At 42.6% G+C, this 115,343-nt stretch carries 101 protein-coding genes and 2 pseudogenes (2 of these 103 only partly in view); 79 read left to right on the top strand and 24 right to left on the bottom strand.

Features of this window, described 5'->3' with window-relative positions:
- From NST94_RS18945 to NST94_RS18935, 3 genes are all read left to right on the top strand, one after another.
- A protein-coding gene (locus NST94_RS18945; protein ID WP_339281178.1) for an MFS transporter crosses the window boundary here: on the top strand, positions 1-1,078 show its 3' portion. 98 nt of this gene lie to the left of the window's left edge; 1,078 of the gene's 1,176 nt are visible here — the last part of the coding sequence; its start codon lies beyond the left edge, outside the window; the stop codon is at positions 1,076-1,078.
- Positions 1,079-1,330: 252 nt separating this feature from the next.
- On the top strand, positions 1,331-4,501 hold the full coding sequence (locus NST94_RS18940) for a GNAT family N-acetyltransferase (protein ID WP_339281177.1): 3,171 nt from the start codon (positions 1,331-1,333) through the stop codon (positions 4,499-4,501).
- Positions 4,488-5,363, top strand: a complete 876-nt coding sequence (locus NST94_RS18935; protein WP_076104960.1) for an amidohydrolase family protein — start codon at positions 4,488-4,490, stop codon at positions 5,361-5,363. Before NST94_RS18940 ends, NST94_RS18935 begins: the two co-directional genes overlap by 14 nt.
- 137 nt (positions 5,364-5,500) lie before the next feature.
- On the opposite strand, the gene NST94_RS18930 is transcribed toward NST94_RS18935, so the two are convergent.
- Positions 5,501-5,890, bottom strand: a complete 390-nt coding sequence (locus NST94_RS18930; RefSeq protein WP_076127262.1) for a hypothetical protein — start codon at positions 5,888-5,890, stop codon at positions 5,501-5,503.
- A 273-nt stretch (positions 5,891-6,163) separates the two neighbouring features.
- On the opposite strand from NST94_RS18930, the gene NST94_RS18925 reads away from it, so the two are divergent.
- Positions 6,164-6,553 carry a BlaI/MecI/CopY family transcriptional regulator gene (locus tag NST94_RS18925; RefSeq protein WP_076143756.1) on the top strand — a complete coding sequence of 130 codons (390 nt, stop codon included), beginning with the start codon at positions 6,164-6,166 and terminating at the stop codon, positions 6,551-6,553.
- A complete protein-coding gene (locus NST94_RS18920) occupies positions 6,553-8,382 on the top strand; it encodes a M56 family metallopeptidase (RefSeq protein ID WP_339281176.1) in 1,830 nt (609 codons plus the stop codon). Before NST94_RS18925 ends, NST94_RS18920 begins: the two co-directional genes overlap by 1 nt.
- Before the next feature lie 668 nt (positions 8,383-9,050).
- On the opposite strand, the gene NST94_RS18915 is transcribed toward NST94_RS18920, so the two are convergent.
- Positions 9,051-9,677 (bottom strand): glycoside hydrolase domain-containing protein, encoded by a 627-nt coding sequence (locus tag NST94_RS18915; RefSeq protein ID WP_076190697.1) that lies wholly within the window; start codon positions 9,675-9,677, stop codon positions 9,051-9,053.
- Between the two features lie 255 nt (positions 9,678-9,932).
- Between NST94_RS18915 and NST94_RS18910 the strand changes: the two genes are divergently transcribed.
- A complete protein-coding gene (locus NST94_RS18910) occupies positions 9,933-11,051 on the top strand; it encodes a copper amine oxidase N-terminal domain-containing protein (RefSeq protein WP_175617282.1) in 1,119 nt (372 codons plus the stop codon).
- A gap of 77 nt (positions 11,052-11,128) precedes the next feature.
- Here the strand turns inward: NST94_RS18910 and NST94_RS18905 are convergent, their stop codons facing one another.
- On the bottom strand, positions 11,129-11,683 hold the full coding sequence (locus NST94_RS18905) for an XRE family transcriptional regulator (RefSeq protein WP_339281175.1): 555 nt from the start codon (positions 11,681-11,683) through the stop codon (positions 11,129-11,131).
- A gap of 114 nt (positions 11,684-11,797) precedes the next feature.
- Between NST94_RS18905 and NST94_RS18900 the strand changes: the two genes are divergently transcribed.
- Complete coding sequence (locus NST94_RS18900) at positions 11,798-12,379, top strand: LysE family transporter (protein ID WP_339281174.1); 582 nt, start codon at positions 11,798-11,800, stop codon at positions 12,377-12,379.
- 17 nt (positions 12,380-12,396) lie between these two features.
- On the opposite strand, the gene NST94_RS18895 is transcribed toward NST94_RS18900, so the two are convergent.
- Positions 12,397-13,386, bottom strand: a complete 990-nt coding sequence (locus NST94_RS18895; protein ID WP_339281173.1) for a ketoacyl-ACP synthase III — start codon at positions 13,384-13,386, stop codon at positions 12,397-12,399.
- A gap of 435 nt (positions 13,387-13,821) precedes the next feature.
- Between NST94_RS18895 and NST94_RS18890 the strand changes: the two genes are divergently transcribed.
- The gene (locus NST94_RS18890) at positions 13,822-14,487 is read left to right on the top strand and encodes a CAP domain-containing protein (protein ID WP_081391877.1); all 666 of its coding nucleotides are present in this window, start codon (positions 13,822-13,824) and stop codon (positions 14,485-14,487) included.
- A 422-nt stretch (positions 14,488-14,909) separates the two neighbouring features.
- Here the strand turns inward: NST94_RS18890 and NST94_RS18885 are convergent, their stop codons facing one another.
- The 4 genes from NST94_RS18885 to NST94_RS18870 are packed head-to-tail and all read right to left on the bottom strand — an operon-like array spanning position 14,910 to position 19,040.
- Positions 14,910-16,016: an endospore germination permease gene (locus NST94_RS18885; protein WP_339281172.1), complete on the bottom strand. Its 1,107-nt coding sequence runs from the start codon at positions 16,014-16,016 to the stop codon at positions 14,910-14,912.
- Between the two features lie 23 nt (positions 16,017-16,039).
- Positions 16,040-16,282, bottom strand: a complete 243-nt coding sequence (locus NST94_RS18880; RefSeq protein ID WP_076217873.1) for a hypothetical protein — start codon at positions 16,280-16,282, stop codon at positions 16,040-16,042.
- Between the two features lie 2 nt (positions 16,283-16,284).
- The gene (locus NST94_RS18875) at positions 16,285-17,454 is read right to left on the bottom strand and encodes a Ger(x)C family spore germination protein (protein WP_339244088.1); all 1,170 of its coding nucleotides are present in this window, start codon (positions 17,452-17,454) and stop codon (positions 16,285-16,287) included.
- 5 nt (positions 17,455-17,459) lie between these two features.
- Positions 17,460-19,040 carry a spore germination protein gene (locus NST94_RS18870; RefSeq protein WP_256717474.1) on the bottom strand — a complete coding sequence of 527 codons (1,581 nt, stop codon included), beginning with the start codon at positions 19,038-19,040 and terminating at the stop codon, positions 17,460-17,462.
- Positions 19,041-19,375: 335 nt separating this feature from the next.
- On the opposite strand from NST94_RS18870, the gene NST94_RS18865 reads away from it, so the two are divergent.
- The 7 genes from NST94_RS18865 (at position 19,376) to hcp (ending at position 27,219) form a co-directional block, all read left to right on the top strand.
- Complete coding sequence (locus NST94_RS18865) at positions 19,376-20,590, top strand: MFS transporter (protein ID WP_339281171.1); 1,215 nt, start codon at positions 19,376-19,378, stop codon at positions 20,588-20,590.
- A 129-nt stretch (positions 20,591-20,719) separates the two neighbouring features.
- Positions 20,720-21,445 carry a LytTR family DNA-binding domain-containing protein gene (locus NST94_RS18860; protein ID WP_076190714.1) on the top strand — a complete coding sequence of 242 codons (726 nt, stop codon included), beginning with the start codon at positions 20,720-20,722 and terminating at the stop codon, positions 21,443-21,445.
- Positions 21,446-22,795 carry a GHKL domain-containing protein gene (locus tag NST94_RS18855; RefSeq protein WP_339281170.1) on the top strand — a complete coding sequence of 450 codons (1,350 nt, stop codon included), beginning with the start codon at positions 21,446-21,448 and terminating at the stop codon, positions 22,793-22,795.
- Positions 22,796-22,878: 83 nt separating this feature from the next.
- Positions 22,879-23,487, top strand: a complete 609-nt coding sequence (locus NST94_RS18850; protein WP_339281169.1) for a CPBP family intramembrane glutamic endopeptidase — start codon at positions 22,879-22,881, stop codon at positions 23,485-23,487.
- A 199-nt stretch (positions 23,488-23,686) separates the two neighbouring features.
- Positions 23,687-24,244, top strand: a complete 558-nt coding sequence (locus tag NST94_RS18845) for a cysteine hydrolase family protein (RefSeq protein WP_339281168.1) — start codon at positions 23,687-23,689, stop codon at positions 24,242-24,244.
- Positions 24,245-24,432: 188 nt separating this feature from the next.
- On the top strand, positions 24,433-25,833 hold the full coding sequence (locus NST94_RS18840) for an MFS transporter (RefSeq protein WP_339281167.1): 1,401 nt from the start codon (positions 24,433-24,435) through the stop codon (positions 25,831-25,833).
- A gap of 93 nt (positions 25,834-25,926) precedes the next feature.
- Positions 25,927-27,219 carry a hydroxylamine reductase gene (hcp, locus tag NST94_RS18835; RefSeq protein WP_036688774.1) on the top strand — a complete coding sequence of 431 codons (1,293 nt, stop codon included), beginning with the start codon at positions 25,927-25,929 and terminating at the stop codon, positions 27,217-27,219.
- Between the two features lie 137 nt (positions 27,220-27,356).
- On the opposite strand, the gene NST94_RS18830 is transcribed toward hcp, so the two are convergent.
- The gene (locus tag NST94_RS18830; protein WP_076306915.1) at positions 27,357-28,115 is read right to left on the bottom strand and encodes an SDR family NAD(P)-dependent oxidoreductase; all 759 of its coding nucleotides are present in this window, start codon (positions 28,113-28,115) and stop codon (positions 27,357-27,359) included.
- Between the two features lie 135 nt (positions 28,116-28,250).
- Between NST94_RS18830 and NST94_RS18825 the strand changes: the two genes are divergently transcribed.
- From NST94_RS18825 to NST94_RS18785, 9 genes are all read left to right on the top strand, one after another.
- Positions 28,251-28,622, top strand: a complete 372-nt coding sequence (locus tag NST94_RS18825) for a MerR family transcriptional regulator (RefSeq protein ID WP_076182898.1) — start codon at positions 28,251-28,253, stop codon at positions 28,620-28,622.
- A 288-nt stretch (positions 28,623-28,910) separates the two neighbouring features.
- The gene (locus NST94_RS18820) at positions 28,911-30,842 is read left to right on the top strand and encodes an AraC family transcriptional regulator (protein ID WP_076278695.1); all 1,932 of its coding nucleotides are present in this window, start codon (positions 28,911-28,913) and stop codon (positions 30,840-30,842) included.
- Positions 30,843-31,255: 413 nt separating this feature from the next.
- Positions 31,256-31,828, top strand: coding sequence for a hypothetical protein (locus NST94_RS18815; protein ID WP_339281166.1), 573 nt, complete (start codon positions 31,256-31,258; stop codon positions 31,826-31,828).
- Between the two features lie 68 nt (positions 31,829-31,896).
- Positions 31,897-32,514: a hypothetical protein gene (locus tag NST94_RS18810; RefSeq protein ID WP_339281165.1), complete on the top strand. Its 618-nt coding sequence runs from the start codon at positions 31,897-31,899 to the stop codon at positions 32,512-32,514.
- 180 nt (positions 32,515-32,694) lie between these two features.
- On the top strand, positions 32,695-33,444 hold the full coding sequence (locus NST94_RS18805) for a hypothetical protein (RefSeq protein ID WP_248548583.1): 750 nt from the start codon (positions 32,695-32,697) through the stop codon (positions 33,442-33,444).
- A 37-nt stretch (positions 33,445-33,481) separates the two neighbouring features.
- Positions 33,482-34,048 carry a hypothetical protein gene (locus NST94_RS18800; RefSeq protein ID WP_076127226.1) on the top strand — a complete coding sequence of 189 codons (567 nt, stop codon included), beginning with the start codon at positions 33,482-33,484 and terminating at the stop codon, positions 34,046-34,048.
- Positions 34,049-34,111: 63 nt separating this feature from the next.
- Positions 34,112-34,663 carry a DUF4303 domain-containing protein gene (locus NST94_RS18795; protein WP_339281164.1) on the top strand — a complete coding sequence of 184 codons (552 nt, stop codon included), beginning with the start codon at positions 34,112-34,114 and terminating at the stop codon, positions 34,661-34,663.
- Between the two features lie 61 nt (positions 34,664-34,724).
- Entirely contained in the window at positions 34,725-36,119 is a 1,395-nt protein-coding gene (locus NST94_RS18790) for a hypothetical protein (RefSeq protein ID WP_339281163.1), read from the top strand.
- A gap of 34 nt (positions 36,120-36,153) precedes the next feature.
- Positions 36,154-37,362: a hypothetical protein gene (locus NST94_RS18785; RefSeq protein ID WP_339281162.1), complete on the top strand. Its 1,209-nt coding sequence runs from the start codon at positions 36,154-36,156 to the stop codon at positions 37,360-37,362.
- Positions 37,363-37,464: 102 nt separating this feature from the next.
- Here NST94_RS18785 and NST94_RS18780 read toward each other — a convergent pair whose 3' ends face one another.
- Both NST94_RS18780 and NST94_RS18775 read right to left on the bottom strand, forming a co-directional pair.
- Positions 37,465-37,938, bottom strand: a complete 474-nt coding sequence (locus NST94_RS18780) for a hypothetical protein (RefSeq protein WP_076127219.1) — start codon at positions 37,936-37,938, stop codon at positions 37,465-37,467.
- A gap of 41 nt (positions 37,939-37,979) precedes the next feature.
- Positions 37,980-38,150 (bottom strand): hypothetical protein, encoded by a 171-nt coding sequence (locus NST94_RS18775; protein WP_339281161.1) that lies wholly within the window; start codon positions 38,148-38,150, stop codon positions 37,980-37,982.
- Between the two features lie 55 nt (positions 38,151-38,205).
- Between NST94_RS18775 and NST94_RS18770 the strand changes: the two genes are divergently transcribed.
- The 3 genes from NST94_RS18770 to NST94_RS18760 all read left to right on the top strand — a co-directional run bounded on the left by NST94_RS18770 (position 38,206) and on the right by NST94_RS18760 (position 41,097).
- Positions 38,206-39,474 carry a hypothetical protein gene (locus NST94_RS18770; protein WP_339281160.1) on the top strand — a complete coding sequence of 423 codons (1,269 nt, stop codon included), beginning with the start codon at positions 38,206-38,208 and terminating at the stop codon, positions 39,472-39,474.
- Between the two features lie 288 nt (positions 39,475-39,762).
- Complete coding sequence (locus NST94_RS18765; protein WP_339281159.1) at positions 39,763-40,368, top strand: polysaccharide deacetylase; 606 nt, start codon at positions 39,763-39,765, stop codon at positions 40,366-40,368.
- A gap of 78 nt (positions 40,369-40,446) precedes the next feature.
- Entirely contained in the window at positions 40,447-41,097 is a 651-nt protein-coding gene (locus tag NST94_RS18760) for a polysaccharide deacetylase family protein (protein ID WP_175617280.1), read from the top strand.
- 20 nt (positions 41,098-41,117) lie between these two features.
- Here the strand turns inward: NST94_RS18760 and NST94_RS18755 are convergent, their stop codons facing one another.
- Entirely contained in the window at positions 41,118-41,957 is an 840-nt protein-coding gene (locus NST94_RS18755; RefSeq protein ID WP_076217885.1) for an AraC family transcriptional regulator, read from the bottom strand.
- A 271-nt stretch (positions 41,958-42,228) separates the two neighbouring features.
- On the opposite strand from NST94_RS18755, the gene NST94_RS18750 reads away from it, so the two are divergent.
- The 3 genes from NST94_RS18750 (at position 42,229) to NST94_RS18740 (ending at position 48,492) form a co-directional block, all read left to right on the top strand.
- Positions 42,229-43,101, top strand: coding sequence for a chitosanase (locus tag NST94_RS18750; RefSeq protein ID WP_076127377.1), 873 nt, complete (start codon positions 42,229-42,231; stop codon positions 43,099-43,101).
- 85 nt (positions 43,102-43,186) lie between these two features.
- A complete protein-coding gene (locus tag NST94_RS18745; protein WP_339281158.1) occupies positions 43,187-45,775 on the top strand; it encodes a metallophosphoesterase in 2,589 nt (862 codons plus the stop codon).
- 1,076 nt (positions 45,776-46,851) lie between these two features.
- A complete protein-coding gene (locus tag NST94_RS18740) occupies positions 46,852-48,492 on the top strand; it encodes an alkaline phosphatase (RefSeq protein WP_339281157.1) in 1,641 nt (546 codons plus the stop codon).
- Between the two features lie 131 nt (positions 48,493-48,623).
- On the opposite strand, the gene NST94_RS18735 is transcribed toward NST94_RS18740, so the two are convergent.
- The gene (locus tag NST94_RS18735; RefSeq protein WP_339281156.1) at positions 48,624-49,670 is read right to left on the bottom strand and encodes a DUF418 domain-containing protein; all 1,047 of its coding nucleotides are present in this window, start codon (positions 49,668-49,670) and stop codon (positions 48,624-48,626) included.
- 184 nt (positions 49,671-49,854) lie between these two features.
- Here NST94_RS18735 and NST94_RS18730 point away from each other — a divergent pair, with 184 nt between their 5' ends.
- From NST94_RS18730 to NST94_RS18715, 4 genes are all read left to right on the top strand, one after another.
- Positions 49,855-51,003, top strand: a complete 1,149-nt coding sequence (locus NST94_RS18730) for a VanZ family protein (protein WP_280753060.1) — start codon at positions 49,855-49,857, stop codon at positions 51,001-51,003.
- Positions 51,004-51,156: 153 nt separating this feature from the next.
- Positions 51,157-51,924 carry an ABC transporter ATP-binding protein gene (locus tag NST94_RS18725; RefSeq protein ID WP_038572078.1) on the top strand — a complete coding sequence of 256 codons (768 nt, stop codon included), beginning with the start codon at positions 51,157-51,159 and terminating at the stop codon, positions 51,922-51,924.
- Positions 51,911-53,830 carry an ABC transporter permease gene (locus NST94_RS18720; protein WP_339281155.1) on the top strand — a complete coding sequence of 640 codons (1,920 nt, stop codon included), beginning with the start codon at positions 51,911-51,913 and terminating at the stop codon, positions 53,828-53,830. The genes NST94_RS18725 and NST94_RS18720 overlap by 14 nt, the downstream gene beginning before the upstream one ends.
- 5 nt (positions 53,831-53,835) lie before the next feature.
- Positions 53,836-54,189: a YxeA family protein gene (locus NST94_RS18715; protein WP_076182842.1), complete on the top strand. Its 354-nt coding sequence runs from the start codon at positions 53,836-53,838 to the stop codon at positions 54,187-54,189.
- Positions 54,190-54,271: 82 nt separating this feature from the next.
- On the opposite strand, the gene NST94_RS18710 is transcribed toward NST94_RS18715, so the two are convergent.
- Together NST94_RS18710 and NST94_RS18705 are read right to left on the bottom strand one after the other, a co-directional pair.
- The gene (locus tag NST94_RS18710; protein WP_076182840.1) at positions 54,272-55,666 is read right to left on the bottom strand and encodes a HAMP domain-containing sensor histidine kinase; all 1,395 of its coding nucleotides are present in this window, start codon (positions 55,664-55,666) and stop codon (positions 54,272-54,274) included.
- Between the two features lie 6 nt (positions 55,667-55,672).
- Positions 55,673-56,374 (bottom strand): response regulator transcription factor, encoded by a 702-nt coding sequence (locus tag NST94_RS18705; protein ID WP_076127196.1) that lies wholly within the window; start codon positions 56,372-56,374, stop codon positions 55,673-55,675.
- A 313-nt stretch (positions 56,375-56,687) separates the two neighbouring features.
- On the opposite strand from NST94_RS18705, the pseudogene NST94_RS18700 reads away from it, so the two are divergent.
- The 12 genes and pseudogenes from NST94_RS18700 to NST94_RS18645 form a co-directional block, all read left to right on the top strand.
- Positions 56,688-56,932 (top strand): annotated as a pseudogene (locus NST94_RS18700) (hypothetical protein); the annotation flags it as partial.
- A gap of 327 nt (positions 56,933-57,259) precedes the next feature.
- Complete coding sequence (locus NST94_RS18695) at positions 57,260-58,123, top strand: MurR/RpiR family transcriptional regulator (RefSeq protein WP_042129113.1); 864 nt, start codon at positions 57,260-57,262, stop codon at positions 58,121-58,123.
- Positions 58,124-58,697: 574 nt separating this feature from the next.
- Positions 58,698-59,603 (top strand): N-acetylmuramic acid 6-phosphate etherase, encoded by a 906-nt coding sequence (gene murQ, locus NST94_RS18690; protein ID WP_076182833.1) that lies wholly within the window; start codon positions 58,698-58,700, stop codon positions 59,601-59,603.
- Positions 59,604-59,660: 57 nt separating this feature from the next.
- Positions 59,661-61,115, top strand: a complete 1,455-nt coding sequence (locus tag NST94_RS18685; RefSeq protein ID WP_076190768.1) for an extracellular solute-binding protein — start codon at positions 59,661-59,663, stop codon at positions 61,113-61,115.
- A 104-nt stretch (positions 61,116-61,219) separates the two neighbouring features.
- On the top strand, positions 61,220-62,122 hold the full coding sequence (locus NST94_RS18680) for a sugar ABC transporter permease (RefSeq protein ID WP_060622964.1): 903 nt from the start codon (positions 61,220-61,222) through the stop codon (positions 62,120-62,122).
- Positions 62,123-62,140: 18 nt separating this feature from the next.
- Positions 62,141-63,001, top strand: a complete 861-nt coding sequence (locus NST94_RS18675; protein ID WP_076127188.1) for a carbohydrate ABC transporter permease — start codon at positions 62,141-62,143, stop codon at positions 62,999-63,001.
- Positions 63,001-64,221 (top strand): anhydro-N-acetylmuramic acid kinase, encoded by a 1,221-nt coding sequence (locus NST94_RS18670; RefSeq protein ID WP_339281154.1) that lies wholly within the window; start codon positions 63,001-63,003, stop codon positions 64,219-64,221. The genes NST94_RS18675 and NST94_RS18670 overlap by 1 nt, the downstream gene beginning before the upstream one ends.
- Entirely contained in the window at positions 64,222-65,193 is a 972-nt protein-coding gene (locus NST94_RS18665) for a GNAT family N-acetyltransferase (RefSeq protein WP_339281153.1), read from the top strand. It abuts the gene before it with no gap.
- A gap of 2 nt (positions 65,194-65,195) precedes the next feature.
- The gene (locus tag NST94_RS18660) at positions 65,196-65,903 is read left to right on the top strand and encodes a PIG-L family deacetylase (RefSeq protein WP_076106428.1); all 708 of its coding nucleotides are present in this window, start codon (positions 65,196-65,198) and stop codon (positions 65,901-65,903) included.
- Between the two features lie 98 nt (positions 65,904-66,001).
- Positions 66,002-67,144 (top strand): DUF1343 domain-containing protein, encoded by a 1,143-nt coding sequence (locus NST94_RS18655; RefSeq protein WP_339281152.1) that lies wholly within the window; start codon positions 66,002-66,004, stop codon positions 67,142-67,144.
- Positions 67,145-67,161: 17 nt separating this feature from the next.
- A complete protein-coding gene (locus NST94_RS18650) occupies positions 67,162-68,724 on the top strand; it encodes a glycoside hydrolase family 3 protein (RefSeq protein WP_076182817.1) in 1,563 nt (520 codons plus the stop codon).
- Between the two features lie 28 nt (positions 68,725-68,752).
- Positions 68,753-69,670 carry a BadF/BadG/BcrA/BcrD ATPase family protein gene (locus NST94_RS18645; protein ID WP_339281151.1) on the top strand — a complete coding sequence of 306 codons (918 nt, stop codon included), beginning with the start codon at positions 68,753-68,755 and terminating at the stop codon, positions 69,668-69,670.
- A 96-nt stretch (positions 69,671-69,766) separates the two neighbouring features.
- On the opposite strand, the gene NST94_RS18640 is transcribed toward NST94_RS18645, so the two are convergent.
- Positions 69,767-70,975, bottom strand: a complete 1,209-nt coding sequence (locus tag NST94_RS18640; RefSeq protein WP_339281150.1) for a GNAT family N-acetyltransferase — start codon at positions 70,973-70,975, stop codon at positions 69,767-69,769.
- Positions 70,976-71,203: 228 nt separating this feature from the next.
- Here NST94_RS18640 and NST94_RS18635 point away from each other — a divergent pair.
- The 4 genes and pseudogenes from NST94_RS18635 to NST94_RS18620 all read left to right on the top strand — a co-directional run.
- Positions 71,204-71,338 (top strand): annotated as a pseudogene (locus NST94_RS18635) (PTS sugar transporter subunit IIC); the annotation flags it as partial.
- A complete protein-coding gene (locus tag NST94_RS18630) occupies positions 71,328-71,456 on the top strand; it encodes a hypothetical protein (RefSeq protein WP_339281149.1) in 129 nt (42 codons plus the stop codon). The pseudogene NST94_RS18635 and the gene NST94_RS18630, both read left to right, overlap by 11 nt.
- A 348-nt stretch (positions 71,457-71,804) precedes the next feature.
- The gene (locus tag NST94_RS18625) at positions 71,805-72,893 is read left to right on the top strand and encodes a DUF1648 domain-containing protein (RefSeq protein WP_339281148.1); all 1,089 of its coding nucleotides are present in this window, start codon (positions 71,805-71,807) and stop codon (positions 72,891-72,893) included.
- A gap of 210 nt (positions 72,894-73,103) precedes the next feature.
- Complete coding sequence (locus NST94_RS18620) at positions 73,104-74,093, top strand: aldo/keto reductase family protein (protein WP_339281147.1); 990 nt, start codon at positions 73,104-73,106, stop codon at positions 74,091-74,093.
- 8 nt (positions 74,094-74,101) lie between these two features.
- Here the strand turns inward: NST94_RS18620 and NST94_RS18615 are convergent, their stop codons facing one another.
- On the bottom strand, positions 74,102-75,001 hold the full coding sequence (locus tag NST94_RS18615; RefSeq protein WP_339281146.1) for a LysR family transcriptional regulator: 900 nt from the start codon (positions 74,999-75,001) through the stop codon (positions 74,102-74,104).
- A gap of 205 nt (positions 75,002-75,206) precedes the next feature.
- Here NST94_RS18615 and NST94_RS18610 point away from each other — a divergent pair, with 205 nt between their 5' ends.
- The 5 genes from NST94_RS18610 to NST94_RS18590 all read left to right on the top strand — a co-directional run bounded on the left by NST94_RS18610 (position 75,207) and on the right by NST94_RS18590 (position 82,148).
- Positions 75,207-76,214: a zinc-binding alcohol dehydrogenase gene (locus NST94_RS18610; protein ID WP_076127168.1), complete on the top strand. Its 1,008-nt coding sequence runs from the start codon at positions 75,207-75,209 to the stop codon at positions 76,212-76,214.
- 15 nt (positions 76,215-76,229) lie between these two features.
- Complete coding sequence (locus tag NST94_RS18605; RefSeq protein WP_076301669.1) at positions 76,230-77,063, top strand: sugar phosphate isomerase/epimerase family protein; 834 nt, start codon at positions 76,230-76,232, stop codon at positions 77,061-77,063.
- A gap of 35 nt (positions 77,064-77,098) precedes the next feature.
- The gene (locus NST94_RS18600) at positions 77,099-77,938 is read left to right on the top strand and encodes a sugar phosphate isomerase/epimerase (RefSeq protein ID WP_076304571.1); all 840 of its coding nucleotides are present in this window, start codon (positions 77,099-77,101) and stop codon (positions 77,936-77,938) included.
- Positions 77,939-77,979: 41 nt separating this feature from the next.
- On the top strand, positions 77,980-78,870 hold the full coding sequence (locus NST94_RS18595; protein WP_248548601.1) for an AraC family transcriptional regulator: 891 nt from the start codon (positions 77,980-77,982) through the stop codon (positions 78,868-78,870).
- 161 nt (positions 78,871-79,031) lie between these two features.
- On the top strand, positions 79,032-82,148 hold the full coding sequence (locus NST94_RS18590) for an ATP-binding protein (RefSeq protein WP_248548602.1): 3,117 nt from the start codon (positions 79,032-79,034) through the stop codon (positions 82,146-82,148).
- Here NST94_RS18590 and NST94_RS18585 read toward each other — a convergent pair.
- Positions 82,135-82,680 (bottom strand): CDP-alcohol phosphatidyltransferase family protein, encoded by a 546-nt coding sequence (locus NST94_RS18585; RefSeq protein ID WP_076223154.1) that lies wholly within the window; start codon positions 82,678-82,680, stop codon positions 82,135-82,137. The genes NST94_RS18590 and NST94_RS18585 overlap by 14 nt on opposite strands.
- Positions 82,681-82,832: 152 nt before the next feature.
- Here NST94_RS18585 and NST94_RS18580 point away from each other — a divergent pair, with 152 nt between their 5' ends.
- Positions 82,833-83,966 (top strand): SGNH/GDSL hydrolase family protein, encoded by a 1,134-nt coding sequence (locus NST94_RS18580; protein ID WP_076182776.1) that lies wholly within the window; start codon positions 82,833-82,835, stop codon positions 83,964-83,966.
- Positions 83,967-84,035: 69 nt separating this feature from the next.
- On the opposite strand, the gene NST94_RS18575 is transcribed toward NST94_RS18580, so the two are convergent.
- From NST94_RS18575 to NST94_RS18565, 3 genes are all read right to left on the bottom strand, one after another.
- A complete protein-coding gene (locus NST94_RS18575) occupies positions 84,036-85,721 on the bottom strand; it encodes an ABC transporter substrate-binding protein (protein WP_076127158.1) in 1,686 nt (561 codons plus the stop codon).
- 105 nt (positions 85,722-85,826) lie between these two features.
- Positions 85,827-87,437, bottom strand: coding sequence for a response regulator (locus NST94_RS18570; RefSeq protein WP_076182774.1), 1,611 nt, complete (start codon positions 87,435-87,437; stop codon positions 85,827-85,829).
- 4 nt (positions 87,438-87,441) lie between these two features.
- Positions 87,442-89,253 carry a sensor histidine kinase gene (locus NST94_RS18565; protein ID WP_036688684.1) on the bottom strand — a complete coding sequence of 604 codons (1,812 nt, stop codon included), beginning with the start codon at positions 89,251-89,253 and terminating at the stop codon, positions 87,442-87,444.
- A gap of 144 nt (positions 89,254-89,397) precedes the next feature.
- Here NST94_RS18565 and NST94_RS18560 point away from each other — a divergent pair, with 144 nt between their 5' ends.
- The 18 genes from NST94_RS18560 to NST94_RS18475 all read left to right on the top strand — a co-directional run bounded on the left by NST94_RS18560 (position 89,398) and on the right by NST94_RS18475 (position 110,522).
- On the top strand, positions 89,398-90,354 hold the full coding sequence (locus NST94_RS18560; RefSeq protein ID WP_339281145.1) for an ABC transporter permease subunit: 957 nt from the start codon (positions 89,398-89,400) through the stop codon (positions 90,352-90,354).
- Between the two features lie 15 nt (positions 90,355-90,369).
- The gene (locus tag NST94_RS18555; protein WP_036688680.1) at positions 90,370-91,242 is read left to right on the top strand and encodes a carbohydrate ABC transporter permease; all 873 of its coding nucleotides are present in this window, start codon (positions 90,370-90,372) and stop codon (positions 91,240-91,242) included.
- 317 nt (positions 91,243-91,559) lie between these two features.
- Positions 91,560-92,207 (top strand): elongation factor G-binding protein, encoded by a 648-nt coding sequence (locus NST94_RS18550; protein WP_036688678.1) that lies wholly within the window; start codon positions 91,560-91,562, stop codon positions 92,205-92,207.
- A 250-nt stretch (positions 92,208-92,457) separates the two neighbouring features.
- Positions 92,458-93,810, top strand: coding sequence for a sodium-dependent transporter (locus tag NST94_RS18545; RefSeq protein WP_076127152.1), 1,353 nt, complete (start codon positions 92,458-92,460; stop codon positions 93,808-93,810).
- A 261-nt stretch (positions 93,811-94,071) separates the two neighbouring features.
- Complete coding sequence (locus tag NST94_RS18540; RefSeq protein ID WP_052097124.1) at positions 94,072-94,743, top strand: GntR family transcriptional regulator; 672 nt, start codon at positions 94,072-94,074, stop codon at positions 94,741-94,743.
- Between the two features lie 21 nt (positions 94,744-94,764).
- Positions 94,765-95,925: an amidohydrolase gene (locus tag NST94_RS18535; RefSeq protein ID WP_339281144.1), complete on the top strand. Its 1,161-nt coding sequence runs from the start codon at positions 94,765-94,767 to the stop codon at positions 95,923-95,925.
- 27 nt (positions 95,926-95,952) lie between these two features.
- Positions 95,953-96,996, top strand: coding sequence for a methionine ABC transporter ATP-binding protein (locus NST94_RS18530; protein ID WP_036688670.1), 1,044 nt, complete (start codon positions 95,953-95,955; stop codon positions 96,994-96,996).
- Positions 96,971-97,630, top strand: coding sequence for a methionine ABC transporter permease (locus NST94_RS18525; protein ID WP_036688669.1), 660 nt, complete (start codon positions 96,971-96,973; stop codon positions 97,628-97,630). Before NST94_RS18530 ends, NST94_RS18525 begins: the two co-directional genes overlap by 26 nt.
- Before the next feature lie 30 nt (positions 97,631-97,660).
- The gene (locus NST94_RS18520) at positions 97,661-98,680 is read left to right on the top strand and encodes a uroporphyrinogen decarboxylase family protein (RefSeq protein ID WP_076304577.1); all 1,020 of its coding nucleotides are present in this window, start codon (positions 97,661-97,663) and stop codon (positions 98,678-98,680) included.
- 11 nt (positions 98,681-98,691) lie between these two features.
- Positions 98,692-99,519: a MetQ/NlpA family ABC transporter substrate-binding protein gene (locus NST94_RS18515; RefSeq protein ID WP_076141012.1), complete on the top strand. Its 828-nt coding sequence runs from the start codon at positions 98,692-98,694 to the stop codon at positions 99,517-99,519.
- A gap of 17 nt (positions 99,520-99,536) precedes the next feature.
- The gene (proC, locus tag NST94_RS18510; protein ID WP_339281143.1) at positions 99,537-100,343 is read left to right on the top strand and encodes a pyrroline-5-carboxylate reductase; all 807 of its coding nucleotides are present in this window, start codon (positions 99,537-99,539) and stop codon (positions 100,341-100,343) included.
- A 2-nt stretch (positions 100,344-100,345) separates the two neighbouring features.
- Positions 100,346-101,110, top strand: a complete 765-nt coding sequence (locus tag NST94_RS18505) for a VOC family protein (protein WP_339281142.1) — start codon at positions 100,346-100,348, stop codon at positions 101,108-101,110.
- Positions 101,111-101,487: 377 nt separating this feature from the next.
- A complete protein-coding gene (locus NST94_RS18500) occupies positions 101,488-102,132 on the top strand; it encodes a Type 1 glutamine amidotransferase-like domain-containing protein (protein ID WP_339281141.1) in 645 nt (214 codons plus the stop codon).
- 310 nt (positions 102,133-102,442) lie between these two features.
- Positions 102,443-103,591 carry a DUF3626 domain-containing protein gene (locus tag NST94_RS18495; RefSeq protein ID WP_339281140.1) on the top strand — a complete coding sequence of 383 codons (1,149 nt, stop codon included), beginning with the start codon at positions 102,443-102,445 and terminating at the stop codon, positions 103,589-103,591.
- Positions 103,592-103,883: 292 nt separating this feature from the next.
- Entirely contained in the window at positions 103,884-106,460 is a 2,577-nt protein-coding gene (locus tag NST94_RS18490; RefSeq protein WP_339281139.1) for a glycosyl hydrolase, read from the top strand.
- Positions 106,461-106,864: 404 nt separating this feature from the next.
- The gene (locus NST94_RS18485; RefSeq protein WP_076127132.1) at positions 106,865-107,914 is read left to right on the top strand and encodes an iron-siderophore ABC transporter substrate-binding protein; all 1,050 of its coding nucleotides are present in this window, start codon (positions 106,865-106,867) and stop codon (positions 107,912-107,914) included.
- A gap of 1 nt (position 107,915) precedes the next feature.
- Complete coding sequence (locus tag NST94_RS18480; protein WP_076307712.1) at positions 107,916-108,692, top strand: IucA/IucC family C-terminal-domain containing protein; 777 nt, start codon at positions 107,916-107,918, stop codon at positions 108,690-108,692.
- Between the two features lie 108 nt (positions 108,693-108,800).
- Positions 108,801-110,522, top strand: coding sequence for a helix-turn-helix domain-containing protein (locus NST94_RS18475; protein WP_339281138.1), 1,722 nt, complete (start codon positions 108,801-108,803; stop codon positions 110,520-110,522).
- A gap of 93 nt (positions 110,523-110,615) precedes the next feature.
- Here NST94_RS18475 and NST94_RS18470 read toward each other — a convergent pair whose 3' ends face one another.
- Positions 110,616-110,837, bottom strand: coding sequence for a helix-turn-helix transcriptional regulator (locus NST94_RS18470; RefSeq protein WP_076127127.1), 222 nt, complete (start codon positions 110,835-110,837; stop codon positions 110,616-110,618).
- Between the two features lie 60 nt (positions 110,838-110,897).
- Positions 110,898-111,116 (bottom strand): helix-turn-helix transcriptional regulator, encoded by a 219-nt coding sequence (locus tag NST94_RS18465; protein ID WP_076100339.1) that lies wholly within the window; start codon positions 111,114-111,116, stop codon positions 110,898-110,900.
- Between the two features lie 105 nt (positions 111,117-111,221).
- Between NST94_RS18465 and NST94_RS18460 the strand changes: the two genes are divergently transcribed.
- From NST94_RS18460 to NST94_RS18445, 4 genes are all read left to right on the top strand, one after another.
- Positions 111,222-111,581 (top strand): DUF6809 family protein, encoded by a 360-nt coding sequence (locus NST94_RS18460; RefSeq protein WP_339281137.1) that lies wholly within the window; start codon positions 111,222-111,224, stop codon positions 111,579-111,581.
- 19 nt (positions 111,582-111,600) lie between these two features.
- Positions 111,601-111,795, top strand: coding sequence for a hypothetical protein (locus tag NST94_RS18455; protein ID WP_076127122.1), 195 nt, complete (start codon positions 111,601-111,603; stop codon positions 111,793-111,795).
- 743 nt (positions 111,796-112,538) lie between these two features.
- Positions 112,539-113,531, top strand: coding sequence for a hypothetical protein (locus tag NST94_RS18450; RefSeq protein ID WP_339281136.1), 993 nt, complete (start codon positions 112,539-112,541; stop codon positions 113,529-113,531).
- Positions 113,532-113,546: 15 nt separating this feature from the next.
- Positions 113,547-113,807 carry a helix-turn-helix domain-containing protein gene (locus NST94_RS18445; RefSeq protein ID WP_036688642.1) on the top strand — a complete coding sequence of 87 codons (261 nt, stop codon included), beginning with the start codon at positions 113,547-113,549 and terminating at the stop codon, positions 113,805-113,807.
- A gap of 31 nt (positions 113,808-113,838) precedes the next feature.
- Here NST94_RS18445 and NST94_RS18440 read toward each other — a convergent pair whose 3' ends face one another.
- Positions 113,839-114,672: a MurR/RpiR family transcriptional regulator gene (locus NST94_RS18440; protein WP_076127116.1), complete on the bottom strand. Its 834-nt coding sequence runs from the start codon at positions 114,670-114,672 to the stop codon at positions 113,839-113,841.
- A 181-nt stretch (positions 114,673-114,853) separates the two neighbouring features.
- Here NST94_RS18440 and NST94_RS18435 point away from each other — a divergent pair, with 181 nt between their 5' ends.
- Positions 114,854-115,343, top strand: the 5' portion of a protein-coding gene (locus NST94_RS18435; protein WP_076127114.1) for a cell division protein FtsQ. 389 nt of this gene lie beyond the right edge of the window; the window shows 490 of its 879 coding nt (coding positions 1-490); its start codon is at positions 114,854-114,856; its stop codon lies beyond the right edge, outside the window.

Below are 115,343 nucleotides of genomic sequence, written 5' to 3'. Positions count from 1 at the left end.
GGGGCTGAGTGATTTTCAATCAGGATGTTTAGTATCGGTGGCGGGGTTATGTTGGCTGCTCGGAGGATATTTCTGGGAAAAACAAACGTTTATGAGCCGAAAGTGGCTGCTTGCTTCGATTATGTTCGTCTATATGGCCACACTCATCATTTTTGCACTATTGGCTGATTATGCAGTAAATGCACAGAGTAAAGAGAGTCTGTTTTGGAGTTTCTTTTTACTTCGCGCAATCGCTGGCTTTTTCTTTGGAGGAATTCCGGCATTAGCACAAGCTTATGTTATGGGCTGGAGTACAAAAGAAACCCGTACACAAGGAATGGCATTATTTGGTGCGGCCAACGGTCTTGGTTTCGTAGTGGGACCCGCAATGAGTGGAGGAATGGCTTCACTGGGCCTGACCTCACCAATGTACGCGGCCGCTATTTTATTGTTCACCTTGGCTATATTGTTTCTGGTGTTTATTCCTAAAGAAAAGAATATTGAGATTGAGCGGCAGGCGATTTCACTTTCCCCCAATGATCGACGGATACGCCTCTATTTATGGATTGGACTTTTGCTTTCGTTTGCTCTGAATATCGTGCAGGTTACTATCGGATTTTTTGTGCAGGATAGCTTGGGTTACAGTACTCAGCAAGCCACTCAGTTAATTGGAATGGGGCTGGCGATCTCGGGAATAATGGTAGTGCTCTCGCAAATTGTAATCAGTAAGTATCTCAAATGGCATCCTAAAAAAGTGCTGCTCGTGGGACTCTTATTTGTTGCCTTAGGCTTGCTGGGATTGTTATTGTTCATCAGATTTGCGTATGTAGACTTTACATTTTTGGGTATTGGCATCGGCTTTACACTGCTCGGCTACAGTGCGGGTGCTTCAATGGCGGTTCAAGACCATGAGCAAAGAAGCGTTGCTTCCTTTATTGCGGCCCTGCAAGGGGGCGGGTCATTCATAGGGCCAGTTATAGGTACGGCTTTATACATCGTTAATATGGCGCTTCCTTATTCTATCTGCGTACTGCTGATATGTATTGTAGGTCTCGCTAATATGAAGAAAAGAGCGGCGGATCGTGTGGAGAATTGTTAAAGAAGAAAGGCTCCTCTTAGGAGCAGCTTCAGGCTGTCGAGGGTGACTCGACAGCTTTTTTTGTAGCTTTCTGCTGGCAGTGAGTTTATGTAGAAAATAAGGAGAAAGAGTTTTTTACCTCGTATTGAGCTTCCAGTTAATAGTATAATAAGAACTCGTAGGAGTTATTTCAATATGTTGTAGAGAGGTTATCCAGAATAACTGTATACGAATACATACTCATATTTTTTTGAGGAATAAGGAGATGAAGACATGACTGTAAAAACTACAGCGGAACAAATCCGCATTATCGAATACGATTCTTCTTATGCTGGGGCAGTCGCAGAAATGTGGAACCGCAGCAACGAAAGCTGGGGCGGAGGCACCAATCAAAGAACTGAGGACAGTGTGCGCCGTGAGATGGAGATCTCGTCCAATCTTAATGCCTTTCTTGCCGTTGATGGCAAAGAGGTAGTCGGCTTCTGCAGCTTCGCCCACTACCGTCAAGATGAAGGGGCTTTGTATGTCCCGCTATTGAATGTACGCCCCGATTATCACGGATACAAGGTTGGCCGCAATCTGATTCTGAACGCTGTTCGCCAAACAATAGAAGCGGGCTGGCCACGTCTTGATCTGTTCACCTGGGCAGGTAATACGAAAGCCGTACCGATGTATAAGAAATGCGGATTTTTTTGGGAGAAAAATGAAGATTACGTCCATCTGATGAATTTCATTCCAACAGTACTGCAAACGGAAGCACTTGCTCCTTATTTTGAAGAACTGGATTGGTATGCAGACAGTACCCGTGAACTTCCCATCCAGCCAGATGGCCGCCAGGAGCGTGGCTTTGACTTCTTTGATTACACTTGGCAAAAGGGAAAACTCTCCTTGCGGGCGGAATTCGAGAAGACTGGCCGCGGTCTGACCGCTCTTGATACACCAGACTATGAAATCTCTACGGAAATTGATGATCATGATCTTGTGTTTGGTTCGACCTACAAGATTCGCTATCGCATCAAGAATCGTTCGACGTCTGAGCTGGCCATTGAGATCGAAGGCCAGAACGATAAAAATATCCGTTTTGCTCTATCTGCTGCGCGAATACTCGCTCCAGGTGAAACGGTTATCGTGGAAGGTGATTTTGAGCTTGATTCAGTTCGGGAAGAACAGAACGATAAGAAGACACACCCCGTTGTTATGAGCAAGTGGATCATCGGTGGCAAGCGTGCGGAATTCCGCATTGGCGTTGCTCCTAAATTTCCACTCAAAATGAAGATAGCGCTGCCACACCGGGAACTGTATCTGGGTCTTCCTTCGGAACTGTACCTTAATGTGGAGAATAATTTTGCTGCAGAAGCAGAATTTTCTTTTGATTTGCCCGAAGACGAATTCCTCGTATGGGCGGACCGTACAGTAAGCTTCACTGTTCCAGCTAAGAGTAAGGCTTCTATTCAAGTACCTTTTACCCTAAATTCATACGGTCTTTATTCACAGGCTATTGAGGTAACGGCCGTTCCGGTTGGAGAGAAGGCAGTCACCTTCATAAGCAAACTATCCGTTCTAATGAAGGGAACGCATGGCCGCTTTGGCGGGGAAAACGGGGATCAGTGGGTGGCTGTGAATGGCGCTTACTCTATTCATCTTAATAATACCGACAATGGAATGTGGATTGAATATCCCGGCTCGAGCCATAATTTCTGGTTGACCCATCCGAAGTTAGGCAAGCCATTCGCAGAAGAATTCTCTAAGAAACAGGTCAAAGAAGTAAAGATCTATTCTGAAGGGGAGAGCCAGGTTCTCGAATCTCTTTACGAGTCGGAAGAATTCCCGGGTCTTGAGATAAAAAGAGTGGCTAAGCTATTTGCCAACGGAATCGCTGAGTTTTATAGTGAGGTCTGCAATACCAATAGTGATATCCTGGAAGAAGACATGTATCTGTTGACGAATTTCGGCTTTTTCGGTAAACAGCTCATCTTGCCATATCAGGGCCAATACGTGGACATGGGCGATGCTTACTCAGGCGATCCAAGTCTTTGGGACAGTGCACAAATTACGGAGAACTGGTTGTTCTGCAAGGAAGAGAACGTCACATGCGGAATCTGCTGGGATCCTTCGCTAAAATTGCTTCGTCCGGAATACCCGCTTGGGCTGGAGCATAATCTTGGCCGAATCTCCGCTGGAGATGTCGTACGGACAAAAACTATGGTGTTTGCTCTTAACACCTTCCTTAAGTGGTCGGAATTCCGCGCCTTTGCCCTAAAACAGCAGAATTCGGTCATACCGGTGTTGGATGACCATCTTGAGCTAACGCTCGGCGGTGGAAATCCTTTTGCGGCAGGGGCACTTCATGCCGAGCTAATCGAACGAAAGATGACACCGCTTGATGGAAGCCTTGAATTGTATGTACAGGCTGATGGAGAAGAGGAGCGAAGTGTCGCTGAGATGGAGTTGCAAAGAGGACAAAATTTGCACTCCGCTGGTTTTGAACTCTCTACTGAGGATACAGAATCACGAGAACACAACGAATCTGGCCGTAAGGTCCGGGTCGTCTATCGTGGTGAGGATCGCATTCAAGAGCGAACAGGCCTCTGGTTTCCACAAACGGAAACAAGCGTTGTTTGTGGGATAGAAGAAGGACCTGAGGGTCCCATTTACACAGTGAGCAACGGAGTTCTATCTATTGCAGCTGCTCCTGATTTCGGCAGCGTTGTGCATTCCTTGAAGCACCAAGGAGAAGAGTGGCTGGACAGCACCTTTCCGAAAGCTGAACCACGTTCCTGGTGGAATCCTTGGCATGGTGGACTCGGTGTGGGTATTTCTGGCATAGGCGGATTTAGCCGGTTGCAGGAGCCAAGAAGCGCAGCTTGGACGGAGCAGATGGATGATCACGGCAACGTCTGGAAGGGATTGAGACTGACCACTTCGATGGAGAAGCAGGAAGCAAACCGGGGGATCACGATCAATCAGCATTACCTCATGCTGCCCGGAGTTCCTGTGCTCTGTGTGTTGATTTCAGTAACCAATGAAAGTGGAATGACGCTGCCGCATTATTCGCTATCCGAGGATAGTTACTTTAAGCCTTCACCAATCTATTCGGAAGGCTGGATGGAGCTCCCAGAGGAAGGCAACTTCCCTATCGGGAAGGTCGAAGCCCATCTGGAATCCAAGGGGCTTATCCGAATCGGTGCAACTTCGCGTAAAGACATGCTGCATGTGGTGCATAGTTATCCTAATCAGAGAGCTATGTCTTACGTGAACAATAAGGTATTCACATATGGTGTGAATCACCATCTACTACTACTGAACGGAGAAACCGCTTGGACACAGCCGACCTTCATGATCATGGGAGAGCTCATTCTGGATCCAGAGGCAGTTCGTAATCTTATGAAGGTGACCTTTGCTAGTGCTTCTGACAAAAAGGAGACTATAAATGCCAATCATTGATATTCACATTCATCTGTCGGACATCGATAGCTTTCATCAGACAGCACTGGACCTCTCCAAAGTTGATTACACAGCTGCTGGGCTCAAAGCGGAGTTTGACAAGAACGACGTTGTTCTAGGCATTGGTATGGGGGTCACGGAGCAGACGAAGGGAGCCTTCCCTGACTCTGCCTCTCCCAATCCGATGGGTCTCGACTTGGAAGCCAGTGTGCCGCCATTCTTAATGGAATGCGTGGGCATTAATCCGAATATGCTCGGAGGAAAGGATGCTTTGGATGAGCTGGACCGAATTGAGGCACGGCTGCAAGCTCCTGAGGTAGCTGGTATTAAGCTCTATGCCGGGTACTATCATCATTACGTTTATGACAAAATCTACTCGCCGATCTATGAGCTGGCCGCCAAGTACGGCACGCCTGTGGTTATTCATACCGGTGATACGTATTCGATGAATGGATTGCTTAAGTATGCGCATCCGCTTACCGTGGACGAACTGGCGTTCCAACGGCGCGACGTGAACTTTATGATCTGCCATCTAGGCGATCCCTGGGTGATGGATGCTGCCGAAGTGGTCGCCAAGAATCCGAACGTCTATGCCGATTTGTCTGGTCTCGTTGTTGGTGATCGGCCTCATTTTGAGCGGTTCATGAATGAACCCCTGTTTATGGATCATTTTCGCCGGGCGTTGGTGTACTCTGATCACTATGAAAAAATGTTGTTCGGTACCGATTGGCCACTCGCGCCTATTGACCTGTATGCGGAGTTCGTCCGCCGGCTTGTGCCTGAGCAGCACCACGAAAAAGTATTTTATGAGAATGCCTTTGCATTATTCCCACGCATCCAGCAAAGAATTGCAGCGCTCTGAGCGGAGCGGGACAGTATATCTGAAGCGCAGGAAAATAATATAATTACGAACAAGCCATCCTTAGTTAGTACTAAAGGATGGCTTGTTTTTACATTTGTATGATGACCATGCCTATTTTTAGATTGAGTTTCCAAATTTTAATCTTCCTTTTCTTTACTTAACAGATCAGCTAGCTCAACCGAATTCTTATTTCTTAAATCCAGCATCTTTTCGCTATTGCTAGCTTTAATCAGGAAACCATCTTTCGTTTTAAAATCCATATAAAGGCTGAATCCGGCCACCTTTGAATTAGCGTAAGTAACAGTCATTCGATAAGTCGGTTCACCCACATCAACAGACCCGCGTACTTTTTTTACAGTTCTTATAGCATCTTCGAAGATTTGAAGGCTTTCACGGTCAGTATAAGTAATTTCTGTTGTTTCGGATGCAAGATTGACACTTACGATCTTTTGCGTGGGTCTGACTAATACAAATAATAAAATTAGTAAAATTATCAGTGAAAATGATAGAATACTAAATTTTTTCATAACCTACCTCCTTACTTAAGAATAATGCAGACCAATCACTTAGTTTCCAAAATAGTTATAAATTTCAGCTGAGTGTGCGTTGGTTATCATTGTTGGAATCTTATAAAAATTCCTAGGGTTCTATTTATTATTTGCTACTGGACTTGTGAAACCTTTATTAAAATAATAAACGTCTAAGAATGTATACATATTTTAGAAATAATGTGCTTGCTTTTTAATTACACGTTTGTATAATGAATGTATTACACAAATGTATAACAAGGAGAAATATGGATGAATAACAAAATCAAACGCTTGCCAGATGCTGAACTGGAAATTATGCTGGTGATTTGGAGAGCCGAGAGTTGGGTTAGCTCCTCTTATATTTTGAATCAACTGGGGGATAAACGTAAGTGGGCGCTTGCTACTTTGATGACAGTGCTGTCACGGCTGGTTGAAAAGGGCTTTCTATCTTGCGAAAAAGAAGGGCGGAGCAACCGTTATCTCGCTGCAATTTCTGAGACAGATTATAAAGAGAGCGAAGGGAAGTCTACACTTGAAAAGCTGTTTGGCAACTCTGTGCAGGATATGGTGATGTCCTTATACAACGGGAAGGCGATTGATAAAAGCGATCTTGCTGAGTTGCGGGAACTGCTCGATAGAGTAGATAAGGAGGAATCCTGATGATAACAGGTCTTTTTACAGATTTTCTGGTTATTTCTGTGACCCTTAGTTTAGTTATTATCGGCTTAATCACATTAACTCCCTTGTTAAGAAAACATTATTCGGCTAAGTTGAGCTATTGGATATGGTTGATCCTAACCTTGCGATTATTGTTGCCATTCAACTTTTCCTTTACCAATCCTCCTGTGGCGATTCAGCTACCCGAAGGTCAGGCCATAGCAACTGTCTTTCAAAGCTCAGTGTCCCAGAATTTGCAGGCGGATACGCCAGTAATCTCTCAGCCGGTCCAGACAGGGGATGTAAGCCATATCCCTTCTATAATTAATATTTTAGCTTACATCTGGGTTACTGGCGCTGTGCTTTTTTTAGGGTATCATTTGCTGAGTTATTTCTTTTTCAGGAAACAGGTGTTACGTTGGAGCAGCCCTCTTCAGAGAGAGGATATGTTCGCCAAGCTCAAACAAGTCGCTAAAGAAATGCATGTAACAACCACCATTGCGGTTCTGATAAGCAGTAAAGTTCCGAATCCGATGCTAATGGGTTTTTACAAGCCAACACTATTCTTGCCGCATGATCAATATAGTGACGAAGAGCTGGAGTTTATCTTAAAACATGAGCTGGTCCATTACAAAAGGCATGACATCATATATAAGCTACTGCTACTGATTGTGCAGGCACTGCATTGGTTTAATCCATTGGTCTGGTTCATGGCACGCGAAGCTGTCCGCGAAATTGAAATTTATTGTGATGACACCGTTGTACGTAAGCAAAATGCGGCATATCGAAAGAAATACTGCGAAGCCATTTTATCGGTTATGCAAAGTAATGCTACACGGCATGTAGCTTTATCAACGAATTTTGCAGGAGGAAAACACTCGATGAAGCAGAGATTTGGCAGTATTTTAAATATGAAAGAAAAACGAAATGGAGTAGGCGCATTTCTTGCGGTCTTAATGGTGGTTAGTGTAACAGCAGTGCTAGCAGCCTGTACCAACCTAACCGGCCAATCTACAGATACGGTGGCGCTCAAACCAGGTACTATTTATTCCTACAGCTCTAGTGGCGAACAAGTTGTTGTGCATGACGCTGGGAATGCGTATTCCATGGACGAGGATGGTAATGTCTCTGTCTCCTATCGGAAAGGGGAGATCCAAGCGCAAACGCCTTTAAAACTTGATACGACTGGAACAGAAATGGGGATGGGGAGAGCGGATACCGGATTTTATATCTCCGAGGACAAAACTGCAATTGTATATGGATTTGCGGATGGTAAAGAATCCCCTCTACATGTATTAATCAGTGATGACATGGGGAAATCGTGGAATAACTACAACATTGCAGGTGCAAAGGGTTATGACGCCAAGTTCATCGGGTTTACTGACAAACAAAATGGATGGATCGTCTCCGGAGGTTCTGCAGGCGTGGGACGCTCATTAAATTATGTATACCAGACCTCTGACGGCGGGAAGACATGGACGGAGCTTGGAAATCCTAACGATTTATACGCGGAAAGTTTAGCCGGGGCAGGGTTTTCTAACAAGGATATCGGATTCTTAGGGTTCAGATATTATGAAGATAATGGGCCTGTTATTTATTGGACCAAAGATAAGGGACAGTCATGGGAAAAACTCGTGGTATCCCTTCCGGAAACCTTTAATGAATATCAAAAAACGCCGCTTTCACCTATTTTTATTGGAAAAGAAGGATTGTATCCTATTCTGCTCAGCAAAGAGGGCAACACTGTAGGTACCATCTATCTGTCGAGTAAGGACAACGGCCTGAAGTGGACGTATGATCCCGCATATGATCAAATGGGCGATTCTAAATAGGAGCAAGTGGAGCAGGGGGTGATCTACAAAGATCTCGCCCCTTTTTTATACGGAGAGCGGACGAATTTAATATGTAGCGGCTTTTAATTGTATTTCGTACAGCTATTTTCGCTCGAAAAACTCGCTCATGAAGATAGTTGTATTTTGTACAGCTATTTTTTAGTTTTTTGCCGCTAAAGCTGATAACTGTGATTTTTAATTGTATAGAATACAGTTAAAGTGAGAAGTTAGCCTTTTACAGACGAAATAAGTGTATAAAGTGCAGTTATCTCATAGGTTGCATAAAGTTACAGCGATAAAATATACGGGGAGAGGATAGCGGAAGCAAGCTGCTGTCAGTGAAGAAAGCAAGCTGCTATCAGTGAGGAAAGCGAGTTGCTGTCAGTGTGGAATGGATGCTCGATCGTAATTCGGCTGGACATTGGAAAATTCTATGGATTTTTCTCCGAGGGTTGCCCAAAGAAGACATTAAAGTCGGATAGCTACGATTTATGATTATCTGCTTAAACAAACCGCTACAAACCAAAAACACCAGGCAGAGCTTCTCCATTAATCGGATAATCCATGCCTGGTTGTCTTTTTACTATTTTTATAATAACGAGACTTTATTTGAATCTATCATAATCTGCTTTCGTACGACGCCTCGTCACCGATAAAAGAGGAATAAATTACTTTTTCCAGCCTCCACCGCTATGTGAGGAGGACTCTACATAGTCTACGTTGATTTTGCCAGTGCTTGTTCCTACCTCAGTGTTGAAATTATATTGTCGCAGGTTCCAATCCTCGAAGGTTCCCTGCCAGTCATTATCTACGATGAAGGTGTAACGTGTTGTGGCGGAATTAGTGCCTCGAATATGAGAGCAGACTGCTCGTGATCCGTAAATACCCATTTTATAACCTTTGGAATTTTTAGTACTGCTGTCTAGCACTGATTTTATGCCTTGAAAATAAGGTACTATATTGTTTGTGATTTCGGTAGAGGTCATATCGCGGTCTATCGCAAAATAAATCGGAGTGCTGCTGGTTTGTCCCAAATCACTTGCTAATCCTACAGCCGTTTCAGCATCCTTAACCCCATTGGCTTTCGTAAAATGATCGAGCGATTTGCTGATTTGATAAAGGGATATGATATATAATCCCCCATCTGAAATCCGTGTAATCTCAGCTGAGGTGAGACCATCCTGGTATCCTTCGACGCGATTCAAATATCGGCAAACGAATGTGAATTTATTATTTTTAAGTGTAGTTAATCTTGCTGCTGTTACATTTGTAGCTGTATCACAACCTAAAGCCATTGTAATTGCCTTCTTTCAATTTTTTTGTTTAAGGTTTGGCGCCAACCTCCCTATCAATTTATGAGAAAACTTTCACAGATTCTTGGGGGAACAACGAAATGAGAGAAAAAGAGGCAGATTGAGAGGAATAATAGAAGGAGAGACTTTGAACTTAGAATTTACCATTATTGTTAACTTATAGGAACCTTTGGAATTAAACTGCGTCTATACCCTATGAAGAATTTATGATTTTCTAACATGGAGGTTGATCAAGATATGGATAAAAGATGGTTGCTAGCTCCAATACTTGTTGCATCATTGCTTGCTGCTCCAGTTGCGAATGCGGCATTGCCCGCTTACTTCACTTTCATTATGGATGGAGGCGGGAAAGGTACGAGCGCTGCACTAGTAAAGGATGGGATTACTTATGTTTCAGCCAGTCACTGGGAAGCGGCAGGACTTAAGGTTGTATGGGATAAATCGCATCAAAGAGCGGAGTTTACTGGATGGGGAAAAAAGATAGCCGTTCGTATTGGAAGTAAACAGGGGGTCCTTGATGGTAAATTGGTAAGTGTAGAAGGTGTTCCTTTTGAAATTAATGGTCAACTCTATGTACCTGCCCGTTTTCTTGTAAATTCATTAGGAGGAACAACGGTCAGCTGGGATGCGACGAAGAGGATATATACAGCAACTGGGCTATTGAACTATGCTAGTGCCAGCGCACAATTTGCTGGATCTACTTATACAGTGGATAAAAAAACAGGGGGTTTATATCTAACAGATTCCGCAGGACAAACTCGCTTGCTAACGAACCTTGGTTCGCAGTTATTCGATGCTGTTCAGTTCGATTTTCAGAAGACGCCGAAAGGCCTAATCTATCTGACCGTAACAGATGTTTACGGAGAACCACATATCAATAATAAATGGTATACGATGATTATTAAGGATGGAATGGTCATTCGCCACGCAAGTGTAGGATACCATCTTCGTTATGGTGACAATGTGAAAATAGCTGGCGATCAGCTCCTGCTTACCGATGGGAAAATATTACGATTAATTGAAGATGGAACAGGGAACGTAACGGAGACGATTAATCTGAACACCCTAGGTGGTAATTCGGATAATTATTTAGTGGAGGGAATGGACGAGGATTTTCTGCTGATTCGGTCCAATCAGCAAGGTTTCCTCATGATGATAGATCGTAAAACAGGTGCCAAAACATTGTTGTACAAGGCACTTCTTGACGTAGAGCAGCAAAAATATGCCGAAACAAACGACCTTCCTTTTTTTGGAGACAATCTGAAATTCCTGAAAAGAGAAGGGGATGCCCTGCTTTTTAATAATGAATATGCAAAAGACGGTAAGGTTTATAAGTTAATGCTGGACGGTTCATAATGGGGAGGCTGAGCGTTATCTCCGCAGGTTATCATAGTAAGATTTGATCCCAAGGTTTAAGAACCTTGGTTTTTTTGCTAACTAGAATAATATAAGATCATGCTTAAACGGGTCAATAATTGTCCTGGATTATAATATACATGGGGTTTGTCTGCGTTAAACGTGATAGAATCACCAGATTTTAATAGATATTCATTTTCATCGACACGCAAAGACAATTCACCATCAAATACAGTGATTAATTCTTCAGTTCCTTCCATATGTGGATTGGCATCAAGGTATCCACCTTTGTCTATCTCAACTGTATAACCCTCAAATCGTTTGCTTTCATCAAATGGGAAAGAGGGGTACACCCGATATTTTCCGTTGTCTTCAAGCAGTGGTTGAATTTCATTTCTTAATACGACTCTTGTGTCAGGCTTTGGGTAATCTATCAGCGCAGAAAATGAAGTTTTTAATCCATTGGCGATCTTCCAAATGGTTGTAATGGTAGGTGCCGATTCGCCTCTTTCGATTTGACCAATCATTGTTTTGCTTACTCCTGTTAATTCAGCCACCTTTTCCAGGCTTAAATCTTTACTTCTTCTAATCTTTTTTATATTCTCCGCAATGATTTGATTTATCTCTTCCACGGTAATTCTCCTATCCCTATTTACTTTATAACGACCAGGATATACAATAAAACGCACATAAGGACGTTATAGCGTCTGATAAATACATTATAACATACAACGAGGTGTAATTCAGTGATTGTTTCTTTGTTTTTATATGCATTTGTGGCTAGCTTTACTCCGGGACCTAATAACATTATGGCAATGACTTTTGCAAACCAGTTTGGTTTACGAAAAACAATGAGATTTTGTTTAGGAGTGGGCACAGGTTTTTTCGTGATCATATTGTTATGTTGCTATTTTAATATACTTCTGATCAATTTTATCCCTAAGATTGAATCTAGTATGGCTGTGATAGGCGGAGTCTACATGTTTTATTTAGCATTTAAAATTATTACAAGTAAACATCAAGAAAGTGATGGAAGTGGCGATAAACACAACAGTTTTATTGCGGGTATGCTTTTACAATTTATTAATCCTAAAGGGATATTATATGGAATCACAGTTACATCTACATTTATTCTTACCTCTCATTCTTCCTATTTTAGCTTATTGATTTACTCTATAGTCTTAGCATTCATCGGTTTTATGGGCACTTTTAGTTGGTGTTTATGTGGTTCTCTTTTCAAAAAAATGATATCTAAATATAGAAGTCAATTTAATATACTGATGGGATTGTTGTTAGTGTATTGTGGAGTTTCGATAGTGATAGGATGAATGAATGGAGCCCCATGTCAATAACGCCATAACATTGAACCGGCTTGATAACCTGACCCCAATGTCCAAAATAATAAGTTGTCGCCACGTTTGATCAAACCATGTTCAATAGCACAATATAAGGCCAGAAAGGGACTGCTTGTGCCTGTATAGCCATATTCGTCGGCTACATAAATAATTTTATGTTGATCCAGGTTCAGCTTAGCTTGAAGTAATTTAATATTAGCCAATGTAAATTGTGAAAAACAAAAAACTTGTATATCCTCGAATGTTAGGTGATGTTTGTTCAATAATTCAACAATAGATGCTTCTGCAAATCGTACACTGTCTATTCCGCTGAATCTCCCCCAGTGTAAGTAGCGGTGTTCAGCCCCATCACGCAAAGACTTAGCCAATCCTTGAGCGGGGTACACAATTTCTTCTGTAAAACGGCTGTCCGAAAGATACCTTACGTCAATTAATCCACTCTCTGAATGATCTTTTTCTAAAATGAGGGCTACGGCGGCATCGCCAAAAATTGAATATGTTATTGGATGTGAAGGATCAGCCCATAAATTTAAAAAATCCGAACCGATAACCAACGCTCTATCTCTATCAGGATCATCGTATAAAGTACGAGCAGCCTGTTCAACCGCAATAAACATTCCTATACAATTACCATTTAAGTCATAGCAAAGCGTATCATCTTTACCTTTGATAGCTTTGTGAATAAGCAATGAATTCGTAGGTGATAAATATTCCGGAGTTGAGCTGGAAAAAAGAATCAGGTCTATATCTGCAGAATTCAATGATACAGCATCAATTGCCTGTTGAGCGGCATTAATCGCCATCGTCAACGAGTTCTCCTTCGTTCCTTCAATAACATGGCGGTTTTTTCTGCCTGTCTTTTTAAGAATCCGCTTAATATCTATACCTTGCTTTTGAAAATGGTCAATAAAATATTGGTTGTTAATCACTCTTTCAGGACAATAAATGGAGACTTGTTTTATCGAGATACCTTCTAACATAGCATGATCACTCCTTGTAATAATTTTGCAATCACATTACATTAAGTAATCTAAAAGTATCTATTTACCTAACAAAGCCTGCTTATTTCTATAAGCTTGTTTGTCCAAATCTTATTTGATGTTATACTTTATGATCTTAACAAAGCATAACATTAATTAGTAAAAAATTCTATAAATTACTATAAATGTAACTATATCGACGCATCTAAAATATCCACTAAGATTAAGTCCACAGCAACCATGTTGCGAGTGGACTTTTTTGCTTTTTATATTTTTGAATTAGAGATGAATAAATCAGGGGTACTTTACAAAAACTTTATTCGATTAAGTCACTACTTTGCCAAATCAGGAGGGGTTCTAATTAAACCATTTATCGTAATAGTAGCGCTATTACTCGTTACTGCTTGTTCGGGTAATAACTCGGCCAACAACCAAATGACAACTCAACAAACGAAGGTTGACAATCATGCTCGTAAAACTACCTCAAGTTCAACTTTAACGCAAGCATCTTCCATTTCCACGGAGAATGCAGGGAATACAACAATTAAGACTAAACAAGTTCCTGGCGATGTAACGAAATGGCTGGATGGGTTCATCCGTACCAATCCACCTACAGGAAGCACAACAGATCAAACAACGTATCCGCAGCAGTCGGCGAAACCACAATATTCTGCAAATCCGCAACATTCTGCTGTCCCACAGAAGTCTGCAAATCCACAACCATCCACCAATACATCCCAATCGGTACAGCAAGTATTGGATTTGGTGAATAAAGAAAGAACGAATGCAGGCTTGAAGCCTCTTAGCTTAAATAGCGAACTTTCGAAAATGGCTTTGGCTAAAGCGCAGGATATGTATGACAATAACTATTTTGACCATCAGTCTCCTACGTATGGATCTCCGTTTGATATGATGAAAGCATTCGGGATCTCATACAATTCAGCAGGGGAAAATATCGCCAAAGGTCAGTCGAGCGCAGAAGAAGTAATGAACCAATGGATGAACAGTCCTGGTCATCGTGCCAACATCCTAAATAGCAGCTTCACAGAAATTGGAATAGGTTACTATAACAGCGAGTGGGTTCAAGAATTTATTGGTTAGAGCGAGTAACGTAATAAACTTAACAGGGGTGTCCTAATAAGCTAAAGGTGGCTGTTGGGCATCCCTACTTTGCTTCGTTTGATCCAATAACAATTGCACAGAGCAAGCCCATCGGACACAGCTGACCTTAAACGCGTCATTGGTCCATATTTTGCATCCTAGCGGACTGTATAGCAGCTATTCCCACAAAAAACACTCAATATGAGTCTTTTTTATGAGATGGTGTCAGTGGAGTCCTAAACTCTGCTCTATAGGCCAAAAAATTGCAAATAACGTCCTCTGGGTCCGGAAATCTCAGAATCTTCAATCGTGATGGCAAGCAATTATGTAGAGTAATACTTTTCCTGGCAGGCTGGATCCAAGAAAAGAAGAAGCTGAAGTCTGCGAAATGATATAGGGGAATTGAATCCGTTTAGAACGGGTTATTTTTTGTGTTGATTTATATGATAACGAATAAAAGTGACCAATAGAATCAGAAGAAACGGCAGGATGTAGGCTAGGTTAGTGATCAAGGGCCATGTAGTATTCACGATTTCCTCAAGCTCAGACTCCTGTGTGTAAGTCGTTACAGATAACAGCAGGCAGACAAAAGCAAGTGGGAAAACAATTAAACGTTCATCCTTCAATCTCAGAAGCTCCTTTAGTACTTTAATAAGAATAAGCAGCAGGATAGAAGCCTTGAAATAGAACCCGATAATGAGTGAAAAACCAATCACGGATTCGATTCTTTCAATGGTTTCCTGAAAATAAATGAGTCTCGCCAACTGATATAATGAATATTTCAAGCTGCCGGACAGTGGTCCCAATACCATAATACTGCTAATGACAGAAGCAATTAACGTCAGGGCATTGATGATGAGTGCAAGATACATCTGTTTTCCCAGTTTAGAATTGTCTTCTTTACGTACGAACGGTAAAATCATCGAAAAAACGATAAGCTCGGAATAGGGAAAGCCATAGACTACATATGCAGCACTTAGGATAGGCCTAAATCCATCAGGCATGATGGGCAGTAGGTACTCGGGATGATACAACCCTGCTACGAGTATCCAGACTAAGATGATAAATCCGAACATTAGTGACATTAGGACGGCTGCCATGCGGGCAATCACTTCAATTCCAGCTAGAGCTGTCATCGCAATCGTAATAAAAAACATGGTATTTACTGCGTAAGTGGGCGTTTCTTTTAACATCGTACTTTTGAAAAAGGTTCCGATCTCAATTACAATTCCTGCGACATTCCAAAACAGTACACAAGTGAAAGGAATCAGGAGGACGAGGGTCAGTCCGTTTCCAAGTACGGAGCGGCTTTGTTCCACAAGCGAAAGATCTGGCGCTCGTCGGTTCAAATATAGAATACCGGAAAGCAGAGCAATTCCTATGGCCGAGGCGATTAAGAGGGATATCCAGGCTCCGTTGCCGGCAAAGTTAGTTAGTGACGCAGGGACGATAACGATTGAGGAACCGGTCATAAAGAAGAGAAACAGCATGGACATTTGGATCGAACTAACACGTTCTTGCTTATTCATACGTTCCTCCTCATTCTTTAAGCTTATGAAATGGCAGGGTTGATCCAATGGACGATGTGCTCAGCTGGAGCCGTGAATAAATTGAAGATGGAATCTAAATTGGGCCATGGCTTAGCTGCAATAAAGATAAATCCGAGATAAAGTACGGGTAGTAATAATACTCCATAAACTACTCGATCGCGGATGGAGGCTTGTCTAAACCTTGGGATGTCATGGGCTAGCATAGCGGAAGCTAATAAGAGAATGCAGATTATTTTTCCCACCATAGCTACTTCTCCTTTGTTCCAAATATTGTGCCTGAGTTCATTCCAGTGCTTAACACTTTGACATCAACGTTGATATCGAACTGAGTCTGGGCGAATGTATCCTTCCATTGAGGCTCTAGTTGTTTCCACAGCTGCGGATTTTTCCGGTAAATCTGATTGCCAATTCCGAGTGCGTCGATCTTTTTTGTTTTCAAAAACTTGGTTGCGTGCTCAACCTGTTGTTCAACCTGAGTTATGATACGCTGCTCAAAAAGCTTCATGTCCTTATTGTTTTTTAAATGTGAGCAACGTAATTCTCCGATCATCCCTTCAATAGCAATGCTTACACCGACGGACACAGAACCGTTTTTTACGATTGGAGTAAGCGTACTGTTGAAGGTAAGCACTTCAAGCGTTTCTTTTTTTCGCAGCGGTACTTCGGTCTCATCCGGGCAAGGAAATTCTAGTACTCCATAGATATATCTATCCGTCAGCATCATGAATGCTTCTGTATCCTTCTCCTTTAGAATGTCAATCATTTTACCGTCATGAATTACAGCCAGCCCAGATATCAAGGGTTTATGATCCAAACTGGTCTTATGCAGGTAAGGGATGATGGAAGTATTGGAGGGGCTACACATTTGTATAGCCAGCTCATAGAGAGGAATCTTGGAAGTTTTTGCGGCATATAGAGCACCGCTCGTCTCCATTCTCTTATACTGTTGACCAATGGTCTGCTCGATAAACGGGTTGATATCTAAAAATGGTGCCGCAGATTGCTCAGCGATGAGAGGAAGAACGGTACCACGCGGTTCTTGATCCCTGGAGAAAAAATCAAGTACCTCCCGGATGTTCGAGGTTCTGGCTAGTTGCTCCCCGATTAATATGACACGCATATGATCCCATTTGGCTTTTCGACCAAATTTTGCCGGGATCTCCCTTATTGCTTCAAAAAAGGTTTCTCCACTCGTAACAATATTAATTCCCTTGGACGCTGGATCCCCTGCTTGTCCCATTTCTATTTTGGTGGAAGGATTATAGAAATGTGTCGTAATCACAATCCGATTGTCTTCGCTTTGGTCAATGGCGACCGCCTGCACATACCCATACTCGTCCAATTCTTTATTATCCCAGCATCCGCTAGTTAGAGTGAGTACAAGAAGGGAAATTAGTATGGTAGTAAGCCGCTTCACTATATCTACTTCCTTCCTGAAGTCTTTTTATATAAGTGTCGATTTCGTGGTGAATGAAGCAGCAGTCTTCTCGGAAGCAGAAAAATAGAATCACGTACTCTTTTAAGATCTAGCGGAGCTAACGAGTCTAAATACGGTTCTCCTAAAGAGCGCAAGGTAGCCAGATGGAGATAAATTAGAATAAAACCGACCATGATGCCAAGTCCTCCGAATGTTGCCGCGAGAATCATTAAGGGAAACCGTAAAATCCGCAGCGCAATTGCCATATTGTATTGAGGTAGCGCAAATGAGGCAATGCCTGTCAAAGCGACGACAATGACCATGACCGGAGAGGCAATCTGCGATTGAATAGCAGCTTGTCCAATGACCAATGCCCCAACGATACTGACGGCCGACCCAATCGGTCTGGGTAAGCGTATGCCCGCCTCTCTCAATAGCTCAAAGAAAAACTCCATGATCAAAGCTTCAACCATAGCCGGAAAGGGGATTCCTTCGCGTGTGTTTAGAATGGCAAGCAGCAGAACCGTGGGAATTAGTTCGGAATGGAAGTTGGATAAGGCAATATAGGTACTGGGTAACAGCAGGGCGATGATGAAGGCAGCGACCCTAATCATTCTTATCAATGATGAAAAAATGGTCCGGTAGTAATAATCTTCGCTATTCGTAAAAAACTCCATGAAATTCCCGGGACAGATCAGAATGGAAGGACTTCCGTTAACCATAGCAATAATCTTTCCGTCTAGCAGTGCTGTTATAGCTGTATCCGGTCGTTCTGTATAGCGGACTTGTGGAAATGGTGAGTAGAGCGAATCACCGATCCACTCTTCGAGATAGGAGACGTCAAGAATTTCTTCCTGATCAATACTTGCTATCCGTTGTTTGAATTGATTTAATGTTTCTGGTTTGACTACTCCATCCAGATAACCATAGGACAACGTTCTTTGAACCTGCTTACCAGAGGTAAAAAACTCGAACTTAAGATTAGTAGATTTCAGCAAACTACGAATAACACCTACATTACGCTCTAAGCTTTCTATAAAGCTGACGTGGGGACCTTGAACAGTAGGCTCTGAAATGGGCTCAGAGGTTTGGCGCTGTTCTACATCAAAGGCATAATAGGCAACGGCTTTTTGCCAACCTGTAAAGAAAAGGACAACTTTCCCATCAAGAATCCCCTTAATGGCTTGACCGATATTGTCCATTAATTCAAGCAGCGGTGATGAAACACCATTTTTTTCAAAATAGGAGATGACATCTTCAACGGTCACGTCCAAGGTGGGACCCAGCTCATGCGGAACTAAATTCTGCAAGACATCTTTAAAATAATTTGTAGGGTCAGACTTAGTAAGTGTATTGAAATAGACGGATGAGGCTTCATACTTAAGATCCGGGCCATAATGCCATGGAATAACCTTTAGGTCCGAACAATTGGCAAAACAATTATTAATAATCTGTAAGTTGTCTTCGAGAGACGCAGAGATAGCATGGGAAAAAAGATCCTTCATTGAAAGCTCATTTTCGGCTTCGAATTGAGGGTGCACCTTAGGATTAGACGGAGGTGTCTTGGCGTTAAAAAATTTCCGCATGCAATTCTCCTTAAATAAATGAGATGTTAAGTGATTTTTATCTTCTCCCTTATTTAGGAATTTATTCGGAAGGTGGGGATAGATCAAATTTTTCGCAAAAAGAACAATTGGAACTGGCTCAGGGAAGAGATGCGATGTTATAATGAACATAATTTTTTTCAGGAGGTGCTCCTTGTGACTCATTCCATTCGTTTATGGTAATCAGTGGTGCAAGACAAGTGGACTCATTCATTTTTTGAGATAAGGAAATGAGTTTATTTGTGATGTGCCTGTTTCAGTGTGCCTATGCTCATGGAATGAGTTTATTTAAGTTTTTAATCAAAGGAGATGACCTTATGCAAATACAATGGAAAAAAGCCTTCGCCCTTATTTTTAGCGGACAGATTTTCTCGATTCTTACGAGTTCGATGGTTCAATTCGCGGTGATCTGGCACTTAACGGAATCGACAGGGTCAGCGGCAGTTTTGATGATTGCTGGGTTGGCAGCGTTTTTGCCGCAAGCGGTCTTGGGTCCTTTTGTAGGGGTCTGGCTGGACCGTTGGAATCGTAAAATAACGATGATTATTGCTGATAGCGCAATTGCGCTCTTCAGTCTGATATTAGGTATTTATTTCATGTGGGGGGAACCGGGACTTGGCTTTGTGTATGTCATTCTGAGCCTGCGTTCGGCGGCATCAGCCTTTCATGCTCCGGCTTTTCAGGCGGCTGTTCCGTTGATTGCGCCTGAAGAAGAATTGACAAGAGTCGCGGGCTGGCAGCAGATGGTGTTCTCTTTCTCGAATGTAATGGGTCCTGCACTTGGGATAGCGGTTTACTCGGCAACTTCGCTTGGAGCAGTATTGCTACTCGATGTGGCCGGGGCTTTGATTGCGAATCTGATGCTGTTCATGGTGAAGATCCATCAGCCTAAAGTGCAGTCTACAGTTGCGCCGTCTTTCGTTCAAGAATTCCGTTTGGGTTGGAACGCACTCATTCAAGCGAAACCCATTGTGTTGATTACGGGGGCTACTGCGGTGTTTAGTATCGCATTTATGCCATTGGCGACACTGTTTCCTTATATGACATTGTCTCATTTTGGCCGTGGAGGATACAGTGCCAGCCTGGTGGAAGCGGTGTTCAGCATCGGGATGATTTTAGGCGGTCTGCTATTGTCGATGTTCTCATCTAAATGGAGCGACATTAGCTATATGAGCGTAGGTCTGCTAGTCATCGGTCTTACCTGTGTGATCAGTGGTTTGATTGGTCCGAATGCATTTGTGATTTTTGCCATTCTCTCGTTCTTGATGGGCAGTGCGGCACCCTTCTTCAATGGTCCCTTCATGGCGATGATCCAACGTTCTTTTGAACCCGAGATGCTTGGGCGTGTCATTTCACTCGTGACCAGCATTATGATGTTGTCTTCGCCAATAGGGCTGCTGTTGGCAGGACCTGTGGTGGATCGATACGGTGTGCAGCTATGGTTCCTCGGTTCAGGAATTGTGGTGATGCTGACCGCTCTGTTTATTTTCATCCAGTTTCGGCGGCTGGCGTCCGCGATTCCGATGAATTGACTAGGGTAGAAACTTCCCTGTAAAAAAGAGTTTATAGGCCGGTCCGAGAGGATCGGCTTTTTGGCGGTTCTTCATATTTTTTCAAATTATAATATGATAGAATTACGTTCACTTGGAGGGATACATAATATGAATCTTCACATTGCAATCTGTGACGATCAGAGGCAAGATGCCTCGCGATTGGAAGAATTACTCATGAAGCAGATAACTAGCCTGCAAGGGATGACTGCCTCTATTGAGATTTTTGAATCAGGCCAAACCCTGCTTCAGGCAATGACGACTACCGCATACGATATAGTTTATCTGGATATGGAGATGCCCGAGTATAACGGTATAGAAGTCGCAGAGAAGATACGGCTCAAAGATGCCAGGGTATTAATTATCTATGTCACCAGCCATACAAGTTATATGAGAAGAAGCTTTGCGGTTCATCCCTTTCGCTATTTACTGAAACCCATTGATGAACATGAACTGCAGACCGCCACAGTCAAAGCCATTCAGCAATGCATGCAAAGAAACAACGTGCTGTCATTCTCAATCCATCATATGAGCTATAATTTAAGGGTAGATGATATTATGTATATCACGGTAGAACGAGGCAAAAAATTGGTCCTTTGTACTGAACAAGGGACTTACTCGTATTATGGCAAACTGAGAGAGTTGGAAGGACAGCTGGGATCACATGATTTTTGTCGCGTACATACGGGATTCCTAGTAAATTGGCTGTATGTTCGTTCTTTAAGCAAAGAACTTATTCAGCTGAAGAACGGGGTGGAGCTTCCCGTCAGCCGCAGTAGAAGCTCTGATTCTTTACGGTCCTACCATGCCTTTATAGAAAAGAGGCTCTTAAGATAAATGTCTTTCATCCGGGAGATTAGTCCTTATTTTTTTGGTGTATTTATGCTCGTCCTTATATATGTCCCGCAAGGGGTCACATTTTATATTTTTCTCAAAAAATTCCTGATCCTGAGCAGGAGCAAACAGTCATTTATAGGTTGTCTTATTATCTTTTATATAATTAAATCGCTTACCGCTGCTAGCTTACCTCTAGTTGATTCGGTCATCCTTCACCTGCTTGTGTATAGTCTGATTACCATTATTTATTTCCGCGGCAGTGTGCTACAAAAGCTGTTCTTTAGCAGTTTCTATACAGTGTTTACGGTGGTTATTGAGATGCTGGTATGGTATGGGATTCAGCATATCCCACTCAATGCCGAGGGAATAGATACAGTTAATTTCTGGTGGTTATCTTTTGCTTTCCTATTTGTTGTTTTGCTAAGCATCATGTTATGTCTGCTATTGCTGCGGTTGTTCAAAGTGGACACCTCTATGTTACTGTCGAATCAGGATTGGGCTGTGCTGAATCTTGTTTCGGCGGGTTCTTTGCTTATTATTATTGTGAATCTGAGACATTCCAGTGATAAACCTTTTAATATTCCGTTTGATTTTGTATTCATCCTGCTTGGGATTCTTGTAGTTAATGTGGCTGTAATGTTTATATATCAAAAGTTAATGAAACGGATGCAAATAGAATTGCATAATCATGTGCTTCAGCAGCAAGTGAAGGATTACACGAGTAAACTGAAAGATAATCAGGAAGCACAGCGTTTGCGGCATGATCTGAACCATGTGTTGATCCTTATTCATTCTCTGCTGGATGAAGGAGCTGTACAAGAAGCCAAGCGATATATTGCGGAGCTTGCTTCGACACAGGAGGCAGGAGAAAAGTATATTTCTTCTGGAAATATAGCTATTGATGCCATCTATAATGAGAAGTTCGCCAAAGCCGAGCTACATCAAGTTACAATGCAATCTCATTTTCGCATCCCGCAGGACCTGTCACTTGCAGGCAAAGAGGTTGAAATTGCAATTATTTTAGGCAATGCATTAGATAATGCAATCGAAGGGGTTCAGAGATTACCAGAGTCAGAGCAGAATGTTATTGGGCTGGAAGTGATTTATTGCGACGGGTTATTGGTGATTTCTTTAAAGAATCCTGCATCTCTGCTTACAGAGGACGGGCAGGGCTCTTTTTTGTCCAGCAAGCGGAACTTTGGGCGTAGAGGGTTCGGAATCGAAAGCATTGAGTATGCGGTTCAACAGCTTCAAGGAAGCGTCAGTTTCAGATATGAGAATGGGCAGTTCATGATGTTGGCGGTATTACCACTGCCTGAGTTGCAATCCGCAACCAACTACTCCACCTAACCTGCAAGTTACGGTCTCTTCCCGCTGGTAAGCAGCGGTCCATGATATATTGAGGCTGTTCTTATTAAAGGGAGGGTATTCCATTGACATTGTCATTGCTCATCAGTGCAGTCCTTCAGCTCATCTTATTCAGCATCATTCCCTATACATACTGGTTTTTTACAAGCAGAACAACTTCATCCTTTGCCATGTGGATTGGCTGGAAGAAACCCCAATTGGTTTCTAGGAAGCAGTTCATACTATGGTTTATACTTACCATGACTATATTCACCAGCCTGGGAATGCTTACAGCAATCTATATGCTGGATAAGAATACTTTGGCCAGCTCACAGTTTTATGGTACAGGTCTTAAAGGTTTGATTCCGGCATTGATTTATTCTTGGTTACAGACTAGCTTGTCCGAAGAGATTCTGTTCCGCGGCTTCATTGGTAAACGGTTAAGTTCGAAATTCGGATTCGGAATTGGAAACTGTGCTCAAGCTTTATTATTTGGTGTCGTACATGCTGTGCTGTTATACAGCAGTTCCGGATTATTGAATTCTGCTGTTGTAATGATTCTTACAGGTTTTGTGGGTTGGAGCATCGGAATGTTGGATGAGAAATTATCCGGCGGTTCGATCATTCCAGGTTGGGTTCTGCACGGGCTGACTAATCTGATTTCCACCATTTTTATGATGTATCAATGGATGTAGCAATCAAAGTTTTTAGAGAGTACATTTTAAAAATATGGTAAACTAAAAAAGTCTTAAATTATAAGATTAAAGTTTATATACCATTTTTATTGGGAGGTAGATATTATGAAAAACAATGTCAGCTTGCAAAATGATATGGGGATAACGTTTAACTGATCAAGCGTTGACGTTTCCCCACCATTCGAAAGGGGAAAATCATTTGAATCAGGTATTATTAATCATCGATGCACAACAAGAATTAATGGATGGAAACGAAAAGGAAAGTGCAGTAATCAATAAAGAGCAGCTTATCCGGAATATTAATAAAGTGATTGAACAAGCAAAAGAAGCCGATGTCGAAGTAGTGTTCGTTAGGGATCTAGATGTCGCTGAAGGAACAGGTACAGGCTTTCAAGTTCACAATGAAATCAACAGGTCTGCAAATGCCAAAATCTTTGATAAGCTGGCAACGAATTCTTTTCACGGAACTGAGCTGCTACAATATCTGAAAGATCAGCAGATTGAGCATGTGGTGATTATGGGATGTAAAACTCAACACTGCATCGATACTGCGGTTCGGACGGCTACGGTTAGCGGCATGGATGTTACATTGGTCGGAGATGGTCATTCTACAACGGACAATGATGTTTTAAGTGCAGAACAAATCATCAAGCATCACAATAAAACATTACATGGGCACTACAATGTCGAACATTTTTCTATGGTCAGAAGTTCCGAAGAAGATTTGTTTCGCCCAACGCATGACTCTTATAGATAATAATTCAGAGGCGGCACTTAAATGTGCCGCTTTTTGCTGTTTTGTATTACCTCTGATTTTCGTCACCTATACTGATAGACATATTCGCCTAAACCATTCCCATCCCATCTTTATGGGATTGTTCTTGCAAGGGATCTACTTATAATTGTTAGTAATTCTTAAACAATATGAGTAGGGACGGGATCAACATGATGGCAGCAAAAGATATAGAGTTTAAAAGCACACACGGGCAGCGGCTGGGAATGATGGCGGCTATTTGTATGGGGGCGTTTATTTCCCATTTTACAGCTGGAATTGTGAATGTGTCGCTTCCTTTTATTGTGAATTATTTTCAGACAGAGCTTGGGAAGGGATTATGGATCACAACAGGTTATCTGCTAGTGATTACGGCTCTTCTTCCTGTTATGGGGAAACTAGGCGACCGTTATGGTTTTCGCCGGATTCACAATCTTGGATTTATTATTTTTACTGTTGGTTCTATCCTAGTCGCTTTTTCACCTAATCTGCCAATATTGCTAACGCTCAGAGTTGTACAGGGAGTAGGAGCTGCGATGTTCCAAGCAACTAATATTGCACTCATCACCATTCATATGCCGAAAGAGCAAAGAGGTCGTGCACTCGGAATTTTAAGTACAGCTGTCGCGCTGGGCGGGATGACGGGACCTATAGCGGGAGGTTTGATTGCAGAGTGGCTGAGCTGGAAATGGTTATTTTTAATCCATGTTCCTGTGGCGATTGTGGCTACAATTATGGCATATCGGTACATCCCGAACCGTGTGCAAGAGCGCAAGCCGGGTGCTATCAGCTTCGTGGGGGCCAGCTTGTTTATGGCATTCATCACCTTGGTCCTTCTCGTAATAACAAATGGGAGCAAATGGGGCTGGGTGTCTGTGCGGACAATGACAAGTTTGGTGGGGGTTTCCTTGTTGTTGATTACTTTTCTATTCTGGGAGCGGAAGCAAAAGAATCCTTTTCTACCCTTACAAGCATTGAAAATTCCAACTGTAGCGGGAGGCTTGATCGTTAGCTGTGCCTCTTTTATTTTATCTAATACATTGCTTGTCCTCATTCCATTTTATTTGATGGGGGCGTCGGCTCCGTTCTCGTCATCTACGACAGGATATATTATGGCGGCTTATCCTATTGCCTTGGCGTTTGCAGGTCCTCTCGCAGGCTACTGGTCCGATCGTTATGGCTCTCATCGTCTGATGCTTATGGGACTGAGCTGCATGGGAAGCGGGTTTATCTTGTTACTGGTGTATTTAGATCATATACCGATTTATGGAATCGCGGCGATTCTATCTCTTATTGGCCTTGGTATGGGGCTCATTGCCTCTCCTAATAATAGCTTCATTATGCAGCAGACACCTCGGGAACACGTGGGTTCGATTGGCGGATTAATTGCTTTATCAAGAAATGCGGGTATGGTCTTTGGCTCAGCACTTGGACTTGGTGTGATGAGTGGAGAGACAGGACAAGGGAGTCAGTTGCAGGCGTTCAAATTGGTTTTTGAGATTAATATTTTCATTTGTTTAAGCGTTATTGTATTAATGGTTGTTATAAATAGAAGGACATTTAAATCTGCTTGATCTAAAAAAATGTGTGTGTAATCACAACTCAAGCTTTGGTGTTCTGTTACGTTGGAAGTAACGAATGATTATCTAGATATGGAGGATAACGATATGTTTTGTTACCAATGTGAACAGACACCGAATGGCGGATGCACCGTTGTAGGGGTATGTGGCAAAAATGAAACCATTGCGAGTTTGCAGGATACGATGATTTTTGCATTAAAAGGAATTGCAGCGTATGCGACACATGCCCGGCAGCTAGGATATAGCGATCCCGAGGTGGATCGTATCACCCACGAAGCTTTGTATATGACGTTGACCAATTCCAACTTTAATACACAGGAACATTTGGAGATGGCGATGAAGGTCGGGGATGCGGCGGTTCGCATCATGGATGTACTGGATCGTGCGCATACGGACCGCTTTGGCATTCCGCAACCGATCACAGTCAGTCAGAACAAAATTGAAGGTCAATGTATTGTTGTAACAGGACATAATTTATATGCGCTGGAGGAATTACTGCGGCAGACAGAGGGGAAAGGCATCAACATTTATACCCACTCAGAAATGCTGCCTGCGCATGGATATCCTGCACTCAAAAAGTATAAACATCTGAAAGGCAACATCGGCAAAGCATGGTATGATCAGCGTAGATTGTTCGAGCAGTTTCCCGGTGCAATTCTTGCTACCACAAACTGTGTAATGCCGATTAAAGGCACGTATGCAGACCGCTTTTTCTCATATGAAGTAGCGGGGCTGGAAGGTGTAGAGAAAATAACGGGCGACGATTTCTCCCCATTAATTAATCGTGCGTTGTCCCTACCTGCGGCTGATGTAGAGTCAGATCTGGTACTTACGACCGGATATCATCATGAAACTGTAATCGGGTTAGCACCAGAGATCATTCAAGCTGTCAAAGACGGGCATATCCGCCGGTTTTTCGTCATTGCTGGCTGTGATGCGCCAGGTACTGGCGGGAATTACTACCGTGAGTTGGCGACTTCCTTACCGAACGATACTGTCATTTTAACGACTTCTTGCGGAAAGTTCCGCTTTAATGACGTAGATTATGGCACCGTTGGAGACACCGGTATTCCGCGTTACATTGACCTTGGGCAATGTAATAATTCCGGTTCTACAGTGAAGATTGCCATGGCTCTGGCTGAGGCATTTGAGTGTACGGTGAACGAGCTGCCTGTCAGCATCGTGCTGTCTTGGTTTGAGCAAAAAGCAGTAGCCATTCTGCTAGGCTTGTTCAGTCTCGGCATTCAGGACATTCGCATCGGACCAAAGCCACCCGAGTTCATTTCACCAGGTGTACTGGATGTTCTGGTAGAGCTTTTTGGATTGAAGCTAATTACTACTGCTGAAGAAGATATGAACGCGATGTTGGCGTTGTCGTAGAGTAAAAATCAAAGGTTGCCGCCCATAAGGGATTGGCAGCCTTTTTTTGATAGGGGATTTAGGTGATACATCATTGTCGAAGCATAGCGATCCGTAATGGATGGTAATGCTTCTTAACTTGCCATTACAAGATGAGCTTATCGCGTGCTCGCCACATAATTATAGAGGGTATCTCTCAACTCGAACTCGTACGTCAAACCATTAACAATCCCCACAACATGATCGTTATCATACAGGTCAAGCATGAATCCAGCCATTTCCTTCGCGGTATGATATTTCGGCACAGTCCCATGATATTCGAATTCGGGGATATCGAAAGAAAGCTTCGCGAATTCTGTTTCTGTTGCGGCAGGTGCTAGCACTTTAGCCTGCATAAGTGCACCTTGACTCTTCAACTCATGAGAGAGTCCTTCAGTAAAGGCACTCACATAGAACTTAGTCGCACAGTACGTAATGGCATTTCCCACAATCGTATAGCCGCCACCGGATGAAACGTTGATTAATTGTGTTCCTTCAACATTGGAATAATCACGAACGAATAGAGAGGAAAGGATCGTCAACGATTCAATGTTCAGATGCAGCATTGCAGAAATTTTATCTAAATCTTGCTTGGCCACTGAAGCGAAATTTCCAAACCCCGCATTGTTGATCCAAGTTTCGATTTCGAACCCTTGTAGATCCTCATAAAGCTTATAAGCATTACTAGAAACGGATAAGTCAGTTACTCGAATAACGACATCTACATCGGGGGAGTTATGATTGATTTCAGATTTTAGCTCCTCCAGTTGCTCCCTTCTGCGGGCTGTAACAATTAAGTTTTTACCGCGAGCCGCAAAGGCTAGAGCGGTTTCATAACCTATACCTGAACTGGCGCCTGTAATTACAGTATATTTCATGTGAATTCCTCCGTTTTTACAAGAATATTTAGTATTTCAACAACGATGTAATCATAAAGCTTAGAGTTTACTCTAAGTCAAATATTTTTTATAATTATGGGGACTCTTAAAATCAACATAGATTCGGGGGCTTGTATGTATACGATCAGCGATGTAGCCAAATTACTAGGGATTACCGCATATACACTGAGATATTATGAAAAGGAAAAAATTATTGCTCCGATGCGGAATGCGAATGGAGAAAGAATATATGATGACTCCAATCTTGCTTGGCTGCGATTTGTGATGAGGTTGAAACAAACCCAAATGCCGATCTCACAAATTAGAGAATATGCGCAGTTATATTTAGAAGGAGAGCATACGGCCCAAGCCCGCTTGAACCTTCTTGAGAATCATAGTAACTCTATACAGAGCCAAATCAGAAACTTAACAGCCACAGAGAAGATGTTGAAAGACAAAATTGCAGCCTACAAAAATTCCCTTGCGAAAGAGACAGGCATTTACTAAGCAGGCGACATAAAAGTATGCCAATGATTAAGATAATTGTGAGATCAAAAAAAGGGCCCTCACGATTCATTGATAGACGCTAGTTCCGCACGTATGTTTGCGGATCAGCGTCTTTTGCTTTTGGGCTAGGCTCCGGCAAAATAGCCGTATGCCTCGCTACTCGCATCCTCGTCTCATTCGGCAACACCTTATTGACAGCGCTAGACGTATTCGTTATTGTGTTTAGAAACATGATTCAATTGAGAATGATTATCTCTTGAGAATTTAAAGGGAGTTTGCGAATCAGTTATGGACGTTCTGAAACTTATACAAATATGGAACCAGGTGATTATGAGTGTGCTGGACGTACGGCTAAAGCAGGCCGGAAACGACAACGATTTGAATCAATACTGTTTGCCGGCAAGCGCATTTTTATTCGCTTTTCAAGGACAAGGCGAGTTGTGGGTTGACGATGAGGTATGGCTGTGCGATCGTTTCCATGTACTGCACGCCGGCAAAGGCTCTCTGGTGACGGTTCGGAGCCGAGAAGCGCTGAATGTATATATCGTACTCTACAAAGCGTTTCTCCCCGCTTCGGCCTCGTGCGAATTTCATATGATGATGGAGGAATCCGACCCGTTTCTGGAAAGCTGGGGGTTCCCGCCTGGCGAACCGCTGGCCATGCTTGAGCTGCTTCAAACGATACGCGACGGTTGGCTTAAATCTGACGACGGATTAACCCGGCTGTCGGCCAAGGGAGACTTTATCCGCTTCGTTCACGCTGTCCTGAGGGAGCGTCTGTTCGGAGCCGGCGAGCCATCTTTATCGGAGCAAGTTATTCGACATTTGTCCAGGAATTATCGCCAGCCGATCTCGTTTGAGGAGCTTGCTCGGCAATTGAATTACAGCCAACAATATATATCGCGAAAATTTAAAGAACAGACAGGGCTCAGTCCGCTGGACTACGTCATTCGTTTCCGAATGGAAGATGCGAAGGCTCTGCTGGCCGGTACGATAGCAACACAACAGGAAATAGCATCACATGTCGGTTATCCGGACCTCATTTATTTCAGCCGCATGTTCAAAAAGCATGCCGGCATGACGCCAGGTCAATATCGTAAACGATACGGCCAGTTCGTTTCAGATTATGCAAGGAATAGGTCACAATCGTCCGTTGTTCTAAGCCGGTCATTAAGCTATCCTTTTTATGTGAGTGATATTGATTATCAATTTCAACAGGATGGGGCGAATAAAATGACTAGAGCAACCCGAAGTTTTTATGCAGTGATGCTGTTATGTTTGACCGTGATGTTAACAGCTTGTGGTGGGTCGGTGAACAACGGAGGCGCAACGAACAGCCAGGTTGCCGTCAGCGCTTCTCCAACCATGATCACTCAAGAGTCAGAGGTTTTGGCATCTTCTGAGATCAAGGTAGTCAAGACCGCTTTCGGCGATGTCGAAGTTCCTGCACACCCTCAGCGCGTAGCGGCAATTTCTTATCTCGGCACCGTACTTGCTCTGGAAGTCCAGCCGATCGCAGCCGAATCGTTCTTGATGTCGAGTCCTTATCTCGAGGGAATGCTGGACGTCGTGACGGATGTAGGCGACTCGTTAGAGAAGCTGCTGGAACTCAATCCGGATTTAATCATAACGCATAATCCACAGCCTGAGGTAGTCGAGAAATATCAGATGATCGCACCTACGGTATCGGTTCCTTACAATCAGTTTGTATCCATTCAGGAAGAAATGCTGTATTTTGGCGAGTTGCTGGATAGACGTGAGGAAGCGGAGAAATGGAACGAACAATTCGAGAAGGAAATTGCAGACATTCGGGAGAAAGTCCAACAAGCCGTTCCCGAAGGAGAGACGCTTTCGATTATGCAAGAGTACGATGGAAACGTGAGCCTTTTTGGTCCGAAATCGGGACGAGGCGGCCGGCTGATGTATGAAATAATGGGGCTGAAGCCGCCGACGACGGTTCCAGAATTTATGCTGAAGGAATCCTACTATGAATTTTCGCTGGAGAAACTTTCGGAGTACATGGGTGATTATTTGATTCTGACGACGGAAGCCAGCTTGGAATCGCTGCAGGCTGATCCAATCTGGGGGTCACTAGAGCCGATTCGCAACAATCGGGTATTTTTATGGACGGAGAACCAATCCTGGTACCGCGACCCAATCGCCGTGAAAAGACAAATCAACGATTTGACCGACTGGATCATCGAGGCAGCGAGTCGGTAACTGCCTAGAGTACGGATTGATCGAACAACGGTAATATAAAATCAGAACTTGCCGTAACAGCCAGCGCGCTGAACCGTACCATAAGTGACGACAGGGAATTTTTGAGCGGTAAGTTGGAGAGTGTTGTAAGGATGTGAAATAGCTCGACAGAGGGTGTCCCAAACGTCATAAAATGGCGGAGGGATACCCTCCTTTTTTTAAGAGCGGAGTGGGGAAGGGACTAGAGATTGTGCTGAACGGTCAAGGTTATAACTCTTTCTGTGCAAAGGTTATTTCTAAAATCCAGGTGAAAAGTAGGTAGACTCAGGACAAGCGATCACTATAATGGAAATATGAGACATTCATAGAACCGATCAATAGGATATAAATAAGAATCCGGCTGAGTAAAAAAAACGATTAGAGGAGGCCATCTCGTGGGAAGATCATTCGCAAATTTGCATATCAAGTCGAATAACCTTGAGAAGACTGTCGAAGCATTAAGAGAGCTAAGCGAAGGGCATGCCAAAGTATTAGGCAAGAAAAATCATGAAGCTCCAGAGAGCAAGGTTGTCATGTATGTAAGCAAAAGCAACGAAAACTGGATCAGCGTGCTCCACGATTATTTTGTATGGGGTACGGTGAAGAAGGCCGGTAAAACGTTGTCCCAGCTTACCGGGGAGCCAGTGATGACCGCCGGATATATGGATGAGGAAATATTCGAGTTGTCGTTGTTCGAGAATGGAGACATTCAAGCCGAAAAGATCTTTTGTGAGCAGTGGACGAGGGATGAATATGAACAACTCCGGGAAGAGCGTCTCAATGATGACTACCTGCGAAAAGCGTTGGATATCCGTAATGAGGATTTTGACGGCTTCATTGACATAACGAGTCCGGGACAAGCCGTAGATAAGCTGTCAGAACTCGTAAGCATGTCTTTATGGAGTGATTGGGAGTGGATCCCGTACGAAGAAACTCTCAGAAAACGGTTTGTGAAATATGAATTTTGAAAGTACACGAGCAAATGGCTAAGGACATCTGAGATGACATTTTAGTACATGGCGGTGAGCGAAAAGAAATGGATAAATTAAAGAACAGCGGATTTTATAAACTTAGATTCTTCATCAGGCCGGAAGAGTTTGAAAGCGTTTTGAAGCGTTTTGAACAAAAGCAAGCGCAATTTCATCTAACCAATTATGACCAGACAGAGCATGATCTGAATCAGGTGTATGAGGCGTATCAGACCTTTTATTATTATTTTACGACAGAAGAAAAAAGGAATGAGGGTCTCCCTTTCTTTGTTTATTCTATTTCTGTTGCGTCTGATAATGAAAGCTCTGGATTTTTCGCGAGAAATGAAGGTGTCTATTTTCCATATTACGGACAATGGGCAGAGGATGAACTGCCGTGTATCTTGCTATCATTTCCTAAAGGCTTTCAAATAGATTTGGAAGATGAAAAAGGGAAGTATTATATCTATGAGGATATTCGGGACCATAAGCCGTTAACATATACGTTTTTCGATGAAATAACGGGTGCTATTAAAAAAATGACAAAGCCGCTTCGCTTCTCGGCGCATGATGCAGATGCTATGAAGGAGCAAAAGCCTTCTGTGCGTATAAGCCATGGTGCGATTCAAGATTTGAGCAAATCGTGGATTTTCAATAAATATGGGCTTGTGACGGGTGGCAAATAGTTCAGGGCAAATTACACCGAGGCATTGGCCAAGCTGGAGAATTCAAAAATTGGGGATTGATATGTTGCACTCTCTAAAATTTCAGTATTATCTTGGATAAAAAAGCTGCTCAACCTGCAATATTTTATAGAATTCTCTTATCTGGAAGAGTTGCATGTTGGGGCAGCAGGAGGAGTATTTATGTACATCGTATCTCGGCCAAAACCGCTGTCTGATGGTCAAAACCAAGCACTTGCAAAGGAAGACGCCACTGTTTATCCACCGGGCTACCTCCGGTTTTTGCGGCGATTCGGCGAAGGGACTTACAGAGGGTGGCTGAATGTTCAGTTTCCGGATGCGGAGGTGCTCAAACCTTTTGCAGAATACGGATTATGGGAGCATGACGAGTATAGCCCCATTACTGAACAACAGATCGGTGAGTGTATCGTTATAGGTACAACGGTGGACGGAGATTTTCTGGCAATACATCCCCAGACAGCTGGGCTGCTTTGGCTACCTCGGCATGCGGAGCACGTAAAGGCGATTTCCCTGCAGGCAGGGGAGCAGGAAGACGAAGGGTTGTACGCCTTGGTGCTGGACGAAATTTATCGTCAGGTGTATGGAATCAGTCAAGGGGAGAGCGTCTATTATGAACCGTGGACGGGCACTCGCAGCCATCGCTTTTTGCGTTTGCCACAAGGGCAGGACCAGCTTACGCTACCCGAACTGGCTGGATTGTGCCAACATGAATTCCCACCGGATTTGTTTATTGAGAATGCCTATGTTTGTTTCCTGTTCTACCGGCAGCTGGGAGGATATGTACGGTTGAATTATGCCTACCAGCAAGAGGTGGCCATCTTCTATGAACAGGATATGGGGCAGGCGTTTGCCGTAATGGAGCAGTGGCTCTTGTCGAAAGGCTGCGAAGCGATTTCAGAAAATAACAGCTAATCTGGGTGCTCCGTAAGTCTGGGAGAGGGAGGTATGCATGAAACTAGTTTTTACTTTGGATACACATGGAACGTGTGTGGGTCAATTGAGAGATGAACTGCTGCCCTTAGAGGAATTAGCAAATACATGGGAGTTTCCCTATGATATCTTTTTTGTGTTGCGTGTTTTACCTGAAGGTTATGGCCGAAAAACATCCAGACGGTTTGATAGCAGGGATCATACCCTCGAATTAGATATCAGCATAAGTTATGAGCAGTACCAACGGATGTCCAAGCATGAACAACGTGAGGGATTAGGTATTCACCTTTTTAACTATTTGTCAGAGTCAGTTGCTAAATATAATAAGCATGCAGTTAAGGAAAACCAAAATCAACTACTGGACCTAGTGAAAAAATGGATGCTCGAAAACAATTGGCTAAATGGAAAGTTAAATCAAGCACGGGACCTACTTTCGCAAGACATGGATCTTTATGAAGTCAGCCAGAAATTGCAGATGCCATTAGAAGAGATTGAGTATATCCTTCTCCGTATGAATGACTATGAGCCAACTGATGTTCATCCTGATAACCTTGTAGTAGAAAAAGCACCGCCATATCATTTCTAGAAGGCTGGAGCAAATAGAAGACATCCTGCCTGAACGGATCCACTAACGGAAAGGAGGAAGCCGATGCAAGAAATAGAGAGGCTGGCGATAGAGATCGCCGATGCTGCTAGAACGTCTTTTCGCGCTCTTTTTGAAAATGGCGAACGTTACTATTACTGTACCCTTTACACTACTGGCGAGGGACATGCGCCAAGTATCTCCGCCTGGTCGTGGGAAGCTTTGGAGGTAGAAGCAGCCAGGCAAGGCGTCGAAAGTGACACACCGGCATCGACGATTGCGGAACTTATCAAATGGTCTTATGCGGATTCGCCCTATTGTTGTTTCGGCGATGAGAACTTTGATAATGTTAAACAACGATTTACCGATCGTTCTTTCATTGCGGTTCTTGAGGATGACGAAGGGAATCGCAAGTTTGATTTGAGGCTGAAGGCCATGGAGCTGGCGATGAAAATGCTCGATGATGAAGGTGTGTTTGCCTTGAATCAACTGCGAGAGTCAGTATGCGTCCTTGTCGAAGTCATGCCGCCGGATGAGGTCAATACTGAAATCGCCCTCCGTTTGAATCGGGCAGAATCTCCAGCTATGCAAGTATGGTTGGCGGAAGCGGCGGAGTAGAAGCCTCCGCTTTCGGAAATCGTCTACTATATTCGGATTTAAAATGAAGGGAAAATAATTTATGAGCAATCTTTTTCGATTCATTCCTATTAGCCAACTAGCAGATAAATTTCCTGAAGGATCTTGGTGGGCGAAGTTTTACCAAGATTTTAGTGACGAGCAACTTGCCGCTTACTATGAAGGGGATTTGACGCTGCCTTCTCTTAATCTAGATTGGGAGCAACCTTTCCCGCAACAAAAAGAGGTAATCATCATTTTTATAGAAGGAAATTTTACTGTAGACAATCTTTATAATAAAGAAACGGATGGTGCCATAGGGCTTTTGGTGACCGGTAATATGAGTGCGAAAAATATAGCTGTAGGCGGTCAGGAAATTTATGTTTCGGGCAACCTGATGATTGAGGAAATATTATGCGGCTCCTACAATCATGGGGAAACGATTGTTAAAGGTGATCTCAGCGCTGCGGTTTTGGTTCAGGATGACGAGTACAGTTTCAAAGTGGACGGACATAAATCGATCGCCTGCTTAGTAAATGTGTGGGAGGGGGACGGCGTATTTCAGGAGCTTCCGGTAGACATTCATGAAGTGTTGATTGATGAAGTTTTTTTGGATATGGAAGAGGATGAGGAGGACTTTTCCTTTGGCACACTGGTGAACGTAATTAAAGAAGGCCGTTCTGCTCTAAAAAAAATAAAGGAATCCCCCGCTAGCAAGAAAGCTGTTCATTTATATTTCACCCATAACACAATCAATGAAGAAAATATATTGAAGTTGACGCAGTGTATTTTAATGCCAAGTGATAAGCCTTCTTTTAATTTTCGGGAGCAAGACGTTTTTTTCAAAGTTCAACTGGAGCATATTGATGCTGACGGGGATGAGCGGGATCTTAGCGTTTATATGAATGATAACCGGCATCACTATTATATTTGGCTTGAGCAAGATCATTCTGTCGGTTTGTTGAAGAGAACCATAGAAGAAGGGTCTGAGTGGGAGGACATTACAGAAGAGTCTCAGGAACAACTAGCAGAGATTAGCGATTGCTGGACGATGTTGCTGACCTGCGTTAATATGGCTGAGCTTTATCTACGAAACATTGAGGTACAGTATGTGCAAGACATTTTGCAACACACTGTAATTCGGGAATTATATTCGGAAGTGGAGGATAATGGCGGGTTCTGGGACGGCTCTAAATGTTACAGCTTCCGTCAAACGCATACGGACGAGGACGGAGACCTCCTACATGGTCGGATTGAAATCAGGACTCCAGATGAAGCGTATTATTTTTATACAGTGGACAATGGAACTTATGTTTCCCGGCATTATCAGCCGCCCGATCAATATGGCAAGCAGGACATGTCCTATTTGGATCTTAGGCGCTGGGAAGCATCAGAGCGGTATTTTACAAGATTCAAACAATTTATTACAGAGAAGATAGAGTCAGGTGTGAATAGTTAGATCTTGATATGCATTAGAGGAAAGGATGATAGAAATGCCAAGTGATAGCCAAGCTGGTCCTTCAGCTGGTTCTGTTAGAGAAGTTGGTAGTTATCCTATCAACCTGACAGGTCCACGTAGTCATACTCTTGTCCTTAAGCCCGGTGTGGGCAGTCTATCCATGGGTCCGTCGCAATTGGGGAAAAAGGTTGACCTTCATGTCGCGTCTGATGCGCCTATCGATTGGACCGTATTCGATGTCTTTGCCACACCGGCTGGCTCTCCCTGGCCGCGATTTCTGCATTATACAGGCAGTGATTCAAGCTTCTTTGACTGGGCACAGAAACGTCCCATTGAAGAGATGACATGGACTCCGATCCTGTCTGCAGACACGGTGGCGGACGCCAGTCAGTCCAATTTGCATGGCTTGCATGTCGAGTTGGAAGCATCCGGGAGGTCCCTTAGCCTAATACTTCCGAAGCAGCCTTTCCGCCTGAGTGTGTCCGGCGATCTATCACGCTTCTCGGCCACAGGTGATATGCCATCTTCTCTTACACTAGCACCGCGCACCGGCCGACGTAAGAATGATCCCCCTTTTTTGCTGCCCGATATGGGGGAGCTGCACCAGGTAACGAGCTTGACGCTACATAACGCACCGCTGGGACAGCCCATCTCGCTAGAGTGTCTAAACCGGTACCCAAACCTTAAATCACTGAGTTTGTGGGGAAACTTCTGCCACCTGAATTTATTAGCTCATCATACCCAGTTAACGAATCTGGAGCTGCGCTTCATGCCTGATCTGGGGGACTTGCCGACCTTGAACGAGTGGCCGTTGCTTGACAGATTCATCGCCTACAATGTCGAAGAAAGCGCTGGCAAGCGTATAAAAAAGCAAATGAAAACTCGCGCTGAAACCCGTCCTTGGACCGACCATGCTTCAGTGAGCCAATTACGAAAGCCAGAGTGGTGGACGACCGAGTTTGGCCGCCCATTCTCCTCCTGGGCTAAACGTCTAGCCAAGCTGGCTAATGAAGCTTACAACGTTGCACAGGTAACCTTGTCCGAAGCCCGTAGCTTTGCTGAAGCCGAGGCCGCCATTACCGCTTTCACCGTGCGCTTCAACAATCTTAAGGGCATCGAAACCACCGAACGAGAAGACCTTGGTGAAGCGGTATGGCAACTTAGCCAGTCTGACCACCTGATTGGCCAGCCTATCACAGAGGAGATGGCTCAACGCTGGTTCGATGCAGCACGCGATTACTAAATGAATTGAAAGTCACACCCCTAGAATAGAAATCGGAATGACCCAGAGGTTTGTCCAATGTCTATTCTAAGGGGTGCACTTCACTATACTGACGGGGTTTTGTTATACGATCATCCCCATTTCTCGGAGTCTATCTTTAATTTTCTTTAAACGAGCTTCTTTTTCGGTGTCTTCAGTTAATACCTCTACAGATGTTTCGTTATACTTCTTAATGATCCTCTTTAAAGTTAATTCTTTCATTTCCTTTTTACTGTGGATGGTAACATGAGGGACAGCTGTATAGGTTTCTATAGTCTTGGGATCTGCAGAAATTCGTTCTAGTAAACTAAGTAGAAGCACCAGTCTTTGCTGGCCCAACCTCGGAACTTGGTATAGTTTTTTCCATGTGGAATTGAATAGATGTTCAAGATCTGTATATCCCTTCGAGTATAGAGCATTTATGAGGCCTGTTAAATTTGGACCCCGTTCTTCTGCATGCGCCACAGCAACAATACAAGCAATATTCTTAGAATAAAGATGCGCCGGAAGTGGAAAAAAATGTATTAATGCCGCATTTCCGTCGATGATGTCAATCATGATGATATACCTCCATTAAAATATGTGTTCACTATACACGTTTAGTATTCTGGCAAGGTCTGAGTCAGCAGGGTGAATTTTCCTGACTTGTCCAATCGATTAATACACTCTGCATTATTAAACCCCAAGCTACTGATCATTTTCTGAACACCAGCAAAACCCGTTACATAAGATCGTAGAATATATAGGAGATATGATTCGCTGCGCTTCATAATCATTGCTAAGTAATGATATGATATAGGTATCAATTTTGTGGGGTGCACTGATATGGATTTCCGAATCAAAGAACTAGTTAATGCTACACAGCAAACCTATGGACTGGACAACTACTATTTACATACAAATGAAATTTATCGCGAAGTTACGATGCTGGGAGAAACCGGCTATTTGCTTAGTATGGAATGGTTTCCTTCTCACATTAAGGAATGGAAGGAAGATTATAATCCGGAAGGAACTGCAGTCATTACGCTTGACTTGCTATCCAATAACTATAAAAGTGTTATTTTTGTTGGAGGGAAATCTTATGCAAATCGAACACCGTTCCAAAACATTGAATTAAATGGCGTTATTCAGTGGATGGTAGCTGAAGTAGGGCTTGAATATGGTAAACAATTCTACCTAGTGAAGGAAGAAAGAGGAGAATATCATTTTGCTGAATGTATAGACGGTATACCTATCTCTCCCGGCGGGCGAATGGAGTTACGCTTCGATGCGGAAGGTAGGATTATTTTTTATAGTGTCTATGGCCAGTTTCCTTCCAGTTCCCTTGTGCAAAAAGAGGATTATTCTCTCACGCTTCAAGCGGTAGAGCTACTGGCTAAAAACCAACTACAGCTTATAGAATATCCAGTGTACGAGATGAAGCATCTCCTGCCGATCTATGGGATAGAAGAAATCTACATTACAAATGATGGAACAACCACAATTCCATTTGAGATGATATCAGGAACGAGAGCACGACTGAATATTGATCAAGTAATGCAGTGGGAGCAAGCGGACACGAAACAGTTCGCAAGGACGGAGATCCGTCTGCAAGAAGTGGTTACAATCGAACAGGCAATAGCACGTGAGCCGCATCCAGATTCATTTTCAATCACAGACATAGAACAAGCCCAATGTATAACCGCAGTCGAAATTGGTTTAAGCCAGCTCTATCCGGAAGAATCCGGACAATGGATATTGAAGACTTTACATCGGGAAAGAGGACATATTCAAGCGACATTGAGGAAGAATGTATCAAGTAATCGTATTTTTCAGCGTAAGCTCCTTCTGTTCATCGATACGAACAATTATAAGGTTATAAATTATATGGATAACAAGCTAATGCTCGATACGTTTGATGAATTCAAGAGTGAAGGGAAAATTGCTGTGAGCCATGACGAAGCTTATGACAAGCTCAAGGGATGGTTCGAATTAACACCCGTATATGTGTATGATCCTGGGCAGAAGAGGTATGTGCTGTGCGGAAAGCTGGATTGTGATTATGCCGTGAAGGCCACCAGCGGAGATGTGGTAGAGTTGGGTAGTTTGGAATGATAGTGAAACCAGATTGATTTAGTCAAAAAGATAACATCCGAAACTCATGTCCAAGAGACATGGGTTTTGCTTTATGTAGTTGGATTTTCTTGCAGAAGTTGTCTAATTTAAGACTTACTAAATTTTGTTTTTTTTTAGGTCAGAAAGTTTTTTTAACTAGATGCCAAAAATTTAGATTTACACGCAGAGAAATTCCGGTGAATAGCGTCAAATAGAAGTAGACGTTAGGAAAAAAGAAAGTTTCGTTAGGTACAATGGATGAAATGAGAGACAATAACCGTTTTAAGGATGGTGAAAAAGTTGGGTTTCAAAATACGTAAAAACACGGTGCAGTCTGTCTGGATGATGTGGGAAAAAGCTTTTGCGTTGCTTTCACATTTTCGAGGATCGCATAAGTCACGCTTTGGTATATGTACCGTGATGCTAAAAAAGCACCGGGGACAGCCTATTGTATGCCAAGACGCCACGGTCATCAATCAGGGAGAGTGGGTGGGAGAACTCCACCTCGACAATGAAAGAATCCTGAAGTTGATCCGGTCCGAAGGATCGGATCGTGCCGCACTGCAAACGGCTCGCATGCTGCGCAAATCAATGCAGCAAATCAACGAAGCCTTCGAATCGCAGTCCGAGTTCAGGCAGGTCAAGGCTTTATTGGGGATTACACTGCTCCATCGGGGATTAACGCACGGACTTGGCTTTGAACAACAAAATATAAAGTCCGGCGTTTTCGAACGCATCACCACCATCTATCTTCGATTGCTGCTGTCTGCCATGCATCCTGAAGGGAGACAAAGAATCAATCGGCGAACAGAGCAACTGGTCCCGATGTTACTGATCCATTCACGCGCCTCACTGAAAAATCGATTTTCACCCGGACAGAACTACTCTGGATAGGTCTTATGCTTGTTATAAGGAGGTGTAATCATACTTACATATCTGATAGGAGGAATACTATGTGCCGCTACTCTTTACATGTTTATTCCAAGTTTGATTACGCGAGTGAGCGGCTTTGGTGTTTTTCGCAAAGGAACGGTAGAAAAACAGGTGGCATTCACTTTTGATGATGGGCCACATCCGAAATATACGCCGGAATTGCTGGATTTATTGAAGTTACATCAAGTGAAGGCTACTTTTTTCGTGCTTGGAGCGCGAGCGGAGCAGTATCCAGATCTGATCAGAAGGATGGATCGGGAAGGCCATCAGATTGGCATCCATAATTACTGCCATACCTCTAATTGGCTGATGCTGCCCAGTACGATTAGGCGAGAACATCTGGAACGCTCCGCTGATATTATAGAGTCTATTGTCGGAATCAGACCCAATCATTACCGTCCACCCTGGGGATTAATCAATCTATTTGATTTCTTTCGGCACAAGCAGTATCGAATTGTTCTATGGTCGCTGAAGGCGAGTGACTGGAACATCCGGGCCTGTCAAACCCGGATGCAGGCCATTTTATTAGGTGGAATCACCGATGGCTCCGTTGTTTTACTTCACGACAGCGGAGAGACTGCGGGCGCGGACCGGCATGCTCCTTATTTTATGCTGCAAGCTTTAGAAGAAGTGCTAAACCAACTACAGGCAAGAAACTTGCAATTTGTTCGGCTTGATGAAATGTCTTGACGTATTCCAGTGATTTGTTATTAAGACTTAAATTGTTTGCGGAAGCAGAGCGGCGAGATGCCCATTATTAATTTGAAGGTTCGTCCAAAGTGGGAGGTGTTATCGAACCCAACCATTCCCGCAATTTCAGTAACATTAAAAGAAGAGCCAACCAGCAAATCACGCGCTTTTTTAATGCGGATGTTATTGATATATTCAATGAAGCTGAACCCGGTGGATTCTTTAAAAGTGCGGCAAAGGTAGGAAGAGCTTATGTCGAATTGCCGTGAAATCTCACAGAGCTTGAGCGGTTCCATATAATGTTGATTTACATAATTAACGATGTCCAGGACTTTCTTATGTGTACGATTGGATTCTACAAATGAAGCTACGCGGCTGTCAAATAGTTTACGATTAAGATAGAGGAGCAGCTCCACCAATAATATTTGTTGGTACTGTTCATATCCGCGGGCTTGCTTCTTCCCCTCCTGGATCATTTTCTGAAAAAGCTGTTCGATGAAATATTGATCCATCCCGGTCATCTTCAAAGCACGGTAATCACTTTTGAACAATTCGAGCAGTTCCTCACATTGACTGCCGGTGCAGAAATGCTGCAGGAATTCTTTTTTAAACAGGAGTGTAACCCGTTCATACATATTGCAGCCGGAATTGACCAGTTTGTGCATTTCGTGAATATCCATAAATAGTAGTGTTCCGCCCGCAACCTGGTAAGTTCTGTCCCCTATAAAATAATAAAAATCCCCGGATATTAAATACAGAATCTCATATGCATCATGATAGTGTCTTGAAGGCATGCTGGTGTATACCTGTTTCTTGCGGCTGATGTCAAAAAGAGTAGACTCATAAAATACCGGTTTCATTCAGCACCTCCTAAGAGGATTGTAGACTTAATCTATGGTTTGTAGCAACATATGTATAAAAATTAATATTTACAAGAAAATACGTGCTGTTTGGACAAAGTTTTTGAGATAAGCTTAAATTGAATTACCAAGTGTTGGAAAAAGGAGGGCTGTCATGCTCAGATAGGTTAGGGATAAGGTTCACTGCCACTAAAAGTTAAAGCGCTTAAACTATTCAATTAAAGGAGAGATTGCGGTGCTAAATTCAACGAAGAGTAAGGTTTCCAAGAAGATGAAATTTTCATTGATGATTCTGCTCAGTTTTTCAATGATTTTTTCTTATGGCTGTCTGTCCAAAACATCTCAACAGAAAAGTTATGCGGCAGGGAACCCTGATTCTAATTTCTCACCGGCAACACTTCAATTCTTGCGTGACAACACAGGTCTGGATGGTGAGCAGTGGAACAATATTATGATGCTTGTCAACAAACCGGAGCAGGACGATCTGAACTGGATCAATTTTTACGGATATTGTGAAGATATTGATGATGACCGCGGGTATACGATTGGAATATTCGGTGCGACTACAGGCGGCTCAAATGATACCGGTCCCGACGGTCCGGATCTGTTCAAGGCATATGACGCTGCCAAAGGCGCGAGTAATCCTTCGGTTAAAGGCGCATTGGCCCGGATCGGTGTTAAGGGTTCGATGAAAGGGAAGATCCTCGAGATCAATGAAAGCGAAGAGAGCTTCTGCAGAAAAATCGGCAATTTGCAAAATGATCCCGAGTGGAGAGAGGCTATGTGGAAAACGTTCTACAATATCTATATTAAATACAGTGTGGAGCAGGCCCGCAAACGCGGCTTTAACTCGGCATTAACTATTGGTTCCTTCGTGGATGCAGCGCTGAACCATGGAGCTACCGGCGGCTCCGAGACCCTTCAAGGGCTTTTGGGTAAATCCGGAAGCAGCACGGATGAGAAGACTTTTATGACCAAATTTTATAAAGAACGGACCAAGATTGTGGATACTAATGAGTACAACTCTCCGCCTAACGGCAAGAACCGTGTGAAGCAGTGGAGCAATTTGCTGAACATGGGAGAGACAGACCTGAAGGGTGCAGATTCGGCAATCCTTCAAGTCACCGACTGGGAACTCCAATAACCGGAAGGTAAGGGCAGAACCGCCGTTCTTCTCGGAGACGGCGGTTCGATGATAAGTGAGATTAAGGAAGAGGGAGATGGGCTGAATGGATAACAACCAATCTTATCTCAAAAATAGATTTTACAAGGTAATCAGTCTAATGGTTATAGGTTTGCTGCTTGCCATGGAGTTGACCGGTTTTGTCTCAGCAGGAAGGGAAGAAATTGAGGAAGACCTTGTAAATGAAGCAACTGCAGTTCAGGAAACGATTGCCCAGTGGATTTTTAAAGACAAAGGCGAAAACGGTGTATTTCCGGCTACAGGCGGGGTATATCAGACGTCTTCATCCATTCGTGATGTAGGAACTAATACGGATGCGTACACCTATGAGTCAAGTGAGAACAGCGTACGCAACCAGGGCTGGCATGAAGGAACGGGCCTAAAATACTGGCTTGCCACGCTTTCTACCCAAGGCTTCGAAGGGATCTTCCTCTCTTCACAGCAAACCTCTTCAAGTACAGGACCCAGGGATTTTAAGGTGCAATACAGTATAGATCAACAGGAATGGATAGATGTTACGGGCGGCAACCTTGTTCTAGCCCAGAACAATTTTAATTGTTCCAATAATTCCTGCAAATTAACTAACCTCGCTTTGCCTGCCGGAACAAACAATCAAGATGTACTCTATATCCGCTGGGTGGTAAACTCTGCGAAAAGCGTAAGCGGGGGAACGGTGTCCAGCTCAGGCTCAAGCAGAATCAAAGATGTGATAATTAAAGGAACACGCAGCAGCGGCGAACCTGGGAACACTCCCACACTTGAGGTAAGCAAAACTCCCGCTTCAGGGGCTGCAGATGTTCCCCTTAACGCAGAGATCACCGTGAAGTTTAACAAAGCCATCAGCCTCGACAATAGTTATCAAGTTGTAATCACAGAAAACAATCTTCCTCTTACCAACATTTCTGCTTCACTCCTCGGTCAAGACACAGTCAAAGTCAGCCACCCTAATTTCACTGCCGGCAAAACTTACAACGTGACCGTCCCTAAAGAGCTTGTTAAGGGGACTACGGATGGCCGTACACCTGAGAACGATATTACATGGAGTTTTAAGACGAAGTCTCCGGATACCGGCATCAAAACTCCAACGCTGCTGAACATGACTTTTAATGGAGACCCAAAGACAAGTATTGCCTTTGACTGGTATACAGCCGAAACCGTCAGAGGTACAGTAGTGCAAGTAGTGGAGGCCTCCAATGCGGGAGGAAGCGAGTTCCCGGAACAACTGGCAGCTTCTTATGAGGGCAGCGCAACAGTTATTGAAACCTTAATGACATCAGGAGACAGAAGCTCCAAAAAGTATAAAAAGTTCGCCAGCCACAAGGTTATTGCAAGCGGTCTTAAGCCTGGAACCAAGTATATCTACCGGGCCGGTAACGGTGATGCGGACGGCTGGAGCGAGGCGGGTTCTTTTACCACGGACAAGGCGGATAATCAGGATTTCCATTTCCTCTATGTAACCGACACCCAAGGCTCAAGTAAATCGAATTTCGATCTGTGGCAGGATACTTTTAAGAAAGCTATTGAGAAAACGGTAGATCCCAAGTTTGTTCTTCTTACAGGGGATCTAACGGATGACGGTGATCTGGAGCAGCTGTGGCAGTGGTTCTTAGGTGTGCCGAAAAAAGAATTTGCCAATGTGCCATTTGCACCGATTATCGGCAACCATGAGATAGAGGATTATCCGAATAACAACTTCTATAACCATTTTAATCTTCCAAAAGATGTCGGGACGGGCGCTCATGACGGGTCGGTATATGCTTTCGAATACGGCGATGCCCTGTTTATGCAGATCAATTCCCAGTATGAAGGGGAGGTTAAGCCGTATAAAGCGGATATTCAGTTCACGAAGCAATTGGAATGGATGCGGAATCAAGTGGCAAAGACCGACAAGAAGTGGAAATTCGTCTCGATGCATAAGGGAGCGTATTCTTCAGGGGATAATGCTTCGGCAGAAAGCGACCGGGTAGAATTTTACCGGAAATATCTAATTCCTGTATTTGATGAGCTGGGTGTGGATATGGTGTTTGAGGGACATGACCATATGTATATGAGGTCTTTTCAAATGCTGAACAACGTTCCGATTAAGAATGTTATTACCGATGAGCAAGGAAATGTGCTGAATCCCAAAGGGACCGTGTATCTGATGGGCAACTCGGCCGCTTCGAAATTTTATGCCATTAATCCAGATGCAGACACTTTTTTTGCAGCAAAAAACGACCAGCCCAATAAGAAAATGTTCGTGGATGTTTCCATTACAAGCGACGTGCTGAAATTCACATCCTACACAGCTGTTAAAGATAAACCTCTTGCCGTCTATGATGCTTACAGTATTAAACGGACTGACGTCAAACCCGGCATTGTAGAAAATCCAAGTGCAGTAAGACAGTCAGGGAACCGTGCAGTTCTTTCGTGGAAAGCGCCAGCAAATAGCTCTGAGCCTGTGCGAGGTTACCGGATTTACGAGAAAAATGATAAAGTCAGCACAAATTGGAGCGTGTATGTGCCGACGGTAAGCGGTCAGACGAGTTACAGTTATACATTAAACGGCATAGATTCTGCTAAAGCCTACAATTTCGTGATTAAAGCAGTGGGGACAAGAAATAATTCGCTTCCAGCAGAGGCAGGAATGCAATGAATGGATAGAGGAGGCGTTGACGGGGCTTAGGCATCCGTTAACGCCTTTTTTTCATAGTTGTTGAAGCTGTCCATTCCTCCTAGGGTAACTCCTCCAAAAGATAGCTTCACTTTTTACCAGATCATGAGCAGAATCGGCAAGAGGGTTTGGGGTGGGTCCTACGAAACCTAGAATTGGGATGATAAATTTAAGTGCCATCCATATATAGACCCCAGGTAAGCCGTGAATCAAAAATACGCAGATCCATGACAGTAAAGCTGCAGCCAACATTGTACTACCTAAATACCCGAATGTTTGAGTTATTCTTTTCATATTCGCTCCTAACGTATAAGAAAGTGTCTAATAGTTAGATGAATATAACTGGAAAATCACTTCGACTGCTAACCTATCCGAGGCTCGACCCGGTGATTTGGATAATACCACCGTAGGGAAATCTGAAAAACAATCATTTGTACAACTGTATTTGTCTTGTACCGTTCTTTGAAGTTAGTAATAGACTATATCAATCTCAGAGAAGGAGTTGATTTAGTTGGCTAACAGTGATATACGTCTTACTCTTTGGTCGGGTACTAATTTTACCAATCGCCGGATTCGATTCAGACGTGGAGGAGTTGCGGTTCGTGATCTTGGAGCGTTTCGGTTTAACAACGTTCTCTCGAGTTTCCGTCTCAGAAATGTTGTGCAGAGCTCTCAAGTAACGCTTGTACTATTTTCGCGAATTAACTTTCAGGGATCGTTCCGTGTATTCCGTGGCAGCCAAAACGTAGCGAACTTGAATAATTTTAACTTTAACAATGTCACATCTTCGTTGATATTGGTAGACCGTATCCTTACAAGCTCCGAAATTTCCCAAATTCAAAGCACGGGTAGAGCGCCTCGAGATGTCCTCGTAATAAGACAATAATAATGCAAAGGGTGCCCCTAGGGCGCCCCTTTTTTACAAATATCATTAGCACAGGTCAAGACAAAATATGCATAGAATTTAATATAAAATAAGAGAATAGGTGCTGCTCCCGCAAACAATCCTCCTTTAAACTAGTAACGTACTTAACAAAATCTGCTAGAGGAGGATTCAAATGCGCAAAAAGGTTATCGGGAGAATTTGCAGTACAGTTATGGTTTGCAGTCTGCTTGCAGCAGGCAACGGAACATCCTACGCCGATGGCGCCAATAACTCTGATGCTCCTACCAACAAATCTGTCAAAAACGTAATCCTGTTTATTACGGATGGGATGAGCTTATCCGATGTGAACTTGGCCAGATGGTATCAGGGAGGTCAGGCGCTTGCGATGGATAAGTATTTCAGCGGGCTGGTGAGAACCTATTCTACGGATTCACTGACCACAGATTCCGCTGCGGGAGCTACGGCTTATGCCACAGGCCATAAGGTTAAGAGTGAGACGGTATCCATACTTCCAGACCGAATAACGATGCCTTTCGTAAGCGCAGTTAAACCAGAGGACATGAACAAACCTCTGCCTACCCTTATGGATGCAGCGAGAATTGCAGGGAAAAGTACAGGAACGGTATTCACTTGTGAATTAACGGATGCGACACCGGCTACATTTTTAAGTCATGCATACACGCGTGACAATGCGCAGTCTATTGCAGAACAGATGGTCTATAGTGGTGTAGATGTTCTACTTGGGGGCGGTTCCGGGTATTTGGTACCCGGCAAAGAAGACATTAACCGCAAGGACGGAGAAGATTTAACCAAAATCCTGAAATCAAATGGGTATGAATACGTAACGGATAAAGCAGGTTTAATGAATTCTAAAACGAATAAAATCTGGGGACTATTCAACCCCGAAGCACTGGATGCTGATTTTGACCTGAACCCGCAAAAGCAACCGAGCCTTGCCGAAATGACCAATGTAGCGATAGAGAAGTTGTCACAGAACGAGAATGGTTTTATTCTGATGGTCGAAGCAAGCCAGATTGACTGGTATGGTCATGATAACGATCCAGTGGGGATTATGAGTGAGACCTTAGCGTTTGATAAAGCCTTCAAAGCCGCTGTTGATTTTGCAGAAAAGGACGGGAATACAGCAGTCTTATCGGTTTCGGATCATGCTACCGGCGGGCTCAATATGACGAACTATGATTCTACCAAAGATCTAATCTCCGTGCTGAAGAAAGCGAAGCACACCAGTTATTACATTGAAGGCAGTATTAATGAGAGCAATTTCAAAAAGGTCCTTGCGGATAATTATGGACTTAGTGATCTAACCAAAGAAGAAGCGGATCAAGTCAGATTGGGAATGCAGGATAACCTTTCGCCAGTCATCGGTAAAATTTTGGGGGATAAAATAGGTGTAACCTTCTCTACGGATGATCACACATCGGAAGAAGTTGGATTGTTCGCCTACCATCCGGCTAATTTTAAACCGACCGATTTCATGAACAGCGGTGTAATCCAGAATACGGATGTGAATATGTATATTCAAGAAGTGACCGGACTCAATCTGGCGCAGCTTCAGGATACACTGTACGTATCCAGTGATAAATTCAAGGCCAAAGGAGCTACGATTACCCTAGATAAGACCGATAAGACTAATCCGGTGGTTGTAGTGAAAAAAGCAGGCCAAGTTCTCAAGCTGCCTATAGATAAAAATATCGCCATTCAGGATGGCAAAACAACGAAACTAAATGTGCTGACAGTAATGATTAAAGATAAAGTGTGGATTTCGCAGGATGCTTTGGACTTAATTCTCTAATTCTTAAAGTTCATGTTGTGATCTGTCGCCTAACAGTTAAAGCGCTTAAACTTGAGAACCCCTTTTTAAAAGGGGTTTTTGGGTTTAGATAAGAAATTCCGACTTGAATTGAGGCGAGGAAAGCGAAGCTTTTATCGTTTGATTGCAGGCTTTGTTCCATAGGTCATCAAGCGCCAAACCTTTTCTAAAGGGCCCATGGAAAAAAACTTGAACCAAATGGTGCTAAAAATGATTTGAATCATATAAATCAGAACTGCGATGTAGAGAATATCTTTTGGTGAAATGACTTCGAGACCTATCATTGAAATGATTGCCGTCCCTATAATGCTTTGTGCTACATAATTTGTAAACGCCATTTGACCCACCCGTGATATGGGTTTCAGGAATTTCACCATTTGTTTATTTTCTAATAGTAGAAATAATGTTGTTAAGTAGAACAAAGTGGTTGGGAGAGATCCTAAGCCCGTAACTGAATCTACATTGCTGTTCCCATTTTGAGAAGCGTTCCAAATCCATAGTGAAAAACCAATGAACAACAGAAATGATACCATTTGAATCCATCTAATGGGTCTTGTTAATTCTTGTATGTGTGTCAGCCAACCTGACTTTGCGGTTAAAAAACCAGCTAAAAACATAATAAAGATTTGTATAGCGTCATTAGAAAAAATATCAAGAATAGATGAGATTGCCCCTTGAGAAGGCAGGAATATTTTTACCACTAAGGAAATGATGTAAATGGATGTCATACCCATAAGCCACTTTTTAAGTGTAGAAACCGTTGTGTGATAAAAAGGGATCAGAAACAATCCGATAATGGCATATGCGGGCAGAATGGTTCCCCAAAAGATAAATACATGAATGATTCCCAGCAGCAAAAGGATTAGTAAACGTCTAGCCATACGCCATCTGGGTTTATCTCCCCGGCTTTCGGCTCTTGAGGCGAAAATGTATAGACCTACACCAAATAGGAATGAAAAAATAGAAAAGAACTTTTTTTGTACGAAGATGATTATCAAGCTATGGATGATTCCATTAATGCCACTATAGTCTGGTAAGGGATCTCCTTCCATAATAACTTTAAAGGCTCCAACATTTATAAGCAGAATGCCAAAAAGAGCAAGTCCGCGAATGATGTCGAGTGAAATGATTCTTTCTTTTTGCGAGATGGAGGGATTCATTAATAGTGCTCCTTTGAAAATATTTTTATTTGCCTAGGAGTCAGTATAAGTTGCGAACCTTATATTAAATTGATGCCAACATTACAGGATCCTTAAATTTGATAAAATGTTCCAACTCCAGTTGAATTAGAATCAGTTTTATGGTTAATATGAATACTAAATCATTTTGGGGTGTGAACTAGAAATGTCAGCATATACTCAACCGATCTTTGTGGCAGCGATCTTTTTTGTGGTTTTAGCATTTGCCTTTTTTATCCCATGGCTCATTTATACCTATAGAAAATATAATTACCTTCCCTTTTCTACCACGTTAATTTCGTTTTCATTTATCTTTTACTTTCTAGCAGCGTTATTTTTAGTCTTGTTGCCGTTGCCGGAAATACGTAACACTTGTTCGCTACAAAAACCGGACACACAACATTATTCACTTATGCCATTTCAATTTATAGTGGGCACCTTTGGGAATAGTGGCATCGTGTTATCACAGCCTGCAACTTATAGGCTATTATTTAGCCAACCCTCATTCTATCAAGCGTTTTTTAATTTCTTGCTATTATTACCTTTTGGTGTTTATCTGCGATACTTTTTTCAAGATAAGAAATATTGGAAGAAAGCTCTAGGCTTCACGTTCTTATTAACTTTATTTTATGAGATAACACAGGTAACCGGCATTTACGGGATTTATAATTGCCCTTATCGTATTTTTGATGTGGATGATTTATTGTTAAATACTACTGGCGGTGTACTGGGGTTCTTTATTGCTCCAGCTGTGTTGGCGTTATTCCCGTCAAAAAAGAAAATTAAGGAGAAAGCGGAAAGATTATTAGCGCTTGATGAAGTAAGAGGGATGTCTGTGTTACTGGCTGTTATTATTGATCTATTTATCAGCAACCTAGTAGTTAAAGTTGTGTTGAGTATGACCAACGTTAATATCGTTAGTGAATTTATTGCGAGCACCATTACACTTTCTGTAACCTTTTTTATTATTCCGATTATTTGGAATGGATCGACAATCGGTACGAAAATAATGCGTTATCGCTATGACAGTAAAATAAGTCGAGTGGAAACTAACAAGCGATTATTTAAACGCTTTGGTGCCCTTTACGCGATGTACTTCATAACAGTCATTGCGAAAACGTTGAATAATGTGGAAATATCAATGGATTCTCCATTTTATAAGGCATCTATATTCTTAACCCTAGGTGCTGGATTGACCTCTCTCATTTTAACGATCGTATTGTTCGTTCATGTTATATTAGTCGTGTTTGGCAAACAAAAACGCCGCTTTTACTTTGATGAAGCTTCTGATTTATATACAACCAGAAAAAAATGAATGCTATTCAATAGCAAAGGGATACTCCGTAGTCTTAAATGGCTACAGGGTATCTTTTTTTTGTAGATTTAAGCTTGTTGTAAGGTTGGCATGAATTTGCTGTAAGGTTCGGTGCCTATAGTATAAGTATCAGCAAATTATGAGGTGAAATGAATGGAACCATTATTAAAAGTAGAAAACGTAAAAAAAGTGTACGGGAAGTTAAGTGCTGCTTACACAGCGTTGGAAAACGTGTCTTTTGACATTCATGAAGGTGAGTTTGTAGGGATTATGGGACCTTCCGGAGCGGGAAAATCAACCTTGCTAAATTTGTTAGCAACCATAGATTCTCCAACAGAAGGAAAGATATATATGAAGAACAAGAGTATTCATGATCTGAAGGAAGCAGCTTTGTCAGACTTCCGGCGTGAACATCTCGGGTTCATCTTTCAAGATTACAATTTACTCGATTCCTTGACGGTAAAGGAGAACATATTGCTTCCCCTGGCGATTGCTAAAATTCCAGCGAAGAAAATTAATCACCTTGTGACTCAGATCTCTAAAGTATTTGGGATTGAAGATTTACTGGGGAAATATCCTTACCAAATCTCTGGGGGTCAAAAGCAAAGAACCGCTGCGGCTAGAGCGCTCGTGACAGAGCCAGCACTGATTTTGGCTGATGAACCAACAGGTGCACTTGACTCTAAATCAGCAACAGATTTATTGGAAAGCTTAAGTACTTTAAATGAAAATAACAATTCGACCATTATGATGGTGACCCATGATGCCTTTGCCGCAAGCTTCTGCCGCCGGATCATTTTCATCAAGGATGGTTCATTTTCAACAGAAATCTATCGTCGTGATCAGACACGCAAAGCCTTCTTCCAAGAGATCTTAGATGTTCATGCGGCCATTGGGGGTGAGGTAGATGACGTTATTTAGTCTAGCAAGAAAAAATATAGCCAGAAACTTCTCGCAATATTTTTTATACATCGCATCGATGGTGTTTAGTATCGTCATTTACTTTACATTTGTGACCTTAAAATATAGTGATACGATAGCAGAACAGACGGCCTCATCCCAAAAACTGGGTTCCCTAATGAGTGGAGCGGCAGTCATTCTTATCTTTTTCGTGTTCATATTTATAGCTTATTCCAATTCATTTTTTATGAAAAGACGTAAAAAAGAAGTCGCACTGTATGCGTTGCTGGGGGTACGTAATCGTCAAATCGGTTTTATGCTCTTTTTTGAAAATTTATTATTAGGATTATTCTCTTTAATAGTAGGGATTGTATTTGGCTTCCTTTGTTCAAAAGGATTTATGACGATTTTGATTCATTTAATGGGTTATGACGTTGTAGCACCCTTTACTTTTTCAATGGCGGCAGCGATGAACACGGCTATCGTATTTCTTGTTATTTTCTTAGTGACATCGTTTCAAGGCTACCGTTTGATCTATCAATTTAAGCTGATTGATTTATTTCATGCTTCCAAAAAGGGAGAAGTGGCGCCTAAACCATCTATGATAGTAGCTGTTCTTGGAGTGTTACTTATTGTCTTGGGCTATTGGCTTGCAATGCAGGACCTTTTCACTTCTAAGGTATGGGCAAAAATCGGATTTCTCATGACCGTATTAATTATTTTAACAACGGTAATTGTGGGTACATTTTTATTGTTCCACAGTGTGACTGGCTTTCTGTTAGCAATGATTAAGAAAAATGAAAAGTGGCTGTGGAAGGGCCTTCATGTAATAACCATTTCGCAGCTGCTCTATCGTATCCGTGGGAATGCACGTACATTAACTGTGATTGCTGTGTTGAGTGCTACAACAGTAACTGCCGGTGGAGCGGTCTATAGCCTGTATTACAATACGAACGACTCGGCAAAAACGATTAATCCGAATACCTTTATGTATCAATTAACAGATGCAGAAATGGATAAACAAGTAAGTGCTGTACTGCCAGCTACAAAATACGATGAAAATATCGAAACGCTATCCATTACGTTTCATACGAAAGAATTAAACTCGCCATCCTCGTTCGATAGCTCTGATAAAAGAGGGTATACAGTTATCAATGAAAAAACATACAACAACTTAGCAAATGTACAGCATAAAGAAAAATTAAATGTAAAGGATGGCTACGCGGTTATTTTAGATATCGGATATAACAAAAGGTTCTCACCTATGTATACAGGAAAAACTATAACAACAGGCAACGGCCATCCACTCACATTCCAAAGCTTTAAAACACAAACCGTATTAAATGCAGGTACAGCAGGTATAACAGTTGTAGTCTCGGATGAACAGTATAAAGTATTACGGAATGATGGAGAAGTGCTACGCTATCGTGTTCTTGGGGTAGAGGATGCCTCTGTGGATTTATCTGCAAAAATTGCAAACCAATTACCTGAAGAAGCGCTATTTTCAAGCAGGCCTCAAGATTACCAAACAAGCTTGGAAAGTGTGGGTTCTCTACTTTTTATAGGAAGTTTCCTTGGACTCGTATTTCTGGCTGCAACAGGCAGTATCATTTACTTTAAAGTTTTAACTGAGGCAGAAGAAGATAAAGCACAGTACAATATGCTGCATAAAAAAGGTGTCAGTGCAAAAGAAATGCGGAAATCCATTGCGTCACAGGTATTCGTTATCTTTGTTGTACCGCTTATAGTAGGGTTATTGCATAGTGTAGTGGCTTTAAAAGCATTCTCTAGTCTACTGATGATAGATTTAGCAAAGCCAGTGTTGCTCTGGATGATTGCTTATACCATAATTTATGGGTTGTATTATTTCTTAACCGTAGCTTCATACAATCGTATTATCACACTAAATAATAGAACAGAAGGATGATTGAGATGAAAAAATTTCTAATTACTATGGGTATTTTGTTTGTTATTGGGGTTGTAGGTGTCTTTGCTCTAGCAAAGATTGATTTCAATCGCATGAATGCCGAAAAGTACTATTTACAAATTACAGAGGATGGGGAACCCCATGAATATAAACTGAGTGATGGTACAGTGATGACTTCCTATTCCTATACACTAGAAGCTACAAATGCTAAAGGGAATACAATTCCACTGGAATTTAATGCACAAAAAAATCTTCGTAAAGGCGCCTACTTAAAAATGTATGTAAAAAAAGGTGATCAAGTCTCCTCATATGATGAAGTGAAGGTAGAGGATATTCCGCTAAAAGCAATAAAAAACTAATAAATTGAAGAAGGGCTGTCTCCAATAAAGGTAATGGAGCACAGCCCTTTTCTCTGCCTAATGAGTAAGTAAGGCATTTGTATTATAAAAGTATAGTAATGGTTGTTCCGGTATTCTCAATGCTCGTCATATCGAGTTTCCCCTCATGAGCCCAAATAATGTCTCTTGCGATGGCCATTCCTAAACCAGTACCATGCTTACTCGTTGTGTTTGTACCCCGATAGTAGCGTTCGAAAATCTGTTCCAGATCTTTAGCTGGAATTCCATGACCATTATCAGAAATCGAAATTCGGGTATGAGATTCTGGACCTGTATCCACTCGAATCTTCACCACGACATTTTCATCGTTATGCACCAGCGCGTTGTAGATCAAGTTAAGGATCGCTCGTTTTAGTAATTTTTTATCTACTTTATGCACTGCTTTAACTACATTTGCCTCAAACTCTATCTGCCGTTCACCAAAGGTCGGGTCATTTAAAAGTTCAATCGTCATTTCTCGTAGAAACTGAACGAGATTCACCTCTTCAAATTGCAGGGATAGCTGGTGATTACGCAAACGTGTCGTTAAATTGAGGTCATCTAACAGATCTTTCATATACATCGATTTACTCTTGATAATTGACGTGTATTCCTGTAATTCTTGGGCTGTTAAATCTGTGGCACTGTCGTTAATAAATTCTGCATAACCTTGAATAGAAGCAAGTGGTGTCTTCATGTCATGTGAAACATTGCTAATCCATTCCTCACGCATTTGATCGAGACGTTTACGTTCCTCTTCATGTCGATCGAGCTTTTCAGATAGTTCATTCATATTACGAAAAACATCTTCATAAACACCTTTGGGAGTAGGCATTTTCTTAAAACGTCGTTCCCTGAGCTGTTGAATACCCTCTATTAATGTATGAAGGGGTGCAGTTAACTTTTTCCCAAATAGAAATCCAATGAGGATTACAATAAGCACATCAACGATTAAAAAAATGAAAAGAAAAACATTAACATCTTTGAAAATTTTAGCGTAGTCATAGGTCATTACGTAGCGGCCTATTTTAGGATTATTAATCCCTAAAAAGTAACTGAAATGTTGGGCTTCGCTGACAAAAACCGTCGTGCGTGCATCTAATTCTTTATATTTATACATTTGTACAATTTCAATAGGAGAATACTCTGTTTTCAATTCTTCAGGGGTATAAAATGCTGCTGCTTGCTCCCCTTGGTCATTCAAGAATTGTACCCAGGCGCTCATTTCTTGTAGTTTTTTGAGACCTTCTTCATTCACAACAGGTTTGCCAGCCTGTAATTCTACGTATTGTGAAAAGGTTCGGCTAAAGGTTTCTGCAGATGCTTCTTCAGTGCCAAAGTTATTATTATTTACCTTTATAACGAATAAGGAAAGGAACAAAATCGCGTTTACAATACCAACGATCACAACAATAGTCATAACCGATCTTAAAAAGCGGAGTGTCAATTTCCATTTCAACTAGTCTCACTCCTTGGTATTTAATTTATAACCTAACCCTTTAACCGTCAAAATAAAGGAAGGATTTGAAGGGTCTGCCTCAATTTTTTCGCGTAAGCGCCGAATATGTACCATCACTGTATTATCGGAACCAAAAAAGTCCTCACCCCACGCCTGTCCAAACAAGGTTTCTTTGCTTAGAATCTGATTGGGATGATGCATAAAACAGCTCATTAAACCGACTTCTTTGGCGGTTAGCACGAGGACCTCGCCATTCTTTTTTAATTCTGTCTCATTGGCACTAAGCTCAAAGGGGCCAGCTTGTAAGCTTTTCGGAGCTTTTTTTTCTTCTGTAAAGCCAGCTCTTCTCAGTTGTGCCTTTACCCGATAAGCGACTTCTTTCGGACTGAACGGTTTAGTAATATAATCATCGCCACCTATCGCCAGTCCTAACAGCTTATTAATTTCCTCGTCTTTTGCAGACATAAATAAGATGGGTGCATTTGATGTTTCCCGAATTTTTCTGCATAAGTCATATCCTTCTCCATCTGGGAGCATAATATCTAGCAATATAAGCTCAGGATTATACTCCTGGAACTTGTCCCAACCCTCTGCAACGGTCCCGGCAGTTACAACGTCTGGAACACCTTCTTTATGTAAAACAGCCTTCATCAGACGCGCTAAATCATCTTCATCGTCTATGATTAATACCCATTTACGACTTGCCATTTATTTCCCTCCAAATCCGTCTTTATGTACATTATTACATTATAAAGAACTCTTTATTTCTTGCGCAAAAAAATCGCAAAAGAAAGGCTTGCATGAAGATGGATATTACTTAGACGAACATAGCAAAGCAATATTCGGTCATTTATTAAAATTCATTCTAGATATAGTCAAATCAGGTAAGGAGGAGAAATTGTCTGCACTGTATATGGCCCTTTGAAGAAGTTCGCTAAAATGATGGAAGAAGGTGAGTTACTGTATTCGCTTGAGCTCGAAGAAGAACTTGCAGACAGCTTTTGGAATGCCATTAGATGGCTTGATTGCAGCCCTGGGCGTTGATTACTTCCTGATGATGCGGTATAACGAGCTTGAAGGGGATGTTGGATCACCTGCGCCGCGTTGATTCCTTCGGGCGTAACGACACTTATACAGGTAGCATTCGTATTAATCATTGCACTATTATTACTAAGTGTAGCGGCCATGCCGGTGTTCTTGACTACATTAAAGCAGCTTGCTAGCAAATTAAATGGTTCAAGTACGGTGCTACATCACAGGATGTAGTTGACAAATTGAGTCATATTTAGACGGCAGTGAAATTTAAAAATACATGCGTATTACGTATGCTGAGAACAATAGAAAGAATCTTCGGGGACCTTTGTGGTCCCTTGTTTCACCATATCAGAAAGTATATAATTATCGACTATACCTTACAACTTTATTACGCTATAATCAACGTAAAGTCACCAGATGACCTAAGAGTAGGATGATTTTAATAGATTAATTAATATTAGCTTTGATATGCCGAAACGTATTTTGTTATTGAAATTGGTTGTTTATATTGTTTATGATATTAATAAAGGTGTTAATTAAATCTAGAGTAGGTAGATTATGAGTCTAAATGACAACGTATTAATTAAAATTCGTGATATGCGAGAGAGTTTTACACCAGTTGAACGATTGGTCGGAGATTACATTTTAGAAAATACGGAAGAGATCCCTCATTTGTCGATTAAGGAATTGGCTCAATCGAGTAAGACAAGCGATGCATCTGTCCTTCGTTTCTGTAAGACGATGGGTTACAGCGGATACCGCAATTTTATTGTGAGTATATCGGCATCTTTGGGTTCTCGTGATGAGGATTCAAAGGCTCAATATACAGATATTCAGCCAGGTGATGATCTCTCGACAATTATATCAAATATTTCATTGAATAATTGCAAGTCCATTGAGGATACGCTTAGTGTTATTGATCGAAAAGAAATTACAAGAGCTGTAGAATTACTATGTCATAGTAAGCGAATTGTTTTCTTTGGAATAGGTGCTTCGGGACTCGTTTGTATGGACGGGGAACAGAAGTTCTCGCGAATTAATAAGATGTGTCACGCCTATACAGATGGTCATAGTCAGCTCACGGCAGCAACTTTACTTGAGAAAGATGATGTTGCCATTTTCATTTCTAACTCTGGAGCAACTAGTGATATTATTGATGCACTGGAAATTGCCCAAAAGAATAGAGCGAAATGTATTGCGATTACGAAGTACAATAAAAGTGAGCTTGCGGAGCGGGCGGATATTGTACTGAGCATATCCACACCTGAAATAACAATCCGCAGTGGGGCTATGGGCTCACGTATTGCGATGCTTACGATCATCGACATATTATTTGCTGGTGTCGCAAGTGCAGAATATGAAGAAGTAAAAACCTACTTAACAAAAACGCATAATATATTAAAGAAAAAACTTAGAAATTAGGTTCTGATAGAATGAATGTGAAGGAAAGCATTGATCATGGATCAATGCTTTCCTTTTTTTTGTATTTCATTCGCTTATTCGTGTACTAAAATGTACTACTTATCAATCCATGTCAGATTATCTACATGATGAATACGTTGATCTAATGAATATAATAAGTAGTTTAATTCAATAATTAATAGCTTGGCACACAATAATGAGGAAGAAAATGAATGGAATCGAAGACGAAACATCATCCGGTTGAACGCGGATGATGTAACTTTATGTTTCGTTTGGAGCGATAATCAGCAAATAATACATTTTTTTAAATTGCTTTAACCTTAGAGCCATAGCGATCAAAGCAATTGGTAAAAATTTAAATTGTATCTTGTAAGCGCTTTATAAATGTGGTATAACATAGTATGTAAGAAATGAAATAAAACATCAGAATTTAATTTCTTTATGAAATTATATTTCAAAATCTATTGACGAAGCGATGGTGTTGTATTAGTATAAGAACATAATAATTGTAAGTTAATATAACACGTTTTGTTAACTAGATGAGAGATTAAGACTGGGAAGAAGGAGGATGGCTATGAATGACTACCTTGCGGGATTGACAACAGAGGCTGTGAATCCAGATACATTAATGATTGATGAATGTACTACGGAAGAAATGATCCAGTTAATGAATCAACAAGATGCACTGGTCCCCAGAGCTATAACTGAGGAGATTCCGCAGATTGCAAAGGCGGTAGATATTCTACATCATAGGTTGTCTAATGGTGGAAGAATGTTTTACATAGGAGCTGGCTCATCAGGAAGATTAGGTGTTCTGGATGCTTCCGAATGTCCTCCTACCTTTGGTACAGATCCTTCCTTGGTGCAGGGCTATATCGCTGGTGGTGATATTGCTTTGCGTACTGCGGTTGAAGGCTGTGAAGACGATATGGATGAAGGGATCGCATTAATCGAAAGCATTGGTGTAACAAACAAAGATGTACTAATTGGGATTTCGGCAAGCGGTAGTGCAAACTACGTTATTGCAGCTTTAGCGAAAGCAAAGGAACTTGGAGCAGCCACTATCGGTGTTTGTAACAACAGAGGCTCAAAGTTCGAACCCATTGTAGATGTTTGTATAACACCTGTTGTAGGACCTGAGGTCATTAGCGGTTCGACTCGATTAAAGGCAGGAACTGCTCAGAAGTTGGTGCTTAATATGCTGACAACATGCACAATGGTCAAGTTAGGAAAAACGTACAACAACTTGATGGTTGATCTGAAGGCTAGTAATTTTAAGCTCGTAGATCGCTCGATTCGTATCATCATGAACACGACTGGTGTAGATACATCAACCGCCGCAGAAACACTTGAAAAAGCATCTATGAACTGTAAGCTGGCAATTATGATGATTAAATCGGGGTTAGATGCAAAAGAAGCAGAACAAGTACTTAACGCAAACGGAGGACGCTTGAAACAGGCAATCGCATCATTGGTTTAGGTGTGAAAAGTGGAATAACAGGATGGATGCTATTAATAATTGAGGGGGCTGTTTTCGATGAAAAAAAGATCACGTGGATTAACTCTGTTTTTGTCAGGAATCATGATGGTATCACTCTTATCGGCTTGCGGAGGAAACGGAAATAACGCTACAACTTCTACAGATTCCGGTAATACAGGAACTAGTAACGGTGGTTCTGAGCCTAAAAAGGATACGATTACAGCACTTTTACCTCCGATATCAGCGAACTATCAAACACGTTTTGCTGATATGGAAAAAGAATTTAATACACTACATCCTAACTTGACTTTGAAAATCGAACCAGCGAGCTGGGAAGATATGACGCAAAAACTTGATACTCAAGTAAATGCAGGTTCTCCTCCAGATATTGCTTTTATCGGTGCTTCAGGAATTTCGAAATATGCAGCACTTAATGTACTAATCGACCTTAACGGTGCCCTTTCTGATGAAGCCAAGGCCGATTATGACGAAGTTCCATTGAAATATTTCCAACTAGGTGACGCTCAATACGGCCTACCAGCATATATGGAAATCCACACTATCGGTGGTAACAAACAATTCCTTGAAGAAGCCGGAATTGATTGGAAAAGCATTCAACAAAACGGTTGGACTTATGAAGAGTTCCGTAATGCAATTTCTAAAGGCGTAGTGAAAAATGATAAAGGTGAAACTACTCGTTATGGTTTCGTGTTCGCAACATCTGGTGTAGCATCTAAAGACTATCTAGCTATTCTTGCTAAAACTGCAGGTTTACCAGATTACTTCGATAAAGATCTTAAATATACGTATACAAGCAAAAACTTCTTGGGGCTACTTACATCTATTCGCGAAATGATCAACGATGGTTCTATGCCTAAAGAGCTAAGCTCTATCGATGCTGGCAAACGGTGGAACATGTTCCTAACGGGCCAAACGATGATCACAGGTAAAGGTTTATCTGCATTTGAAAACTCTGCTCGTCTAAACAATGAGAAGATTAAAGCGAACGATGGTTCAGCTGTTGCAGATTCTATTGAAGTTGATTATATTTCACTTCCAGTCCCAACATTCAACGGTGCCGATTATGTCCCTACTTCAATCGTTGATGGTTATATCGCACTTCGTGGTAAAAAAGCTCCATCTGAAGAGCACATCAAAAATATTGCCCTAGCAACGAATTTCTTGTCTTCTGGTTCAATTGCTGCTAACTACAGTAATGAGCTGTTCTTATCACCAATTACTGAATCTGCACGTAATGCAGAAGTACTTGAAAAATTCCCTCGTAACGAAGATAACGTTGCTGCAGGTAAAGCTATGATGGCAAAAGCGCTTCCGGCTCGTACAGATATTCCTACTGATCTGGCTGCTGAAGCATTAAAAATTGAAACAGAAGTTATTATTCCTAAACTACAAGCCTTACTTGCAAATGAGATTGCTCCACAAGAAATGTATGATGCAGTTAAAGCAGCTGCAATTAAATCTTTCGGTAAAGATGGTATTGTAGTTGACTAGTCTGTCGTAGGCTGACATGTGAAAGCTGTGCGTAGCTAGAACGTACAGCTTTCCTTCTAAATTAGCTAGAGCTTGTACTGTTTTTAGAAGAGAGGTGCGACCCAATGAATCAAACGTTGACTAAAAGAAAAAAATTGAAGCTCGAAAGTGACTCAGGTTGGGGATACGCGTTTATCGCAGTAGCACTTATTGCGTTTTCTTTATTTACCGCATATCCAGTCATCAATGCTTTTATTATCAGCTTACAAAAATATGGTCCATTAGGATCCACTTTTGTCGGCATGGATAACTTCGTTAACTCGTTTTCAGATGAACTTTTCTGGAAAGCGCTGAAAAACACGTTAGTATATACGCTATTAACTGTTCCGTTTAATATTCTTCTATCATTTTTAATTTCAATTTTGATTATTCCTTTCAAGAAAAAAACACAAACGATCTTTAAAGCACTATATTACTTGCCAGCCGTAGCATCTGGTGTAGCGCTTTCTGTTGTGTGGCTGTGGATCTTCGATCCTTTAAAATCAGGTATTGCCAATAAGCTCGTGAGTTTTTTAGGTATTGAAAATCAAAACTGGCTTGGTTCCAGTGCAACTGCAATGTTCTCACTTGTGTTAATGTCATGGTTATCAAGTCATGGTACAGCAATTATTATTTATATAGCCGCATTACTCGCTATTGATAACAGCTATTATGAAGCAGCTGAAATTGATGGCGCGTCTTTCCTGCAAAAGCTTTGGTTTATCGTTGTCCCTTTCCTTAAGCCAACAACGCTATTCCTACTTGTTACGGGTGTTATCGGTTCCTTCCAAGTATTCCAAAACGCTTATCTTATGACAGGCGGTGGACCAGACCATGCAACAACAATGGTAGGTTTGTTAATCTTTAACAATGCGTTCACATATTTTGAGTTTGGTGAGGCAGCGGCACAATCATTAGTTCTAGCAGCGATTATCGGATTTATCTCATTCCTTCAATTCAAGTTTATAGGTAAAGATGTAGAATACTAGGAAAAGGAGCAGAATACTATGGGTTTGTACAACAATAGCTTAAGAAGCAAAGGGTATCTGTTTATACGTAATGGTGCAAACATTACGTTCCTTATCCTATTCGCCGCAGCTACCATATTCCCGATATACTTTATGGTCATTTCCTCGTTCGGTGATCCGGTAGAAGCTGGTGCAATGAGCTATTCTATCCTACCAAAGAAGATTTCATTTGAATCTTATAAATTCTTTTTTAACTTTAGCCCACATACATGGGACTGGTTATTGAACTCTTTTATAGTGGCAGCGTGTATCACGGTATCTAACGTATTTTTTGCTACTCTTGCTGGATATGCTTTTGCAAAAATGAAATTTAAAGGGAAAAACATTTTGTTCGCTATTTTGCTGGGATCTATGATGATTCCTGTTCAAGTTACTCAGGTTCCACTATATATTTTGATCGTAAATATTTTTGAATTACAAAATACGTACACTGCGTTGATTATGCCGAGCATAGTAACGGTATACAATATCTTCTTGGTTAAGCAGTTCATGTCCTCCATTCCAGGTGAAATTATTGAATCTGCTAAAATCGAAGGTTGTTCCCAGCCTAAAATCTTCTGGTATATCATTATGCCTCTATCTAAAACAATTATGGCAGTACTAGCAATCCTAACGTTCATGGCGGCATGGAATGACTTTTTCTGGCCGTTCCTAGTAACGAATACGATGGATATGCAAACCATTCAGGTCGGCTTGAAAAACTTTCGCTTTGCGAATACAACTTACTTTGCACCGATGATGGCGGGGGCAACCATTTCAGCAGTTCCAATGTTTATTTTATTCTTCAGTTTACAAAAATACTTCCTTGAAGGGGTAACAGTTGGAGCGGTGAAAGGTTAATGGACAAACAATCAAAAGTGGATGCAACATACTTAGTTGGCTTGATGTCAGGTACATCAGTAGATGGTATTGATGCAGCAGTAGTTAAGCTTTTACCTTCAGCCGAAAAAGAGCATGGAGTAGAGATTGAATTACTGGCTTTTGAAAACACACCTTTTGAGGTGCAAGTTAGAAACTCCATATTTGAGCTTTTTGATCCCGCTAGCGCTACGATTGATAAGGTTGGCGCAATGAATATGTGGCTTGGCGAATTATACGCCCAAGCCACATTATCCGTTATAGGGAAATGCGGCCTTTCGCCTTCGCAAATATTCGCAGTAGGATCGCATGGTCAAACAATCTATCATGCTCCGGAAGAGAATGTTATGGGCGGCTATAATCTGCATTGTACCGTTCAGATTGGGGATGGTGCAGTTATCGCCAATCGCACAGGGATTCCTTGCGTATCAGACTTTCGAGTTGCTGACATGGCAATGGGTGGACAAGGAGCTCCGTTAGTACCATTTACCGAATACTTATTGTTTAACAATCCAGAGAAAACACTTCTGATGCAAAATATTGGCGGAATAGGCAATGTGACTGTTTTGCCTGTAAATGCCTCACCGGATGAGGTATTTGCTTTTGATACGGGTCCTGGAAATATGATTATCGATGGCCTTGTATCGCAATTATTTATACCAATGACAATGGATGTTAATGGCGAAATTGGTGCGGGCGGTCAAGTGATTGATGAGCTATTGAAATGGATGCAGCAGGATAAATATTATACGATGCCGTTACCAAAATCGACAGGCAGAGAACGGTTTGGCCAACAATACGTGGCACAAATTATTGAAATGATGAAGGTTAATCACTGGAAAGCAGAAGATGTTGTTACAACAGCTACGTACTTAACTGCCTGGAGCATCGTCGATAGCTATGAACGGTATATTGCACCGCAGCACCAGGCTGAGCAATTGTTAATTGGCGGCGGTGGAAGCTATAACAAGACGCTTTTGCGTGATTTGCAGCACTTATTTGCACCGCATAACGTGCAGGTGCTGACGCAGGAGGATATCGGTGGTAATAGTGATGCTAAGGAAGCAATTGCTTTTGCTCTGCTAGCGTATTACACGATGGAGCGCTTACCAAACAATATCCCGCTAGTAACTGGAGCTTCACAGCCAGTAGTAATGGGCAAAATTTCCTGGCCCTATATTGGACGTTCACAGGAGGCTTAAATGATGCAAATCAGACCCTTTTCAATTGAAGATCACTCTGCAGTTGTAGAGCTTTGGAATCGTGAGGCTACAAAATATGATTATAAGCCATTTACAGAGCGAGAGTTTCAAGATACATTCATCGACCATCCTTATTTTGACGCTGACTGTATATGGGTAGGCTGTGACGAAAAAGGGATTGTTGGTTTTGCAGCTGGCTGCTGCGGTGACGATCTCCCTCTTGGAGATGTGGCCGGTTATATTACGAGTGTTATTATAGATACCCATGTGGCTTCTCTGGAGCTTTACGATGCTTTTCTATTGCGTTTAGAAAAAAGATTCCAAGAACTTGGGAAAAGACAAGCGGATGTATTGTTTTTCAACCCTGTTAAGCTGAAGTGGAGTATACCAAGTGCACCTCAGCATGAGCATAATAATGCCCCGGGCATCAGTAAGGACCAGCCATTATATGAAGCTTTAATGGCTAGAGGCTACGAAGATCGAGCGACGCAATGCGGCATGTATTTAAAACTCGGAAGCTTTATAGTTCCCGAAGATATTTTAGATAAGGAAACCAATGCAAATAGCAAGGACTATTACATTACGTCCTATGTCCCTGATTTACATACAGGGCTTGAAGCAACGCTTGCTGCCCTGCAAAATCCGCAGTGGAAGAAGGATATTGTTACTTACGTGAAGGTTGGCGCACCACTTGTAGTAGCTGTGTACGGCAACGAGGTTGTGGGCTTTGCAGGTCCAATTATTTCGCAGCCTGATGGAAGAGCATTTTTTTGCGGTATCGGAGTGCACCCAGAGCATGAGGGGCATGGCCTTGGCAGTGTATTATTTTTCCGAATGGTTGAAGCTTTTCAAAATGTGGGCTGTCAATATATCTCTCTATTCACTGGAAATAATAATCCGGCTCTTCGAATCTATCAAAAAGCGGGCTTTACTATTGAAAAACAATTTTCTATATTGCGGAGGGAACTTTAAAGATGAGCGAAAAATTCACAGTATTAGCAATTGGAGCGCATGTTGGTGATGTGGAGCTAGCTTCTGGTGGTGTACTCGCTAGTCATAGTTTAAAGGGAGATCGCATTGTGACATTAGCGTTAACTGCGGGTGAACGAGGGGTCCCGGCAGGACAGGATATGAAGGAATATCGTCAGCAAAAAGTGAAAGAGGCACAGGTTTTTGCGGATATGCTAGGCGGTGAAGCCATTGTATTCGATGATTATTGTGACGGAGAGTTGCCTGACAATCAAGAAATTCGTATGGAGGTTTGTGATGTAATTCGTCGCGTGAAGCCTAACATTATTATTACACACTGGAAAAACAGTATGCATAAGGACCATGCGCTAACGCATCATATCGTAAATGATGCCCGTTTCTTCGCAAGTCTATCATCCTTTGAACGAGCGCTCCCCGCGCACTTTGCAGCAAGATTATATTACTCCGAAAACTGGGAGGATGCGGTTGATTATGTCCCTTACGTATATGTGGATTTTGATCAAGCGGCATTTGATCTATGGATAGATGCTTTAAGCAAGCATTGGTTTGTGACGAATAGCAAATCTTTCAAATACATGGATTACTATAAAGCACTAGCAGTTGTTCGCGGCTGTGAAGCAAGAAAGACATATGCAGAAGCATTTATGGTGCCTGCTGAAACGGTGAAGGTTAGGCAGTCTAGTCTTTGGTAACTATTCAACTAGCTAAGAGGGAGTGTTTCTATGTATAGCAGGAAACATTCCCTTGTTCTATCCATTTATGCGAAAAAGCAGCTAGGAGGCAGCTTCATATGGTGTTAAATGGGATTGATTCTATAACGAATTATCGTTATTTGTTCGAAGGTAAGCGCGTAGGATTGATTACAGCGCCGACAGGTCTTACGAAGGATTTTGCATCAACGATTACTATATTACATGAAAATTTTAATCTTGCTGCGATGTTTTCACCTGAGCATGGCGTTCGCGGAGATTTGGATGCAGGGGCAGTAGTAGACACTTACATGGATCCTTTTACGAATGTTCCAGTCTATAGCTTGTACCGTAAAGACTCCAAGCGTTTAACAAAAGAAATGCTGAATGAAGTAGACATCATTGTATACGATATTCAAGATGTTGGTGTACGCTATTACACATTTATTTATACGATGCTGTATGCACTTGAAGATTGTGCAAATGCAGGTGTAGAATTTGTTGTTCTTGATCGTGTTAATCCGCTTAACGGGGTAACGGTAGAAGGGAATGTCTTGAAGCCCGGCTTCAAATCATTTGTTGGAAATTACGAGCTAGCCGTGCGATACGGCTTAACAGCAGGTGAGGTAGCAACGATGGCAAATGATCAAATGAATTGGAATGCATCGCTGCATGTCGTTCGTTTGGAAGGCTGGGAACGGAGCATGTCCTTCCCGGATACAGGATTAACTTGGGTTCATCCTTCACTTGGAATACCACGATATGAAACGGCGTTATTATATACAGGAACATGTTTATTTGAAGGCACAAACTGCTCCGAAGGACGTGGAACAACGTTCCCTTTTGAAATGATTGGTGCTCCGTTCATTCAAGCGCAGCAATTGGCAGATGAGATGAATGCAAAAGGTATCCCGGGTGTGCTTTTTCGTCCAGTTCATTTCAAGCCAACGTCATCTAAACATTGTGGCGAGCTATGCGGCGGGGTACAAATTTACATTACAGATCTCCAAGTGCTGAGGCCTTTAGAAGTTGGGGTAACCTTATTATTTACGATAAGAGATTTGTACGAGCAATTTTCAATCCTGCCTCCTGTGAAGGAGGGCTCTCGTCCATTTATCGATTTGCTGGGGGGAGACAACATGTATCGTACGGACAATATTCAAGCCAAGCAGCTGCTTGAACAGTTTGCAGCGGAAAGCAAGCAATTTGCAGAAATAACACAGCAGTATCATTTATATCGCTAGAGGAAGGTGAATAATTGATGAGAACAATAGAACATATGAGCTTGCGCGAAAAGATTGGACAAATGTTCGTAACAGGCTTCCCTTCAACCGAGATCACTCCTGAGCTGAAGGAAGTTATTGAGCATTATAAAGTCGGCAATATTATTTTATTCTCACATAATATCGACAATAAATATCAATTAGGCGAGCTTGTTACTGAGCTGCAGCAATGGTACACGACACATACTGGTATCCCGGGCTTTATTACGATCGACCAAGAAGGCGGTCGAGTCACTCGTATGCCTAAAGACGCGACCAATGTTGCTGGAGCCATGGCAATTGCTTCTTCAGGACGACCTGAAAATGCGTATGCAGCAGGCAGAATGACTGCCAGAGAATTGAAAGCATTAGGTATTAATTTTAATCTAGCTCCAGTTATGGACGTTAACAATAATGCATTGAATCCAGTCATAAATGTTCGTTCATATGGTGATTCTGTTGCAACAGTATCCCAGTATGGAATTCAAATGATGAAGGGATTGCTCGATGGAGGCGTCATGTCCTCACTTAAGCATTTTCCAGGTCATGGTGATACAAATGTCGATTCACATATTGGCTTGCCTACCATTGAAAAAACACTTGAGGAATTAGAGCAGCTTGAGCTGCTGCCGTTTAAGGCCGCAATTGAGCAAGGCGCTCAAGCGATTATGAGTGCACATATTTTATTTCCGAAAATTGAAAAATCCGGTGTGCCCGGAACTATGTCTCATACCATTATTACAGAGATATTAAAAGGAAAATTAGGATATAAAGGGTTAGTTGTATCAGATTGTTTAGAAATGGACGCGATCAAACGATACTATGGTACGGCAAAAGGAGCGTTAGGAGCTGTTAAAGCAGGTATTGATTTGGTATTCATTAGTCATACTCCTGAGACAGTGAAGGAAGCGATTCATTTGATCGAAGAAGCTGTAGCCACCGGTGATTTGGATGAAGCGCTGATTGATGCAGCTGTTACAAAAATTTTAGCTTATAAAGCACAATATGCGACGATTGAGGAGCTAGATTATGAACTAGTTGGCTGCGATGTACATCGCCGAGCAAATGAGCTAATGCGTACGGAAACGATCTGCCTCATGAAAGGTGAGCTCCAGCCCATTCATACCGGTGACGAGCAAGTGTTATTTATGGGTTCCTATTCATACCGCACCGATCTTGCGTCCAGCAGCTTGAATCAAGCTCTTAGCTTTCCGCAATATATGGGGGAGCATTTTAATACAGCTTATGAGATTATCGACATTGACCCGAGCGAGGAGCAAATCAACGCTGCGCTGCCAAAGGTACAAGGCTACAAGCATATTGTTATCGGCTTGTTCAATGCGCGTGAAAACAAAGGTCAGCTTGCGCTTGTTCAGAAGCTGCTGGCAGCAGGCTGCAAAGTAACGGCCATTACATTAGGTCGCCCGTATGATTTACCGTTAATCGAAGGCGAGTTCTGCGGAATTGCGGCATTTGAGTATACACTTGATGCATTCAAATCACTCCTTCCAATCCTAAATGGTGAGGTTGTACCCACCGCCAATATTACGATACAGATGTAGATAAAAAGTACAACAAGGGGACATAGGTATGGCATTTATCGTTGGAATTGATGGGGGTGGCACGAAAACAGCTGTCACCATTACGCATGACCAGGAAGACTCTTTATTCACCTTTACTGTAGGGCCTATTAATTATAACGGTGGTGATGCTGATGCTATTGCCGCCTCCTTTGAGGAAATTTTTAGTCAAACGAAGCTCTACTGCGGTAATTTACAAGAAGTTGCTCATATATGTATAGGTGCGGCAGGAATAAGTAATCCGCTGGTCATCAATTTTTTGGAGCAGCATGTGAGAAATAACGGTTATATCGGGCCATTAACGATTACAGGCGATCAAGAAACTGCATTATACGGGGCACAAAATGCGATGCAAGGCATCATTCTCATTGCCGGTACAGGATCGATTTGCTTCGGGGTCAATGAAAAAGGAGAGCAGCATCGCACAGGAGGCTTTGGTCATCTGATTGATGACGAGGGAAGCGGTTATAGCATTGGGCGCGATCTATTATCTGTATTAGTTCAAGTGGAGGACGGAAGAATAACCGATACGGTCATCCCAGTGATGGTATATGAGCGGCTTGGCTTAAGTACTGTGAAAGAGATTATTGGCTTTGTTTATGATAAAAATACGACGAAAAAAGATATTGCGCAGCTCGCACCGATTATGACGACCGCATGCGAGAAGGGCGATGCACATGCACTAGCGTTAGCGGAGAAATGTGCAGCCAATCTATATGAGCTTGTTGTGCCTGTTATTGAACGGCTTAAGCTATATGAAAGTCCGATTGCGATTGCAGGAAGTGTGCTGCAAAAGTCTCGCTTTGTGAAAGAAGCCTTGGAGCGAAAGCTCGCACAGAGCTACCCGCAAACAAAGCTGATTTTGCCGATTAAGGATGCAGCCTACGGTGCTGTCCTGTTAGGAAGATCAAAAATGAACAACGACTAGTTTTTGTTGCTATGGAAAAATAAGGGTGTGTCATAAGTCCGAGCAGTTGGACTTGCGACACACCCTTATTTTAAAATGGTAGGAATCAAAAATGGCTTAAAATTTATCGGTCAAATAAAACACGGCTTGTTGTTTCGGAAATAGAGCTTGAAGGATGTTAGCGTCCTCCGTACTGTCCTTTGCTGCGCCTGCTTCATTATAGCCGAACATGATATAAGTCATTAGCTCGCGTTCATCTACTTCTATTGAAGTATAGGGATTGGTATGATTACTAGCATCCGAAACAGAAAGCTGCTTTTGCTTATAATCCAAGTAGATACAGTCCTCATTGCTGCGAAGTGCAATATGCAGCTCCTGGCCTGCAATTATGTTGCTACGGTTTAGGCGATCTTCTAATTCAGGCTGAAGCTTATGGAAAGTTGAACTGAGATTGATCATTTTCCACATCGCCATATTGATTTGAATTGAATTTGCATGATGCTGTTGGTAATAGGAATATAGCTTATGGTCCTCTGGGAGCATCGCTAATATTTGCTTTGCATTTTGGCGCAGCTGACATAAGGCATGAAACAAAGCTTCAACACCGTTTTCGGCTTCGTTCAAATACAATAATTCATTAATAAATACTTGTTCAGTATCTTTCTTTTCAATGATGCCATAAGCGACGATTTTCCCATTTCTGCGAAGGAGCAAGCAGTCAACTTTCTTCCATTCCGGCCAGGTCAATAAATCATTCCAATACGTTTTACTTCGGATCACGGTGTAGGTACGATTCTTATTAAATTGTTCATAGATGAAACGGATATCATCGAGATAACAGGCTTCAAAAGGAATGATTTCATCACTGCTTTGCTGCTGCTCCAAACTTGCTGGTTTTTCAATTGCGAAAGCAGTCTCGGGAATAAGTCTCCAGCCAGCTTTTTCATAAAACGCATGCTTACTAGCCAAAAGCAAGCTTATATCATAATCGGTTTCTTTCATATAGTTGGTCTGCGCATGAAGAATTTTGTGTGCAAGCCCCAGCCCGCGGTAATTTAGATCTGTACCGACACTCCCCATTGCACCCGTTTTCAAGATCGCTTGACCGACTCTAATATGAAACGGAAAAATTTGTACATTAGATGCAATCTTATCGTCAACCATCGCAAACCATGTTGTATCTGGATCATATGTGGTGTCTAGGTCTAATCTTTCTTGGAAATAAGCTCGGCCTACGGAAAAGCATTCATCTAAAATATCGTAAATCTTTTCAAGCTGCTCTCTAGTTGGATGGTTCATTACGATGATGTTTGGTGTCGTCGTCATCTTTCATTTCCTCCTGCGCCGTAATGTTGGGATAAATTTAATAAATGAAAAAAACGGTTTTTTTGAAATTTAATTTCTTAACTTATAGTTTAATGTTGAAAAAAAATTTCGTCAATAATGGAACGTGTGGAATCATAGAAGTGATACAAAATTTAGATTGCTCAATATAGTCAAATGAGTATTAGGAAAATAGCGACTTCGGCTGAGCAATTACAAGCACAAAGCGCACAAATGAAGGCGCAGCTTAAAAAGAAGAATGATAAACCGTTCAAGAACTTTTTGCGAAAAATCGGAAATATTTTCATACTGATGATTCCTGCATTTGTTGGAGCGGGTATAATTGCGGGGAAGTATGATTTCGCAAATTGAGCTAGACTTAAATGAATTGCCAGAATCAGAGAAAAAAGTAGCGGAGTACATTCTTGCAAATGCTAAAGAAGTGCTGCATATGACCATACATGAGTTAATGGAACAAACCTGAGCAAGTACTATATTAAGCATGGACGGACTTATTTATACTCTGACGCAGTAATCCGCACCATTGCAGATAAGAGGCGAGTCCTTTACCAACACAGAATTTCAAACAGATGTAATTGCCATAATTGAGTTGTCAGATGAGTAGCTTTGCGCAGCAAAAAAACTGGATAAATTGTTAATTTCACCCCTACAGTCACTAAAATCGATTATAATAAAATTTATGTTCATGTCGATCACCTATCCTAAGTTAATAGGATCATCATACGCAAAAAGGCATAGTGCTGAATCGCCTATGCTATAAGGGTTATAGAGTTTTTAAATACACACTTATGTATAAGAGGAGGCGAATGATATGACGATAATGCCTGTTATAGTAATGATCTTTGTATTTGTACCTGCCATTGTACTCATGGTAAGCATGCCTTATTTAACAAGAGAGACGATTAGTTTTGGGGTCACCGTCAGCCCTGTACAATTCCATAGTGAGCCTCTGCGCCAGATGCGGAAGTCATATGCTAGGATTAGTGCTACCTTGCATACCATCCTATTCATTGTTTGTATCCTCTGTCTAATATACGGTGATGAACATTCCAAGCAACAAAGTTGGATCATTGTCACTTATTCACTCGCCATGGTCGGAATCTCCCTAGTCATAAACATTAGCTATCATTTCAAAATGAAAAGTTTACTACCTATGCTGCCTATTGCTCTGGAACCATCGATCATGGCAGTGGACACTGGATTTCGGAAAAGAAACATTGGCTTGTCTAATAATTGGTTCCTCATTCATGTTTTAATTACTGTTGTTAGTATTGTAACTGTGCTGCGCAACTACGATCTGATTCCTGATCAGATTCCGATCCATTACAACAGCAGTTGGAACGTAGACCGCTATGCAGCTAAATCTTTTAGTTCTGTGTTTATGCCTACGATCATGCAAGTGTTCATAACACTTTTGTTCATATTTGAGAATTGGAGTATTCGCAGAGTAAAGCAGCAGGTTCAACCCAATGATCCTAACCGTTCCATCAGACAAGACGCAGCTTACCGCCGTACTTGGTCATATTTTATGCTTACAGCAAGCTTCTTAATAGTTATCCTGTTTTCCGTCGTGCAACTAAACATGATATCTCTGCTTAACATGAGTTTCGCTATCCCTATTATCCTAATCATAATAGCCCTTGTCATCCTATACGCCTTGGCCTTAACGTTCTGGGCTGGTCAGGGCGAAAGCCGCTTGGAGCGATCTGCCGATAGCTCCAATGTCAGACCTGTCCATGACGATGATAAATGGCGATTAGGTATGATTTATTTCAATCGCAAAGATCCAAACCTAATCGTCAAGAAAAGGCTCGGAGTCGGCTGGGGATTAAATTTCGGTCACCCAGTAAGCTGGCTGTTTTGGCTCGGAATTATTGTACTGTTAGTTGTGGTGCGGTAACAAGGCTTGGAGGTTAATACTCACCGGAGTATAGGCGAAGTTAGAGTTTCGAAACAGAATATGTACCGAAAAAAACGCCTAAAGGGCGTTTTTTATTATCTTTAAGGATCTCAGTAATATTTTTTTTGAATTAAACCGCATATTAAAGAGTATTTCTCGTATTAATAGCTCTTTGTTACAATCAGATTGTTATCTAAAGGAGGGTATAAAATGAACTATCGCAAATTAGGAACGAGTGGCTTACATCTAAGTGAAATTGCTTATGGTAATTGGATTACACATGGTGCTCAAGTGGACAATGATACTGCCCATGCTTGTGTTCACGCTGCATTGGATGTAGGGATCACAACATTTGATACTGCAGATGTATATTCCGATACGAAAGCTGAGATGGTGCTGGGCCAAGCATTAAAAGGAGTGCACAGAGCTGATATCGAATTGTGTACCAAGGTGTGCCATCCCACAGGGACGGGACGTAACGCAAGAGGTCTGTCCCGCAAGCATATTATGGAGGCGTGCCATGCTTCACTGAACAGATTACAGACCGATTATATTGATATCTATTATGCGCATCGCTTTGACGCAACAGTATCCCTTGAAGAGACCTTTTTGGCTTTTTCGGATCTGGTGCGTCAAGGTAAGGTTCTCTATGTCGGGATAAGTGAGTGGACGGCGGATCAGATAGCAGAAGGTGTTATTTTGGCGAGGGAATTGAAGGTGCCATTGGTGGCTAGTCAACCTCAATATTCGATGTTATGGCGTGTGATGGAGACGGAGATAGTTCAAGCTTGTGAGCGGGAAGGGATTGGACAGGTGGTCTGGTCACCGCTTGCTCAAGGGATTCTTTCAGGTAAATATATGCCAGGGCAACCATTGCCAGAGGGTTCTCGTGCTTCAACCGCTGCGGGCTCACCATTTATGAATAAATTGGCGGGTCAGTGGCTTCGGACTGAGGTGCTTGCGGCGGTCTCGAATCTCTCTTCCATCGCCAGTGAAGTTGGGTTGACGCTTCCGCAGTTGGCTATAGCATGGGTGTTGCAAAATACACAAGTCTCATCTGCAATTATTGGGGCATCCAAGCCTGAGCAGGTTATAGAAAATGCCAAAGCTGCGGGAGTTCGTCTGGATAGGGAAGTGATGTTGGAAATCGATAGGGTGCTAGAAGGACTCGTTGAACGTGATCCTAGAAAAACGGGCTGAATATTATATTATTCAAGATTAATAGCTTCTGAACTCATTTGTCCTATGATCTCTAGTAACGCGGATAAGGAGGCACGATCGCAATCGGTTCTCCAAGCGGCATAAAGGGGAATCGATGGTGTGCTTTCTTCAAAGGGACGAAATGCGACACCTTCACGCTGAAAAATAGCAACTGATGAGGGCACAATGGAAACTCCAAGATTAGCAGCTACCAAGTTTACAATGGTGTACATCTGAATGGCTTCCTGTACAACATTCGGATACATGTCGTGTTGGGCGCAGAAGCTCATAATGAGGTCATGAAAAGGAGCTCCTAAATGACGTGGGAACGATATAAATGGTTCTAAAGCTAAAGAGCGAATGGATAACACCGGTAAATGAGCTAGGTGATGCTGCTCTGGCAAAACGGCAATAAGCGATTCATTGACTAAGGGACGATGGTCGATATGTTTGCCCGACTCTGTATAACGTACAAATCCAATGTGAATCGTTCCTTCATGTAAAGCCTGCCACTGCTGAGCAGACGTCATCTCATGTAATGTGAGTTGTACTTGTGGATAACGTTCCCGAAACATTTTTAACATATCAACCAATACTCCACCAGCTGCAGAATCTATAAATCCAATGTTCAAATGTCCGATAATTCCTTGATCGACTAATTGTGTTGTTTTAATAGAGCGTTCCAGTTGAGATAAAATGGATTTAGCCTCCTCTAGAAATACCGCCCCCGCTGACGTGAGACGAACTTGTCTTTTATTCCGTTCTAATAGTTTCACACCAATCTCATTCTCCAGAGCTTGAATTTGCTGGCTTAAGGGAGGCTGCGTCATATTTAGCTTCTCAGCTGCACGGTTAAAATGCAGTTCCTCTGCTACTGCGATAAAGTATTGTAATTTTTTTATGTCCATATTTTTCATTCTCCCTTGAAATGCTTCTCCAAGCAAGTATAAGGATCTTTGAACGAAAATGAAAGGAATGACATGTCGTCTCCTCACTTAAACTCTACCTCCCATCTTACTTTTAGACAAAAAAACATTTTTGCAGTCAAAGACATGATGTCTAAAAACGCATACATTTAAATAGAAAGTTTGAGGATCATGGGAGGTAATGAGGATGAAAAATAGAAAGATAATGTTTATGAGCCCACACCATGTGGAAACGGTTGAAGAGGAACTTGTACTTAAGGCTTTAGGTGACCATGAGGTACTCGTAAAATTGATTTATTCGCTGATTAGTCCGGGAACGGAGATGGCAATGTTATCTGGCAAAGAGGATTGGGCAAAACTCCCGCTGTGTCCAGGTTATGCAAGCGTCAGTCGTATCGTAGAATGTGGTAAAGGTGTTCAGGAATTTCAAGCGGGCGATGTGGTTTTTCATTACGGAACTCATTGCGAATATCAAGTGGTTGAAGCTAGGGATGTTTTCATTCGAGTGCCGGATGCGCTAGACTTGAAATGGGTACCGTTTACCCGGATGGCTACGGTAGCTTTTACATCGATACGTGTGTCGGATATCGAACTTGGAGACAAAGTGAGTGTGACAGGTCTTGGATTGGTAGGCAATCTTGCAGCTCAATTGGCGCGTTTGCAGGGGGCTACGGTAATTGGTATGGATTTGTCCAAAGAACGGCTGCGGACCGCGCGTCAATGCGGTGTGGATTACACACTGGACAGTGGCGAAGGATTGGTAAAAGAGCAGATTATGACGTTAACTAAGGGCAAGGGTGTTTCCAGTCATATTGAGGCAACCGGTGTTTCCAAAGTTGGGGTTGATAGTCTTCAATACATCGGCTCACAGGGAGAAATCATCTTTTTGGGTAGCCCGCGTGGAGAATACAATACAGATATTACGGATGTGCTTAATTACTGTCATCTGTATAACCGGGGATGCATTACATTTAAAGGTGCTCACGAATGGCGTTATCCAACAGAGCCTAATTCGTTTGTGAAACATTCCTTGGTGCGTAATTCTGGCATTGTCTTCGAGCTTATGCAACAACAGAAGCTGCACATCGAACCTTTGATTAGCCATGTCATCAAGCCGGAGCAAGCTAGCGAAGCCTATGAGGGATTAAGAACCAACAAAGATCAGTATAATGGCGTACTGTTTGATTGGTCATAAAGGGGGAGAACGACGATGATAAGAGGATTAACAACAGCGGGTTTGGGAGAAATTGCTTCTAATGAAGAATATATCAGACTTGCGAGCCAATTCGGGTTTCAGGCCATAGACGTCAATCCATTAGAGTTGGTACAGCAGTATGGCAAGGATGGGGCCATCCAATTACTGGAAAGTCATGGCATCATGCTAGGATCATTTGGTTTAGAGGTAGATTGGCGCACGACAGAGGAAAGCTTTAGGGAAAGTCTGAAATCGCTTACGCTGATGGCTGAGGCCGCTGCTGCATTAAATTGCACCACATGCTGTACCTATATTTTGCCTTCGACAGATCTTCCGGTCGCATCGTTCATGATTGCAGCCACTAGACGTTTAAGACTATGTGCAGAAATATTAGGCGCCTATGGTATTTCGTTAGCCTTAGAGTTCGTTGGTCCTCATCACTTACGTACACAATGGGCAAATCCGCTAATCTGGACGATGCAAGATACGTTGGACTGGATGGATACAATTCAAGTGAGAAATATCGGTTTATTACTGGATTCCTATCATTGGCATACGAATGGATTAACGAGTGAGGACCTGCTGAAATTACAACCGCATCAAATTGCGTATGTCCATATTAATGATGCTAAACCTCTGCCGATAGAGGAATTGCTAGATTCCGATCGATTGTATCCAGGGGAAGGATCCATTGATCTTACCGGATTCTTGGGAAGCTTGAAAAAGATCGGATACAAGGGCGTTATCGCTCAAGAAGTGCTAGCGCCAGCTTCATCACAAAGTTCATCTGAACTATTTTCTCGTTCCAAAACAGGCTTCGATAAAGTATTCTCATCACTGGAAATCTAACCCCATCGAATCCAACATTGGAAGGAGCGTTAAGGATGAGTCTGTTCAAGGGTAGAATCGCTGCACACACCATCACTTGGGGGCAAGCGCATTTCAAAGCGTTGGAGGAAGTCTCCAGACTGGGTTTCACGGGGATTGAGCCGTGGGCGTCTTTTGCACTTCAATATGAAGAAAGTCCAGAACAATTACAAGAGCTCATGGCTGGGTACGGGCTGGAGATGACTGCGTTGTATGGAGGTACGGCTGGGGGACAGCAGCAAAAATTCGGCAATGCCGCGAACACTTCGAGTATCATTGACTACAATGTGCGACTTGCTAAAATCATAGCGAAGTGTGGAGCAGACATCCTTGTCCTAGGGCCAGGTGGCACCCGGGATCAACCCTCATCGCTGGAAGAATTGAAGGTTGCCGCAGCCACGATGAACGAAGTGGCGAAAAGAACCTATGCCTTAGGGGTAAAGACATGTGTTCATCCGCATTTGTGGACGGAATTGCAAGACGAGAAAGAAATTGAGATTGTGATGAGCCTGACAGATCCGCGGGTGGTATATCTTGCCCCGGATTCAGCACATCTGCTCGGAGCGGGGATGGACCCGGCATCTATCATCCGAACGTATCAGGACAGGGTAGCTTATGTTCATTTGAAGGACCTGACAGACAGGTCTGCCGCTACACTTGATACACAGCTTCCTCATTTTTGTGAGTTAGGCAAAGGATCTGTTGATCTACACGCAACTATTGAAGCGCTGAATGAAATTGATTATTCCGGTTGGATGACACTCGAAGTGGACGAATCGCTAAATAGCCCGTACAATACCATGGAAATCTGCCGAGATTATGTAGAAGATCACTTAAAGATTCCGGTTAGGATATAAAATAAGATCAATAAAATGTCAGAAGAAGGAGAAGATTCGAGGTGAATGAGTCGTGGATGAACAGCATTTCCCCTTATGTTCGAGTAGCCAAAGTCATGGAATCCTCCTTACTAGCAGGTGAATGGTTGGATCAAGATCACGTGTATACCTATATAGATCAGGGAGAGGCGGAGTTTTTCTTGAATGGGGTGAAGTTCCTGGTTCGAGAAGGGGATGTGCTGCTCATGCATCCATGCTTGCCCCATATAATTAGGTCCACCTCGGCTTTACCCTTAGTGCAGTATATCTTTCATTTTGATTTGTACGATAACGAGGATAAAAGCTCATCGGATCAAGCGGATGGACTTAGGCCCGGGATCCAGGATATCATGCCAAGTGAAATGCAGCTTGCTGATATTTATCCGCTATCTCATCTGCAGCTCCCAGATCGAATCGAATTGAAGAGAAGATTCATGCAACTGCAAAAAGAGCTGCTAGATCCAACGTACGGCGGGGTATTAATCAACAAGTCTATCTGTTTGGAATTGTTGTTTCTGTTCTTTAGAAATCAGAACCTGTCCAAAGGAACGGAAGGGAAGAGAACCAAAGGATGGCCTTTAATTGAAGGCGCCATTCATCACATGCACCAGTGTTATCAAGATCCGCAGTTAAGTAATGAATCTATCAGTAGGCATGTTGGGGTGACTGCCAATCATTTGTCGTATGTGTTCAAGACTCAGCTTGGGGTGACCATTCATAATTATTTGAAGCATGTTCGTATCGAGCAGGCTAAATTGAGAATCATTCAGGGAAAGCAAAATCTAACGGAGATTGCCGAAGATGTGGGGTTTTCTAGTATTCATCTGTTCAGTCGGACGTTCAAAACAAATGTGGGAGTAATGCCTAGTAAGTTCGCGGCGATGCGATCTGCTTTAATCAATAAATCACAATAAAGGAATCGACCATCTGCTCTTTGGGATGGTTGGTTTTTTTCCTCTGAACATAGGATTACATACGTCTATAGGCCTCTTAATATAGTATAATCATACTGTATTGCTCAAAGTTGGAGATAGGGATATAGCACTATTAAATACTATTGACGAATGAGGAGTCTATGAGAACTTCGGAGAATAAAATTAAGTTAAGTCATATGTTGTACATAGTAGTATTCATCTGCCTGCTGATTGCAATACGCTGGAGCTGGTACAATCATTTTACTCTGTCCAATCCTCCTGTAGTGGAGCAAGGTGTGCTCGATTTGCGGGGAGTAGACCTTGAATCACTAAGCTCCTTTCCATTGGATGGAGAATGGGAGTTTTATCCTGAACAATGGGTGAATGCCGCCAATGTGGATGGTGTTTTAAAAGGCCAGATGCTTCAGGTGCCGGGTAACTGGAATTCTGTATTCAATTCTGCTGAGCAAAAGAAGGCGTATGGATACGGAACTTATCATTTGCGGATTCTGCTAGATCGTCCCTTGTCTGAGCCACTTAGCTTTTGGTTCCAATCCATCTATACTTCTTCTGAAGTGGAGATTAATGGAACAATTCTCTCACGGTTTGGAGTGTTATCTGACGAGAAGGAAGAGCATGTTTATGTGACGAAAGCATTCTTAATCAGTTATACACCTACAGATCAGAAGCATCTGGATCTGTTTGTTCGGACGTCAAACTATGAGTCTCCACTAAAAGGGGGCATAATTCGGTCCGTGGAGTTTGGCATTCAACATGGGGTAGACACTATATACTGGAATTCCATTGGCTTGCAGCTAGTCGTAGGGGTCATGCTTCTTCTACATGGGTTGTATTTATTGATTATCTATCTGATGGATGTACGAAAAACAGAGCTGATTATTTTTTTCCTAATGATGGTCGCTGCGGCTGTATCCATTGGGGTTGAACATAATGGACTGTTGTTCAGGTTTCTTCATGTTGATTTTGCCTGGATGCTGAGGTTAAAGGTTCTTTCGTATATAGGGTTTTGTTTATTCCTTTTATTGATGGGAAGAGAACTATTGGGGAATCGACGGAAAGGCAAGGCGTTTTATAGTTACATCCTGTCAGTTCTCATTTTTACTTTATTTATTATTGTAGGTCCTGAAGAGGCAGTGTTATATATCATCGGAAAAGGGTATTACATGATCCTGTATTACGTTCCAGTGTGTTGGACGGTATATTATTTTTGGAAGATGGTAGCCTTACGAGCTGAAGGTGCTCTATTTTTATTGTTTTCAGTGTTAGCAGTACTAAATAATATGTTGTGGGGGGCTGTCTACTATGCCGGTAGCTCACAATTTATGTTTTATCCCGTAGATTTAATTGCTGCCCTTGCCGCATTTTCCGCCTATTGGTTTAGGAGATATTTTCATCAATCCCATCAAAATGTGTTACTGAACGCTCAATTGGCGGAATCCAATAAATTAAAGGACCGTTTTCTAGCCAATACGTCACATGAGCTGCGCACTCCACTGCATGGGATTATGAATATTGCCCAAAGTGTGTTAACAAGAAAAAAACATGTGCTGGATGAAGAGAGCCAGCGTGACATGGAATTGCTAATTATGGTCAGTCGCCGGATGTCGCTTATGCTGAATGACTTGCTTGATGTTGTGCGATTGCAGGATAAGCGGATTGTGATGAATATAAAGGCGCTGCAAGTGAGGTCATTGGCTGAAGGTGTACTGGATATGTTACGTTTCTTAACCGGTGGGACGAAGGTGGAGCTTCGAATGTCTATAGATGAGAATCTGCCGCGTGTTTATGCTGATGAGGAGCGATTGGTGCAGATTCTGATTAATTTGGTTCATAACGCACTAAAGTACACCGAACAGGGAAGTGTTGAACTGGCCGCAGAACAAGTGGGTGGGGATGTATGGATACATGTTACGGATACAGGAGTAGGTATGGATGAAGCTTTGAAAAAGCGTGTTTTTATGCGCTATGAACAAGGGGCTTACGGTCAAGGCGGCATTGGGTTGGGGCTTAGTATCTGTAAGGAGCTGGTCGAACTGCATGGCAGTGAATTATTGCTGCAATCGCAGCCGGGTCAGGGAAGTAAGTTCAGCTTCAAATTACCTGTAGCTAAAGGGAGCCTGAAGTCATCTATTCCAGATGTTCATACAGAAAAAGATTCGGATCCATTGTCACCATTCAGTACGTGGATAACTGCGGAGAAATCAGCTATGGTGGCTGCCACCTATAACACAAAGGAAGTAGAGGCACTCTCGAAGCTCGATACAGACGCTGACATCATACATGTGCTAGCGGTTGATGATGATTCGGTCAATTTAAAAGTTCTGCAAAATATTTTATCAGATGGAGCCTATCGGATTGATACAACGACTTCAGCCCGTGAGGCGCTGGATATGTTGCATCATGAGCAGTTCGATTTGGTTATCGCTGATGTGATGATGCCGGGCATGTCTGGATATGAATTGACAAGATTGATACGCGAGCGGTTCACGATGTATGAACTTCCTATTATTCTATTGACCGCTCGCAGTGAGCAGGAGGATGTCTATGCAGGTTTCTTGGCTGGCGCTAATGACTATGTAACCAAGCCAGTAGATGCCATGGAATTGAAGTATCGTGCTTCGTCGCTCACTTCTATGAAGCAAGCAGTCAATGATCGTTTGAGAATGGAGGCTGCTTATTTACAAGCGCAGATCCATCCACATTTTCTCTTTAATACATTAAATTCGATTATGTCCTTGAGTGATTTTGACACTGTCAAAATGAAAGATCTTTCAGATGCATTCACTACTTATCTGCGGATCAGCTTTGACTTCTTAAATGCAGGCAAACTTGTTTCACTGTCGCAAGAGCTGGAGCTGGTCGAGAATTATGTATATATCCAGCAGCAGCGTTTTGAGGAGAGGCTGCAGGTTGAATGGGAGGTAGACGCGAATCTACAGCTACTAATTCCTCCGCTGACCATTCAGCCACTGGTCGAGAACGCCGTCCGGCATGGGATCTTAAGTCGGGCAAAAGGTGGAACCTTGCGTATTCACATCGAGACACATGCGGAGGCTGTTCATTTTATCATTGCTGATACGGGGATTGGAATGGATGAAGCTCAAGTCAGTAAGTTATTGCAACCAAAAAGTCTTAAGGATCAAGGAATTGGGCTCCTTAATACAGATCGGAGATTAACACAATTATATGGACAAGGCTTGAAGATTCAAAGTATTCCTGGGGTGGGAACTACGGTGTCTTTCATTATTCCTGATTAGGAGGGTTGTAAAACCATCCTTTTCTGTCCAGCTGTAATTGAGTGGATGTGATTTGAATCATCAATTCTTCCACGGCGGATAAGGTTGCAACTATACAGACAATGGTTGTCCAAATGGTGGGGTTACTATGGGAAAGCCATATAGGAGTTACAAATAAGAGAAGCCCGGTGAGTTTATTGCCGTAGGTATGGATACTTGCGTAAGTTTTGAATCTGCGGAGGGCAATCCCTGTCGATGTTATGCGGATGGCCGCGATCAAGAAGATCCATAGGATGAATTCGAGGGTAAGACCCAGATACGGATACAAAGTAAATAAGCAGATCCCGATTAGTATCGTGTCGGCAGCAGAATCCAGCTTTGCTCCGAGATTACTTGTTGTGCCTGATTTTCGGGCAATTGGACCATCTATCAGATCGGTGACTCCGCAAAGGATATAAATTGCAAGAAAGGCCGAACTTAGCGGCTCGAAGAATAACAGCATTATTGCCAAAATAATTCTGCCAAGTGTAATACAGTTAGGTATAACTTTCAACTTCAATCCCACCTTTGTTCATGACCTCATTTAATTCTATTGTACCAGAGGAAGAGTATATGCTATTTGGAAAAGGATTATAAGATAGTATTGAAGAAGTAGTGAAGTAGAAGTATAGATTAGGATTCTAGCGGTAAATTAGGAGGGATTTTATGAAGCAGAATACAAACTTAAAGGTACATACATTAGCTGATATCGAACATCTGAAAATTCACGGCAGAACAACAGGGTCACTTTCTCCACTAACGTTATTTTGGACAGGCAGTGCGGTCGAATTAAATGTTAAAAGCTCTGAGCTATGGCTTGAAGTAGAAGCAGATTATGATGTTTATGAACCCTGGATTAGCATCCTGATCAATTCCGTTCCTGTTAGCAGACAAATGTTAGTAGCAGGCAGGTATTGGATTTGTGTATTTAGAGGCATGAATGATCGTGTTGTCAACAATATTCGTATTGTAAAAGATGTGCAGGCAATGAGTGGAGATCCTGGCTGCTCTTTGCAGATACATGCGGTGAAGATGGATGGAAAATTCCTGCCGGTTGCGGACAAACCCCACAAGATAGAGTTCATAGGTGACAGCATCACATCCGGAGAAGGAAGTATAGGTGCCAAGGCTGAAGAAGATTGGATTCCAATGTGGTTTAGCGCCATCAACAACTATACCAGAATGACAGCAGATGCTTTAAATGCAGAATATAGAGTTATTTCTCAAAGTGGCTGGGGAGTCCTTACTAGCTGGGATAATAATCCGCACGGTAATATCCCTGATTGTTATGAGCAGGTTTGTGGTCTTCTAACTGGAGCAAAAAACGAAGCTTTAGGAGCTTTTCAAGAACATTCTTTTGAAACCTGGCAGCCAGATGTTGTGGTAGTTAATCTAGGAACAAATGATGGGGGCGCCTTTCAATCGCCAGAATGGAAAGATGAGGTAACAGGGGAGAGCCATAAACAACGCTTAAATGAAGACGGGACCTATCATGAGGATGATATACAAGCTTTTGTCGATGCCGCTGAGAAATTTCTGATGAAGCTTAGAAAAAATAATCAACATGCACATCTCGTATGGGCATATGGGATGCTTGGTATCCCGATGATGCCAGCGATCTACCGGGCGGTCGATGTTTATAGCAAGAAAACAGGGGACAAGCAGGTTTCTGTATTGCAGCTTCCAAATATGACGGATGAGACCATAGGGGCAAGAAGTCATCCGGGAGCATTAGCTCATGAACAAGCGGCAAAAGAGTTGACGGGGTATTTGAAAGGGATTCTAGCGAGCGAAAGTTAATGAGGAATTCATAAAAAAACAAGCCTGAGCGAAAGGATCACGCTCTGGCTTGTTTTTATTTACTTTAGTCTATTTGGTAGATACAGACTTGAACCATTCGTTAACTTCTTTGGTGATTTGATCACCACCATTTGCTTTCCAGTTGGAAACAAAGGAGTCAAAGGCATCTACAGGTAGCTTACCGTAAATGATTTTGTTGAAGGTTTCCATTTCGGATTGACGAAGCAGATTCCATTTGGATACCATCGTTGGTGTCGCAGCGCCAGTGAAATAGTTCTGTCTACGAATGTCTATTTGTGACATAACAACTTTTGCAGCGGCCCAGTTTTCCGGTTTACGGAACTCAGCCATTTGTTTTTCATAAGGAGTTACAGGGGTTTCACCATCAGCAAGTTTAACCAATGTCTTCATGAACAGATCAGGAATACGAGCCGGTCCAGTTAAGAAAGGAAACTCATTGGAGAAGTCTTTAATCTTCTCTTTATCACTAGTAGGCTTTCCATCAATCATGTCCCAATCGTAGCCTTTAGCAAAGCCGTATTCAAATTCACTACCAGCTGCTGGATTAGCTAGGTTATCAAGCAAGTAGTTGTAGTATAAGAAAATTGCTTCAGGGTGCTTAGCATCTTTGTTAATCATGATACTAGCGTTTACCCCAGAGTTCTGCCATTTGGTACCGATGAGTCCGTCTGGACCTGCTGGAACCGGATAAGCTTTGATCTTCGCTCCAGGTACATTTTTCATAAGATCGGGAGCCGGCCAGTCTGGAACCCAGTTTGCCCCTGGTAGAATACCTGCGGCGCCTTTTGTCCAGCTTTCAGCAGATTTACCTTCATCCCAAAGTGCAGAGTCTGTGTGAATATAACCTTTGTCCATCCACTCACTAAGCTTAGCAAGGGCTTGTTTAGCACCAGGGTTAATGGAACCGTATTCTAGATTGCCGTCGGCATCTTTATTCCATTGTTCCTCAATCGTACCGTAAGCACCGAATAACCAGTCGAGTTGGCCCATCCAGGTGTTTGTATTATTTTTCAAAGAAATCGCAAGTGGGAAAACATCTTTAGGTGCTAGACCGTCAGGGTTTTCGTTCTTAAATTTGTCCATGATATTCTCAAGATCGGCGATTGTTTTTGGAGCCTGAAGGTTCAGCTTTTCCATCCAATCTTCACGTAACCAGAGAAGAGTATCGTCATTATCAGTATATTCAAGGATCGGCATATTGTATTTCTTACCGTCTTTTGTGAATGGATACCAAAGTTCTGGGTGTGCTGCAGCATGATCTTTTAGAATTTTATTAGCATATTTGTCGAACAACTCATCGATAGCAATGAACTGACCGGAATCAATCAGTTGATTGGTCAATACTGCATTGGTTGGTACAGAAACGAAGTCAGGCAGCTTTTCGCCAGAAGCAATGGCAAGCTGAAGCTTTTGTCTGTATTGATCGTCATTGGCAGGATACCAAGTATCTTTATGCTTCATGCCCAGTGTTTCCAGCATCCAGCGATCGTGAACATTGTTTTCTTTGGTATCACCTTGAACATATTTCTTCGGCATCAATACCGAACTGAACTCGATGGGTGGATCGTATTTACCTTTTTCAAAAGCAGCATCTGCTTCAGATAAACTAGTCTCAGACGATGTGGTATTGTTTTGTTTGGCGTTTTCATTATTTCCGCCGCCACTGCCACAGGCTGTGAGTGTGATAAGTGCTGTGACCGTTAACAACGACCACATTTTTTTGAACTTGATCATTCTTTAATTCCCCCTACTGTGTATGATCTTTACAAGTGTAACTTTAACAACTAGTCGGGGATGGCATCTATATGAGATTTTTAGTTTCGATAGGACTCTATCATGCTATTTATTATTGTCTCGATATTCCTGCGGCGTTACTCCGAACTGTCGTTTGAACACTTTTATAAAATAAGCAGGGTCCATATAGCCAATCTCCATGCTGATTTCATAGACTTTTTTAGAGGTAGTCTTCAGCTTATGGCAGGCGCGATCCATGCGCAGGCGCGAGATATAATCGCTTATTCCTTCACCCGTTTCAATCTTATAAATTTTTGATAAATGAGTCGGATGGAGGTTTACATGGTCAGCCAGAACCCGTAATGAAACATCTAAATGCAGGTTTTTGTCTGTGAAATCTTGAATCTTTTTCACATATTCAGACCTGATGTCTTTAATTTCGTTAGACGTTCCCTCTTTCAATTTGCTCAGAATGCTCAGGGACCATTTTCTAAGTTTACCGATGGTCGAGAACGCTTCACCGCTTTGCAACCAACCGAGATCGTCTCCCGCTAAGTTAGCTAGAGTATGCCCATTTCGGTGTGCGAGATTCGTGAAGGATGCAGTGATTAAAAAACCGGCCTCCATGCAATGCTCCCACGATTCAGACCATTTCTCATCCAGCTCCGCGCAGACAGCGAGTAGTTTCTCTTGCGCAGCATCCCAATGCCCACTTTCAAGCAGGTGTATTAGTGTCGGCGGGGTGTAAAGGGCATCCAAAGGTCCTTGGGTAGTGGAAGGTTCAAATTCGCTGACCCGCATTACGAATTCGCGCTCGTCTCCCACGATCTGCCGGAAATAAGCTGTAGCCTGACGGAAACGGCTCGACACCTTCTCGGGAAACTGGAACCACTCGGTGATTACTATGGACAGGGAACCTTTCAGAAATTGCTTAACCTTATACTGAAGCTGTAAAGAAAGCTTTTCTAGGATGGTTTCTTTGCCGATGTCGGATCCTTTCTCTTTAAGCTGAAGCAGAAACACAAGATATCCATGTTCCTCTTTAACGCCCCAGACCTGCATAAACTCACCCATAATCTCTTCAGCCATATTGATGATGGCATATTCAATTAAGGTTTGATCATTATTGTTATAATGGCTAAATTCTTCTTCCATGCGTACAAGCATCAAAGCGCAATCGCCAGAATGGAAGGGCAAATCATAAGTTACGAGCTTCCGTTCCCATTCGCCAGCTTGAAATTGATGACCTTGCAAGGCATCAAGCAGCAGTTGACCACGTAAAAGCGGCAGATTCTCACGAAGGGTAAACTGGGTTCTTTTAAGCGAACTGATAAGTTCCCATTCTGTGTTCAATTGCTCGATGGCAGTTTTGACTGCACCGATAATTTCATCATCGGTAGGTGGCTTAAGCAAGTAATCGACGGCATTATGCTGAAGTGCTTTTTTGGCGTAATCGAACTCCGAATGGCCTGATAAAATAATACATTTAATCTTTTTATCACGTTTTCTTATCCGCTCTATTAATTCAATTCCCGTCATTTCGGGCATTTGGATATCCGAGATCACAATATCAATAGGGTTGGTATCGATAATTTGTAGTGCTTCACGTGCCGAATACGCTTTATGCACCTGTTCAATGCCTAGCGTATGCCAGGGTTTAGTCATGGCAAGATTATCTACCCAGTGTGCTTCATCGTCTACTATAATCATTTGCATGTTGTTATTCTCCTTGATGATTCTTAAATTTAGAATATTCATCCTCCGTAGGGATTTCCCAGATAATCTCTGTTCGGAAACCTCCAAGAGGGGATGGTTTAAAGGTTAGACAGGATTGATTGCCGAACAGGTGCATGATCCGCTGATTCGTATTCCAGAGCCCGCAGCCCATTTCTTCCTGCAATGGCTCCTGCATTTTACGATTCAAAGCTTCCAGCTGCTCCGGATTCAAGCCAGGTCCGTCGTCATCAATGTAGATCTTGCAGAAGCCGTTCGAAATCTCACCACTAATGCTGATCTCACCCGATGAATACGATTTGGCCACTCCGTGAATGACTGAATTCTCCACAATAGGTTGTAGCATTAGACGTGGCACAGACTGGCTTAACATGTTCTCAGGGATTTCGATATGATAATCAATTCTGGCATTGCGCAGCTTTTGAATATCCAAATAGTTGACGAGCAGCTTGATTTCTTCATCCAGTGACGCGGTTTCCCGTTCCATTCGGGTAGTATAACGGTAGTAAGCACTTAAATTATAAGCCATGGAGACGACAGCGTCCTCATCCTTCATTTGGGCCATATTGATAATATAACCAAGGCAGTTATAGAGAAAATGCGGATTGATTTGCGCCTGCAGTTGCTTAAGTGTAGCTTCGCGGGCACGGATTTTCTCATTGAACACATTCTCTATCAGGTCTTGAATTTGATGGGACATATCATTAAAGCGATGGAATAGAAACGAAAACTCGTTCCGGCCCTCGTTATGAAGACGTACAGAATAATCTCCACGCTGCACGCGCCGTAAGCCTTTAATTAGCTTTTTGATAGGATATTGAACATTTCTGTATAGTAATATGGAAGCGGAAATTCCCATAACAAACAGCAAAATCATCGAGATATAGAACAAATCCTGACTGAGCGAAATGGGTTTTAGGATTTGATATAGAGGGACAACATCTATTAAATTCCAATCCAAATAGGAGGACTTCACAGAGCTGACCAAGTAGTTCTTGCCATTGAGTTTGACTACATCCTGGGTAGTATTCTCAGGTGAGTGTTTATCCAGGTAACGAATGAGTTCTTCAGATAGCTGCTTGTCCGCACTGCGATTCAGAATTGGCGAGTTCCCTTTATGATAGAGAAAAGGATCACCTTGTCCACCTTCCTTGTACGTATCCAGCATGTTCTGAATATTCTCATAACTGAAGCTGGCCTCAATCACCAAGTTGCTTCCCGTCAACATCCCCGGCTGAGCTAAGGAATCTGTATAGAACCAGTAGAAGGATTTTAACTCGTCTTTAGATTCCAAGCTGTGATCGCCATACGTCCATTTTCCACTCATATTTCTTTTTAAGTAATCCTCATCATACCCAAATGCTCGATTGTAGTTGGAGATGACATCTTTATTTTGCTGTGAATGTACGGCATATCTGGCAGGCCAAATATCTGCAACCCCGGATTGAAGCACCATCTTTTCCTGAATGACATACCGGGTCTGCATCTGATCATATCGATCCGCCCAAATGTTTAATCCGTTGAAGGCTCTGACATTGGGATCTCTAGAAAGGATAAGGGTGAAGTCCATCATCTGATTAATACGCGAATCAATTTGACTGGACAGAAAAGTGAGCTGCTTCGTATTGGACACCTGCAGCTCTTTGCTTACAACATCGTATGTGACGTTATTTGAAAAGGTATACATGATAATAATGGGGATGAACAAGAGTATGATCAGGCAGTTTATTTTGGCAAACAAACTAAACCGGGATTGTGTTAATTCTCTCAGGGATGTAAAGCGCTTCCAAATATTCATAAATGTACCCTCCAGATGATGTCCTAATAAAACCATATCAAGCCTAACAATGTTATATAGTCAAACCTGAGAAACGCCTGATACTATTTATAGCAGAGATCCCCATCACACACAAAATATTTTTTTTGGGAACAGGAGAGAGCTATGGAGGCTAATTCAATACAGCAGGTAGGCCTGGAAAATAAACCAAGTATAAAAAGAAAAAGAAAAAAAGGCTATAAACAACCATGGGTGCTCCACTTCATGGTATTACCGGCGGCAATTATGGTTTTTATTTTTTCTTATATCCCCATGTCAGGAATACTCATGGCATTTCAGGATTATAAGCCTGCATTAGGATTTTTTGATTCCGAATGGGTCGGACTTAAGCATTTTAGGTACATGTGGGAGAACGATTACTTCCTGCAAATTACCTGGAACACACTGTTTTTTGCTTGCTCCAAAATTGTTTTGAACCTGATTATTCCTTTTATATTCGCCTTGTTGCTTAATGAGGTAAGGAATATGGGCCTTAAAAGATCTATTCAAACACTCGTCTATCTACCGCATTTCTTGTCATGGGTTACCCTTTCAGGAATTCTGATCGATATCCTAGCACAAACAGGGATCGTGAATCAGTTTATTTCGTCCATTTTCGGCATAAAACCGATCTTTTTTCTAGGGGACGGCAACTGGTTCCGATTTACCATCATAGCCAGTGATGTTTGGAAAGAATTTGGTTTCAACACGATCATTTTCCTAGCTGCGCTATCCGGCATTAATCCATCACTTTATGAAGCTGCTGAAGTGGATGGGGCAGGTCGCTGGAAGCAAACGATGTATATTACCATACCAGCACTTATTCCAATTGCTATTGTAATTGCGACCTTGGCACTGGGCAATGTATTGAACGCCAACTTTGACCAGGTATTTAACCTATATAGTCCTTTGATCTATCAACAAGGGGATATCATTGATACCTTTGTATATAGAGAAGGTCTTCTCAGCGGACAATTCAGCTTTGCGACCGCAGTTAATCTTTTTAAATCAGCAATTAGTTTAATTCTAATCGTTATTTCATACCGACTTGCCTATAGATTTGCAGGGTACAGAATTTTCTAGAAAGGATGACAACAAATGTACCATAAAACCCTTCCATATCGAATATTTAGCATATTCAATAATGTGCTCCTAACTATCCTTTCGGTGCTCTGCTTGCTGCCATTGTATCACTTACTCATGGTATCTCTTAGTGCGTCCGCCCCAGCCAATGCTGGGTTGGTCACCTTTTGGCCAATTGGCTTCACTTTGGAGGCCTATGCAAAAACTTTTAACAACACTAATTTTCTTACATCCCTGTGGGTGTCGGTAGAGCGGACAATACTAGGAACAGCACTTGCACTGGTAGTAAATACGGTTGCAGCCTATGCTCTTTCTAAGGAAACTAGAGTTTTCCGGGCGCGTAATATCTATCTTTGGTATTTTGTCGTAACCATGCTGTTCAGTGGGGGTCTGATTCCGGGATATATCCTGATTCTAAAGCTCGGGCTGATGAATTCTTTGATGGCACTTATCCTACCTGGATTGGTAGCCGTATTTAACATCATTTTGCTGCTGAACTTCTTCCGTGGTGTACCTAAGGACCTTGAGGAAGCAGCCTTTATTGATGGAGCAGGACATTTTAAGACCTTTTTGAAAATATATTTACCAGTCTCCTTACCAGTCATTGCAACAGTTTCCCTATTCATGATGGTGGGCCATTGGAACTCTTACTTTGACGGTATAATCTATATCAGAGATTCGGATAAGCTGCCACTGGCGACGTTTATGCAGACCATTATCGTTCAGGCAGATATGTCCAAGCTTGATCCGTCAGCTGTAGCTAACTTGTCTCAACGAACCATACGGGCTTCACAGATTTTCATAAGTGCGCTACCAATATTGTTGGTTTATCCATTCCTGCAACGTTATTTTGTGACAGGGATTGTAGTCGGAGCAGTAAAAGAATAGTCAAAAAAGAGGGAGTTACTGGACTAGTCCATGTAGCTCCCTTTTTTTGTAGGTATGGCATGCAAATAAGCATTCCCAGATGAATTGCGCCTTCTAAAATACGGTGCTATACTTTTGGCATGAAATATGCTCGGAGGTGGTACAGTGCTAATGTTGAAATGCCCATTAGCTAGAAGTTCCTCACGCAAAGCCTAATATAGGGCGATACTTTGCGTGAGGTGCGATGGATGGATATATCGCCCAACTTAATTTTATCGTTTCTATAAATGGGCTTTGCACCTTATGAACTTTTAATATAAATAAGGGGCTGAAAAGCGATGTGTACACCATTTATTAGAAACCATCAATATAACTTAATTAAGAAACAAACGAAATTTGTTCTGCATACCCTGCGAACCGTTGCGGATCGTAGAGTCTTGGAGACTGTAAGATATAGTGCTGCTACGAACATTATTGAGGCATTTCCTTCTCTTACGGAGAATCACAAGCAGATGCTGGAACAAATATCGACCTTCGAAACTGCAGAAGATTTCCAGAGATATCTTAGTGAATTAGAACCATACCTAGAGTCATATCCGACGATTACGCTGAAGCAGATTCAGAAGCTATTCCCTAAGAATAAGAAACTGAAAGTACCTGATCTACAACTCATCGACTATCGCAACATAACGTATTTGAGTTGGATAGATATTGCCAGTAATAAATTATTCATTATCTATCCGTACGAAGGACAGTTCATTGGTATTGAGGGTAGAATCACACCAACGCACAAAAAAGGGTACTGCATGTTCTGCAATCGGCATCAAGAGCTTGCATTCTTTTATGTTAAGACCAAGAATGTGAACGTTTCGCCGGATAATATTTCTGCTGTGGGTCAATACGTATGTCTGGATAATCAGGAATGTAATCGGAGCATAACCGATACAGCTAAGCTTGAGAGGTTCATTCTCTCTGTCCGCAAATAATGTTTAGAAAAGGCTCCCTTAGTGGGAGCCTTTTTTGTTAAAAATATTGTCAGGATTTAGACAATCCGTTTCATTGAAGCAATGAGGCACGACATTAGTGGATATAATGAGATTCAAGAGCTGAATAAATAATATAAGCGTTTACAAACAGAGAATTCGAGTGGTTATAAAAATAGTCAGAAAATTTCCATATGACGTGCTTTGTTACTTAAGCTATAATGAGGTCTAAAAAAGAAAACGGGGCGTTATAATGAATCAAATGAAGGGTAACAAAAATCTTCTCTCGGAGAAGGAGGAACGCTTCTCTTCCGCGGGCTTTATTTTTGCCGCCATCGGCAGCTCGGTTGGGCTAGGGAATATGTGGAAGTTTCCTTATATTACAGGAGAAAATGGGGGGGCAGCTTTTTTCCTGCTTTTCATCGTCTGTTTAGTGCTGATAGGGTTACCGGTGCTGTTGGCAGAACTGGCTATCGGACGCAGCGGGCGTGGTAGCGCGGCGACCTCTTTTATGCGGGCTGGAGGCGGGAAGAGTTGGTTTGCAGCTGGAATGTTGCAGGTACTTGCGCCGTTTCTAATTCTCTCCTTTTATATTATTGTTGCTGGCTGGACGCTGAACTATTCGATGATTGCTTTTAATGGACAACTATTCAGCACTACTGATTATGCAGGCGAATTCAATTCGTTTGTCTCCGGATATATGCCGATCGTTTGGCAGGGGATAGCCATTCTGATTACGGCGGGTGTAGTCATCCTTGGCGTATCAGGCGGGATTGAGAAATTTAACAAAGTATTAATTCCTGGTATGGTCGTACTCCTTGTGGTGTTAATGATTCGCGCAGTAACCTTACCGGGTGCATCCGCAGGGGTATCTTTTTTCCTAAAACCGGACTTTTCAGTGTTGACAGCGGAATCTGCGCTAGTTGCATTGGGACATGCCTTCTTTTCATTATCGCTCGGGATGGGGATTCTCCTGACTTACGGATCTTATGTTGATAAAAAACAATCGCTGGGTACCGCTGCAATCGCAATCGGTGCAGGAGATTTGTTATACGCGTTTATCGCAGGCTTGATTATTTTTCCGACGACGTTCTCATTTGGTATTGCTCCTGATCAGGGGCCTTCGCTGATTTTTATCGCTTTGCCAGCCGCTTTCTCGGCTATGCCTTTTGGTGCGCTCTTCGGCGGTTTGTTCTTTATCTTGCTGGCGATTGCTGCTCTAACCTCAGCTGTATCGCTGCTTGAAGTGCCTGTATCCTTCACAATGGAGCGCTGGAATTGGAGCCGGAAACGTTCGGTTTGGATTTTGACGCTGATCTGTTTCCTTCTTAGTATTCCTTTAGCGATGTCACTGGGAATGTTCCCGGAGCTAACAATTGGTGGCAAATCTCTATTTGATGGGCTGGACTTTATCACCTCTAACATTATGCTGCCGCTTGGAGGTCTGCTGATTACCATCTTCGCCGGTTATTTCTGGAAAGGTGCAGCGGAAGCCGCTGGACTACAGGCGCGCTGGTTCCGTGTTTGGCTGTTTATGCTCCGTTATGTGGCGCCGATCCTAGTGTTCCTAGTGCTACTCCATACCTCGGGGATTATTTCCTTCTAATTCTGAAATTTATTTATCCAAAAATAGCTCTACAACCCCTGAGGGTTGTAGGGTTTTTTTGTGTTGAAAAGAGGGGATTAAATTGATTTTTAATTCCTACTTGACTAGGTGGAATAATTGGAATATAGTATAAAAAAGCTTGAACGGTATGGAAGGGAATGTAACTAACCAATCCATTCTTAACTAATAATTGTATACAATTATACAAATATATTATTGGGATTCGGACCCCACAGATTATCGATGAGGAGCAGTATAGAAATGGCGATACGATCACGAAGGTTATCAAAGGATAATACCTACTATGAATTAAAACAAAAAATTATTGATAGCGAGTTTGAACCGAATCAACCTGTAAATGAAGAAAATTTGGCGGCCTTGCTCGGGGTCAGCCGCACACCTCTAAGAGAGGCGATACAGAGACTGGAGAACGAGGATTTTCTGGTTCGACAGCCAAATGGAAGACTGCGGGTAGCTTCAGTAACCCTTAAAGAGGTTGAAGAAATATTTCTTATTCGCAGCATGCTTGAAGGCTATATTGCAAGAAGTGCAGCTAAGCATGCCACAGAGAAAGATATTGTGAATTTAACGACGATGATTACAAAAATGAAACACTCGTTCCAGCTTGGTGATAATCAGAATTTTGTTACATATGGATTTGAGTTCCATGATTATTTATCAGAAATCAGCGAACTAAAAACCTTCGAGAAGGTTCTGAATCAATTAAGAGATCATTCGCTTCGTTATTGTCGATTCGTCTCTATGCATGGGGATTGGAACACACAAGCGGATGAAGAACATGATCTTATTTTACAAATGATCGCTGCTAAAAATGAAGATGGTGCTGAAAAAGCCATGCAAGATCATATTTTAAGCAGTCTATCGACTGCGCTTGATCGCATCAAAGGGATTGAAGAAAAGCTGGAAGCATAACGAAAGGGGAGTACATCACCTATGAAACCACTAAATGAGGTTGAGCAAGCTTTAGCTAATCAATTAATAGAGGTTCGCAGAAACCTGCATCGTGAGCCTGAATTAGCGTATGAAGAGTTTAAAACCACAACAAAATTACGGGAATGGCTGACCCAAGCCAATATTCACATCCTTGACTTGCCTTTACAAACCGGACTCATCGCAGAGATCGGGCAGGGTCACGGACCCATAGTGGCCATTCGTTGTGATATTGATGCACTTCCCATAGAGGAACAAACTGAATTGTCCTTTGCCTCAGAGATCCCAGGAAAGATGCATGCCTGTGGTCACGATTTTCACACGGCTACTATTTTAGGTGCTGCATTATTATTAAAGGCTCGTGAAAATGAACTACCTGGAAAGGTTAGAGTATTGTTTCAACCCGCGGAAGAAACAGGGCATGGGGCGGAAAGCGTCTTAGCCTCGGGAGGACTCCAGGATGTGGCGGCTATATTTGGTCTCCATAATTCACCTGACTTGCCTACGGGAGCTTTTGGAACAAGAACAGGAGCTTTAACAGCCGGTGTTGACCGGTATGAAATTACAATAAAAGGTGTCGGCGCTCATGCTGCTTATCCTGAAAAAGGTGTGGATACGATTGTAACTGCGGCTCAGATCATTACCGCACTACAAACCATCGTAAGTCGCCAAAACAGCACCACGGAACCAGTAGTGTTAAGTGTTACCCGAATTAATGGAGGCTTCACATGGAATGTATTGCCGGAAAAAGTCGAATTAGAAGGTACAGTAAGAACTTACAATGAAGAGATTCGCCGCAATATTCCAATACAAATGACTCGTCTTATCGAAGGGATTGCTGCGGGAGCTGGGGCAGAGGCCCAGTTACACTGGTATCCAGGTCCACCCGCAACGATAAATCATGGGGAATGGGCGGACTTTACCAAAGAGATCGCCTCAGATTTCGGCTATGAAGTACATGATATTCCTCCACAGATGGGTGGAGAAGATTTCTCTTTTTATTTACAACAGATACCGGGTGCTTTTGTGAATATAGGATCGGGTCCAGCCTATCCCTTACATCACCCTCGTTTCGATGTTGATGAAGCTGCGATATTGCCAGCTGCTAAGTACTTCGCTTTATTGGCAGAACAAGCGCTGGTGAAGCTGCAAGAGGAAGCTTAATCCTAAAGATGATTGAGGGGAATGGAAATGATTGAATTAAAGAATGTTTACAAATCGTTCACTCGGAAAGGGACCACTATTGATGCTCTTAAAGGAATCGATTTAAAGGTCGAAAAAGGCGATATATTCGGGGTTATCGGCTATAGCGGTGCTGGGAAAAGTACATTAATTCGTTTAGTCAATTATTTGGAAAGACCCACCAAAGGACAAGTTATGGTCGCTGGACGTGATTTGGGAACATACAACGATAAAGAGTTGCGTACCGCTAAGAAAAATATCGGAATGATTTTTCAACATTTTAATCTATTAGAGTCTAAAAAAGTATTTGATAATGTGGCGATCCCTCTAGTTCTCCTAAAAAAGAATAAAAATGAAATCCGCCAGCGGGTAATGGAGCTGCTAGAGTTTGTTGGATTAAGTGACAAAGCGGGGAGTTACCCGAGTGAGCTATCAGGTGGTCAGAAGCAACGTGTCGGGATTGCCAGAGCGCTTGCCTCGAATCCGTCTATCCTTTTATGTGACGAAGCGACCTCTGCCTTAGATCCACAGACCACACATTCTATCTTACAGCTATTAAAAAAAATCAATGCTGAATACAACATTACCGTGATGATCATTACACATGAAATGTCCGTGATTCAAGAGATTTGTAACAAGGTAGCTGTCATGGAAGAAGGCCGGATTATTGAGCAAGGAAGTGTTCTAGATGTATTCGGAAGTCCAAAACATCTGACCACGCAAAATTTCGTGAAGACGGTTATTCAAAATAGCATGACCTCTAGCGTGCGGAAATCTATCAAAACAGAACCCGGAAGTCAGCTGTACAAGCTTAATTTTGTGGGAGCAAGTGCCTCTGAGCCTATCCTGTTTGAAATGATTCGCTCCTGCGATATAAAGGTCAATATTTTATTTGCGAATACGACGGAGATTCAAGAAACAACACTGGGAACAGTGATCATTCAATTCGATGGTGAGGCAGCAGAGATTAACAATGCATTATCTTTCTTAACAAGAAATGGAGTCGGTGTAGAGGAGGTAGAATCTAATGTTTTCGACCACAGTAACAGGTGATCAATTTCTGCAGGCGATTATAGAAACAATTCAAATGGTAGGGTTCTCCTTGTTTGTTGGTTCCCTGATTGGGATCCCATTTGGGATATTGCTTGTCATCACTCGTCCGGGTGGGGTTTTGGAGAACAAAGCGCTTTACGCCGTACTAAATCCAATTATCAACATCATTCGCTCATTGCCTTTTATTATTTTACTGGTTGCGATTGTGCCTTTCACACGATTGATTGTTCATACTTCAATTGGGACAAGCGCAGCGATCGTACCCTTGATTATCTATATCGCACCTTATATAGGACGGTTGGTAGAGAACTCACTGCTTGAAGTGAATCCGGGAATCCTTGAAGCCGCTGAGGCGATGGGAGCCACTCCTTTTCAAGTCATTTGGTACTTTTTATTGCCAGAGGCGGTTGGATCCTTAATCCTGTCTCTTACTACAGCGACGATTGGTTTGATAGGTGCAACTGCAATGGCTGGAACGGTAGGGGGAGGCGGCGTGGGAGACTTGGCGATCGTATATGGATACCAACGCTTTGACACTGTTGTCGTAGTAGCCACCGTGATTATCCTCATTATTTTAGTGCAAGGTATTCAATCTTTAGGCAACACGCTAGCAAGAAAAATTCGCCGTTACTAGTTACTACATATTCTGGGAGGGACTCGACAGATGAGTGAATGGAGTAAGCAAGATCGTTTTAACGCATTATTATCTGGAGAACGGGCGGATCGTCCAATCGGAAGTGGTTGGCGCCATTTTATCGACAAAGAACAAACTGCAGATGATTTAGCAGAAACTACGATTTCTTTTACGAAAAAATATGATTGGGATTGGGTCAAGATTAATCCAAGAGCGACTTATCTGGCGGAAGCTTGGGGGAATCAATACGATTTTACGGATTATCAGACCGTATTTCCGAGACAGCAAACGACGGCTATTCCAACAGCGGCTAGTCTGTGGGATATCGACGTCAAAAAGGCAGTCCAGTCAGCCCCTTTGGCAGAGCATTTAGATGCGGTTAGAAAAATTCGTCAAGGGTTACCAGACACCCCGCTAATCCAAACTGTATTTTCACCATTAACAGTGTTGCTATTTATTGTAGGGCGTTCTGCTTACGTTACTAAAACGGTGTTTGGTATTGAGCACCCGGTAACTTTGGAATCCTTGTTTAAAGAACATCGAGCGGCAGCACATCATGCGCTACATGCGATTTCCTTAACCTTAGCCGATTATGTACAAGAGTTACAGCAAGCGGGTTCTGACGGTTTGTTCTACGCAGTGACGGGCACAGCTCACCCAGGATTATTTGATGAAGCTATGTTTGACGAACTGTCCAGACCTTATGATTCTATTGTTTTAGAAGCAGCGAGCTATGGAAAAAACATTCTTCATACTTGTGGAGCCTACGCCCAGCCTGAGAAGTTTAACGATTATCGGATTGACGGGATCAGTTGGGATACGGTAGCCGAGGGGAATCCAGGGTTAGAGGCAAATCTCAAGGCTACTAAAGTGGGTGGAGTCGATCATGGGTTGTTTGCGGTAAACGATATTGCCCAAATCAAGCAGCAAGCTGAAGATGCATTAAAGTTAATGAAAGACCAGCCGTTTATTCTATCTCCAAATTGCGCAATCCCACTCAATGTGACGGATGAAGCGTTGGCACAATTTAAAAAATCTATATTGGAATAGGGGAAGTAAGTATGAAAAAGTTAATGTTAGTGATGATGATAGGTGTTCTTGCAGTGTTGACGGCTTGTGGCAATAAAGAGGCGGGGGATTCTGGAGATAAGAAAAAGCTTACCGTTGGATTTGGTGTCGGAACCTATGAGGAACAATTCCGCCAATCGATTCTACCGATTCTAGAGAAACAAGGGTATTCCGTTGACATTAAAACCTTCTCGCAAAACATGCAGGTCAATCCAGCAATGAAGGAAGGCTCCATTGACGCAAGCATATTCCAAAGTACAGCTTATATGGAGGCCATTAACGAAGAAATCAATGCAGATATGGTCGGAATTGCTTATGTTCCAGGTGCTCCACAAGGTCTTTATTCTGTAAATCATACCACGCTAGACGATGTTAAAGACGGTACAACCGTAGCTGTTCCGAACGATCCGGTAAACCAAGAGCGTGCACTGCGTATTCTGGAAGAATTGGGTTGGGTCAAAATTAAAGAAGGGGCAGGCGTAGCGGATTTTAATATTAATAGTATGGAACCGGATAAATATAATATTGATATTAAAATATTGGACCCCGCTCAAATCCTTGTCTCCCTTCAAGATGTTGATTATGGCGTTGTAAATGGTAATTATATTGCTAATTCGGACAGAAAGATTACGGATGCTTTGAAAATAGAAAACACACCTATGGAACACAGAATTATCGTATCGGTTAATAAAAAGGATGAAAATTCTCAGTGGGCTAAAGATTTGAAAGCTGCTTATGAATCCAAAGAGTTTGAAGAATATATTCTTGGATTAGAAAAATATGATGGTTTCATTCTACCTGAAGCTTGGGACAACAATTAATTAAGGAAGTGAACGGAGTGACCAAAGAAAAGATTCATTTTATTGGTGGCGGACAGATGGCGGAAGCGATCATCCGCGCATGTATAGCGAATAACACCTTGTCTGTAAATCAAATTAGTGTATCGGATATTAATGAAACGCGTCTGCAGTTTTTGAATACCAAATACGGTGTAGATACGGAGAGTTCGCAAGAGCATAACCTGTCTACAGCAGATGTGATTGTAGTGGCAGTTCGCCCACAGGATGATTTAACTACACTTGGTCAGAACGTACAACAATTCGCTACAGCTTCTGCCGCAATCGTATCGATTGTGGCGGGTGTGACAAATGATCAATTAGCTGGGTATTTTGGAGTTGAACGGTCCATTATCCGGGTTATCCCCAATACTTTAACCGATACAGGATATGGCTATAGTGGTGTAGCGTTAAATGCTTATGCTACTCGTGATCAAGTGGAGCATTTCCTACTCGGCTTTGGAAAAGTACAATATCTGGATGAGGCGTTAATGGATGTTTTCACTGGATTTGGTGTGGCGGGTCCTAACTATATCTATTATTTCATTGAATCTCTCGTAGATGCAGGTGTACTTGCAGGACTGCCGCGTGACCAAGCCTGGAAGGTTGCACTGGAGAATATGATGGGCTCGGTAGCAATGCTGCAACAGACAGGGCTGCATCCACGACAGCTGCTGGATATTAATAATTCACCTGGCGGTGTCGGCATGCATGGCTTGTACGAATTAAACAACAGTGATTTCGCAGCGGGTCTGCAAAGAAGTGTTCTGGCAGCCGTAAAACGTACTACTGAGCTGGGAGTGAAGTAATCATGGCAACGATGAAATGGGATCATTTAGTTCACTATGTCAATGATTTGGCCAAACCGGTTGAGATCTTTGGAGCTCATGGATTGGTTGCTTTTAAGGGAGGCTCTCATAAAGATTGGGGAACCTATAATGCCTTAAGTTACTTTGGGCTAACCTATCTCGAGTTTCTGGGCATTGAGAATCTTGAGCTGGCAAAGGCAACTGAACATAATTTAGTGGTGAAAGATGCAGTAAAACTTCTACCAGAACATGAAGTTCTAAGTAGAGTAGTCATCCGGACGGATGATATTGAAGAAGTAGCGGCTTCCCTGAAAGCAGCAGGCTTATCATTATCTCCAATTATCGATGGTAAGCGTCTAGATAACGAGGGAAGATTAATAGAGTGGCGGATGATGACCATTGCTGGTGACTTTGGGGGACTGGTCTATCCGTTCATCATTCAATGGAGCGGAACGGATACAGAGCGAGTGGAAAGATTAACATCATCTGGAGTCATTAAGCCTCATCCTGCGGGAGAAGTCGAAATCGTGCGTGCTGAATTCCATGTCTCCGATCCTGAAGCTGCAGCCAACCATTGGGGAACGATATTCGGACTGCCAGTTACGAAGTCAGAGGATGATACCTTCAGCCTTAAGATTGGCGATAGATCATTTGCTTTCGTGCAAGGAGACGAGAACCAATTCAAGCAGGTGGTTTTTGAAACGGATTCGTTAGACCTGAAAGGGAAGAAGATTTCGATTGGTGATGGGGAGTATGTTTTCGTTTAAGGGACTAGTATCTTTATAATTTTAGAAATAAAGACTTACTTGAAGGGATCGATACCTCGAGTAAGTCTTTTTGCTATTCACCGAAGGTACTAATGATTCTGGCATTTTTTTGTTTTAATAAATTTGTAAGATTTATTGAATTCCATTATATGGTACGATATCCATGGTATAAAAGGAGGTGAAGATAATCGGTGCAGAACAAAAATACATGGCCCATTTCCACTCCGGATAAGCTTAGTGTGGATCAAGCGCAGATAAAAAACCTTGATTATGCCGCTAAATTTATATTACTATAGACATTTTTATCTTGTCTGGCACTATGGATTTTGATAAACATAATGGATAAATTTAAATATTACATATGGAGGTAATTACGGATGAAAACTCACTATTACTTAGATTGGTTTTATGATAAGGGTTTTTCTGAGAAGCTAGTCAATGTGTTGCATGAGGATATAACAGACAGAAAATCGCTGGTTATGATTAGCGCTGAGTCGTCTAATTTTAGTGATGAACAAGTTAATATTGATAGTGTTTTTGAAAGGACATGGTTTAATCAGGCTAACATTTGTTTTGATGAATATCATTTCATTGATGACCGCACGCAGAAGGAAGATGCCCAGCGATTAATTCAAAACGCCTCTGTCGTTTTTTTATGTGGTGGAACCGCTCGGGACCAAAAGCACCTTTTGACGGAATATGAATTATCGGATTTGATTAAAAAAAGCAATGCTGTTGTAATGGGAACAAGTGCTGGTGGGATGAACATGTCTGATGAATATGTGGATGAATGCACTGTTTGTGAAGGTATGGCTCTTAATCACTTTTCTTTTGAAGCTCATTTTGATCATGATAACACCGCAATGATTGAGGAGCGTTTTCCTTTATCAGAAAAAATGGATATTTATGTGGCGGCAGACAAAGATGGTGCTGTACGTGTGAAGGGCAGCAAAATCGACATTATAGGCAATGTATATTTAATTTCCCACTCAAAGATTCGGAAATTGGCTGAGACGCTCTAATTATGGTTGAGTGGTTGTGACACTGACGGTTAACTGAATGGTATTTGTTTTGAGTCCCTATTTGACAGCACCTTACGAGCAAATCGAGTTGATTACTCCTGCGAAAAAGGAAGATTACGCATAACGCGCATACGATGTTCAAGCCATCAACATTCGATCTTGAATTTATATCATTCGAGATCCATGTAAAGTTATCGGAATCTGCGATGGTAAGGATATGAAGTTTTAAGTGAAGAAGCGTTTGATACAGTGAGAGGAGAAATCAAGTCTCTTTTCTTATGTACTGGGTCTAGAAAGGAGTGAATAAGCAATGGAGTGGAAAGGCGATGCAAATGCCAATAAAAAAAGAGAGTCTCAGTTCACTGAGGAACTATCGGAGTCACAATTATCGGCTTTAGAATATGTTACGAATTACGCGCGAACTCGAAAAAGTGAAGCAGTTCAGACCATCCATGAAATTCTTCAAATGTCTAATGTGGATCGGGAAGAGTTTGAAGATGCTGTGGTCAAAATAAAGTCACATGCGAAGATTGCTCTACATTTCCATCCAGATCGACTAGATCCGGTAAAGAAAAGTGTTGCAGAGGCGCTATTGGAGCAAGGCGTGTACAAGAGCCAATTTGAGACCTTGTTATCCAGTGGTAGTGTATCAGCCTATTCTGGCGGTCCACGTGATTTGTGGGAGGAAAGACTATTTGGAGGGGCATACCAACAAGAGGGTGCTTCGAATAGCGAACGCCCTAAATATGGCGCTCTTGATTTGATGCGTCATTCGGATGGGCCAGCTCCGCGCTTTGGCTCCTGCTATTTCCTCCTATCCCCTGAGGTTTCTTATCGCAGTACATACACCTATATGGATTCGCATCAAAACCCTGTACAGAAAGGGACATATGCAGAATTTGATGATATGATGGCGGCATTACTAGAGGAGATTTTCTTAAGAGATTCCGCTCTAGGGGAAAAAGATCTTCAATCACAAAAATTAGTCGACCATCTTCGGGTCAACCTCACAATGCCGTTTTCAGACCCTTCAAAGGGTGAAGCTAAACGTAATCTTAACCACTATATTGAAGCGCAAGTTCATGGAAACATCCGTCTTAAGGAAGATGTGGAAATCTTAGTAGCCGATCCTTCATTCAAGGGTACTCCAACAGGGCGAGTCCTGGAGCAAATATGTTTACAGTATGCCATCCAACTCTATTGGCACATGGGATTCGCGATGTGGGTAGACGAAGTGCCTTCAGATTTTAGAGGGCCTACGATGCCCTCCTTGGCTAAGCGTATTGCTCATGACGGTTATATCGATACGAGCATGATTGGATCTGCTGCTATGCACTTAAAGCATGATCCTTCAGCATGGCGGGACCGAGGAACCGAAAAAGAAGTACTTCAAGAATTAAAACTCTTATGGCATGTTTTGGTAAAGTACGGAAAGCCGCTCCGAAACTTTAAGTTGTAAGAAGCCTTGGTACGCTTGAAGTTATGGGCATTTAAGTAAACAAACAAATAAATAAGCGAATTTCCCTCCGTATGAGATATTTGACTTGTCATTGATGGGATGTTTGGGTGAATCAATAGTAAGAAGCTTCTGCCAAAGGAATTGGTGGGAGTTTTTTTGCATGTGGAAATTTTCTCGATTTGATAGATTTACAAAATATGGAATATATGCTATCTTATCTATGAAAGCGCATCCAAGAGATGGTATATTGAACTTTTATTTACCATATTTAACATAGGGAGGAAAGGTGGAAATGAAAAATTTGCTCAAGAAGGCAATCACAATGATGCTGGCATTTACTCTGCTACTTGGATTGATGACAGCGCCGCCCGTTCATGCAGACAACGCACTTTTCACAATTGAAAGCGAAAACGCTCAGCTCACCTCCGATCTTCAAGTGACGACCCAAATTTACGGACAGCCCAAACCCGGATACTCCGGAAGCGGATTTGTCTGGATGCAGAATTCCGGTACAATTACCTTCACAGTGACTGTCCCGGAAACCGGCATGTATACGATCTCCACACGTTATATGCAGGAGCTCAGTGCTGACGGAAGACTTCAATCTTTAGCCGTTAACGGCGTTACGAAGGGTTCGTATATGCTGCCCTATTCGACCACGTGGTCGAATTTCGATTTTGGTTATCACAAGCTGAATCAAGGCAGCAACACTATTCAACTGAAGGCCGGCTGGGGTTTCGCTTATTTTGATGCTTTCACGGTGGATTATGCCGATCTTGATCCCCTGGATGTGCAGCCTGTTCTCAGCGATCCTCAAGCCACATCAGAAACTCAGCTGCTGATGAATTATTTAACGGAGGTTTACGGTAATCATATGATCTCCGGTCAGCAGGAGATTTACGGAGGAGGAAATGACGGCAATTCCGAGCTGGAGTTTGATTGGATTCACAATTTGACCGGAAAGTATCCGGCCATCCGCGGATTTGATTTGATGAATTACAATCCGCTTTACGGCTGGGAGGATGGTACAACCGCCCGGATGATCGATTGGGTGAATAACCGGGGCGGGATTGCGACAAATAGCTGGCATATCACTGTACCCAAAGATTTCACCGCCTATCAGCTCGGGGAATTTGTGGATTGGAAGAAAGCCACCTATAAGCCGACAGAAACCAATTTTAATACTGCTAATGCGGTAGTTCCAGGTACGAAAGAATACCAATATGTACAACTGGCTATTGAGGATTTGGCGGAGCAACTGCAGATTCTGCAAAATAACAATGTGCCGGTTATCTTCAGACCCTTCCATGAGGCGGAGGGCAACGGCGGATTGAATGGGGAAGGTGCATGGTTCTGGTGGGCTTCCGCTGGCTCGGAGGTGTACAAGCAATTATGGGATCTGCTCTATACCGAACTTACAGAAACGTATGGCCTGCACAATTTGATCTGGACCTACAACAGCTACGTGTACAGCACTTCTCCCGCATGGTATCCCGGCGATGATCAGGTGGATATTGTAGGCTATGATAAATACAACACGATCTATAACCGCTATGACGGTTTGTCTGGTGTGCCCAATGAGGACGCGATTACCTCGATTTTCTATCAGCTTGTTGATTTAACCGGCGGTACGAAAATGGTAGCCATGACGGAGAACGACACCGTTCCAAGTGTTCAGAATCTGACAGAGGAAAAATCGGGCTGGCTCTATTTCTTACCGTGGTATGGTGAGCATCTCATGAGTTCCGCCTTTAATTATCCGGCCACCTTAACAACGCTGTACCAAAGCAATTATGTAATCACGCTCGATGAGCTCCCTGATTTGAAGGTTAACAATCCAATTCCAAGTGCGTCTATCACACCTGCAAACGTCGAATTTGATAAAAATGCCTCCAATCAGAATGACAAAGCCATCACCGTGAATTCAAACGGCAATACGTTAACCGCTCTCCGGGCAGACGCAAATACATTAATAGAGACTCAGGATTATACCTTGAGTGGAAATACGCTGCTGCTCAAAAAAGCATTTCTGGCGACACTGCCGGTTGGCGAGCATTCGATCATCTTTGATTTCAATAAAGGACAAGATCCCGTATTAAAAGTGAAAATTGTCGATTCCACGCCAAGCGCATCCATTGCGCCCGTGAGCGCTGCATTTGATAAAGCGGCGAATCTAGCCCAGGATATTTCCGTAGCCCTTACCTTAAATGGACACCAGCTTGCAAGTATCACAAATGGAAATTCCACACTTTTAGCGAGTCAGGATTATACGGCATCAAGCGCTGCTGTTGTTCTGAAAAAATCCTATCTTTCCACGCTGCCGCTGGGACAGAATACCCTAACCTTTCATTTTAATGGAGGAAATAATGCTGTTCTTACAGTGAACGTAGCGGATAGCAGTGTTCCAGTACCCACTGGAGATTTGACGGTCCAAGCTTTTAATGGCAACACAAGTGCCTCCACCAACGGGATTTCACCCAAAATCAAAGTAGTCAATACCGGTGATTCAGCGATTCAACTAAGTGATGTGAAGGTCCGGTATTACTATACGATTGATAGCGAGAAAGATCAGAGTTTCTGGATCGACTGGGCCAGCATCGGAAATGCGAATGTAACCGGCAATTTCGTTAAGCTGGCGACTCCTGTTGCCAGTGCCGATTATGTTTTGGAAATTGGTTTCACGAGTTCGGCTGGAACACTTAATCCAGGTCAGAGCGCAGAAATTCAAACCCGTTTCTCCAAAACCGACTGGTCCAATTACAACCAGGCTAATGATTATTCGTTCAAGGCATCCAGCAGTCAGTTCATCAACAATGAACAGGTCACCGGGTATATGAATGGTCAGCTTGTGTGGGGGATTGAGCCGTAAGCTTTTAATGAAAAAAGGTATCTTTGTGTAATACAAAGATACCTTTTTTCATTTTGGGAAGAAGCAGGGAGTGCAATGGAAGAACCATTTCTGAAGTAGCCAGATTGCTCGATGATCAGTTTCTGGAGAAGGAAAAGCTTGAATTGAGCGAGATTACCATCGACTGTGTTGGCTATTTTCAGAACAGGAGCAAAGAAATTTATGTTAAAATTAGGGATTTAGGTGCTTCTGTGGAATTTTTGTAGCCAGCCGCGGTTCTCCTGAGTCGTTCCTATGGTGTGCAATGTCGCATTAATCCGGCTGCAATGTCGCAAAAGTACATGGAAATAGAGTATGAAGATAGATTATACTCGCTTTATTGATCTGATAATGAAAATCATTATCATACATAAGGGGGAGTCAGCATGAAAAGAACAAAGAAGAGGCAAGCAACCGGTAGAAAGGTAGATGCTGCCCAAAAAGCAGGACTATTAATGATATGGATGATGGCACTGGTACTTGTGCTAACGGCTTGCGGTACTGGAGGAGGCGCAAATACGGGCACTGCCGCACTGCCATCTGCTTCAGCCGAGCCGTCACCTACATCTGAGACACAGGCTCAGACTGCAGCCTTCCCGGTTACCATCTCGCATATGAAGGGCGAATATACGCTGACTGAGAAGCCGAAGGTCATTGCCGCGCTTGATGTGAAATTTGTCGATCAATTGTTAGCGATAGGCGAGCATCCGGCAGGCAGCGTTGTAGCTGGAGCGAAGGATGCAAAGTTTCCAGAATATTTAAGTGAACAATTGGGTGATGTGAAGGTCCTGGGCACACGCGATGAGCCCAATCTTGAAGCTATTGTAGCGATGAATCCGGATCTTATATTGATGACCGACTTTCAGGAGCAGGTGTATGACAGCGTCAGTAAAATAGCGCCCACAATAGTACTCGACTTCTATGAAGATTGGCGGGATACATCGGCTACCATCGGTATGATAACGGGAAAGCAGGCGGAGGCGAAGGTAGTGCGTCAAGCCTACGAGGACAAAATCGTCGGACTGCGGGAGCAGCTGTCGGCGAAGCTGGGCGACGAAACGGTAGCTCTGATTCGCCCAAGACCGGAAGGTATTCGCGTACACGGTCCCGAACATCGGACCGGAAGCATTCTTTATGAGGATTTGGGATTGAATATCCCTACATTCGTTCAGGAGATCAAAGATGATACCTCCGTTGAAATTTCGATGGAGACCATCGCTGATATCGGAGCAGATCACTATTTCCTGTTATCGGATGAATTGTTTGCCAAAGAGGCAGAGGCAATGGCGAACAGTCCGGTCTGGAAATCTCATGATGCCGTTAAAAATAACCGCGTATACAATGTGAATTCAACGCTATGGATCGCTTATTATGGGCCAATTGCCCTCAACATTATTGTAGATCAAACCGCGGAAGCGCTGTTGGGATCGCATTAAAATGGACAACTATCTGTCGTCTGTCACCTGGAAGCAAATGGCGGAGGAATACCGTCTGTGGGTAGGTGAACCGCCTGAAGGCAACGTTCGGACAATTGCCCTTAGCCAGTTGCACGAAGAAGCTGCATGCCGCGAGTATGTAAGCTGGCTTAAGGGTTATATCGGTGCGCCTGATATGCAGGTTGCCGCTTCCATGCTGGCCAAGCGGATCGGTTATCTGTGGATCGCGCCGATGCTGACCGCTATGACCCTTCATAACCGGGAAGTCTCCATCCCGCTGGAGAACAGCTTCCTCTATCATCCGGCTTCCCCAGCTTTTAAAGGGGATACGCGTTTTCCTTTCCTTGCGCTGAACGGGCTTCGAGCGACGGCGGCACCGGAAGACAGGGAAGCGTGGCGAGAAGAGATCGTAGAGGAAATTTTCGCGGTACGTCTTGCGCCGCTGCTGCATACGCTTGCTGCAATTGGTCCCGTCTCCATGGCAGTACTTTGGGAGAATATTATGGTACGTATTGCTCCGCTGTATTCTCCTAGAACAGGTGAATTAGGGCAAGAAAGGCAACGAATACAAGCAGATTTTGCCTTCCTGACCCGGATAGCTCCCGGACAATTGTTCGGCGCAAGACGCAATCCATTTACCCGGTTCACAGAGAACAATGACCTAGCTCCGGTTGCAAAAAAGAAACGTATCACCTGCTGTTTTTATTACAGGATGTCGGCGGAATATTGCGGGAAATGTCCGAAAATTGACAATGAGAATGAATCTCAATTAAAATGACAACAGCAACGCACTCACTTATGTTGCGGACGCGCTTTCACTAAAGCATGTAATCCTATTCGAGTGCGCCCGTTTAACAGAGGATGCTATTGTCAGGAGATGAGAGAAATGCCGCTGAAAGAACAGGCAAGTTTATGGAGTGATACAACGATCAAGATGCTTGATGTGCGCAGCGGTACTTTGCCACCCGGCGGCGTTATGAGCGAAACCGGATTAACAGCCAATGTGTTGCTGCTGGCAGGCGGCGGGGAAGGTAGGCTTGTGATGAATGGCGAAATTTGCCATATCCAGGACTATTTCGCTTGTCACGCAGTCAAGGGATCAGCATTTACTTTGACTGCTGGATCAGAAACCATTCATTATACCGTTATTATGTACAAGGCTTTTCCAATGTTGGGGGCTGCCCATGTTCTGTTTCCGCAGCGCAATCACCCATTACGAACTTCATTTGTTCACCGTCCTGTGCTCCTGGCTGAACTGCATCAGACTGCGGAACAAATCGAAGCCAAATGGAGCCGGGGCGAAGGGCTGGAGCGTTTCCATGCGAATGCGCTACTGCAAGGAATGCTTTACGAGCTTATTATGGAGTATGAATGTGGTCAGAAAGGCACAGAGGCGGATATGGTGGATGTTGTCGCTGCCTATATAGCGGGGCATTATCGTCAGGAACTGGAGCTTAAGGAGCTGGCAGCGCTTGCCGGATGCAGTACAAGACAGTTACAGCGGCGATTCAAACAGGAGAAGTTACTAGGACCGATGGAATATGTAATCCAGCTGCGGATGGAGAGTGCCGAGCGGATGTTGCGTCATACGGATGCTCCCATCGGCGAAATTGCAGAAAAAACGGGCTATCGCGACATGTATTACTTTAGCAGAGCATTTAAGAAATATCATGGAGTTCCCCCGCAGATCTACAGGCGCACTGCCGCTTCAGGGATCGGTGCTCTCTCAGCATATTCTGGGCTGCCGGATCGCCTGGCCTCATCGTACGAGACGCTGCAAGGCCCGGTAATTTGTCATATGCGAGGCGAATATTGCGTCACCGCTTCTCCGAGACGTATCGCCGTACTCGACGTTCAATATGCAGACCATTTGCTTGCGCTTGGGATATCTCCGGCAGGGAGTGTAGGAACGGGCAGTGCAGCGTTAAAATTCCCCCAATATATCAGGGAAAGGCTTAAGACAACGGAAATGCTCGGAACTTATGAGTACCCGGACCTGCAAGCTGTCGAACGGCTGCGGCCGGATTTGATTGTCTGTACTGAGGTGCATGCTCAGCATTATGAACGGTTAAGCCGGATTGCGCCAACCCTAATGTTTCAACGGAATGAGAGCTGGCAGACGATTCTGGGCCTGTTCGGTGAATTGACGGACAAGCGGATAGAGGTGGAGCGTATTATTGCGGATTACCTGCGCCGAACAGCATTGCTGTCTGAGCAGCTTGCAACGGCGCTGGCGGGTCAGAGCGTGGCCTTGATCCGTCCGCGTGAGTCGCTGGTACGGGTGCATACTGCCTCCCATCGCACAGGTGCCGTGCTGTACCGGGATCTTGGTCTGCCAGCTCCTCTATTTGTCGCAGACACTTCCGACACGGCTTATCATATTACAGTTGATAGACTGCCGGCTGTGCATGCCAGCCATTATTTTTTACTTAGTAACGAGATGATGCAGGAGGGGGTATCTGCGACAGAGCAAAGCGTCCGAGGGATGTTGGATTCCGATGAGCGGCCGTATATATACCCGGTAGATGCCGCTACATGGATCGGCTGCTACGGACCGACAGGTATCAATTACATTGTGGATCAGGTAGCCCGTACCTTGCTGGCCTGAGCGTATCTAAGAGCATCCCCTAATTTCAGGCTATTTTTAGCCTAAACGTGAACAGCTCCTGTGATTATCACAGGAGCTTGTTTGTGCTGCGGATTATTTTTTGTTGGGATAGCATTTAGAATTATCTGTCTGACCTAAAATATAGTCGATGCTTACTTTATAGAAATTAGCTAGCGTAATTAAAACGGCGCTCGGAACATCCAAATTTCCATTTTCATAGCGGGAGTAGGTGGCTTGTGTAATATGTAAAAGCTCCTCTATTTGTTGCTGTGTCAGATCTTTGTCTTCGCGTAAATCACGGATTCCTGTGTACAATGCTCATCAGCATAAGAATGAAATCCTTTGAAAACTGCGATATCTACTCATTCTTTAAATTTAACTTTTAGAGTAAGGAGTTTTTTGGTTCGTTCTGTTTAGTAAATAGTCAGTACTCGTCTTATGATAATCTGCTAGCTTAATCAGAATGGCCGTGGGAATATCAACATCACCGCGTTCATAATTACTATAAATCCTCTGGCTGCATTGCAAATACTCTGCCATTTGGGTTTGAGTTAAATCTTTATCTTCACGCAAATCTCGGATACGTTGATACATACTAAACACCTCCAAGGCAAGCATATCTTAGCGAATTATTCGCTATTAATTTTTAGCGATAAATTCGCTAAGATGATTGAAGAGATGATTTGGGAGGGATGACTGGTGAGTCTTTTGGAGGATTTATATTACGGGAAAATCTGTCCAAATGAACTTTTGTGTTTACGCGATCCCGAGTATATACAGAACTCCAAGCTAATCTCAGAGTTTATGGACATCCTAAAAGCAAAGTTATCTATAGAAGACTTTACTATGATTGAACAAGCCTTGGATCTGAGTGGCATGCAGAACTCTATCTCATCCGCTTCCGCCTATACTCTCGGATTCAGAATGGGGGCTGCTATGATAATAGAAGTATTAGAACATAAGGATGAACTTATACCTCTAAGGGAGAAGCTATGTCTTGAAAAAATAAAGATAGAGCTATTAGAGGGTAGAAATCGAGAAGAGGAGAACAAAAATTGAACAATATTCCAAACCGCATATGTTGATAGACGAACTTCTTCAGGCAGAAAGTTGGGGCATTATTCAAGCGAAGTTGGTTCCTGCTATTAAGGAAGCTATCGCTATGGGAGAGGTTGAAAAACTCTCTAAACTTAGGACTAAGATTCCATATTCTTTCGAAAATTCATTAAAGCATTTGAAAAAAGCGGAGCGGGAATTCATTCGAAACGGATGACGGAAGTGGGGGAACCTCTTAACATGCGCTGGTTATATGAAAAAGATAATTTGACGATCAGTTTTACCGTAGTGAGAAACTAAGCCAGTCGGAGGCGTAGTTGATAAACCGATTAACTCTCTTTCTTCGCTTAGGACGGATAAAAATATCGGTATCAGAAGCAGTGAAAAGGATATCATTGCAGCTATCCCTGAGGCATCCCGCAGCGAAAAGAAAGTAGATGGTGTTGTTAACTATTGGGTGAACGTTATCAAGCTTGACAAAGGATTCTATCATCCTTCCCTTGCCTTTGTCGTCAAAGAAGACAAGGTTGAAAATCTAGAGTTAACCAAATTACTTATTGATCTGAGTGAATAAAGAAGGCAGGCTCACATGGCCAGCCTTCTTTATTTAGCTTTACAAGGCGACTTCTTTTTTGTGACCAGCCGGATGCTCCAATTGCTTCATTGGCTGCATAAATTCCCGTTAGAACTGATCCTCCTGTTTCTAAGATACCCTGGTTGATTACCGGAAGCAGCTTATAGCCTAGAGTCTTTTTTTGGTGTCTGTAAAATCGGGGCTTGACCATTAAGGGCAGGGCCTTCTTTACGTTATTCCAGACCATTGACAATTATTGTAAATATGGTGTATTGTAAGTGATAAGTAGTAAGTAGTAAGTAGTAAGTAGTAAGTTAATCAAACGCTCACCATACGGAATAAATATCATCCTGTTAATAGGAATTAATGGATAGGGGTGGATGATTATGATGGATCTTAAATTAGCACCAAGTTTTTCATTGATCGCGCTTAATGCACAGAGAAGTCTTCAGATGACTACTGTCAAGAAAGTGTCTTTGCGCTGCATGGCAGCAGCGGTTATATTGGAGCTTTACTTAGAGGGATGTTTTACACAATCTGAGATCGAGTTAACTTTGCACAAGGAAGCACTTGATCAATCTCATTCAACACTCTATAGAGAAACTGTTCTACAACCCTTACTTCATAATAGTGCTGAGGTAACGGGTGACCTAAATTGGTGGTTAAAGAAGGCTTCGAGGAAGTCTAACCATCAATTAAAAAAGTTCGAAACCGCGATTTCAGATTATCTTCAAGCGATGAATTTGCTTGAAGATATACCAAGCCTGATAGGAAGCGATATGTATTTTGATTCTGCTGAAGTTGAAATTAGAGCCTATCGCAGTAATATGGAGGCGTACACAAGCATTACAGAGAATATGCGGGCAGAGATTTTGGAAGAAGGCCCAGTAACAGATGAGGTCATTTGTATGTTATGGCTACTTCGTGAATGTGGATGTATGCATGATTTCTTCTCGCTGAACGAATTAGAAGAGGTGAATATCAAATTACATGATCTATACCAAAGTAACTTATGGGCAAAGGCGCTGTTTCCTATACAAATTCGCCAGGGAGTTGAGTTAGGTATCAAACGTTTTTTAGCATTGAAGACAAAGTTTGCGAAGACCTTTATCGGCAGTAGTCTCAATCTTATCTTCCCTGCCCTAGAGCGATCACGAGCTGTCTTTATAGAAACAGAGTCCTGGTTTGATAATTCTAATCAAAGGTTAGACGCAGTTACTACAAGATTAATGTCCTATGGACATGAAGTTAAGGTGCTGGAGAGAGGATCGATTGCGACTCTTAAAATTGATAATTTGCTCTACGATGCGATCCCACATTTTGTAATGATGAAAGTGCCAATTCAAGGTGTGCGTCTTATTCCGAAGCGCCCGCTGTAAAGGAGTTGGTTATCAATGTCTAGACAACGATCCATGGAGAATATTATGGCGTCAGAATATGTATCGATAGGGGAATTAGTAAGAATCACAAATGCTCGTTATAGTACACTCAAACATTATACAGAAGAAGGCATGCTGCCCTTTGAACAGGCAGAGGAGAATTTAACACGCAGATATAAAAGAGAAGAAACCGTCGCGCGCATTCTTTGGATCAAAGAAATGAAAGCAAACGGTTTATCTATCCCACAAATTAAAGAAGCTTTAGGAATGAATTAAATTCCCCTTATCCTTGCAGTCAAATCTAAACCTAACTCCGTGGGAGCTTCCCCCCATACTGCGCGCGCAATTGCTGCAATTTATCCAGCTTGCTTAGACTACTGTCCCTATTCGCTAATCCCACTCCAAGGATCAGATTCTCAATAATATAGGTGGGGCCAACCATGGAATGGAACTCCCAAACCTCACCTCTCCCCGCATAAAGCACGATATCTGCATCTTGGGATCGCGGGTAGACAAGTCTATCTGTGATCAGGATGACCTGGTAATTTGCTTCACGTGCATGGTTCAGTATGACTTCAATCTCAGGCAGTATTTGCACAAATCCAAAGACAAGCAAGACATCTTGTTTGTCAGCATGCATTAAGGTCTCTAGCAGCTCATGGCCGCTGGGGGCCATTTTTTTCATTTGAAGACCAAAACGCGCCATTCGATAGATCATTAGCTCTGCTAATCCGGCGCAAGGTCCAGGGCTATATACATAAATAATCCGAGCTGTAGATATTGCATCTACTGCACGCTTTAGTACATCGTCGCTTAAATAGCGGCGTGTTTCTTGCAAATGATGTGAACAATTGTCCAGCAGCAGTTGAGGGAGTGAGGTATCGTCTGATCGCTGCATGGCATCACGCATTTTTACAGAAGGTGTGGATTCAAAGCGGAAACGGAGCCGGTTTTTAAAATCTTTGGCATGTTTGTATCCCGCAGCTTTCCAGAACCGTGAAACAGAGGCGATGCTCAAATGCAGCTCGTCTGCCATTTCTTGTTCGGTCATATAGACCACACGTTGCTCATTTTTTTGAATAAAGTCGGCAATTATCCGTTGATTAGGCGAAAAAGCGCGATGGTTCCAATCTTTATACAATCTCTCAATCCTCCTATGATGATGCGATAGATAGAATATAACGTGTGAATATGTTGTAAATATTTTTACAACGTTAAAAATATTGAAAAAAATATTACTCTCATTTAACAAATGAAAAAAGCTGTGATGACATGGCCTTCTTATAATGAAGATAAATTCTTATTGGGAGGCCAAATATTTCATGAGCACGATAAAAACGCGTTACACACTGACTCAGTCACAAAAAATGATGATTTTTGTACTGTCGATGTCGCTTTACGGGTTGTCCAATATGTTTACCGAGCTAGTGCCTGGGATCAAACTGGGCCCGATTGAATTATCCATTGAATATTTCGCCTTCATTCCTTTGACATTATGTATGTTGTTTCACCCCTTATATGCGGCGGTCGGAGCAGCTGTTGGTGAGGTAATCTTCGGGGAATTGATGTTAGGCCAATTTGGAGGTTTAGGGGAGCTGGAGAAATTCATTACCTTCTCACTGGCGATGTATACCGCAGGCCGCATGGTATCTGATCCGAAGAATCGTAGACAGGTTGGAGTGGCTGCGATTACCGGCGTGGCGATTCACCAGTTTTTTAGCTCCGTTATAGATATTGTGAAGGTATGGGTAGGGGTAGAAGAGCTAGAGGCTGTTAAAGGACTGGCAGAAAGTATCGTTGTAATTGAGGGAG

The sequence above is a fragment of the Paenibacillus sp. FSL H8-0282 genome, from assembly GCF_037963825.1.
Taxonomy (GTDB): Bacteria; Bacillota; Bacilli; order Paenibacillales; family Paenibacillaceae; genus Paenibacillus_AQ; species Paenibacillus_AQ odorifer.
This window is presented reverse-complemented; position numbering and strand designations above follow the sequence as displayed.

Excerpts from the sequence above, each read along its gene's own strand:
- NST94_RS18920 (WP_339281176.1), top strand. The coding sequence starts at position 6,553 with ATGATAACAGGTCTTTTTACAGATTTTCTGGTTATTTCTGTGACCCTT.
- NST94_RS18870 (WP_256717474.1), bottom strand. The coding sequence starts at position 19,040 with ATGCGGAAATTTTTTAACGCCAAGACACCTCCGTCTAATCCTAAGGTG.
- NST94_RS18445 (WP_036688642.1), top strand. The coding sequence starts at position 113,547 with ATGTCTAGACAACGATCCATGGAGAATATTATGGCGTCAGAATATGTA.
- NST94_RS18675 (WP_076127188.1), top strand. The coding sequence starts at position 62,141 with ATGGGTTTGTACAACAATAGCTTAAGAAGCAAAGGGTATCTGTTTATA.
- NST94_RS18885 (WP_339281172.1), bottom strand. The coding sequence starts at position 16,016 with ATGAATAAGCAAGAACGTGTTAGTTCGATCCAAATGTCCATGCTGTTT.
- NST94_RS18730 (WP_280753060.1), top strand. The coding sequence starts at position 49,855 with ATGTCAGCATATACTCAACCGATCTTTGTGGCAGCGATCTTTTTTGTG.
- NST94_RS18540 (WP_052097124.1), top strand. The coding sequence starts at position 94,072 with ATGGCGATACGATCACGAAGGTTATCAAAGGATAATACCTACTATGAA.
- NST94_RS18680 (WP_060622964.1), top strand. The coding sequence starts at position 61,220 with ATGAATCAAACGTTGACTAAAAGAAAAAAATTGAAGCTCGAAAGTGAC.
- NST94_RS18860 (WP_076190714.1), top strand. The coding sequence starts at position 20,720 with ATGAATCTTCACATTGCAATCTGTGACGATCAGAGGCAAGATGCCTCG.
- NST94_RS18620 (WP_339281147.1), top strand. The coding sequence starts at position 73,104 with ATGAACTATCGCAAATTAGGAACGAGTGGCTTACATCTAAGTGAAATT.
- NST94_RS18915 (WP_076190697.1), bottom strand. The coding sequence starts at position 9,677 with ATGGCTTTAGGTTGTGATACAGCTACAAATGTAACAGCAGCAAGATTA.
- NST94_RS18935 (WP_076104960.1), top strand. The coding sequence starts at position 4,488 with ATGCCAATCATTGATATTCACATTCATCTGTCGGACATCGATAGCTTT.
- NST94_RS18660 (WP_076106428.1), top strand. The coding sequence starts at position 65,196 with ATGAGCGAAAAATTCACAGTATTAGCAATTGGAGCGCATGTTGGTGAT.
- NST94_RS18795 (WP_339281164.1), top strand. The coding sequence starts at position 34,112 with ATGCAAGAAATAGAGAGGCTGGCGATAGAGATCGCCGATGCTGCTAGA.
- NST94_RS18450 (WP_339281136.1), top strand. The coding sequence starts at position 112,539 with ATGATGGATCTTAAATTAGCACCAAGTTTTTCATTGATCGCGCTTAAT.
- NST94_RS18600 (WP_076304571.1), top strand. The coding sequence starts at position 77,099 with ATGAGTCTGTTCAAGGGTAGAATCGCTGCACACACCATCACTTGGGGG.
- NST94_RS18570 (WP_076182774.1), bottom strand. The coding sequence starts at position 87,437 with ATGCAAATGATTATAGTAGACGATGAAGCACACTGGGTAGATAATCTT.
- NST94_RS18780 (WP_076127219.1), bottom strand. The coding sequence starts at position 37,938 with ATGATTGACATCATCGACGGAAATGCGGCATTAATACATTTTTTTCCA.
- NST94_RS18725 (WP_038572078.1), top strand. The coding sequence starts at position 51,157 with ATGGAACCATTATTAAAAGTAGAAAACGTAAAAAAAGTGTACGGGAAG.
- NST94_RS18790 (WP_339281163.1), top strand. The coding sequence starts at position 34,725 with ATGAGCAATCTTTTTCGATTCATTCCTATTAGCCAACTAGCAGATAAA.
- NST94_RS18770 (WP_339281160.1), top strand. The coding sequence starts at position 38,206 with ATGGATTTCCGAATCAAAGAACTAGTTAATGCTACACAGCAAACCTAT.
- NST94_RS18740 (WP_339281157.1), top strand. The coding sequence starts at position 46,852 with ATGCGCAAAAAGGTTATCGGGAGAATTTGCAGTACAGTTATGGTTTGC.
- NST94_RS18840 (WP_339281167.1), top strand. The coding sequence starts at position 24,433 with ATGATGGCAGCAAAAGATATAGAGTTTAAAAGCACACACGGGCAGCGG.
- NST94_RS18910 (WP_175617282.1), top strand. The coding sequence starts at position 9,933 with ATGGATAAAAGATGGTTGCTAGCTCCAATACTTGTTGCATCATTGCTT.
- NST94_RS18830 (WP_076306915.1), bottom strand. The coding sequence starts at position 28,115 with ATGAAATATACTGTAATTACAGGCGCCAGTTCAGGTATAGGTTATGAA.
- NST94_RS18750 (WP_076127377.1), top strand. The coding sequence starts at position 42,229 with ATGAAATTTTCATTGATGATTCTGCTCAGTTTTTCAATGATTTTTTCT.
- NST94_RS18520 (WP_076304577.1), top strand. The coding sequence starts at position 97,661 with ATGAGTGAATGGAGTAAGCAAGATCGTTTTAACGCATTATTATCTGGA.
- NST94_RS18765 (WP_339281159.1), top strand. The coding sequence starts at position 39,763 with ATGGTGAAAAAGTTGGGTTTCAAAATACGTAAAAACACGGTGCAGTCT.
- NST94_RS18455 (WP_076127122.1), top strand. The coding sequence starts at position 111,601 with ATGTTGATAGACGAACTTCTTCAGGCAGAAAGTTGGGGCATTATTCAA.
- NST94_RS18550 (WP_036688678.1), top strand. The coding sequence starts at position 91,560 with ATGTGTACACCATTTATTAGAAACCATCAATATAACTTAATTAAGAAA.
- NST94_RS18855 (WP_339281170.1), top strand. The coding sequence starts at position 21,446 with ATGTCTTTCATCCGGGAGATTAGTCCTTATTTTTTTGGTGTATTTATG.
- NST94_RS18555 (WP_036688680.1), top strand. The coding sequence starts at position 90,370 with ATGTACCATAAAACCCTTCCATATCGAATATTTAGCATATTCAATAAT.
- NST94_RS18580 (WP_076182776.1), top strand. The coding sequence starts at position 82,833 with ATGAAGCAGAATACAAACTTAAAGGTACATACATTAGCTGATATCGAA.
- NST94_RS18925 (WP_076143756.1), top strand. The coding sequence starts at position 6,164 with ATGAATAACAAAATCAAACGCTTGCCAGATGCTGAACTGGAAATTATG.
- NST94_RS18545 (WP_076127152.1), top strand. The coding sequence starts at position 92,458 with ATGAATCAAATGAAGGGTAACAAAAATCTTCTCTCGGAGAAGGAGGAA.
- NST94_RS18820 (WP_076278695.1), top strand. The coding sequence starts at position 28,911 with ATGGACGTTCTGAAACTTATACAAATATGGAACCAGGTGATTATGAGT.
- NST94_RS18590 (WP_248548602.1), top strand. The coding sequence starts at position 79,032 with ATGAGAACTTCGGAGAATAAAATTAAGTTAAGTCATATGTTGTACATA.
- NST94_RS18645 (WP_339281151.1), top strand. The coding sequence starts at position 68,753 with ATGGCATTTATCGTTGGAATTGATGGGGGTGGCACGAAAACAGCTGTC.
- NST94_RS18530 (WP_036688670.1), top strand. The coding sequence starts at position 95,953 with ATGATTGAATTAAAGAATGTTTACAAATCGTTCACTCGGAAAGGGACC.
- NST94_RS18745 (WP_339281158.1), top strand. The coding sequence starts at position 43,187 with ATGGATAACAACCAATCTTATCTCAAAAATAGATTTTACAAGGTAATC.
- NST94_RS18665 (WP_339281153.1), top strand. The coding sequence starts at position 64,222 with ATGATGCAAATCAGACCCTTTTCAATTGAAGATCACTCTGCAGTTGTA.
- NST94_RS18650 (WP_076182817.1), top strand. The coding sequence starts at position 67,162 with ATGAGAACAATAGAACATATGAGCTTGCGCGAAAAGATTGGACAAATG.
- NST94_RS18760 (WP_175617280.1), top strand. The coding sequence starts at position 40,447 with ATGTTTATTCCAAGTTTGATTACGCGAGTGAGCGGCTTTGGTGTTTTT.
- NST94_RS18615 (WP_339281146.1), bottom strand. The coding sequence starts at position 75,001 with ATGGACATAAAAAAATTACAATACTTTATCGCAGTAGCAGAGGAACTG.
- NST94_RS18490 (WP_339281139.1), top strand. The coding sequence starts at position 103,884 with ATGAAAAATTTGCTCAAGAAGGCAATCACAATGATGCTGGCATTTACT.
- NST94_RS18605 (WP_076301669.1), top strand. The coding sequence starts at position 76,230 with ATGATAAGAGGATTAACAACAGCGGGTTTGGGAGAAATTGCTTCTAAT.
- NST94_RS18785 (WP_339281162.1), top strand. The coding sequence starts at position 36,154 with ATGCCAAGTGATAGCCAAGCTGGTCCTTCAGCTGGTTCTGTTAGAGAA.
- NST94_RS18575 (WP_076127158.1), bottom strand. The coding sequence starts at position 85,721 with ATGATCAAGTTCAAAAAAATGTGGTCGTTGTTAACGGTCACAGCACTT.
- NST94_RS18825 (WP_076182898.1), top strand. The coding sequence starts at position 28,251 with ATGTATACGATCAGCGATGTAGCCAAATTACTAGGGATTACCGCATAT.
- NST94_RS18475 (WP_339281138.1), top strand. The coding sequence starts at position 108,801 with ATGCCGCTGAAAGAACAGGCAAGTTTATGGAGTGATACAACGATCAAG.
- NST94_RS18895 (WP_339281173.1), bottom strand. The coding sequence starts at position 13,386 with ATGTTAGAAGGTATCTCGATAAAACAAGTCTCCATTTATTGTCCTGAA.
- NST94_RS18465 (WP_076100339.1), bottom strand. The coding sequence starts at position 111,116 with ATGTATCAACGTATCCGAGATTTGCGTGAAGATAAAGATTTAACTCAA.
- NST94_RS18565 (WP_036688684.1), bottom strand. The coding sequence starts at position 89,253 with ATGAATATTTGGAAGCGCTTTACATCCCTGAGAGAATTAACACAATCC.
- NST94_RS18630 (WP_339281149.1), top strand. The coding sequence starts at position 71,328 with ATGATTTCGCAAATTGAGCTAGACTTAAATGAATTGCCAGAATCAGAG.
- NST94_RS18480 (WP_076307712.1), top strand. The coding sequence starts at position 107,916 with ATGGACAACTATCTGTCGTCTGTCACCTGGAAGCAAATGGCGGAGGAA.
- NST94_RS18930 (WP_076127262.1), bottom strand. The coding sequence starts at position 5,890 with ATGAAAAAATTTAGTATTCTATCATTTTCACTGATAATTTTACTAATT.
- NST94_RS18535 (WP_339281144.1), top strand. The coding sequence starts at position 94,765 with ATGAAACCACTAAATGAGGTTGAGCAAGCTTTAGCTAATCAATTAATA.
- NST94_RS18940 (WP_339281177.1), top strand. The coding sequence starts at position 1,331 with ATGACTGTAAAAACTACAGCGGAACAAATCCGCATTATCGAATACGAT.
- NST94_RS18890 (WP_081391877.1), top strand. The coding sequence starts at position 13,822 with ATGACAACTCAACAAACGAAGGTTGACAATCATGCTCGTAAAACTACC.
- NST94_RS18865 (WP_339281171.1), top strand. The coding sequence starts at position 19,376 with ATGCAAATACAATGGAAAAAAGCCTTCGCCCTTATTTTTAGCGGACAG.
- NST94_RS18495 (WP_339281140.1), top strand. The coding sequence starts at position 102,443 with ATGGAGTGGAAAGGCGATGCAAATGCCAATAAAAAAAGAGAGTCTCAG.
- NST94_RS18560 (WP_339281145.1), top strand. The coding sequence starts at position 89,398 with ATGGAGGCTAATTCAATACAGCAGGTAGGCCTGGAAAATAAACCAAGT.
- NST94_RS18685 (WP_076190768.1), top strand. The coding sequence starts at position 59,661 with ATGAAAAAAAGATCACGTGGATTAACTCTGTTTTTGTCAGGAATCATG.
- NST94_RS18525 (WP_036688669.1), top strand. The coding sequence starts at position 96,971 with ATGTTTTCGACCACAGTAACAGGTGATCAATTTCTGCAGGCGATTATA.
- hcp (WP_036688774.1), top strand. The coding sequence starts at position 25,927 with ATGTTTTGTTACCAATGTGAACAGACACCGAATGGCGGATGCACCGTT.
- NST94_RS18805 (WP_248548583.1), top strand. The coding sequence starts at position 32,695 with ATGTACATCGTATCTCGGCCAAAACCGCTGTCTGATGGTCAAAACCAA.
- NST94_RS18755 (WP_076217885.1), bottom strand. The coding sequence starts at position 41,957 with ATGAAACCGGTATTTTATGAGTCTACTCTTTTTGACATCAGCCGCAAG.
- NST94_RS18625 (WP_339281148.1), top strand. The coding sequence starts at position 71,805 with ATGACGATAATGCCTGTTATAGTAATGATCTTTGTATTTGTACCTGCC.
- murQ (WP_076182833.1), top strand. The coding sequence starts at position 58,698 with ATGAATGACTACCTTGCGGGATTGACAACAGAGGCTGTGAATCCAGAT.
- NST94_RS18720 (WP_339281155.1), top strand. The coding sequence starts at position 51,911 with ATGACGTTATTTAGTCTAGCAAGAAAAAATATAGCCAGAAACTTCTCG.
- NST94_RS18775 (WP_339281161.1), bottom strand. The coding sequence starts at position 38,150 with ATGAAGCGCAGCGAATCATATCTCCTATATATTCTACGATCTTATGTA.
- NST94_RS18705 (WP_076127196.1), bottom strand. The coding sequence starts at position 56,374 with ATGGCAAGTCGTAAATGGGTATTAATCATAGACGATGAAGATGATTTA.
- NST94_RS18695 (WP_042129113.1), top strand. The coding sequence starts at position 57,260 with ATGAGTCTAAATGACAACGTATTAATTAAAATTCGTGATATGCGAGAG.
- NST94_RS18640 (WP_339281150.1), bottom strand. The coding sequence starts at position 70,975 with ATGACGACGACACCAAACATCATCGTAATGAACCATCCAACTAGAGAG.
- NST94_RS18655 (WP_339281152.1), top strand. The coding sequence starts at position 66,002 with ATGGTGTTAAATGGGATTGATTCTATAACGAATTATCGTTATTTGTTC.
- NST94_RS18880 (WP_076217873.1), bottom strand. The coding sequence starts at position 16,282 with ATGGTGGGAAAAATAATCTGCATTCTCTTATTAGCTTCCGCTATGCTA.
- NST94_RS18670 (WP_339281154.1), top strand. The coding sequence starts at position 63,001 with ATGGACAAACAATCAAAAGTGGATGCAACATACTTAGTTGGCTTGATG.
- NST94_RS18610 (WP_076127168.1), top strand. The coding sequence starts at position 75,207 with ATGAAAAATAGAAAGATAATGTTTATGAGCCCACACCATGTGGAAACG.
- NST94_RS18505 (WP_339281142.1), top strand. The coding sequence starts at position 100,346 with ATGGCAACGATGAAATGGGATCATTTAGTTCACTATGTCAATGATTTG.
- NST94_RS18715 (WP_076182842.1), top strand. The coding sequence starts at position 53,836 with ATGAAAAAATTTCTAATTACTATGGGTATTTTGTTTGTTATTGGGGTT.
- NST94_RS18500 (WP_339281141.1), top strand. The coding sequence starts at position 101,488 with ATGAAAACTCACTATTACTTAGATTGGTTTTATGATAAGGGTTTTTCT.
- NST94_RS18800 (WP_076127226.1), top strand. The coding sequence starts at position 33,482 with ATGAAACTAGTTTTTACTTTGGATACACATGGAACGTGTGTGGGTCAA.
- NST94_RS18810 (WP_339281165.1), top strand. The coding sequence starts at position 31,897 with ATGGATAAATTAAAGAACAGCGGATTTTATAAACTTAGATTCTTCATC.
- NST94_RS18515 (WP_076141012.1), top strand. The coding sequence starts at position 98,692 with ATGAAAAAGTTAATGTTAGTGATGATGATAGGTGTTCTTGCAGTGTTG.
- NST94_RS18485 (WP_076127132.1), top strand. The coding sequence starts at position 106,865 with ATGAAAAGAACAAAGAAGAGGCAAGCAACCGGTAGAAAGGTAGATGCT.
- NST94_RS18735 (WP_339281156.1), bottom strand. The coding sequence starts at position 49,670 with ATGAATCCCTCCATCTCGCAAAAAGAAAGAATCATTTCACTCGACATC.